This is a genomic window from Chryseobacterium culicis (genome assembly GCF_002979755.1).
Taxonomy (GTDB): Bacteria; Bacteroidota; Bacteroidia; order Flavobacteriales; family Weeksellaceae; genus Chryseobacterium; species Chryseobacterium culicis_A.
In genome coordinates this window covers 230,687-346,029 of the sequence record NZ_PCPP01000002.1, presented here as the reverse complement: position 1 = coordinate 346,029, position 115,343 = coordinate 230,687, and the positions used below count along the sequence as shown (strand labels likewise).

At 35.5% G+C, this 115,343-nt stretch carries 99 protein-coding genes and 2 pseudogenes (2 of these 101 running past the window's edge); 52 read left to right on the top strand and 49 right to left on the bottom strand.

Annotated elements, in window-relative coordinates; translation table 11 throughout:
* The 8 genes from CQ022_RS14685 to CQ022_RS14650 form a co-directional block, all read left to right on the top strand.
* Positions 1–1,281, top strand: the 3' portion of a protein-coding gene (locus tag CQ022_RS14685; RefSeq protein WP_105683093.1) for a quinol:cytochrome C oxidoreductase. 51 nt of this gene lie to the left of the window's left edge; 1,281 of the gene's 1,332 nt are visible here — the last part of the coding sequence; its start codon lies beyond the left edge, outside the window; its stop codon occupies positions 1,279–1,281.
* Positions 1,282–1,421: 140 nt separating this feature from the next.
* A complete protein-coding gene (locus tag CQ022_RS14680; protein WP_105683408.1) occupies positions 1,422–2,438 on the top strand; it encodes a hypothetical protein in 1,017 nt (338 codons plus the stop codon).
* Between the two features lie 117 nt (positions 2,439–2,555).
* On the top strand, positions 2,556–3,755 hold the full coding sequence (locus CQ022_RS14675; RefSeq protein ID WP_105683092.1) for a hypothetical protein: 1,200 nt from the start codon (positions 2,556–2,558) through the stop codon (positions 3,753–3,755).
* 3 nt (positions 3,756–3,758) lie between these two features.
* The gene (locus CQ022_RS14670; RefSeq protein ID WP_105683091.1) at positions 3,759–4,295 is read left to right on the top strand and encodes an adenine phosphoribosyltransferase; all 537 of its coding nucleotides are present in this window, start codon (positions 3,759–3,761) and stop codon (positions 4,293–4,295) included.
* A gap of 229 nt (positions 4,296–4,524) precedes the next feature.
* Positions 4,525–5,232, top strand: a complete 708-nt coding sequence (locus CQ022_RS14665) for a hypothetical protein (protein WP_105683090.1) — start codon at positions 4,525–4,527, stop codon at positions 5,230–5,232.
* A gap of 3 nt (positions 5,233–5,235) precedes the next feature.
* Positions 5,236–5,754, top strand: a complete 519-nt coding sequence (gene ribH / locus CQ022_RS14660) for a 6,7-dimethyl-8-ribityllumazine synthase (protein WP_105683089.1) — start codon at positions 5,236–5,238, stop codon at positions 5,752–5,754.
* A 169-nt stretch (positions 5,755–5,923) separates the two neighbouring features.
* On the top strand, positions 5,924–8,002 hold the full coding sequence (locus CQ022_RS14655) for an alkaline phosphatase family protein (RefSeq protein WP_105683088.1): 2,079 nt from the start codon (positions 5,924–5,926) through the stop codon (positions 8,000–8,002).
* Between the two features lie 66 nt (positions 8,003–8,068).
* A complete protein-coding gene (locus tag CQ022_RS14650) occupies positions 8,069–8,932 on the top strand; it encodes a neutral zinc metallopeptidase (RefSeq protein WP_105683087.1) in 864 nt (287 codons plus the stop codon).
* Positions 8,933–8,990: 58 nt separating this feature from the next.
* Here CQ022_RS14650 and CQ022_RS14645 read toward each other — a convergent pair whose 3' ends face one another.
* Both CQ022_RS14645 and CQ022_RS14640 read right to left on the bottom strand, forming a co-directional pair.
* Complete coding sequence (locus CQ022_RS14645) at positions 8,991–9,842, bottom strand: GLPGLI family protein (RefSeq protein WP_105683086.1); 852 nt, start codon at positions 9,840–9,842, stop codon at positions 8,991–8,993.
* A 12-nt stretch (positions 9,843–9,854) separates the two neighbouring features.
* Positions 9,855–10,805 (bottom strand): GLPGLI family protein, encoded by a 951-nt coding sequence (locus CQ022_RS14640; RefSeq protein WP_105683085.1) that lies wholly within the window; start codon positions 10,803–10,805, stop codon positions 9,855–9,857.
* Between the two features lie 213 nt (positions 10,806–11,018).
* Here CQ022_RS14640 and CQ022_RS14635 point away from each other — a divergent pair, with 213 nt between their 5' ends.
* From CQ022_RS14635 to sufD, 4 genes are all read left to right on the top strand, one after another.
* On the top strand, positions 11,019–11,348 hold the full coding sequence (locus CQ022_RS14635) for a HesB/IscA family protein (RefSeq protein WP_027372006.1): 330 nt from the start codon (positions 11,019–11,021) through the stop codon (positions 11,346–11,348).
* An 83-nt stretch (positions 11,349–11,431) separates the two neighbouring features.
* Positions 11,432–12,880, top strand: coding sequence for a Fe-S cluster assembly protein SufB (gene sufB, locus CQ022_RS14630; protein ID WP_105683084.1), 1,449 nt, complete (start codon positions 11,432–11,434; stop codon positions 12,878–12,880).
* A gap of 236 nt (positions 12,881–13,116) precedes the next feature.
* A complete protein-coding gene (gene sufC / locus CQ022_RS14625) occupies positions 13,117–13,860 on the top strand; it encodes a Fe-S cluster assembly ATPase SufC (protein WP_105683083.1) in 744 nt (247 codons plus the stop codon).
* Positions 13,861–14,025: 165 nt separating this feature from the next.
* Entirely contained in the window at positions 14,026–15,333 is a 1,308-nt protein-coding gene (sufD, locus tag CQ022_RS14620; RefSeq protein ID WP_105683407.1) for a Fe-S cluster assembly protein SufD, read from the top strand.
* Positions 15,334–15,409: 76 nt separating this feature from the next.
* On the opposite strand, the gene CQ022_RS14615 is transcribed toward sufD, so the two are convergent.
* Together CQ022_RS14615 and CQ022_RS14610 are read right to left on the bottom strand one after the other, a co-directional pair.
* The gene (locus CQ022_RS14615; RefSeq protein ID WP_105683082.1) at positions 15,410–16,333 is read right to left on the bottom strand and encodes a DUF3078 domain-containing protein; all 924 of its coding nucleotides are present in this window, start codon (positions 16,331–16,333) and stop codon (positions 15,410–15,412) included.
* Positions 16,334–16,560: 227 nt separating this feature from the next.
* Positions 16,561–17,487, bottom strand: a complete 927-nt coding sequence (locus CQ022_RS14610) for a DUF3078 domain-containing protein (protein ID WP_105683081.1) — start codon at positions 17,485–17,487, stop codon at positions 16,561–16,563.
* Between the two features lie 249 nt (positions 17,488–17,736).
* On the opposite strand from CQ022_RS14610, the gene CQ022_RS14605 reads away from it, so the two are divergent.
* The 4 genes from CQ022_RS14605 to CQ022_RS14590 all read left to right on the top strand — a co-directional run bounded on the left by CQ022_RS14605 (position 17,737) and on the right by CQ022_RS14590 (position 21,694).
* Positions 17,737–18,504, top strand: a complete 768-nt coding sequence (locus CQ022_RS14605; protein ID WP_105683080.1) for a rhomboid family intramembrane serine protease — start codon at positions 17,737–17,739, stop codon at positions 18,502–18,504.
* Positions 18,505–18,537: 33 nt separating this feature from the next.
* On the top strand, positions 18,538–19,647 hold the full coding sequence (dprA, locus tag CQ022_RS14600) for a DNA-processing protein DprA (RefSeq protein WP_105683079.1): 1,110 nt from the start codon (positions 18,538–18,540) through the stop codon (positions 19,645–19,647).
* Positions 19,648–19,837: 190 nt separating this feature from the next.
* The gene (gdhA, locus tag CQ022_RS14595) at positions 19,838–21,196 is read left to right on the top strand and encodes an NADP-specific glutamate dehydrogenase (protein WP_079243812.1); all 1,359 of its coding nucleotides are present in this window, start codon (positions 19,838–19,840) and stop codon (positions 21,194–21,196) included.
* Positions 21,197–21,325: 129 nt separating this feature from the next.
* Complete coding sequence (locus CQ022_RS14590) at positions 21,326–21,694, top strand: iron chaperone (protein WP_105683078.1); 369 nt, start codon at positions 21,326–21,328, stop codon at positions 21,692–21,694.
* Positions 21,695–21,738: 44 nt separating this feature from the next.
* On the opposite strand, the gene CQ022_RS14585 is transcribed toward CQ022_RS14590, so the two are convergent.
* The 4 genes from CQ022_RS14585 to CQ022_RS14570 form a co-directional block, all read right to left on the bottom strand.
* Positions 21,739–22,038: a hypothetical protein gene (locus tag CQ022_RS14585; RefSeq protein ID WP_105683077.1), complete on the bottom strand. Its 300-nt coding sequence runs from the start codon at positions 22,036–22,038 to the stop codon at positions 21,739–21,741.
* A 279-nt stretch (positions 22,039–22,317) separates the two neighbouring features.
* Positions 22,318–22,806, bottom strand: a complete 489-nt coding sequence (locus CQ022_RS14580; protein ID WP_105683076.1) for a YkgJ family cysteine cluster protein — start codon at positions 22,804–22,806, stop codon at positions 22,318–22,320.
* Positions 22,807–23,778, bottom strand: coding sequence for an ion channel (locus tag CQ022_RS14575; RefSeq protein WP_105683075.1), 972 nt, complete (start codon positions 23,776–23,778; stop codon positions 22,807–22,809).
* A 244-nt stretch (positions 23,779–24,022) separates the two neighbouring features.
* Positions 24,023–25,015, bottom strand: a complete 993-nt coding sequence (locus CQ022_RS14570) for a hypothetical protein (protein WP_105683074.1) — start codon at positions 25,013–25,015, stop codon at positions 24,023–24,025.
* Between the two features lie 210 nt (positions 25,016–25,225).
* On the opposite strand from CQ022_RS14570, the gene CQ022_RS14565 reads away from it, so the two are divergent.
* On the top strand, positions 25,226–25,606 hold the full coding sequence (locus CQ022_RS14565) for a group III truncated hemoglobin (RefSeq protein WP_105683073.1): 381 nt from the start codon (positions 25,226–25,228) through the stop codon (positions 25,604–25,606).
* An 85-nt stretch (positions 25,607–25,691) separates the two neighbouring features.
* Here the strand turns inward: CQ022_RS14565 and CQ022_RS14560 are convergent, their stop codons facing one another.
* From CQ022_RS14560 to hflX, 9 genes are all read right to left on the bottom strand, one after another.
* Positions 25,692–26,762 (bottom strand): calcium:proton antiporter, encoded by a 1,071-nt coding sequence (locus tag CQ022_RS14560; protein WP_105683072.1) that lies wholly within the window; start codon positions 26,760–26,762, stop codon positions 25,692–25,694.
* A gap of 66 nt (positions 26,763–26,828) precedes the next feature.
* Positions 26,829–27,167, bottom strand: a complete 339-nt coding sequence (locus CQ022_RS14555; RefSeq protein WP_105683071.1) for a DUF6122 family protein — start codon at positions 27,165–27,167, stop codon at positions 26,829–26,831.
* A gap of 27 nt (positions 27,168–27,194) precedes the next feature.
* Entirely contained in the window at positions 27,195–28,433 is a 1,239-nt protein-coding gene (locus CQ022_RS14550; RefSeq protein ID WP_105683070.1) for a hypothetical protein, read from the bottom strand.
* Positions 28,434–30,380 (bottom strand): hypothetical protein, encoded by a 1,947-nt coding sequence (locus CQ022_RS14545; RefSeq protein ID WP_228421721.1) that lies wholly within the window; start codon positions 30,378–30,380, stop codon positions 28,434–28,436.
* Positions 30,381–30,475: 95 nt separating this feature from the next.
* Positions 30,476–31,144 (bottom strand): hypothetical protein, encoded by a 669-nt coding sequence (locus tag CQ022_RS14540; RefSeq protein WP_105683068.1) that lies wholly within the window; start codon positions 31,142–31,144, stop codon positions 30,476–30,478.
* Positions 31,145–31,264: 120 nt separating this feature from the next.
* Positions 31,265–31,981: a DNA alkylation repair protein gene (locus CQ022_RS14535; protein ID WP_105683067.1), complete on the bottom strand. Its 717-nt coding sequence runs from the start codon at positions 31,979–31,981 to the stop codon at positions 31,265–31,267.
* An 8-nt stretch (positions 31,982–31,989) separates the two neighbouring features.
* Positions 31,990–33,276 (bottom strand): cation:proton antiporter, encoded by a 1,287-nt coding sequence (locus CQ022_RS14530; RefSeq protein ID WP_105683066.1) that lies wholly within the window; start codon positions 33,274–33,276, stop codon positions 31,990–31,992.
* Positions 33,277–33,296: 20 nt separating this feature from the next.
* Positions 33,297–33,932 carry a DUF4919 domain-containing protein gene (locus tag CQ022_RS14525; protein ID WP_105683065.1) on the bottom strand — a complete coding sequence of 212 codons (636 nt, stop codon included), beginning with the start codon at positions 33,930–33,932 and terminating at the stop codon, positions 33,297–33,299.
* Positions 33,932–35,155 (bottom strand): GTPase HflX, encoded by a 1,224-nt coding sequence (gene hflX / locus CQ022_RS14520; RefSeq protein WP_105683064.1) that lies wholly within the window; start codon positions 35,153–35,155, stop codon positions 33,932–33,934. Before hflX ends, CQ022_RS14525 begins: the two co-directional genes overlap by 1 nt.
* A gap of 193 nt (positions 35,156–35,348) precedes the next feature.
* Here hflX and CQ022_RS14515 point away from each other — a divergent pair, with 193 nt between their 5' ends.
* The 4 genes from CQ022_RS14515 to CQ022_RS14500 all read left to right on the top strand — a co-directional run bounded on the left by CQ022_RS14515 (position 35,349) and on the right by CQ022_RS14500 (position 39,646).
* On the top strand, positions 35,349–36,056 hold the full coding sequence (locus CQ022_RS14515; RefSeq protein WP_228421719.1) for a LytR/AlgR family response regulator transcription factor: 708 nt from the start codon (positions 35,349–35,351) through the stop codon (positions 36,054–36,056).
* Between the two features lie 161 nt (positions 36,057–36,217).
* On the top strand, positions 36,218–36,691 hold the full coding sequence (locus CQ022_RS14510) for a T9SS type A sorting domain-containing protein (RefSeq protein ID WP_105683063.1): 474 nt from the start codon (positions 36,218–36,220) through the stop codon (positions 36,689–36,691).
* Positions 36,692–36,697: 6 nt separating this feature from the next.
* Positions 36,698–39,220 carry a beta strand repeat-containing protein gene (locus tag CQ022_RS14505; RefSeq protein ID WP_105683062.1) on the top strand — a complete coding sequence of 841 codons (2,523 nt, stop codon included), beginning with the start codon at positions 36,698–36,700 and terminating at the stop codon, positions 39,218–39,220.
* Positions 39,221–39,226: 6 nt separating this feature from the next.
* Positions 39,227–39,646, top strand: coding sequence for a hypothetical protein (locus CQ022_RS14500; protein WP_105683061.1), 420 nt, complete (start codon positions 39,227–39,229; stop codon positions 39,644–39,646).
* Between the two features lie 106 nt (positions 39,647–39,752).
* Here the strand turns inward: CQ022_RS14500 and CQ022_RS14495 are convergent, their stop codons facing one another.
* Positions 39,753–40,187, bottom strand: coding sequence for an META domain-containing protein (locus tag CQ022_RS14495; RefSeq protein ID WP_228421717.1), 435 nt, complete (start codon positions 40,185–40,187; stop codon positions 39,753–39,755).
* An 86-nt stretch (positions 40,188–40,273) separates the two neighbouring features.
* On the opposite strand from CQ022_RS14495, the gene CQ022_RS14490 reads away from it, so the two are divergent.
* The 3 genes from CQ022_RS14490 to CQ022_RS14480 all read left to right on the top strand — a co-directional run bounded on the left by CQ022_RS14490 (position 40,274) and on the right by CQ022_RS14480 (position 44,371).
* On the top strand, positions 40,274–42,481 hold the full coding sequence (locus tag CQ022_RS14490; RefSeq protein WP_105683060.1) for a S46 family peptidase: 2,208 nt from the start codon (positions 40,274–40,276) through the stop codon (positions 42,479–42,481).
* A 77-nt stretch (positions 42,482–42,558) separates the two neighbouring features.
* Positions 42,559–43,035 (top strand): YdeI/OmpD-associated family protein, encoded by a 477-nt coding sequence (locus CQ022_RS14485; RefSeq protein ID WP_105683059.1) that lies wholly within the window; start codon positions 42,559–42,561, stop codon positions 43,033–43,035.
* A 109-nt stretch (positions 43,036–43,144) separates the two neighbouring features.
* Positions 43,145–44,371 carry a spondin domain-containing protein gene (locus tag CQ022_RS14480; protein ID WP_105683058.1) on the top strand — a complete coding sequence of 409 codons (1,227 nt, stop codon included), beginning with the start codon at positions 43,145–43,147 and terminating at the stop codon, positions 44,369–44,371.
* Positions 44,372–44,438: 67 nt separating this feature from the next.
* Here CQ022_RS14480 and CQ022_RS14475 read toward each other — a convergent pair whose 3' ends face one another.
* From CQ022_RS14475 to CQ022_RS14465, 3 genes and pseudogenes are all read right to left on the bottom strand, one after another.
* On the bottom strand, positions 44,439–44,729 hold the full coding sequence (locus tag CQ022_RS14475; RefSeq protein WP_105683057.1) for a hypothetical protein: 291 nt from the start codon (positions 44,727–44,729) through the stop codon (positions 44,439–44,441).
* A 160-nt stretch (positions 44,730–44,889) separates the two neighbouring features.
* Positions 44,890–47,997 carry a non-ribosomal peptide synthetase gene (locus CQ022_RS14470; protein ID WP_105683056.1) on the bottom strand — a complete coding sequence of 1,036 codons (3,108 nt, stop codon included), beginning with the start codon at positions 47,995–47,997 and terminating at the stop codon, positions 44,890–44,892.
* A gap of 450 nt (positions 47,998–48,447) precedes the next feature.
* Positions 48,448–49,122 (bottom strand): annotated as a pseudogene (locus CQ022_RS14465) (ATP-binding protein); the annotation flags it as partial.
* 114 nt (positions 49,123–49,236) lie between these two features.
* Here CQ022_RS14465 and CQ022_RS14460 point away from each other — a divergent pair.
* The 6 genes from CQ022_RS14460 to CQ022_RS14430 all read left to right on the top strand — a co-directional run bounded on the left by CQ022_RS14460 (position 49,237) and on the right by CQ022_RS14430 (position 56,253).
* Positions 49,237–49,941 (top strand): TnsA endonuclease N-terminal domain-containing protein, encoded by a 705-nt coding sequence (locus tag CQ022_RS14460; protein WP_105683055.1) that lies wholly within the window; start codon positions 49,237–49,239, stop codon positions 49,939–49,941.
* Positions 49,938–51,854, top strand: coding sequence for a helix-turn-helix domain-containing protein (locus CQ022_RS14455; protein WP_105683054.1), 1,917 nt, complete (start codon positions 49,938–49,940; stop codon positions 51,852–51,854). The genes CQ022_RS14460 and CQ022_RS14455 overlap by 4 nt, the downstream gene beginning before the upstream one ends.
* Positions 51,835–52,731 (top strand): TniB family NTP-binding protein, encoded by an 897-nt coding sequence (locus CQ022_RS14450; protein ID WP_165791667.1) that lies wholly within the window; start codon positions 51,835–51,837, stop codon positions 52,729–52,731. The genes CQ022_RS14455 and CQ022_RS14450 overlap by 20 nt, the downstream gene beginning before the upstream one ends.
* Positions 52,731–53,150, top strand: a complete 420-nt coding sequence (locus tag CQ022_RS14445) for a TniQ family protein (protein WP_105683052.1) — start codon at positions 52,731–52,733, stop codon at positions 53,148–53,150. The genes CQ022_RS14450 and CQ022_RS14445 overlap by 1 nt, the downstream gene beginning before the upstream one ends.
* Before the next feature lie 941 nt (positions 53,151–54,091).
* Positions 54,092–54,562 carry a hypothetical protein gene (locus CQ022_RS14435; RefSeq protein WP_123864443.1) on the top strand — a complete coding sequence of 157 codons (471 nt, stop codon included), beginning with the start codon at positions 54,092–54,094 and terminating at the stop codon, positions 54,560–54,562.
* Between the two features lie 23 nt (positions 54,563–54,585).
* Positions 54,586–56,253 (top strand): hypothetical protein, encoded by a 1,668-nt coding sequence (locus CQ022_RS14430; protein ID WP_105683049.1) that lies wholly within the window; start codon positions 54,586–54,588, stop codon positions 56,251–56,253.
* Between the two features lie 390 nt (positions 56,254–56,643).
* Here CQ022_RS14430 and CQ022_RS14425 read toward each other — a convergent pair whose 3' ends face one another.
* On the bottom strand, positions 56,644–57,006 hold the full coding sequence (locus tag CQ022_RS14425; protein ID WP_105683048.1) for a hypothetical protein: 363 nt from the start codon (positions 57,004–57,006) through the stop codon (positions 56,644–56,646).
* A 43-nt stretch (positions 57,007–57,049) separates the two neighbouring features.
* Complete coding sequence (locus tag CQ022_RS14420) at positions 57,050–57,289, bottom strand: helix-turn-helix domain-containing protein (RefSeq protein ID WP_105683047.1); 240 nt, start codon at positions 57,287–57,289, stop codon at positions 57,050–57,052.
* Positions 57,290–57,469: 180 nt separating this feature from the next.
* On the opposite strand from CQ022_RS14420, the gene CQ022_RS23195 reads away from it, so the two are divergent.
* The 11 genes from CQ022_RS23195 to CQ022_RS14365 all read left to right on the top strand — a co-directional run bounded on the left by CQ022_RS23195 (position 57,470) and on the right by CQ022_RS14365 (position 68,864).
* Positions 57,470–57,829, top strand: a complete 360-nt coding sequence (locus CQ022_RS23195) for a superinfection immunity protein (RefSeq protein WP_105683403.1) — start codon at positions 57,470–57,472, stop codon at positions 57,827–57,829.
* Between the two features lie 342 nt (positions 57,830–58,171).
* Complete coding sequence (locus CQ022_RS14410) at positions 58,172–60,382, top strand: type VI secretion system Vgr family protein (protein WP_123864442.1); 2,211 nt, start codon at positions 58,172–58,174, stop codon at positions 60,380–60,382.
* A gap of 10 nt (positions 60,383–60,392) precedes the next feature.
* The gene (locus CQ022_RS14405; protein ID WP_105683046.1) at positions 60,393–61,406 is read left to right on the top strand and encodes a polysaccharide deacetylase family protein; all 1,014 of its coding nucleotides are present in this window, start codon (positions 60,393–60,395) and stop codon (positions 61,404–61,406) included.
* 2 nt (positions 61,407–61,408) lie between these two features.
* Entirely contained in the window at positions 61,409–61,669 is a 261-nt protein-coding gene (locus tag CQ022_RS14400) for a hypothetical protein (protein WP_105683045.1), read from the top strand.
* Positions 61,670–61,673: 4 nt separating this feature from the next.
* Complete coding sequence (locus tag CQ022_RS14395; RefSeq protein ID WP_105683044.1) at positions 61,674–62,003, top strand: DUF4280 domain-containing protein; 330 nt, start codon at positions 61,674–61,676, stop codon at positions 62,001–62,003.
* A 182-nt stretch (positions 62,004–62,185) separates the two neighbouring features.
* Positions 62,186–63,301: a cysteine desulfurase family protein gene (locus CQ022_RS14390; RefSeq protein ID WP_105683043.1), complete on the top strand. Its 1,116-nt coding sequence runs from the start codon at positions 62,186–62,188 to the stop codon at positions 63,299–63,301.
* Positions 63,302–63,310: 9 nt separating this feature from the next.
* Positions 63,311–65,524, top strand: coding sequence for a DEAD/DEAH box helicase family protein (locus CQ022_RS14385; RefSeq protein ID WP_105683042.1), 2,214 nt, complete (start codon positions 63,311–63,313; stop codon positions 65,522–65,524).
* Positions 65,525–65,528: 4 nt separating this feature from the next.
* Positions 65,529–65,771, top strand: a complete 243-nt coding sequence (locus CQ022_RS14380; protein ID WP_105683041.1) for a hypothetical protein — start codon at positions 65,529–65,531, stop codon at positions 65,769–65,771.
* Positions 65,761–67,911, top strand: coding sequence for an AAA family ATPase (locus CQ022_RS14375; RefSeq protein WP_105683040.1), 2,151 nt, complete (start codon positions 65,761–65,763; stop codon positions 67,909–67,911). Before CQ022_RS14380 ends, CQ022_RS14375 begins: the two co-directional genes overlap by 11 nt.
* Positions 67,912–67,913: 2 nt before the next feature.
* Entirely contained in the window at positions 67,914–68,435 is a 522-nt protein-coding gene (locus CQ022_RS14370; protein ID WP_105683039.1) for a hypothetical protein, read from the top strand.
* Positions 68,436–68,468: 33 nt separating this feature from the next.
* On the top strand, positions 68,469–68,864 hold the full coding sequence (locus CQ022_RS14365; protein WP_105683038.1) for a hypothetical protein: 396 nt from the start codon (positions 68,469–68,471) through the stop codon (positions 68,862–68,864).
* Between the two features lie 137 nt (positions 68,865–69,001).
* On the opposite strand, the gene CQ022_RS14360 is transcribed toward CQ022_RS14365, so the two are convergent.
* The 6 genes from CQ022_RS14360 to CQ022_RS14335 are packed head-to-tail and all read right to left on the bottom strand — an operon-like array spanning position 69,002 to position 78,256.
* Positions 69,002–69,751 carry a hypothetical protein gene (locus CQ022_RS14360; protein ID WP_105683037.1) on the bottom strand — a complete coding sequence of 250 codons (750 nt, stop codon included), beginning with the start codon at positions 69,749–69,751 and terminating at the stop codon, positions 69,002–69,004.
* A complete protein-coding gene (locus tag CQ022_RS14355) occupies positions 69,748–70,866 on the bottom strand; it encodes a hypothetical protein (protein WP_105683036.1) in 1,119 nt (372 codons plus the stop codon). Before CQ022_RS14355 ends, CQ022_RS14360 begins: the two co-directional genes overlap by 4 nt.
* Positions 70,856–73,021, bottom strand: coding sequence for a sensor histidine kinase (locus CQ022_RS14350; protein ID WP_105683035.1), 2,166 nt, complete (start codon positions 73,019–73,021; stop codon positions 70,856–70,858). The genes CQ022_RS14355 and CQ022_RS14350 overlap by 11 nt, the downstream gene beginning before the upstream one ends.
* A 6-nt stretch (positions 73,022–73,027) precedes the next feature.
* Positions 73,028–74,152: a phosphoadenosine phosphosulfate reductase family protein gene (locus tag CQ022_RS14345; protein WP_105683034.1), complete on the bottom strand. Its 1,125-nt coding sequence runs from the start codon at positions 74,150–74,152 to the stop codon at positions 73,028–73,030.
* Complete coding sequence (locus CQ022_RS14340; protein WP_105683033.1) at positions 74,149–77,379, bottom strand: hypothetical protein; 3,231 nt, start codon at positions 77,377–77,379, stop codon at positions 74,149–74,151. The genes CQ022_RS14345 and CQ022_RS14340 overlap by 4 nt, the downstream gene beginning before the upstream one ends.
* On the bottom strand, positions 77,369–78,256 hold the full coding sequence (locus CQ022_RS14335) for a DUF4007 family protein (protein ID WP_105683032.1): 888 nt from the start codon (positions 78,254–78,256) through the stop codon (positions 77,369–77,371). Before CQ022_RS14335 ends, CQ022_RS14340 begins: the two co-directional genes overlap by 11 nt.
* Before the next feature lie 687 nt (positions 78,257–78,943).
* Here CQ022_RS14335 and CQ022_RS14330 point away from each other — a divergent pair.
* Positions 78,944–80,233, top strand: coding sequence for a hypothetical protein (locus tag CQ022_RS14330; protein WP_105683031.1), 1,290 nt, complete (start codon positions 78,944–78,946; stop codon positions 80,231–80,233).
* An 813-nt stretch (positions 80,234–81,046) separates the two neighbouring features.
* On the opposite strand, the gene CQ022_RS14325 is transcribed toward CQ022_RS14330, so the two are convergent.
* On the bottom strand, positions 81,047–81,235 hold the full coding sequence (locus CQ022_RS14325) for a hypothetical protein (protein ID WP_105683030.1): 189 nt from the start codon (positions 81,233–81,235) through the stop codon (positions 81,047–81,049).
* Between the two features lie 104 nt (positions 81,236–81,339).
* A pseudogene (locus tag CQ022_RS14320) lies at positions 81,340–82,203 on the bottom strand (YifB family Mg chelatase-like AAA ATPase); the annotation flags it as partial.
* Between the two features lie 282 nt (positions 82,204–82,485).
* Here CQ022_RS14320 and CQ022_RS14315 point away from each other — a divergent pair.
* Together CQ022_RS14315 and CQ022_RS14310 are read left to right on the top strand one after the other, a co-directional pair.
* Positions 82,486–83,694 carry a PepSY-associated TM helix domain-containing protein gene (locus tag CQ022_RS14315; RefSeq protein ID WP_105683028.1) on the top strand — a complete coding sequence of 403 codons (1,209 nt, stop codon included), beginning with the start codon at positions 82,486–82,488 and terminating at the stop codon, positions 83,692–83,694.
* A 10-nt stretch (positions 83,695–83,704) separates the two neighbouring features.
* Complete coding sequence (locus tag CQ022_RS14310) at positions 83,705–85,828, top strand: outer membrane beta-barrel family protein (RefSeq protein WP_105683027.1); 2,124 nt, start codon at positions 83,705–83,707, stop codon at positions 85,826–85,828.
* Positions 85,829–85,982: 154 nt separating this feature from the next.
* Here CQ022_RS14310 and CQ022_RS14305 read toward each other — a convergent pair whose 3' ends face one another.
* From CQ022_RS14305 to CQ022_RS14230, 16 genes are all read right to left on the bottom strand, one after another.
* Positions 85,983–87,185: a hypothetical protein gene (locus CQ022_RS14305; protein WP_105683026.1), complete on the bottom strand. Its 1,203-nt coding sequence runs from the start codon at positions 87,183–87,185 to the stop codon at positions 85,983–85,985.
* A 7-nt stretch (positions 87,186–87,192) separates the two neighbouring features.
* On the bottom strand, positions 87,193–89,553 hold the full coding sequence (locus tag CQ022_RS14300) for a TonB-dependent receptor (protein ID WP_105683025.1): 2,361 nt from the start codon (positions 89,551–89,553) through the stop codon (positions 87,193–87,195).
* A gap of 318 nt (positions 89,554–89,871) precedes the next feature.
* Positions 89,872–92,166, bottom strand: coding sequence for a multicopper oxidase domain-containing protein (locus CQ022_RS14295; RefSeq protein ID WP_105683024.1), 2,295 nt, complete (start codon positions 92,164–92,166; stop codon positions 89,872–89,874).
* A 10-nt stretch (positions 92,167–92,176) separates the two neighbouring features.
* Positions 92,177–92,638, bottom strand: coding sequence for a heme-binding domain-containing protein (locus CQ022_RS14290; protein WP_105683023.1), 462 nt, complete (start codon positions 92,636–92,638; stop codon positions 92,177–92,179).
* Between the two features lie 2 nt (positions 92,639–92,640).
* On the bottom strand, positions 92,641–93,282 hold the full coding sequence (locus tag CQ022_RS14285; protein WP_105683022.1) for a DUF3347 domain-containing protein: 642 nt from the start codon (positions 93,280–93,282) through the stop codon (positions 92,641–92,643).
* A 29-nt stretch (positions 93,283–93,311) separates the two neighbouring features.
* Positions 93,312–94,196 carry a DUF3347 domain-containing protein gene (locus tag CQ022_RS14280; protein ID WP_105683021.1) on the bottom strand — a complete coding sequence of 295 codons (885 nt, stop codon included), beginning with the start codon at positions 94,194–94,196 and terminating at the stop codon, positions 93,312–93,314.
* A gap of 100 nt (positions 94,197–94,296) precedes the next feature.
* Positions 94,297–94,686 carry a hypothetical protein gene (locus CQ022_RS14275; RefSeq protein ID WP_105683020.1) on the bottom strand — a complete coding sequence of 130 codons (390 nt, stop codon included), beginning with the start codon at positions 94,684–94,686 and terminating at the stop codon, positions 94,297–94,299.
* A 464-nt stretch (positions 94,687–95,150) separates the two neighbouring features.
* Positions 95,151–96,113 (bottom strand): T9SS type A sorting domain-containing protein, encoded by a 963-nt coding sequence (locus CQ022_RS14270; protein WP_105683019.1) that lies wholly within the window; start codon positions 96,111–96,113, stop codon positions 95,151–95,153.
* Positions 96,114–96,157: 44 nt separating this feature from the next.
* The gene (locus CQ022_RS14265) at positions 96,158–97,546 is read right to left on the bottom strand and encodes a porin family protein (RefSeq protein WP_105683018.1); all 1,389 of its coding nucleotides are present in this window, start codon (positions 97,544–97,546) and stop codon (positions 96,158–96,160) included.
* A complete protein-coding gene (locus CQ022_RS14260) occupies positions 97,539–98,105 on the bottom strand; it encodes an RNA polymerase sigma factor (RefSeq protein WP_105683017.1) in 567 nt (188 codons plus the stop codon). The genes CQ022_RS14265 and CQ022_RS14260 overlap by 8 nt, the downstream gene beginning before the upstream one ends.
* A 106-nt stretch (positions 98,106–98,211) precedes the next feature.
* Positions 98,212–98,790, bottom strand: a complete 579-nt coding sequence (locus CQ022_RS14255) for a DUF4840 domain-containing protein (RefSeq protein WP_105683402.1) — start codon at positions 98,788–98,790, stop codon at positions 98,212–98,214.
* A 256-nt stretch (positions 98,791–99,046) separates the two neighbouring features.
* A complete protein-coding gene (locus CQ022_RS14250; protein ID WP_105683016.1) occupies positions 99,047–100,462 on the bottom strand; it encodes an efflux transporter outer membrane subunit in 1,416 nt (471 codons plus the stop codon).
* On the bottom strand, positions 100,449–103,607 hold the full coding sequence (locus CQ022_RS14245) for an efflux RND transporter permease subunit (protein WP_105683015.1): 3,159 nt from the start codon (positions 103,605–103,607) through the stop codon (positions 100,449–100,451). Before CQ022_RS14245 ends, CQ022_RS14250 begins: the two co-directional genes overlap by 14 nt.
* Positions 103,608–103,636: 29 nt before the next feature.
* A complete protein-coding gene (locus CQ022_RS14240; protein WP_105683014.1) occupies positions 103,637–104,758 on the bottom strand; it encodes an efflux RND transporter periplasmic adaptor subunit in 1,122 nt (373 codons plus the stop codon).
* A gap of 280 nt (positions 104,759–105,038) precedes the next feature.
* On the bottom strand, positions 105,039–105,803 hold the full coding sequence (locus CQ022_RS14235; RefSeq protein WP_105683013.1) for a LytR/AlgR family response regulator transcription factor: 765 nt from the start codon (positions 105,801–105,803) through the stop codon (positions 105,039–105,041).
* Positions 105,800–106,918, bottom strand: a complete 1,119-nt coding sequence (locus tag CQ022_RS14230; protein ID WP_105683012.1) for a sensor histidine kinase — start codon at positions 106,916–106,918, stop codon at positions 105,800–105,802. Before CQ022_RS14230 ends, CQ022_RS14235 begins: the two co-directional genes overlap by 4 nt.
* A gap of 229 nt (positions 106,919–107,147) precedes the next feature.
* Here CQ022_RS14230 and CQ022_RS14225 point away from each other — a divergent pair, with 229 nt between their 5' ends.
* On the top strand, positions 107,148–107,972 hold the full coding sequence (locus CQ022_RS14225) for a universal stress protein (RefSeq protein WP_105683011.1): 825 nt from the start codon (positions 107,148–107,150) through the stop codon (positions 107,970–107,972).
* A 159-nt stretch (positions 107,973–108,131) separates the two neighbouring features.
* Positions 108,132–108,611: a hypothetical protein gene (locus CQ022_RS14220; protein WP_105683010.1), complete on the top strand. Its 480-nt coding sequence runs from the start codon at positions 108,132–108,134 to the stop codon at positions 108,609–108,611.
* 44 nt (positions 108,612–108,655) lie between these two features.
* Here the strand turns inward: CQ022_RS14220 and CQ022_RS14215 are convergent, their stop codons facing one another.
* Positions 108,656–109,525 (bottom strand): RimK family alpha-L-glutamate ligase, encoded by an 870-nt coding sequence (locus CQ022_RS14215; RefSeq protein ID WP_105683009.1) that lies wholly within the window; start codon positions 109,523–109,525, stop codon positions 108,656–108,658.
* A 245-nt stretch (positions 109,526–109,770) separates the two neighbouring features.
* Between CQ022_RS14215 and CQ022_RS14210 the strand changes: the two genes are divergently transcribed.
* From CQ022_RS14210 to CQ022_RS14185, 6 genes are all read left to right on the top strand, one after another.
* Entirely contained in the window at positions 109,771–110,325 is a 555-nt protein-coding gene (locus CQ022_RS14210) for a hypothetical protein (protein WP_105683008.1), read from the top strand.
* Positions 110,326–110,335: 10 nt separating this feature from the next.
* Positions 110,336–110,980 carry a hypothetical protein gene (locus CQ022_RS14205; protein WP_105683007.1) on the top strand — a complete coding sequence of 215 codons (645 nt, stop codon included), beginning with the start codon at positions 110,336–110,338 and terminating at the stop codon, positions 110,978–110,980.
* 13 nt (positions 110,981–110,993) lie between these two features.
* Positions 110,994–111,764: a sensor histidine kinase gene (locus CQ022_RS14200; protein WP_105683006.1), complete on the top strand. Its 771-nt coding sequence runs from the start codon at positions 110,994–110,996 to the stop codon at positions 111,762–111,764.
* Complete coding sequence (locus tag CQ022_RS14195; protein WP_079243768.1) at positions 111,761–112,405, top strand: response regulator transcription factor; 645 nt, start codon at positions 111,761–111,763, stop codon at positions 112,403–112,405. Before CQ022_RS14200 ends, CQ022_RS14195 begins: the two co-directional genes overlap by 4 nt.
* Before the next feature lie 269 nt (positions 112,406–112,674).
* Positions 112,675–113,520, top strand: coding sequence for a caspase domain-containing protein (locus CQ022_RS14190; protein WP_105683401.1), 846 nt, complete (start codon positions 112,675–112,677; stop codon positions 113,518–113,520).
* A gap of 72 nt (positions 113,521–113,592) precedes the next feature.
* Positions 113,593–114,603, top strand: a complete 1,011-nt coding sequence (locus tag CQ022_RS14185) for a trypsin-like serine peptidase (protein ID WP_105683005.1) — start codon at positions 113,593–113,595, stop codon at positions 114,601–114,603.
* Positions 114,604–114,716: 113 nt separating this feature from the next.
* On the opposite strand, the gene CQ022_RS14180 is transcribed toward CQ022_RS14185, so the two are convergent.
* Positions 114,717–115,343, bottom strand: partial view of a 3-coathanger stack domain-containing protein gene (locus CQ022_RS14180; RefSeq protein ID WP_105683004.1) — the 3' portion only. Its footprint extends 858 nt past the window's final position; 627 of the gene's 1,485 nt are visible here — the last part of the coding sequence; its start codon lies beyond the right edge, outside the window — the gene reads right to left on this strand; the stop codon is at positions 114,717–114,719.

The window sequence follows — 115,343 nt, the reverse complement described above, 5'->3', positions numbered from 1 at the left end:
GTAGGTTTAGTTCTTTTCGGTATTGGTTTCTTTTTGAACAAAGGAATTTCTACTGAGAAAATAGAACAAATGATGGAAGCTGTTCATGCTTCTGGTCATAATGCTCCTACACACTCAAGTGAAATGGTGGGACCACAGGATCACGCAGCTCATTTAGAGCATGCTGAGCTTCAGGTTCACAACCAGCCATTAGCATCGCTGCACTTTGTAGCTGTCTTTTTCTTTGGAGTAAGTTGCGCTGTACTGTTCTTCTACTGTATTCAGCACGCAGCTCACGCAGGATGGCCTATTATCATCACAAGAGTAATGGAGGCTATTGCTTCTTATATTCCTTACGGTGGTGCAATCCTGATTATCCTGATGATCTTAAACATCACTCATAATGGTCATTTGTTCCATTGGATGGACCCTGAATTGACAAATCCAGAGTCTGCTCATTTTGACGTGATCCTATTTGAAAAGAAAAGATTCTTAAATATTCCTTTCTATGCAATCAGAACGTTCATCTATGTATTAGGTGCTTCTTTCTTCGCTTGGAAACTGAAAGCTCAGTCTAAAAAAGTAGACGAGACAAAATCAAAAGTAGAATATCAATTCCTTTACAGATGGGCAGTAGGATATATCGCATTCTTCGGATTTGCTTCTGCAGCTTGGGCTTGGGACTGGTTGATGTCTATTGACCCTCACTGGTACTCTACAATGTATATCTGGTATTCTATGGTTAGCTGCCTATCAAGTGGTATTGCTGTCATCATCTTATTAAGTGTTTATCTTAAGAAAAATGGTTTCTTACCACAGTTCAATGACAACCACTTACACGATTTAGGAGTTTTCCTTTTCGCTACAAGTATGCTTTGGACATATACATGGTTCGCTCAGTTCATGCTTTACTGGTATGCAAACGTTCCGGAAGAGGTTAACTACTTCTTCGGTAGATTCCAGCACTATGGTACTACGTTTTTACCAATGCTGATTGTTAACTTCTTATTACCACTATTGGTATTAGTAAGCAGCAGCATCAAGAGAAACTACAAAGTAGTTACCACAATGGCAGTAGTAGTGATCTTAGGACACCTTTTAGATTACTTCAACATGGTAATGCCGGGAACGGTAGGACCATACTGGAACACTCCTGAAGTATTCTTGTTAATCCTAGGAGCAGTTCTATTCGTAGCAGGATTATTTATGTTTACTGTTCTTTCAGCTTTATCTAAACTGAAGTTGATTCCTACAGGAAACCCATTCTTACACGAATCTGAAATTTATGAGTATCCTTTCTAAGGACTTGTAACAAAATAAAAATATAAAAGACTGATTGGTAAAACGATCAGTCTTTTTTTATGCATATCCAGCAACAGGCAACCATTCTGTTCGTTATGCGTCTCTATAATGAGATCAACAACCAAAAACAAAATCTTATTATGAAAACAAAACTTTTCATTTACTCCTTCTTTCTGTTTCTCTATAGTTTTATTCAGGCTCAGACAATCACGTTCGTTTCTGAAAAAAGTAATCATCCTCTTCCCAGAGTTTCTGTGTTTGGAAAAGACGGAGCTATTCTCGCATATTCGGATATTGAAGGCAAGATCGACAAACAATCTCTGTCGCCTTCCCAGGAAAAGTTTCAGATTGTCTATAATAATTTTCCGGTGGCCACTTTATCATATTCCGACTTTGATCAATCTGTGATAAAAATCAATGATCAGGTAAAGGAAATTGAAACGGTAGTGATTAAAAATAATAAACCCGCCAAATACATTTTCATCAAAGGAAATTTTAATGCTTATGTAACGGTAAATAATAAACTTAACAGTTATGCCGACGGTATTGTAACCTACATTTTTGATAATAAAACAAAAAAACTGAAAAGCACGAATGTAGAACAGTACAGAGTTTTCAGACTGACAGAATCTAAAAATGAGAAAAAGGAAACTTCATCATGGGATTATGGAAATTCTTTAGAGATTCCAAAACTTAAAAATGTAGGAAATCCGGAAGAATATAAAACAAAAAAAAATACAATTAGAGAATTGAAAGGTGATCGCAAAGATCAGATTGAAGTAACCGGGGCTGCTCTTCAGGAAAAAGAATTTTCATTCTTCGGATACCGGTTTTACGATATAAAATCAATTTTAAACATGTCCTTTGAAAAGGGATCAGAAAAGACTTTAAAAGATTTCCTGGAATACAATGAACTGGTTTTTGTAAAACTTAAACATAAAAGTGAACCCAGTTACAATCAGATTGCGCTTTACACCAATTTCTATCCCACAGAACTGAGTTTCAATAATGATAACAAGATTGAAAAAGTAAAATTCAATAAAGAAAACAGCAGCTACCAGACCTCCTATTGGCAGGACTCTTCATTCCCGAATATGCAAACCATATTCAGTAATTTTTTCAAAGGAGATTTAAAAGAACAGCCGAATAAAAGATAGGAACATCAGCTTCACTCAATCCACGGAAAAGAAATAAATCAGCCGGAAAACATAAAGTAAAAAATAAAATCCAGTATTAATAAAGGTTTTATTAAATTTGCAACAAACCAAATAAAAATGAAAAAGTTTTCTTTTCTACTTGTTTTCAGTCTGTTGCTTTTTACAGCATGTAAGAAAGATCATGTAGATGCTACGAATACTAAAACACTGCAGTCAAGTATCAATGATATGACTTCCAGTTTACCTACCATTAAGCAGATTAAGTTTAATGAGGCTCTTTATATCCTTAAAACATTTGGAGTAGAGGCAGATGGTGATATCAATGAATTAAAAGCTCTTGGGAAACTGATTAACGGGAAAAAAGTTCCTGAAATCATGTCTCTGGCTGACGAAGTTGCACAGAAAAACGGAATAGAATGGGCAAGTACTGCTCCACCATCCCTTGGAGAAATGAATATCTTCGGAGATGATAAAGCCAAAGAAAGCGATCCTAATGATGTAAAAGCAGGATCATTAAGCCTTGTAACAAGACCTACAGGAGATGACGGAACCGGAGCGCCTACGGCAATTCAGATTGTTCCAAGACTTGTAGATGCAGCCGGAAACCCTGTATCTTTCACAGGAGCTGGTCTGGAAGCCACTCTTGAAGTGTTCAGTAACGGGGTAAGACTGGCTACTGCTAAAAACCTGATGCAGGATAATAACTTTAAAGGGTTCAATTTAAAGTTCTCCTCTATTCCGGCAGCAAAAGTAATAGACAATAAAATTGATATCACGGTTTCTGTAAAAACAACGGCTAAGACTTTCAAAATGTCTAAAATCGGTCTTGATGTCAATGCAGCAGCATTAAAAGTTCCTACAGTTCCAAAAACTGATTCGACCGCTGTTCCTGAACAACCAAGTGCTGTAATTGATCCAAACAATCCAACAGCTACTCCTGGTGCAACAACTGATCCTGCAACAGCCACTCCTGCAGCTCCAGCAGCACCAAAGCAACCGACAGCAGACCCTAAAAATACTGTAAGCAAATTTTTGAACAGTGTAAGTTCTCAGAATTTAAAAGCAGCATACGAAACAGCAAGCAATCCAAGCTGGGGAAGTTATGAATCCTTTTCAAACCCTACTTCAGGTTTTGGATCGGTGAAAAACGTAAGCGTAAAGAATATTACTACCAGCGGTGCTAATGCAAACAGTGCCAGCGTAAACGCTACTTATGACGTAACGGATAAAAGCGGTAAGACGACTTCTTTAAAAGTAACTTTCGGGCTTAAAAATGTAAATGGAGACTGGAAAATTTCCAGCTATAAAATCAATTAATAAATGGCTTCAGCAGAACTGATCAAGAAACTAGAAGAAACAATTGAAAATATCCCCGATTTTCCTATTCCGGGAATACAGTTTAAGGATATTTCGCCCATCTTTTTAGACCCAAAACTTTATGAAGATGTTATTGCAGATCTTGCAGCCTTCAGTAAAGGAAAAATAGATGCAGTATGCGGAATTGAAAGCCGCGGTTACCTCTTCGGAATCGCTATCGCTGTGGCATTGGAAGTTCCATTCATCTTAATCAGAAAAGCCGGAAAACTTCCTCCTCCCATCATCTCAGAAAAATATGATCTGGAATATGGAAGTGCTATTATCGAAACCCGTGAAGGACAGATAAAACCAGGACAAAGAGTTTTAATTCATGATGATCTTTTAGCAACAGGAGGCACTACAGAAGCAGCAGCTAAATTAGTAGAAAAGCAAGGAGCAATTGTTTCACAATTTAGTTTCCTTATCGGCTTAGAAGGCTTAAACGGTGATGAAAAACTGAAAAAATTCGGTGCTGAAATCTACCATATTTTAGGGTATTAAGATATAATATATATGCTTCGACAGGCTCAGCATGACAACACTAATAATTTACTGTGAGATAAGAACAGGTAGTATTAGAAGGGTCATGCTAAGCTCAGTCGAAGCATCTTTTTTTAATAAATTCATCACTCACGATTAACAATTCACAAAATTTCATCAATAATACTCACAAAGTATTTTGTAAATCTCTCAGAAACAATTAAATTTGCATTTCAATTTTTAAAAACTTATGGCAAAATTGGGAAAGAGTGCTCAGAACGAGCAAGAAGGTAAAGAAACAGTTGAGTTCTTTAAAGACCTTGACAGAGAAGCTTTAAACACTGAAAAATTCGTTGAAAAATATTCAAAACCTCTTGGTTTGGTATTTGGAGTATTGATTTTAGGAGTTTTAGGATTCTTTGCTTATAAGCAATTCGTAGTTGCTCCAAAGAACACTGAAGCTGTAAAAAGTTTCCTTGCTGCTCAAAAAAACCTTGCAGAAGGCAAAGATAAAGATGCTTTAGGTGGAAAATCTGCAGCTAACCCTGGTTTTATAGGTACAGCTAATGAATATTCTTCTACTGAGATCGGTAAACTTTCTTCTTATAATGCCGGTTTATTAAAATTCAAAGAAGGAAAGTTCCAGGAAGCTTATGATCTTTTAGATAAATTCTCTTCCAAAAACAAAACTTTGATGGCAATGAAGTACGGAGCTATGGCAGATGCTAAATCAGGTCTTAACAAAAATGATGAGGCTTTAGGTTTGCTAGACCAGGCTGCAACAGCATCTGATGATCCTTATACAACCTATTATTTCACAAGAAAAGCAGGGATTGTTGCTTTAGGATTAAAGAAAAATACAGAAGCTAAAAAATACTTCTCAGCAATTGACGAGAAATATCAGGACTACGACAACGGAATGTCTGATTCTTATATTGAAATGACTAAATATTATTAAAAAATGGCAACAGTTAATCTTTCCGATTACAAGCCACTTCATATAACTAATGCCGAAGATTTTTCTATCGGCATTGTTTTTTCTGAGTGGAATGATTTTGTAACCTACAATCTTCGTGATGCAGCTTTGGAAATTCTTGAAAAAGAAGGGGTAAAACCTGAAAACATCAAACTTTTCCCTGTTCCCGGAGCTTTTGAATTAAGCTATGCAAGTATGCAGCTTTGCAAAGAGAGAAAATATGACGCAATAATCTCTATAGGATGTGTGATCCGTGGGGAAACACCTCATTTTGATTATGTATGTTCTGCAGTAGCACAGGGAATCAAAGATTGTAATATCATGACGGATACTCCTACAATTTTCTGTGTATTAACAGATGATACAAAGGAACAGTCTATTGCAAGAAGCGGCGGTGACCTTGGAAACAAAGGTGTAGAAGCAGCTGTAACAGCTCTTAGAATGATTGATTTCAAAAAGAATTTATCTGATAAGAAAGGGAATATTGGTTTCGGTCACTCTTAACCACTTATTCACTTTGACTATATAATGGGGACTATTTTTTGATAGTCCTTTTTTATTAGGGTAAAAATAATTCATAAATCTTATTAATAAAAAGGATGTTTTTCTTTTTTTCCATCAAAAGTTCTCCACAAAAACTATCTTTGTGAAAACCAATAAAAACAGTCAATACATGTTTTTAAAAAAAATAAAACCTTTCCTCTATTTAGGAATTTTCTATCTTATTATTTCTTTGATAATAAGAACAGTATTCTTTTTTCATCCTATTACTACCGCTAGTTTCGGATTTTTCGAAGTCGTAAAAGTTTTGTTAATCGGTCTTGTGAATGACGTTTTTGTTTTCATACTGGCCAGCTCTATCCTCGCTCTTTACTTCCTCTTTCTTTCCAATTCAAAATATAAAAAACCTTACGGTAATATTATTTTGGGAGCATTGGTTCTATTCTTCCTTTATATATGGCTTGTTCCCAATAATATATTCAAGCAATATGGAGGTTCTATCATGGAAATCGCTCTTGTGTTTGTAGGAATAAAGACTCTTTTCTTCGGATTGATGCTGTTCCTTCCTACACAAAGAACCAAGATCCGTAACACATTATATTTCATCACATTACTATTATATGTTCTTCTGATTATTTTCAACGGAGTAAGTGAATACTTCTTTTATAATGAATTTGGAGTTCGTTATAATTTTATTGCAGTAGATTATCTTATTTACACCAATGAGGTGATTGGAAATATCATGGAAAGCTACCCTGTTGTTCCATTGTTTTCCGGAATCATGATCGTTACCCTTACCATCACATGGTTTATTTATAAGAAAACAAAAGATGAGCTGCTGGAACTTCCGGATTTTAAACAAAAAATGGTTCTTCTGGGCAGTTTCATGGTACTTTGTGCTTTGAGTGCACTGGCAATCCCTTCGTTGATGCAAATCAAATCTGATAATGTTTTTGCCGATGAAATTGAAGCCAACGGAATTCCTAAGTTTTATTGGGCCTTTACCCATAATGAACTGGATTATTTCCAGTTTTATTCACAGATTAATCAGCAACAGGCCGAAAAGAATTTCTTGAGCCAGTATCCACAACATACATTATCAAGAGCTGTTGTTGCAGAGCAGCCGGAAGCAAAGAAAAATGTAGTGCTGATCTCTATAGAAAGTCTTTCTGCGGACTTCATGGAACACTATGGTAATACACAAAAAATTACTCCTTTCCTGGACAGCCTTGCAGATAAATCCCTGATGTTTACCAATCTTTATGCTACAGGAAACAGAACTGTAAGAGGATTGGAAGCCCTGACTCTTTGTATTCCTCCCACTGCAGGAGAAAGTATCATCAAAAGAGATGACAATAAAAAGAAATTCACAACCGGAAGCGTCTTCAAATCCAAAGGATATGATGTAAAGTTTTTATATGGTGGATACAGCTATTTTGATAATATGCAGGACTTCTTCGGTGGAAACGGCTATGGTATTGTAGACAGAAACAACTTTAAGCCTGAAGAAATTACTTTTGCCAATGTTTGGGGCGTTGCTGATGAAGATATGGCAAGAAAAGCTATTCAGGTGATGAATGCTGAAGCCAAGTCGGGAAAACCTTTTTTCAATCATTGGATGACGGTTTCCAATCACAGACCATTTACTTATCCTGACGGAAGAATTGATATCCCGGGAACAGCAAAATCCCGCGAAGGAGGTGTAAAATATACTGATTATTCTCTTAAGCTATTCTTTGATATGGCGAAAAAGCAAGACTGGTATAAAAACACTGTTTTTGTCATTATTGCAGACCACTGTGCATCCAGTGCAGGGAAAACAGAACTTCCTATGGATAAATACAGAATTCCTGCAATGATTTTCTCAGAAGGATTTATTCAGCCTCAGAAATTCGATGCATTGATGTCCCAGATAGATGTGATGCCTACTCTTTTTGGATTATTAAATTTCAGCTATCAGTCTAAATTTTTAGGACAGGATGTCTTCAGACAGGAATTCCAGCCTAAAGCTTATGTGGCAACATATCAAGACCTTGGGTTTATCAAAGGGGATCGTTTGACCATTATTTCTCCGGTAAAAAAGGTAAAACAATATTCTTTGGAACTGGAAAAAAGTGATCTGAAACCCGCATTTAAACTGTATTACGACGAAAAATTATTAAAAAATCCAGAGCAGAAACTGGTAGATGATGCTGTATCAGCCTATCAGTCTACTTCTTACTGGCTAAAAACAAAACAACTGAACAGATAAATATCTAGATATTTTTCGCTTATAATTTGGCGTAAAATATTTAAATTAACCCATAAATTTATTAGTATGAAATGGACAGACGACAGAGGCGGAAACGTTGATGACCGCCGTGGTTCAGGAGGCGGTGGTGGCGGAATGATTGTAGGAGGAGGACTCGGAACATTAATTATAGCAGCCATCGTGTTCTTTTTGGGAGGCGACCCGTCCGGTATTTTAAATTCCGGCAGTATGCAATCTTCAGGAAATTCCGGAGAACAAAGAGAGCTTACAGCCAGTGAAAAACAAATCGGAGAAATGGTGGATATGATGGCCAAATGGAATATTCTTACCTGGGATCAGATTTTTAAGGAAAACGGAATGACTTATAGTGCTCCTCAGGTGGTTCTTTTTGAGAATACAACTTCTTCAGCATGTGGTACTGCTCAATCTGCCATGGGACCTTTCTACTGCCCTGCTGATCAGAAAGTCTATATGGATATGAGCTTTTTTGGTGAACTTCAGCAAAAGTTTGGGGCTAAAGTAACAGAATTTACAGTAGCCTATGTGCTTGCTCACGAAGTGGGACACCATGTGCAGACTCTTTTAGGAACGACCCAAAAAGTAGATCAATTAAGAAGAAGCGGAAGATATTCTGAAGAGCAAATGAACAGAGTGTCTGTTGCTACAGAGCTACAGGCTGATTTTTATGCCGGAGTCTGGGCTAAAAGAACCAATGACAGCAAACATATTTTGGAGCCCGGAGACATTGAATCCGCGATAGATGCTGCAGAAGCTGTTGGAGATGATAACATCCAGAAAAGAGCACAGGGATATGTGAATCAGGAAAGCTTCACTCACGGATCTTCTGCTCAGCGTAAAGAATGGTTTATGAAAGGTTACAACACCGGAGATATCAGACAGGGTGATACTTTCAACCAGCTATTAAAATAATTTCATCAAAAAGATGATATAAAAAAATGCGGTCTCACGATAAGACCGCATTTTTTATTTATTGCAATTCGATAGGGTTAGAATTTTTCTTCGCTTCTTCCTTCACCCTTTCTTCCATTCTCTTTCTCATATCAGCAGGATTCTGGTTTCCACCGCCTCCAGGACCTCTTCCACCACCTATTCTCATTGGAGCAGTAATACCTCCACCACTTTGATTCATGAATGACATGGGGTCGGTTTTAAACTTTTGCTGCTGTTTTAAATAATCTCCTCTTTTCACTTTTAATGTATTACCAAACTGGTTCAAAGTAGGAAACTCAGCAATTTTATAATTCTTCATTAAATCAAAAGAGTAATCGCCTTTATCATCTTCAACTTTTACAATCAGTCCAGGAAGTCCTCCGAATTTATAAGGTCCATCCTGATAAGGAAGATCTGTTGTAAACCATGCTGTCCATTTTCTCCCTCCAAAATCCGTTTCAGCCTTCTGAACCTTGTATTCGCCTATTTTTCTTGTTTCCGATTCAATTTTCCAGTTCAGTGGCCTGTCTTCTTCATAAGAATAGAGATCACGTCCTATTCTGTCTTTAAAATACGTCTTTTGGTTCGTCTTATCCTTTTCTACAGAGTAGTTGATATTCGTTCTCAAACCTTCCATCTGATCTCTGTTGATACTTCCTCTTCCGCCTCCACCTTGAAATGCTTTTTGCATGATGGAATCTCTTTTAATCCTGTTTTCAGAATAAAACACTGATTTTTCCGGAGAAATATCCAGATACGCGTTTTCCGTCTTGATATCTGTTTTATTTTCGGCATCAGGCTTCATAGTCACCTGATACACAAACCTGTTTGTCTGTGCAGAAACATTCTGTATGAAGAGCGCTAATGCGATGATACCTAATTTTTTCATTTATATTTTTATTTATTTTAATTCAATGGGGTTCTGGACTGTAGTTGTAGAAGAAATTCCTGCAGATGGACTTTGTGATATCGGACCTCCTTGATTATCGCCTCCCATTCCGCCTCTGTGCATTCCGCCACCGCCATGGCCTCCTCTCATTCCTCCTCCATTCATACCACCGCCGCCCATTCCGCCGCCATGTCTTCCCCCTCCGAAATTCATATTTCCATCTCCACTATTCCCTGCCATATCTTTTCTGTTTTTACCCAACTCCAGTTCCAGAGCAGCTTTATCACCATGGAAGTTGACTCTCGTACTTTGTTTAGCATCGGAGCTTACCTGTTCTTCGAAAGCATTCTTAACGGTAATCTTTTTAACAAGGTCAAATTTATAATCTCCTTTATCATCTTCCAGTTTTACAATCAGTCCGGGTAATCCGGAGAATTTATAAGGCCCGTCAGAGAAAGGAATCTCTTTGGTAAACCATGCCGTCCAGACTCTTCCTCCAAACTCAGCAACTGCTTTTTGAGCAGAATATCCATTCTGTTTTTCAACAATATTTGTTACGTCCCACTTTACAGGTCTGTCTTCCTGATAATAAATTTGTCTTCCGGCTGCCTTTTCATAATAATACACTTTTTGGTCGGGAATAGTCTTAGTAATAAAATATTCAAAAAAAGTAGGTTCAAAATTTTTCTTTCCTTCTATTTTTGAAAAATCTTTTTCCTCTTTTTTATGATTTTCTTTCATTTCTGATCTGACAGCAGTAAAAAGAGAATCTCTTTTCAATTTATTTTCGCTGATAAATAAAGAATGATCTCCTTTAATATCCAGAAAAGTTCTTTCACTTTTCATACTCACCAGATTGATGGAATCCGGATTTACAAGCGTTTCATAAACAAATCTTGTAGTCTGACCATAAGATACTATCGTGAAAAACAATACAAAAAAAGCGGCTACTTTTTGTTTCATTACCTATTTTCTTTATAGATCGAAAATACGATTCAAGGTTAAAATCCCGAATGAAATCTTCACATGATGAGAAGAAATTTATCTATTTTTAACATAAATAGTTGCCTTGAAGATCGCTATTAATATCAGAATCATTAAAATAGATATCTTCGATTTGAGATTGCGGAAATTAGTTCGTATTTTTGCATCATTAAATCATTCTAAATAAATACAATGATAAAAGTATCAGACTATGCAAAGGAGAAAGCCATCCAGTTAATGACGGAAGATGGTTTTAACCCTGCTGAAGATTATATAAGAGTAGGGGTGAAAAGCGGCGGATGCTCTGGTTTAGAGTATGTTTTAAAGTTTGATAACCAAAAAACAGACACAGATCAGATTTTTGAAGATAATAACATCAAAATTATTATAGATAAAAAATCCATCCTTTATTTAGCGGGAACAACTCTTGAGTATTCAGGAGGATTGAACGGAAAAGGGTTTGTTTTTAACAACCCGAATGCATCCAGAACATGTGGGTGCGGGGAATCATTTAGTCTTTAGAGAAAAGACATTAGATCCTAGATTTCAGACCTCAGAGCCACTCTGAATTCTGAAATCTAACATCTGAAATCTAAAAAATTATAATGAGTAAATATACAGAAGACGATTTAAGAGTCGATCTAGAAAATAAAAAATATGAATTCGGTTGGGAAACGAAAATTGATTATGAAGATTTCCCGATCGGTTTAAATGAGGACATCGTTCGTGCCATCTCTGCTAAAAAAGAAGAGCCGGAATGGATGACTGAATGGCGTTTGGAATCTTTCAAAATCTGGCAGAAAATGGTAGAGCCTAACTGGGCTAATATCAAGTATGAAAAACCAGATTTTCAAGCAATCCGTTACTATGCTGCTCCTAAAGTAAAGCCTGAACTGGCAAGTCTTGACGAGGTAGATCCTGAATTATTAGCAACTTTTGCCAAATTAGGAATCAATATCGAAGAGCAAAAAAGACTTTCTGGAGTTGCCGTAGATATCGTAATGGACTCAGTTTCTGTGAAAACCACTTTCCAGGATACATTGGCAGAAAAAGGAATTATTTTCTGTTCCATCTCTGAGGCTATTAAAAACCATCCTGATCTAGTAAGAAAATATCTTGGAAAAGTAGTTCCAAGAGGAGATAACTTTTATGCAGCTCTGAATTCCGCAGTATTCTCTGACGGAAGTTTCTGTTATATTCCAAAAGGCGTAAAATGCCCAATGGAGCTTTCCACTTATTTCCGTATCAACCAGGCAGGAACAGGACAGTTTGAAAGAACACTTCTTGTAGCGGATGAAGGAAGTTATGTTTCTTATCTTGAAGGTTGTACAGCACCCTCTAGAGATGAAAACCAGCTTCACGCAGCGGTTGTAGAGCTTATCGCTTTAGACAATGCTGAGATTAAATATTCAACGGTACAGAACTGGTATCCTGGTAATGAAGAAGGAAAAGGAGGTGTATTCAACTTTGTAACGAAAAGAGGACTTTGCGAAAGAAATGCAAAAATCTCATGGACTCAGGTAGAAACAGGTTCTGCAGTAACATGGAAATATCCGTCTTGTATCCTTAAAGGAGACAACTCTATCGGAGAATTCTACTCTATTGCGGTAACCAATAACCACCAGTATGCAGATACAGGAACAAAAATGATCCACATTGGAAAGAATACCAAATCAACGATTATTTCTAAAGGTATTTCTGCCGGAAAATCTCAAAACTCATACAGAGGACAGGTGAAAGTAATGCCTTCTGCTAAAGGAGCAAGAAACTTCTCTCAGTGTGACTCTTTATTGATGGGTAATGAATGTGGGGCTCATACTTTCCCTTATATCGAAATCAAGGATCCAACGGCTCAGTTAGAGCATGAAGCAACGACTTCAAAAATTGGGGAAGACCAGATTTTCTATTGTAACCAGAGAGGTATTGATACTGAAAGAGCCATTGCTTTGATCGTCAATGGTTTCAGTAAAGAAGTTTTAAATAAACTTCCGATGGAATTTGCTATTGAAGCTCAGAAATTACTGGAAATTTCATTAGAAGGTTCTGTGGGATAATCCTTCAAAAAGAATCTATCAGATAAAATCCACTGATTAATGGCAAGGTTTTCAGTGTTTTTATCAGATTAAAACCGTTATTCGGGAATATAAGTTGTAATCTTCAGTGAAGATTATTACAAAACATAAAATATAGAAAGCTTCTATCCGTCTATTGAGGAAATATTCAATATAAAGAAAATGTGTATTCACAGAAGAGAAGCTCACACAATTATAAAAAGAAAAAGTTAGCAAGAATGTTACAAATTAAAGACCTTCACGCCAAAATTGAAGATGGCGCAGAAATATTAAAAGGTATTAATCTTGAGATAAAGCCAGGCGAAGTTCACGCTATTATGGGCCCGAACGGAGCTGGTAAGTCTACCCTTTCTTCTGTAATCGCAGGAAAAGAAGATTACGAAGTAACTGGTGGAGAGATCCTTTTCCAGGGAGAAGACATCAGCGAAGACGCTCCTGAAGATAGAGCTCACAAAGGAATCTTCCTTTCTTTCCAGTATCCAGTGGAAATTCCGGGAGTTTCTGTAACGAACTTTATCAAAGCTGCTTTAAATGAAACAAGAAAAGCAAACGGACTGGAAGAAATGCCGGCAAAAGAAATGCTTGCATTAATCCGCGAGAAGTCTGAAAAACTAGGGATCAAAAAAGATTTCCTTTCAAGATCATTAAACGAGGGATTCTCAGGAGGTGAAAAGAAAAGAAATGAGATCTTCCAGATGATGATGCTTAATCCTAAATTGGCTATTCTGGATGAAACAGATTCAGGATTGGATATTGATGCTTTGAGAATCGTGGCAGATGGAGTAAACCACTTTAAAAATGAAGGAAATGCAGTTCTTTTGATTACGCACTATCAGAGATTGCTTAACTATATTCAGCCTGACTTCGTTCACGTTTTAGCAGATGGAAAAATCATCAAAACCGGTGATAAATCTTTAGCATTAGAACTTGAAGAAAAGGGTTACGACTGGCTTCTTAACTAAGAAGAAAATGTATTATTTCAGAGATTAAAATTTTCACAATCATTCTTGAAACGTAGTAAAATAAAGAATCTCTATTATTAAAAATTGGATTCCCTGTTCCTCGGAATAGCAATATTTTAGTTCAAAAAAAAAGAAAAAATGGTGCAAACCACAGATATACCAGTAATGGCATTAAAAGAACAGATTATAGAGAACCATAATGAATTTTTGGAGAGTCTTCGTCACAGATTTCTGGATGATGAAAGAAAAGAGGCTCTTCAGAAATTTGCAAATCTTGGTTTTCCGACAAAAAAAGACGAAGAATATAAATATACCAATCTAAAGGAAATCACGGAAAAAAGCTACAACTTCTTCCCGAAAGAGAGCCACAATATCACTAAAGAGCAGTTTGATGAACTGCACCTTGGAGAGGAAAATTTTGATTGGATTGTTTTTGTAAACGGTAAGCTTCACAAGGAACTTTCAAAAGTTTCTATTGAAAATGTAGAATTTCTTTCATTCAATTATGCATTGAATGATGAGAAGCACAAAGAGGTTTTTGAAAAATATTTCAATACCATTGCTTCTAAGGAACAAGCGTTTACCAACTTAAACCTTGCTTACTGCAAATATGGTTTCTTCCTTAAGGTTCCTAAGAATGTAGTGATTGAAAAACCAATCCATGTTTTTTATATTTCTCAGAATCAGGAGGAGAACACATTCTACAATACAAGAAACCTTTTGATTGTAGAAGAAGGAGCAAAAGTAGAAGTGATTGAAAGCCACCATAATTTTGACAGCACGTATGTATTGACTAACTCTGTAACGGAGATCTTTACCTATCCTAATGCAAAAGCAGACTGGCACAAACTTCAAAATGATAATAATACAACCTATTTTATCGACAATACTTTCGCAAGACAGGAGAAAGACAGCTTAACCACTGTAAATACATTCTCTTTCGGAGGTAAGCTGGTAAGAAACAACCTTGATTTTATTCATAATGGATCTAATATCAATTCATTCATGAACGGAATCACAATTATCGGAAAAGATCAGTTAGTAGACCACCATACAGCGGTTCACCATAACTTCCCGAACTGTGAAAGCTACCAGAATTATAAAGGAATCTTTGATGGCAATGCCCACGGAGTTTTCAATGGAAAAGTTTTTGTTGACAAAATAGCTCAGAAAACAAACGCTTATCAGCAAAACAACAACGTATTGCTAAGTGAAGGTGCAAGTATCGATACTAAACCTCAGTTAGAGATCTTTGCTGATGATGTAAAATGTTCTCACGGATGTACAGTAGGTCAGTTGAATGAAGATGCTTTATTCTACCTGAGAGCGAGAGGAATTTCTAAAAAAGAAGCACAGGCATTACTTTTATATGCTTTTGCTAATGATGCAATGCAAAACATTGATATAGAACCTCTAAAAGAAAAAATTTCAAAGTTATTGGCTGAGAAATTAGGAGTTGATATAGAATTCTAAGACTTATATATATTGATAAACAAAAGCACTTCATTTTGAAGTGCTTTTTTATTGTACTGCAGATTATATGTCTGTCTTATTTTTTCAGCCAGCTTTGGTTATCCTTATTTTCCGAACGTTTCTTACCATTATCAAAATTGTAAGCCAAACCTACGCCTAATGTCTGTTTCAACTGTGTTTTCCATATCTGATTATGGTCATACAATAGATCAAGAGTAACATTCGTAGAAATATATTTATTGATTTTCATGCTTAAAACACCGCTATATCCCAAAACTAGTCTGTCCGGATGGTCAAGATAGTTGGAAAATACAGACGCTGTATTTAACAGGCTGATGTTCTCCATAATTTTCAGCTTATACATAGCTGTTCCTAAGAAACCGAATTGGAAAAGAGAAGAATCACCGTCATTTTTAAGACCATACGTTCCTGCTTTCTGAAGATCCTTATCTAATACAAAAGTCCATCTTGCATTTGCCGGACGTAAAGTCACCGTAAAATTATCATTGGGACGGTAAGTAACCCCTGCTCCTACACTCAGATATCCGGGAGCCATAAAATTGGAAATCTTCTTAGCATCGGGATTGTTTCCGTCTTCATATCCCGGAGCAAACTGAGTTTGTAAACCTGCACCTGCAGACAAATACCAATGCTTGGCAAATTCTCTACCATAGTTTGTAGAAAGGTTAATAACATCCTGCGTTTTTCTTACTCCTGTTCCCTGCGTATTGTTTTGCCCATAACCCAGAATAACAATGTTTTCCCAAAGATTTTTTCCTTTTTCATAAGTCAGGTTATAATTCACTCCGGCAAGCCATCCTACGTTGTTGGCTCCACCACCTACCCAGTTGGAAAAGGCAGCCTGATTAAGCATTAATGTATTTTGTCCCTGAATAGACCAGGCTTTAACAGTATCTGCTGCCGGAGCCTCCGTTTTAGTCTCCTGAGCCAATGCTACAGCCCCAAAAGTGATAGAACTGATCAATAAAAGTTTTTTCATAATGACGATTTACTACAAATGTATAAATAATAATCTACGCCTTAATAAAATTCACTTTAAAATGAATTTAACATCATTAAAAACAACGCAGTAATACTATGAAAATCATCACATTAAACAACACTCCAGCAACCCGCAAACTTAAATCAACTTAAAATTACAGTATTTTAAAAACAAAAAAACACCTCATTTCGGAAGTGCTTTTTATTGAAATATGATATTATTTTTTATTTTTTAATCCACCACTGACTGTCTTTGCGGTCGGAACGTTTTACCCCATTCTCCAAAGTGTAGGCGAACCCGATTCCAAGAGTTTGCTTCAGCTGTGTTTTTTCTATCTGATTATGATCGTAAAGTAAATCTACTGTCACATTGGATGAAATATATTTGTTTACTTTCAGGTTCAGTAAAGCTCCATATGCCAGAACCAATCTGTCCGGACGGTCAAGGTAATTCGAGAAGACTGATGCTGTATTGGTTAAGTAAATATCTTCCATTATTTTTAGCTTGTACATGGCTGTCCCCAGAAAACCGAACTGCAATAAAGAAGTATCTCCGTCACTTTTAAGACCATAACTTCCTGCTACCTGAAGATCTTTATCTGAGACAAAAGTCCATCTGGCGTTGGTAGGACGTAGAGTTACCGTAAGGTTATCATTAGGTCTGTAGGTGATACCCATCCCGACGTTCAGGTAACCTGGTGCCATAAAATTTGAGATTTTCTTTGCCTCAGGGTTATTCCCATCTTCATATCCTGCCGCAAACTGTGACTGCAAACCTGCTCCTAAAGAGAAATACCAGCTTTTCGAAAATTTTCGCCCGTAATTGGTAGAAATATTGATCACATCCTGTGTCTTTCTTATTCCTAATCCTTTCGTATCATTCTGCCCATAGCCCAGTATAATAATGTTTTCCCAAAGGTCTTTGTCTTTTTCATAGGTCACATTGTAATTGATTCCGGCAAGCCATCCTACGTTGTTGGCTCCACCTCCTACCCAGTTTGAAAAGGCTGCCTGGTTGATCATTAAGGTATTTTTCCCTAATACTGACCAGTATTTCACGGTGTCTACTACTACGGAATCTTTTTTCAATTCTTCTTGTGCACTTGCATATATTCCTATAAAACAGGAAAGAATCAATAAAAACTTCTTCATTACTCTAAATAATTTTCCCTACAAAAGTATTAATATAATTTTTTTTCAGGGTAAATTCAGCTGTAAAGAATCGAATTTCCTCAAAGCTGAATCAATCACAATAAGATATTTCTATAAAATCAATGCCAAAATAATAAGTTTGAAAATAAAATTTGATACCTTTTGTCTTAAAATCAGGTGAGTAAGAATTGATTCATCGCCAAATTTTCCGAAATTTATCATTGGCTTTTGATTTGACGTAAAATCCACATGTTCAAAAATGTAATTTCCAAAAGAGCGATTATATACCCGTTGCTGATGCTATCTGCGATGTGGTTCGGGTACTTTTTACAAACGCAGGGCTTTTTCCAAAGCTGTTTTGGAGCCATTATCCCATTGCTGCCTGAAGGTTTGCTTGGGGTGGTAACCTCTCCTCTTTTACATGGAAATATAGATCATATCATAGGAAATTCTATCCCTATTGCAGCACTTATGTTTTTACTTTATCAGTTTTATCCTTTGGTTGCCAACAAGGTTTTTATTATCGGATGGCTGGCAACGGGACTTTTGGTATGGTTGCTTCCTCCTATTGACATTCTTACTGGTGATTATATGTATACCTGTACCATTGGAGCCAGTGGTGTGGTGTATGTGCTTGCCTTCTTCCTTTTCTTTAGCGGTGTCTTCAAGTGGAATACAAAACTTCTCACAATTTCAATGCTTGTTGTTCTGTATTATGGCAGTTTGGTGTGGGGAATGCTTCCCGAAGAACTGTTCTATAATATGCAGGAACCGAGTAAAATCTCATGGCAGGCCCATCTTTCCGGAGCTGTAGTAGGCAGTATCATTGCTTTTGCCTTCAAAAATGTTGGAGAAAAGAAGAAAAAATTTATATGGGAATTCCCCAATTATTACAATGAAAAAGATGATAAATTGTGGCAGGAATACAAAGAAAATCACCCGGAAGATTTTATGGAACTTCCCTATAAGAAAAAAGATGATATCTGGGATCATTTGGAGGAATTAAGGAAAAGATAACACTTATTTCATTACATTTGAAAAAAAACACACATGATTTCCGAAGAACATCTCTATGCAATCGCCCTCCGCGAATGCAGCCATATTGGCGACATTCATTTTCATAAACTGGTCCGAACTTTTGGCAGTGCTCAGGAAGCCTGGAAAAGAGCCAGAAATGAGTATAAAAAACTGGAAGGAATAGGACAAAGAACAGTTTCAGACATTGGAAATAAATCTCATTTGAAATTCGCAGAAGAAGAATTAAATTTTTGCGAAAAAAATAATATCCGGATCAGGCTAAAACATCTTAAAGAAACACCTTTCCTCCTTAATGAATGTAATGATGCACCCGCTATTCTTTACCAAAAAGGAAGTATGGACGATACCCAGCCAAAAGTAAGCATTGTAGGAACCCGAAATATGACATCTTATGGAAAGCAATTCATTCAGGATTTCTTCGAAGCCACACAATCTTCAGGATATACATCCGTAAGCGGTCTGGCTCTGGGTATCGACAAAGAAGTTCATGAGCAGTCTATTCGTCACCAAAAACCTACTGTAGCTGTTCTTGCTCATGGTTTCCAGCATTTATATCCCGCAAAAAACAGAAAGCTTTCTGAGAAAATTTTGCAGGAAGGAGGCGCATTAATAACAGAGTTCAGCTCCGGCAGAAAACCTGACCGGGAAAACTTCATCCAGAGAAACCGAATTGTGGCAGGACTATCTCCGGCAACGATTGTAGTAGAAACCGGTTTTGGAGGAGGCTCGGTAAGTACAGCAGCATTTGCCAATGATTACAACCGTGATGTTTTTGCACTGCCCGGAAAGATTACAGACCCTTGCAGCCAAGGCTGTAACCAGCTGATTTTCCATAATAAAGCAACTGCAATTTCAACGATCAAAGATCTTATTAATATACTTGGATTTAATGATCCAAAAGAAAAAATGGAAGAGTTATTTCCTCATCACGAGATTACCATACAATTAACTGACAATCAGGATTTAATATATCAGTCGATTAAAGACTATCCACAGATTTCTTTAGATGATCTTTCTCAGAAGATTGATCTCTCTACTCACAAAATCTTACCAATAATTTTGGAATTGGAACTTTTAGGGAAAGTAAAATCATTTTCCGGGAGGCAATTTATCGCAATTTAAGATTTAACGATTTCTTAATACTGCATTATTTCACACATAACATTTCATTTTTAATAAATTTTAAACATAAATTATCAATTTAATAATATTACGAAACATTATTATTTAATTTTTAACAATGTTAAAATATAGTGTTGTGAATCTTGAAAAAAAAATTAAATTTGTTGACAATAATATTCAACCTTAATATATGGAACAATATAATATTGACCAGAAAATCCAAGAGTTTATTGCAAAAATTGAAGCAAAAAATCCTAACGAACCGGAATTTTTACAGGCTGTAAAAGAAGTTGCCGTAACCGTAATTCCATTCATTGCTACTAAAAAAGAATATACCGGAATGAAGCTGCTTGAAAGAATGGCTGAAGCTGAAAGAATTATTATTTTCAGAGTTCCATGGGTTGATGATAAAGGAGAGATTCAGGTTAACAGAGGTTTCAGAATTCAAATGAACTCTGCTATTGGACCATACAAAGGAGGAATCCGTTTCCATCCTACAGTAAACTTATCCGTTCTTAAATTCTTAGCTTTCGAACAGGTATTTAAAAACTCTTTGACAACTCTTCCAATGGGAGGTGGTAAAGGAGGTTCAGATTTCGATCCACAAGGAAAATCTGATATGGAAGTAATGCGTTTCTGCCAGGCTTTCATGACAGAATTATGCAAGCACATCGGTCCTGAAACAGACGTACCTGCGGGAGATATCGGTGTTGGAGCGAGAGAAATCGGATATTTATTCGGACAGTACAAGAAAATCAGAAACGAGTTTACAGGAGTTCTTACAGGAAAAGGTCTTGCTTACGGAGGTTCATTAATCCGTCCTGAAGCTACAGGATACGGTGTAGTATACTTCGCAGAGCAAATGCTTAAAACTATCGGACAGAATTTCCAGGATAAAATAGTAACAGTATCAGGTTTCGGAAACGTAGCTTGGGGAGTTATCAAAAAAGCGACTGAGCTAGGGGCTAAAGTAGTAACCATCTCTGGTCCTGACGGATATATCTATGATAAAGACGGTATCAGCGGAGAAAAGATCGATTATTTATTAGAACTTAGATCTTCAGGAAACAACAGAGCGGAAGACTATGCTAAAAAATATCCATCTGCTGAGTTCCATGCAGGAAAACGTCCTTGGGATGTGAAGTGTGATGTTGCCTTCCCTTCTGCAACTCAAAACGAATTAGATTTAGATGACGCAAGAAAATTAGTTGAAAACGGATGTGTTTGTGTAACTGAAGCGGCTAACATGCCTTCTACACTAGACGCCATCAACTATTTCTTAGACAATAAAGTGTTATTCTCTCCTGGTAAGGCTTCCAACGCTGGAGGTGTTGCTACATCAGGATTAGAAATGACTCAGAACTCTATCCGTCTTAACTGGACTTCTGAAGAAGTTGATGCAAGATTAAAAGAAATCATGATTGGTATTCACAAAGCTTGTAGAGACTATGGAAAAGACGAAGACGGTTATGTAAACTACGTAAAAGGTGCCAATATTGCAGGCTTCGTAAAAGTAGCAGAAGCAATGTTAGCTCAAGGAGTTGTGTAACAAAAAAAACAAAGGTTGGGAAAAGTCCCGACCTTTTTTGATATAGCCTGTTCCCGGGATAATGGGAAAAAAGTAAAAAGTGAAAGGAGAAAGCGCGGCTATATGCCGCGCTTTTTTTATTTTTATGTAATGATAAACACCTTTAAGAGTATTGATGAATACATTCTTCTGTTCCCAATAGAAGTACAGGAAAAACTGCTTGAGCTCAGAAAAGCAATTCATTTACAAGTTCCGGATCTGGAAGAATACATAGGATATCAAATGCCGGCTTTCAGGTATAAAGGAAAACCTTTAGTTTATTTTGCAGGGTACAAAAAGCATATTGGGTTCTATCCCGGAGCTGAAGGGATTTCTAATTTTGAAAAAGATTTTGAGGAAAGAAAATATAAATTTTCCAAAGGGGCAGTTCAACTTCCTATGGATGAAAATCTTCCGCTGGATCTTGTCCGTAAAATAGTCCTATTCAAAGTGGCAGAAATTGAACAAAAAAAATCCTGAAATACAAGATTTCAGGATTCCGACTAGTGTTTGCTAAAGTGCTTTTACTTTTTCTTTTTCTTGTCTTTCTTTTCCTCTTTAGGAGTATCGGCTGGCTTAGTAGCATCCGTAGGGGTTGTACTTACTGATGGATCAGTTGCCGGAGCAGTCTCCATAGTAGTTGCAGGCGATTTTTCCTGTTGAGTCTTTGGATCCGAAGGACTTGTAGTCTGTGTATTCGGTTGGGTTTGAGTTGTCGCTGGATTATTAGTAGAAGTATCGGCTGGCTTTTGTGGTGTTGATTGTGCTGATACTGCGATTACTCCGACTAATGTAAACGCTGCCGTTAAAAATAACTTTTTCATAATGTAATATTTAAATGATTGTTTAACTTAAACGAGGCATCATTTATAAAATTATGTGTATATATCTTATTTAACGTACTTTATAATTATTTAAGAGGAATTTGCAAAAATGACATTAGTGAATTCGGCTGGAAGATTGAAGCTGGAGGCTGGAAGTTTTAAGGTGGAAATAACAATTCAATAGGTTGTTTTAGTTGAGTTTAAAATTAAAGAAATAATAGTTTTATTATTTGCGACGAGAGCTTCCCGTTCCCATCTTCCTGCTTCCCTCCTTTAAATCTACTTCGTTATATTCTTCATCATTTTTTCTACGAATTCAAATGCAGCCGGGCAGATTACTGTATTTTTCAGCATCAAATTATTAATCTGATAGATCTTCTTACGGTCTGTATGAGGGTATTCCCGACAGGCTTTCGGTCTTACCTCATAGATAGAACAGGTATTATCACTATTCAGGAAAAAACAGGGAAGATTTTGCAATACTTTATCATTGTCTTCGTCTACTCTTAAAAACTTGGCTTCAAAATCTGCGGACTTCATTCGGAGATGTTTGGAAATTCTCTCAATATCCTTTTCGATATAAAGAGGACCGGTTGTTTTGCAGCAATTGGCACATTGTAAGCAGTCTATTTCCTCAAAAACTTCATCATGCGTTTCCTGTACTATATAATCAAGATTTTTGGGCGGTTTTTTCTTTAATCCGTCCAGAAATTTCTTGTGTTCTTTCTGCTTTTGTATAGCCTGTTTTTTATAAAAATCTAAATTCATTTATTCTTTATTTGCCACTAAGTCCGGAAGTTTTTCTTTTTTATATTCATTGATTTTATCCAGATCCAAAACTGTTGAGAGATTTTCTTTGTTAGGATAATACATCGGGACAAATTTCGCTCCATATATAATTTCTCCTGTCGTATATGAAGACCTCTGAACCACGGTATTTGAAAATACTTCATCAAATGCACGAACCTGTACAATAAGTTCAATATCTGTGTTTTCAAAATCCTCTTCGGAAAAACCATAAAACGGAGAGTTTTCATCAATTTTATGAACTACAGTCCAGTTGAGCGCTAATGTATTAATCTTACTCATCTGTGTATTAAGCCTGTAAAAGTTACTTTTGGCAATTCCGTTTTCTATCACCTCAATGGCCGCAGATACAATAACATCTGCATCCGTCAATGCATTGTTTTTGTAAGGAGCAAGCCTGAACATTAATGCTGAAGATTCCTGAAAAGGTGCAATTACTGCAATATCAGAAAATCTAAGATATGCCCGCGGTCTTGAAAATCTTCCGTAAAAAAGACCCGTTGCAATGGCAAAGGTAAGCAATCCCAGAAAAGCTTCAAAAGTAGCCACAAGACTTGCCAAAAAACCTACCGGTGCTATTCGCCCATATCCAACGGTGGTAAAAGTCTGAGAACTGAAGAAAAACACATCGATAAACTCATTTAACGGATCACTCTTGTCGATTCCCGTAAGATGCTCTACTCCAATCAGGTAATAGATCATGGCAAATACGAGATTAATGAGAATATAAGCGATAACCAAATAAGAAATAAAGCGAAATGAAGACAAATTCAGCATGGTATGATACCAGCTTAATCTGTTGAAAACATTTACCCCTGTTCTCTTAACATTCGGGAGACCGTCTTTATTGATGAACCTTCCGGATGCATTAGTTCCGAAACCACTGTTTTCCGCATTTTTCTGACGGATCTTTTTTCTGAATCCTCCTGTCATTTTTTAATCATTTTAACGATCTTATATTATGATTTTATTCTACAGTAAGCCAGTTACTGCTCAGCTCTCCCCTTCAACATATAGATATTTAAAAAGCAAAGTTAAGAATAGAATCTATTAAGATACCTATGCTTTTCAGGAATCATTAGAGATTACTTTCCCATGGGTCTTTATGGAACTTCTACTCAAAAAAACAGCAGAAATTCTGAATTTCTGCTGTTTACAATATGCTTTAAAGGTATTTTTATATCTTTTGCGCAGGTGATTCCATAACAGTAACACTTACATTGCTTACAGATTTTACAACCCCCGACTCTCCATGTACATTGGAAAGAAAATCAGGGAAGTTTTCAATAGGAAAAGCCCAATAATAATGTCCATCTACCGGAGAAGGAAAGTTGGCCTGTAATCTTCCGGTCAATTTCATTGGTACAAAGTATTCAACAGAAGACCCTTTTAATTTCGTCAGAATAGAAATACTTTTTTTAGAATGAGCCGGCACGATGGTCTTATAGCTGCTGGTCTCGGTAATTTCTTCGGAGGTTTCTGTGCCTTCCGTTGTATCTCCTCCTACAACAACTTTTGTGCTGGCAGAAGCTTTTGCCACTAACGGAATATCAACAGATACGGATGCTGCCACTTCAAATGAGCCTGAGACAGTGCGCTTCCAGGAAGTAGAATATCCCTTTTTATAGGAATAGGTTACTGTAATTTCACTTTCTCTATCTCCATTATTGATAGCCTCCGTGGTGTAGGAATTATCCGGTAAATCTACTCCGTTTGTTTTTATGTTTACCTCAGGTGTTCCTAAAACAATGGAAACATTAGGATTAGGAGCCGTATTCCGAACATCTCCGTCTACAGAAAGATCAGGATTAAATATAATTCCATCCGGAACCTGGCCAGAGTAGGCAAAAACATTTTTCAATCTCGTTCTTTCTCCGGAAAAACTAACATCATATCCCATATCTTTCAGGTGATTAGGTTTAAAAGGAATTTCACGCTCTTCATGGGTAGAAGTATAGTTTACCCCCAGATTGTTATTCCCTGGCAATTTAAACTCATCTACAACTGTCCAGCCTTTCTGAAGCATCTCTGCCTGTGTCAAATGTGCACTCTTTGTATCAGCATAATTTATTTTTTCCGGATCATCATTCATAGAACTCACTTCATCCCTTGAACATGATACTGAAAATGCTAATAAAAGAATCAAAACAGAATTGATTTTTTTATTCATTTTAATAATTTTTTAGTGTTTAATAATTAAATTTACAAAAATCATATTCTTTCAAGGCGTTTTTTTGTGAATTAATCAAATTTTAATGTTTCCTAATTTTTCATTTTCCGGTTATATGTTTTGGTGGAATGAGTTGTAAAATACTGTTTATATGAAATTTATCAATTTACCGATGGGAATCCTTTACACAAATTACCCTAAATTTGGGCTATGAAAAAGCTTGAATCACGAGAAGATATTGAACATCTTGTCAACTCATTTTATGCCAAAGTAGTTAAAGATGAGACTATAGGCTTCTTTTTTAATGATATTGCTAAAGTAGACTGGGATCAGCACCTTCCTAAAATGTATTCTTTCTGGGAATCTATCCTTTTTGGACAGATGACGTATAAAGGAAACCCGATGGGTGTACACTTCCCAATTAATGAGATACAGGCTATGGAACAGAAACACTTTGACCAATGGCTGTTGCTTTGGCGTACCACTATTGAAGAAAACTTCGTAGGAGAAAATGCAGATATGGCCATCTACAAATCCGAAAACATTGCAAAGCTAATGGCATTCAAGATGGAATTGGCAAGAAGACTTTAGTGAGGTCGGGATCCGGGGTTCGTGATGCGATATATCGGGTATAAATTTCCGGGATTTATTTTATCTAAGATTTTATTTTGCCTTCTTAAGGAACGATTACCGTAAAGATATACGCTGCCAGATTTACCAATAAAACGGTTCCGTACAAAACATTTGTCTTACCACGGCTCAAAGAAAGCATTACGATAAATACCGATAAAGAAAGCAGGATAATGTCTTTTTTATCCAGGCCTAGTACCAGTGGAATATCATACATAATACATACTGCTGAAACCGCAGGAATGGTAAGACCAATACTTGCCAATGCAGATCCTAATGCCAGATTTAAACTGGACTGTATTTGGTTGGCTCTTGCGGCACGAATTGCTGCTACCCCTTCAGGAAGAAGAACCACAGCGGCAATAATTACCCCTACCAGAGATTTTGGAGCTCCTAGGCTTTGTACCATTCCTTCTATCGTATCAGAAAGTCCTTTTGCCATCAGTACAACAATGACAAGGCAAACAACCAAAAATCCAAAGCTTACAAGAGTCTTTGTTAATGAAGGAATATAATGTTCTTCCGGATGCTCGTCAGGAACGATAAAATAACTTCTGTGCCTTACCGTCTGTACCATCAGAAAGACACCGTAGATAACAAGACATGCTATTGATATAAAAATAAGCTGTGCTTCGTTATAGAATGGCCCATTCACACTGGAAGTAAAATTAGGCAGAACCAGAGTAAGTACCAGAATAGAAACAATACTTACCAGATAAGTCGTTGCAGAGGTTCTTGCAAAAAACTGCTCATGATATTTAACGCCACCTACTAAAATACATATTCCCAGAATTCCGTTAAGAATAAGCATTACAGCAGCAAAAACGGTATCTCTGGCCAGCGTGATCGCCTGATCTCCGCCGGCTACCATCAGCGAGATGATAAGCGCAACTTCAATAATGGTGATACAAAGAGCCAGGATAATTGTTCCGAAAGGCTCCCCTACTTTATGAGCAACTACTTCAGCATGGTGTACTGCCGATAGAACACTTCCGATTAATAAAATACCGGCAAGAATATCATAAAGAACACCACTTCCCATCAAACCGAAAAAGTAGTATCCTACTGCCAGAATAGGAAAAATATAGGTGTATTGTAAAAATTCTTTAGGTCTCATAAAGTGACTACAAAATACAAAAAATCTATAGAAATTTCAATATCAAAAGAAAATATTAATAATATTTTAATGAGGCCAAAAGTTAAAGTCCTGATAATCTGTAAACATATGAAACAGAAGCCCAATTGCTATAATCCTTATATTTCCTTTAAAGAACAGCAGCAAAAAATACACCGCAATGGCATAATATGAATGTAAAAAGTGAAATCCGATACTTCCTCTTGAAGGATCAAAAATGGGATGAGCAAAAAGGTGGTCCAGATCTACCAGCATCGTAGCCAGAAGAATGAAATATGCCTTGTTCCAATTTTTACGATAAAAAATCAATGCAATAAAGACCGGAAAAACAAGATGCAGAAAATAATGAGTACATGTTTTGAGCAATGCGATATCTGATGGAGCCATTAATAGATCATTTTAGGTTTCTATTTTTTACCACCGTAAAATTAGGGGTAATTCTCCACTTTTTGCTTTTATTTTCACCCAATAATCCTTTGATTTATTCCCATAGAATACATAATCGATATCCGAGATAATTCTTTTTTCGCTCGCACTCAGCATTTTTAAAGAAGAATACAGCAGCTTGTTGTTTCTGATGAAGATATAATTTTCTTTCAGCTGAGGTGACAATGAAATGGGTTTTCGGGTTGATTGTATGACAACGCCGTTATTATTTTGGCTGGCTTGATTGGGTTGAAAAGGAATTTCTGTGAATTGATTTTCACTATTGATCCATTTTTTAGCCTGAAAGAATTCCCAGGTTTTTACGGGATCATTGCTTTTGAGATCTATGGTATAGTTGGGTTGGGTAATGTTTTGAAAGGTTTTCTTTTCAACTTCATTAAAATTATCGTCATATTCATAACTGATAATCGTATCATTAACCTGTTCAAGATCAGCTGTAGCTATAATATTAGTGACCTGCGAGGAGTCAGCAATACTTTTGTTGAAACCTTTGCTGAAATGTCTGATATTTTCTTTGTCTAATTCAAGCTCCAGAAAGTGATTACCGGTTTGAAGCTTAGAGATCATTGAATTAAAAATTTCAGAATTTGAGGTGTTTTTGATTTCAATCTCATCATCCTTTAGCTCAATAGAAAAGTTTTGAATTCTCTTTCCTGAAATAAAAGAAATACTCCCTGCAGTGTTATGAATAAACTGATCTGCATCCAGAACAGTATTTGAAGACACCTGAAGAAGCTGTTTCTGAATCGTTTCAAAAGCCGAATCTGAAGTTCCTGCAATACAATGATTGCCATTGATCATAAGAAAAATCTGACCCTTCTGAAAACGATTATTTCCTTGATCTGCAAACTTTAGCGCCTTTAGAAAATGAATGAATTTTTGAGAATCTTTCAATTCTACAATACTATACCACTCGGAAAACTTAGTGTTTTTGACATGGAAAATCTGTAGGAAATCCGGAATTTGGATGCCTGAATCTTTCAGAGAACCAGATCCTTTACCCTTGGTCTTGCTCCCAGACCATTGTGAAGGATGGGTTACCCAGCTGAAGAGGTACTGCCCCGTTACTTTCTTTATATCTATTAAAACTACTGCATCTGCATTCTCGGGAATATATTTGAGGGTCTTATTTTTATGAAAGACTACAAAATAGACTGCCACAGCAAACAGTAAAAGTAACGGGACAACAATCTTCTTTTTGTTCATTTATAAAATTTGTGGTTTCTCTTCTGTTTCTTTTGTTTTAAAAACCTGATCGAATACATCAAAGAAATACATTAAGCTGTTTTCCGAAGAATCTTTAATATTATAATTCATTTCAGTCTGGATACTTTCTCCTTTTACCTCTGTCTTATAGTACATTTCACCTACATTTTTTCTGATGGCATCCAGGGCTTTTCTTTCTTTTGGAGTTTTGAATTCTTTATCCAAACCGATTAAGAATTTTTTAATATCCAGTCTTCCTGATAACGGATATTTGGCTGAATCTTTTGCCCATTTTCTGGAAATATCAGACTGACCTACAGATACATTATTGTCTGCAGAGCTCATCAGATATACCACTCCGTCTTTTACGGTAAAGAACAGCTGATCGATATATCCTCCGCTTTTCTCTTCTTTAAAAGTATAAAGATTTCCTTTTTTAGAGAATCTTTTAGACAGCTTCTTATTAGTTGTCAGCATATCAAAAATACGGTTCCAGTAGCCTTCATTTTCTGTTGCAAAAGCGAAAGTGAAGTTAGGAACAGCAATTTCTTTGGTTTTCTTTACTTCTTTTTCGTTGAAATCAGCATCATATTCGTAATCAGTATACTCTACTGTTTTGGATTTCAATTCATTCAAAACAAATATTCCGTTTCCGGGTGCAATTTTGGTAATAGCTTCTTCATCCAGAACAATTTTCATGGTTTCCATGATGAGTTCCATTTCCTTTTTGTACTCATTTTCTCCGGAATCTTGAAGAAGACTGTACATCATGTCGAAACATTTTGCCCCATTTACATTCATTGCATAGTAACCCACACTTTTCTCATTGATCAGTTCCAGCAGTTTTTTGTTTTTCTTTCCTTTATAAATGGCGGAGATATTCTTTTGAATTTCAGGGTTTTTGTGCTGATAATTATTAACCAGTCTTACTTTATCTTTATCAAAGTACAGATTGTACGAATAATTGGAGTTGTACATGTTTTTGAAGAACTGTCCATAGCTGTATAACTTGGTCATCTTCCCATAGATTCCGTCATTTACGATTCTTCCATAGTCTGTATACACAAACACATCAGAATTGCCATCTCTGAACGCGAGCATTTCTTTAGGAACTTCAATTTCCAAGTTTGAACTGAAGTATTGATCAAAACGATCTTCAGCATTCTTTTTTACAATTTTGAAGTTTTCTCTGCGGATAGAATCCTGTTCTTTCTTGTAGGCATTATCTTCCTCTTCATAAGATTCATTAGGCATCTCTTCTTCATTTTCAGGGCTCTCAGCATTCTCTTTTTCCTCAGGATATTTGTGATGTTTCTGCAGATATTTGATATCTTTCTGAATTCTCGCTATCTCAAGATTGTTATCCTTAATACTTTCTTTAAGATATTTAATATCATCTTTAAGATTTTTGATTTCTTCCTTATAATTAAAAGGTTTTTCAGGCTCATCAGTATAAGCACTATCACCAGCATCTATAGCATCTACGGCAACACTGTCCACAACAGCAACGGCTGTACTGTCTGCAACAGCTTCTTCTGCCCAAAGGTCTTTATAAGGTTTGGTATAGCTTATCATGCTAAGAATCGCACGGCTTCCGTTCCAGGCAACAAAAATATCATCATTGATATCTACGTAAGAATAATTTTTTCTGTTGGAAACCTCCTGTCCTTTTTTCTTCACAGAATTAATGAATTCCTGGAACTTTTCCTTATTATCGATGATAAAATGCGTATTGTATGCTTTAATAGAGTCATTAAAACTTGCGTAGTGGTATTGAACAGCATCGTATTTGATTCCTGTTTTGGAGTAATCTGTCCATGAAAGGTTTTCTTTACTCTTTTTACTCAGCTCATGCAGCAAAGGATTCAGTTTATTCCAGTTGATTTTATTATTAAGCTGTTTTCCGTTGACTTCCATATAAAATACAGCGTCGGACGGTATTTTCATACTGTTTTGGGCAAAAACCAGGGTAAAGCCAAAGAGTACGAAAAAAATTTTTTGCGTTTTTAATAAGATAGATTTCATGACTATAGTTTAGAAATTTATTGAAAAAGTATTGTGTTTTGTATTTGTTTTTTCTGAAGGATCAGATCCAGAATATCAGCTTCCAGTTTAAGAGCCTTTTTATTAGGAGAAAGTACGTAAGTGTTATTGGTTTGTGATTTTACAGTACTTTCGAACTGCATAATGGAAGTATATCGGGCATCATTAAAGACTTCCTTGTCCGCCTTACTCATCTTGTCATAATCCGCCTTGAAAGTATTTACTTTATTTCTGGTTAACGTCTTCTTTTCAAGATTCTGGCTGTAGACTTGTGTGGGAACCATTTTGCCTAATATATTCTGAGCCTTCAGCTTTTCCAGACCGGCATTTATATTTTCAATTTTTTTGAAATTACAGCTCAGTTTGATGATATAATTGTCAAAATCCATGGATGTTTTCACATTACTGATTCCGGGAGTTGCTTTAAAAATTTTTGCAGCTTCATTGATTTTGTTTTCAATTTCACCCTTTTTTGGAACTTTTTTCCCGTTAATGGTTTCCATTTTGGAGATGGATGCCAGCCTTGTCTTGCTTTTGCTGGCGTTAAGGATTATGGTATATTCTCCCGTTCCGTCAGCTTTTACATTCACTTTATCAAGAATATCGAAACAGCTTGTCAGGAATAACAAAGGAAGAAAAAGAAGAAATAATTTGAGAAAATTTTTCATGATTGGTTTTAAAACCACGAAATTACTCAATTTTGACCTTAAAACCTTATTCTGTTTGATTTTTTGAACACAAATAGCTGTTTTCCGGTACTTTTTTTGGGGAAAATACGGTATTATTTTTTAAACATGTCCTTTCAGATAATCCTGGCGAAGATCTTCGTCCAGTTTTTCAATGGCGTATCGTAAGCAGGTTCTTGGCATTTCTTTGTAATACTGATTCAAATAGCTGATCAGCTCTCCTTCATTCTTATTTCCCATTTCCCTTAATAACCAGCCATTTGCTTTATGCATCAGATCATGAGAATGTTTCAGATTTCTGGTGACAAATTCTTTGGTAAGATCAAATGAGCCTTTTTTAATGTAATGCATTGTTCCTACCACAGCAATTCTCTTATGCCACATTTCGTCAGATTCCGAAAGCTCCCTCAGAAGGTTTTCTTTCTGATTTTCAAAAGTATATCTTCCAAGAATTTTATAACAGGAAGAATCTACCAGGTCCCAGTTATTCACATACGGAAGGTGGTTCAGATAAAAAGTAACCACTTCTTCTTTTACCGCTTTATCTTTTGTTTTTTCAAACTTTAAAATCAGTATAAAAAGAGCGGTTAGCCTATGTTCATGGTATTTTGAGGAAAGTAATACACTGAGCTCTTTTAAATTGATTTTTGAATAATATTCTTTGGCAACAGAACGCTGATCCGGAACTTTTACGCCCAGAAACAAATCTCCTTCACCATATTCTCCTTTTCCTGTTTTGAAAAATCTTGGAAAGAATTCTGCTTTTTCAGGAATAGATAAAACAGCGAGAGCTTCCTGTATTTCTTTAACGATACTCATATTACAATTTAAGCTTTCTCTTCTACAGCAATACTTTCCTGCTCTTCCTCTTCTTTGGCAATCTTATTAGGGTTGGCCACTTTGGCAATGGTAAGCCCCTGAACAATGATTGAGAATACCACAACGCAGTAGGTAATACTTAATATAATCTCGCTGTATTCACTTTTAGGAATAGACATCGCTAAGGCAATGGAAACCCCACCCCGGATTCCTCCCCAAACCAGAACTTTCACGGTCTGCGGACTGAAACTTTTTCTCAGAGAAGTAAATTTTGTAGGTCCCCAGATGGAAATAAACCTTGCAAACAGCACAACCACAATAGCAGCCAGACCTGGAATCATGAAATGTCTAAGATCTTTAATCATCAAAAGTTCAAATCCAATGAACAGGAATAATACAGCATTCAGAATTTCATCAATCAATTCCCAGAACTTGATCAGATAATCCTGCGTAACAGATTTCATTTTGAAACTTCTGTTGAAATTCCCCATAAACAACCCTGCTGCCACCATTGTCAACGGCCCTGAAATATGCATTTGACGGGCAATAAGATATCCTCCCATAACAACAGAAAGTGTCACTAATACGGAAATAATATAATCATCCACTTCACGCATCAGTCTTGAAGTAACCCAACCCAGCAGAACTCCCAGCAATAGACCACCTCCTGCTTCTTTAAGCAAAAGCAATCCGATGGTTTCAACACTCAGATCTACTTCTTTTCCGACGGCCAGCTGTAAGATCACTGTAAAGACCACCACCGCCATACCGTCATTGAAAAGAGACTCTCCGGCTACTTTTGTTTCCAGTGATTTGGATACCTTAGCTTGTTTCAGTACACTCAGAACGGCTACCGGATCGGTAGGTGAAATCAGAGCACCAAAAACAAGACAGTAGATAAAGGGAAGCTTAACGCCTACATAAGGAAGCAGATAGAACATTCCAAATCCTACAACAAAAGTAGAAATTACAACACCTACTGTGGAAAATATAACAACAGGCCTGAACTGTTCTTTCAGATCATTAATATTAATATGAATTCCCCCCGCAAAGAGTAGAAAATTAAGCATAGCACCCATCAAAACCTCCGTAAAGTCGATACCATTCATCAGGTTGTGAAGATGTCCGAAAGTTCTCGGAAGAACGGTTTCTCCAAACAATACCAGAAAAATAGAAACCACAATGGCGATCACCATAATTCCGATGGTACTTGGAAGTTTTAAAAACCTATAGTTAAGATAGGCAAATATTGAGGCTAATACGATTAATGCTGAAAATGAATAATATAATTCCACTAAGTGTTTTTATTTTAAGATTAATTGGTTAGTTCCAAATAGAGTATTTTGATATAAATCTGCTTCCCGTCTTTTTCCCAGATATCAAACATGCCTTCTTTAGCAGGTTTTGAGCTCCTTTTATAATCCTGACCTATATTCAGAATATTGAGCAAAATGTATTCATCTCCTACAGAATTCACGATATAAGCTGTTTTCTCAGATTTTCCGTCTCCCGAACTTCTTATGCCTTCAGTAAGAGCACGGAATTGGTTCAGATGGTGTATAAAGTTATTTCCATCCTTTACAGAGTCGTAAGCCCTAAGAAGAATCAGTAGAATATCCAGGTTGGTAGGATCTTTACCATATAAAGCTTTTCCCTGTTTGATACACTCTGCAAAATTGTTTTCTTTAAAGGACTCTGCAAGACTTTTAAAACTTTCTTCTGAGGTACTTACTTTATCGTTCCTGAAATTTCTTCCGTAGTACAGATACTGAGATTCTATACTGTCCAGAGACTTTGGATATCCTTTATATTTGAAAATAAGCTTTTCATAATTGTATGGAGAATCTGAAGTTCTGAGACTTTTCTCAATAGCTTTTAAATCAATTTTTGATTTCTGGCTGAACCCAAAAACCGAAAACATGATGAATAAAAGGAAAAAGTGATATTTCATTAATTGTTGCTTTCTTCTTCGTCGTTATCGAAATATTCGAAAAGGAAATCATTGTATGGAAATCTGGAGATGTGAATCTTCATAACCTCATCATAGATCATTTTCTTCATTTCCGGGAAGTTTTCCTTCGTGAGTGCAGAAATGAAAACTGTCGGATACTTAGATTTTGCCATCCATGTCTTTTTCCATTCTTCCAGAGAGACGTTTTTACGGGTAGAAGGTGTAAGATCATCCTCATCCTTTTTCTCATAACTAAAGCCATCAATCTTATTGAAAACCATAATCATAGGTTTCTGATGAGCATTAATTTCCATCAGAATATGATTTACAGATTCGATGTGATCTTCAAAGCTTTCATGAGAAATATCCACCACATGGATCAAAAGATCAGCTTCACGAACCTCATCCAAAGTAGATTTAAATGATTCTACCAGCTGAGTCGGCAATTTTCTGATAAATCCTACGGTATCTGTAAGCAAGAACGGTAAATTTCCAATCACCACTTTTCTTACAGTAGTATCAAGGGTTGCAAATAATTTATTTTCGGCAAAAACTTCAGATTTCGAAATGGAATTCATTAAAGTAGATTTCCCCACGTTGGTATATCCTACCAAAGCTGCACGAACCACTTTTCCACGGTTGTTACGCTGAGTTGCCATCTGTTTGTCAATGGTCTTCAGTTTCTCTTTCAGCAAAGTAATTCTGTCACGGATAATACGACGGTCAGTTTCAATTTCCGTTTCACCGGGACCTCTCATCCCAATTCCCCCTTTCTGACGCTCAAGGTGAGTCCACATTCTTGTCAGTCGTGGTAAAAGATATTGATATTGCGCCAGTTCCACCTGCGTTCTTGCATACGAAGTTTGTGCTCTTTGGGCAAAAATATCAAGGATAAGATTGGTACGATCCAAAATCTTAACTTCCATCTCTCTTTCCAGGTTTTTAAGCTGTGAAGGAGAGAGCTCATCATCGAAAATTACAGTTCCGATCTCATTTTCTTTTACATATTCTTTTATCTCAATAGCTTTTCCGCTTCCGATAAAGGTTTTGGAATCAGGCTGAGTTAATTTTTGGGTAAAACGCTTTTGTACGGTTGCTCCGGCTGTGAAAGCTAAAAACTCCAGTTCATCTAAATACTCCGTCAGTTTTTCTTCGTCCTGATTTTGAGTAATAACACCCACCAAGACTGCTTTCTCATAGTTATGTTCTTTCTTTTCTAACATTAAGTTCTGTCTATGTTTATGATTTTTACAAGTTAATATTTTTCAGAAAAAAAACAAAATCAATTTTTATTTAATAACATATTTTAATATAAATTTAAGTTTACTGATGAATGATATATAAAAAATCAATAACTTTATGTAATAAAATTCTGATTTTTAAACATTTAAATTAAAAACTAATCTCCGGAATATCATGATTACGCATATCAGATGTATGATTATTGATGATGATGAACTGGACAGGCTGGTTCTTCAGCATTATATCAGGCAATATCAAAACATTGAAATTGTTGCCACTTTTGATTCTGCAGAAAAGGCAGTTCCTTATCTTGACCTTCCTATTGATCTTCTGATTACTGAAACCAATTTAAAGGGCATCAGCGGTATTGAATTTCGGAAGATGGCTCATAAAATACCCGCATGTATTTTCGTAAGTTCACATCCTGAACTCGCTGCGGGGGTTTTTGAAATCAACACATTAGATTTTATTACCAAACCCCTTACCGCAGAACGTTTTCATCATTCTATGGAAAGACTCTTCGATTTTTTTGAAATCAAGGAGAAATGTGAATGCTATGATGCCATGATAGGAGAAAACTGCATCAAGATAAAAGAAGGAGGTCATATTTTTCAGATTAAGATGAAAGATATTCTGTATCTGGAAGCCCTGAAAGACTATACCAGAATTATCACTCTTGAAAAAAACCACTGTATTTTAAACTCTCTGGGAAATCTTCTGCAAAAAAATTTTTTTGATTCTTTTGTCAGAATACACAGAAGCTATGCGGTTCCGCGCCATCTTATCCGAGGAAAAAGCTGTCATGAAATAGAACTCGCTCATCACATCAAGCTTCCTATCGGCCGAACCTACAGGGATAACCTTTCTTTTTTCAATCCTTAAAAATAGCCAGACAATTTTTTTGCAATAATTCATAAAATGCCATTGGTCGATTATTTCTGCCGTTGGTCTATTTTCCTGTCATTTGATTGAGATAGGTGGTAATTTAGTCTTCCCAAATTCCCCCAGAAAAACACATCTATTAATCACCAAAACTGTTATCCATGGAAAGAATATCTATTTATTGTATTATTCTGTCTGTCTTTTCCGTTCCCATACTGCACGCTCAATCCGCAGTTTTGGCAACCGGACTGGATGCATCAGCAGCTAATGGTTTTGTTTCTTACAGCATAGGTCAGACCACCTATCTGGAAAAAGGAACAGGACAAGTTCTGGAAGGCGTTCAACAGCCTTACGAAATCATCACCCTTACCACTATTGAAAATTCCTCTGAACAAAACGGCATTTTGCTCTATCCTAATCCTTTCAAAGATTATTTGTATTTAGATTTTACCTCAAATAATTTTAAAGGATCAGAATATCAGCTATTCGATGCCCAGGGCAAACTGGTAAAAAAAGACAAGATTTCACAATCAAAATCTGAGCTTAATTTCTCCTCACTTCCTTCCGCTATGTACATCATCAGGATTACCCAAAATGGAGAAAATATTAAAACTTTTAAAATCATAAAAAAATAAAATGCCATGAAAAAAATATTATCACTGTTTTGGATCCTGACAGGTTTCTTTATGGGACTTTCTCAGGCTCCGGAAAAAATGAGCTATCAGGCTGTCATGAGAAATGGTTCCGGACAACTCCTAGTCAATCAAGGAATTGCCGTGAGAGTAAGCATATTACAGGGATCTCCTGCCGGGGCTGCAGTCTATTCTGAAAGACTTACCGGAAACACCAATGCCAACGGACTTATCAGCCTTGAAATAGGAACAGGAACTGTACTCACCGGAACATTTGCCACCATCGACTGGCCTGCAGGAAGCTATTACTTAAAAACAGAAACTGACCCCGCAGGAGGAACCAGCTACACCATAGTAGGAACCAGCCAGCTGCTAAGTGTTCCTTATGCGATGTATGCCAAATCTGCAGGTGGTGGAGGCGGAAGTTTTGTAATTCCCTATACTAATACCGTTAATAATGCTTCTACTTTATTTTCATTAACCAATGATGGTGATGGAACATCTTTAGAAGGGAATAACAACACAACAACCTCCAATATTGCAGCAGTAAGAGGAGTTGTTACCAATGTAGCCCCCGGAGGATTTTCTTCAGCGGTTCGTGGTATTAATAACGGAACCGGCGGACTTGGAGTAGGTGTATACGGAAGCCAGGCCGGAAGCGGCTGGGGTGTTTATGGTACAACACCTAATGGCTTAGGAGTCTACGGAAATGCCACTGGAAATGGTTTTGGAGTATACGCAAACAGCAATACAGGAACAGGTCTTAACGCTACCAGTAATAACGGAATCCCTGCGAGTATTTCAATCCTGAACAACACGAATAATAATGTTGCTCTTAATGCATCCAGTGTAGGGAATGGTACGGTTGTAAATGTTACGACTACTGGAAACGGAGCCGGGGTAAGAAGTTCTACCGGAGCTGGATTTGGGGTACATGGTTCCACTTCTTCCCAATCTTCAGCAGGTATTGTGGGTGACAACACCGGAGCTGGTGAAGCAGTAGTAGGTAGAACAACAAGTGATATTGCCGGAGCAGTAGTAGGCCGTAATGACGGAGGTGGATATGGGGTGAGAGGTTTTGTAGCTACCAATACCTCCGGAACCGGTATCGGTGTTTACGGGCAGGTAGGCTTAAATAACAGTACTGGTCGTGCCGGAAGATTTGAAAATTTTAACCAAACAAATACTACAGGGAATACTTTTGAGGTAGAAACGAATGGAAATGGAAATATTCCGGACAACACCCAGGGAAATGCAGCCTCTTTTCTCGTTGACAATACCAATAGCGTTGGTGCTGCAGTAAGAGGAGAAGTAAATACTATTTTCGGAAACTTTGGTGCCGCCGCAATTTTTGGAATTTCTTCCGGAACGGGAGGACGTGCAGGTTTATTTTATGCCTCAAATCCTTCAGGAAACGGAGCTTCATTGATTGCCCTGACTGATGGTAACGGAAATGCTATTACCGCGAATGCAGGAAAAGACGGAAATGGTGTTGAAACCAATATTGACGGAGCTGGAAATGCTCTCTATGCATGGGTTCCTTCTTTTTCTACCGGACGAGCCGGAAGATTTGAAATCTTCAATGAGAATAATACCAGTGATGTTATCACAGTAAACACAATTGGAAATGGTATTGCAGGGAATTTTAAAGTAGACCGAACCACAGGAACTTCAGCCGCAGTGAGAGGAGAAGTAAATTCACAGTTTGCCAACTTCGGTACTGCAGGGATTTATGGAATTTCTTCCGGTACAGGAGGATATGCAGGTTTATTTCATGCCAGTAATCCTGCCGGAAACGGCCCTGCACTGATTGCTATTGCAGATGGAAATGGAAATGGTATAACCGCTAATGCATCCAACGCAGGAGATGGTGTAGAAACTACTGCAGATGGAACCGGAAACGCGATTTTTGCATGGGTTCCTAATTTCGGTAATGGACGGGCAGCAAGATTTGTTAATTTTAATACAGCCAACACCAATCCTCCCCTTACCGTAGAAACTCACAGCAATGGTTCTATCGCTTTATTTAAATCCGGAAATCCGGGTACAGTGAATGTGGCCAGAATCAATTCTGCCGGACGTGGATTTTTTAACGGAGGAACTCAAAACAGCGGTGCTGACGTTGCTGAAGCATTTGATGTCAATGGACATATTTCTGAATATGAGCCTGGTGATATTCTTGTCATCTCAACGAAAGCAGACAGAACTGTTGAAAAATCTTCAACTCCTTATTCCTCTCTTGTTGCAGGTGTATATGCCACTAAACCGGGTGTACTGCTTACAGAAGAGCATATTGACACTGATATTTCCGATAAAGCTCCAATGGGAGTCATTGGGGTAATCCCCACCAAAGTATGCCTTGAGAATGGAAAAATAAAAAGAGGTGACCTATTGGTAACTTCATCCAAACCGGGTGTTGCAATGAAAGCCAATATCAAAATGGTAAAAATTGGACAGGTAATCGGAAAAGCGCTTCAGGATTATGACCAAAAAGAGATTGGAAAAATTCAAGTATTAGTCAACATAAAATAAACCGTCATGAAAATAGCATATATTATCCCGTTATTATTTTTAAGCACTATTATTTATGCTCAGGAAAATAAAAAAGCGGCTCCGGTAGAGGAAGACCAAGCATTGGTTGTAAAACAGGCAAAAGAACAACAGGCAAAACTCATGCAGGAAGCCAAAGAAAGAGACGAAAATAAAACGGTAAACTCCGGTATGGTCTCTGATCATGGTCTTGAAGTAAAAAAACAGGATTCCAAAACCAAAGCAGCTGCAGACAATTCTGGAAAACTTCTCCCCAATACAGCAAGTCTTGAAGACATTAAAAAAACAATCCCCAACAGACAGGCATATCACAATACTATAAATTCTAGGAACACAAAAATGACAGTTACCGGGCTGCCTAACACAGCAACCCTGGAAGAAATAAAAAAAACGATTCCAAAAAACTAATGACTCTCAAAAGCTAATAACCGCAAAAAAGCTGATAACCAAACTAGATTTTTCAAACAAAGAAGTCCGCTGCAATGCGGACTTTTTATATGATAATAGGCCATTATTAATCCCAGTCAGCAGCTACAAATTTCATTAAATTCCCCTGATCATCGGATAACATAAGAAAATGTCCCTCGATAGAATAATTAGTCATGGTTTCAATTTTCTTCTGAAAAGAGGTTTCAAGATTCATATCCTGACAGGCTTTCATCGTACTGATTCCCTTTGAAATCTTTACTTTTCCTTCTTTTTTAAATTCTGATACAAAAGACATCCGGTTACATCCCATGTAAGCACTCGCCTGAATTTTACCTTTCACGATATTGGCTGTCAGATTCATTTCTGCTTTATGAGCTATCAGCTGGTCTTTTGAAAAACCATCCAGTGAAACCAGCATCCACTGCCTTTGAAGGGAAGGATTTTTAGCAGGTACTGTGGAACAATTCAAAACAACTCCTAAAAGTAAAACGGCAAAAAGTGATAATAGTATTTTTTTCATGCGGATTATCATCCCATTTTCATACCATTCCGGGACAGAATCTCGTAAAAATTAGTAAATTAGCGACACAAAAATTATTTTATAAAATGAAAAGACTATTTCTACTATTCACTTTCTTACTGGGCTTTGCTCAGATGAGGGCGGATGAGGGGATGTGGCTGCTAATGCTCATCAAAAGACTTAACGGTGTTGATATGCAAAAAGAGGGTCTACACCTTACGCCTGAAGAAATTTATTCAGTAAACAATTCAAGTTTAAAGGATGCTATCGTAAGTTTCGGTGGATTCTGTACAGGTGAAATTGTTTCTGATAAAGGACTTATATTTACCAACCACCACTGTGGTTATGGTGCTGTTGCTGCTGCTTCTACACCAGAAAAAGATTATTTGAAGAACGGATTCTGGGCAATGAAACAGAAAGACGAATTCAATGCAAAGGATCTTTATGTAAGATTTTTAGTGAGAATGGATGATGCTACGCAAAGAATCAATTCTAAGCTAAACAACAATATGACCGGAGCAGAGAGAAAAGCTGTTATTGATGCTGAAACTAAAGCAATCCAGACAGAAAACTCTGAAAACGGGAAATATACTGTAGTGGTAAGAGATTTCTTCAACGGAAACGAATTCTACTATTTCGTATATCAGGATTATAAAGATATCAGATTAGTAGGTGCTCCCCCTTCATCATTAGGAAAATTCGGAGGAGATACAGATAACTGGGAGTGGCCAAGACACACTGCAGACTTTACTGTTTTCAGAGTATATGCTGATGCTGCAGGAAACCCGGCTGAATATTCTCCAAGCAATACTCCTTTGAAGCCTAAGCACTTCCTTCCGGTTTCTCTTAAAGGAATTAAGCCTGGTGATTTCTCAATGATCCTAGGATACCCTGGAAGAACAAATCGTTACCTGACTTCTTACGGAATTCAGCAAATGGTAACTAAAGATTACCCGGCTTGGGTTGAAGCTTCTAAACTTGCTATGGATGTAATGAAAAAGTACATGGACAAGGATAAAGCAACTCAGCTTAACTATGCTTCTCAATATGCGTCAGTAGCTAACTACTGGAAAAACAGACAAGGAACTATCGATGCGGTAGAGAAAAACGGAACTATTGCTGACAAGCAAAAAACTGAAGACATCTTCAGAAAATGGTCTATGACGTCTGGAAATGAGGCTTATGATGGTATTCTAGAAGATATTGGAATGTATTACAAGCAGGTTTCTGAGAGAAATGTTGAAAGAAACTATGCTTCACAATTCTCAAGAAATGCAAAATATATCTCTCTTGCCTTACAGGTAGGTTCTGTTCTTAAGGCTTACGCTGCCCAGGATATGCAGGGAAGATTAGCGATGAAAGCTAAAACTGAAGCTGCCATCAAAGCTGCTTATGAAAACTTCAACCCTTCTCTAGAAGGAGAAATGCTTTCTTCTATGGTAAACCTATACCAGATGAGAGTTACGAATAAAGAAATTGCTTCTGCTACTATTCTAGGATTAGATGCTAAAACAATTTCTAACCTTGCTTATTCTTCAATCTTCGCTAACAAAACTTCTGCAACGAACTTCTTATTGAACCCGGATGCATTGAAGCTTGATGCTGATCCACTTTGGAAAGCTGCTAACGGAATTGTTGCTGATCAAAAAATGAGCAACGAAAGATATGTTAATGTAGACGATAATTTTGCAAAAAAGAACCGTATGTTCTTAGCTGGTTTAATGAAGGCTATGCCTGAGAAAAAATTCTATCCGGATGCTAACTCTACCATGAGATTAACTTACGGTACAGTAGATAAATTACCTATCAGAAATGACAGAAACTATTTTGGTATTACTGATAACTACTATACAGATATGACAGGTCTTGTTGGAAAATACAAGAAAGGTGATGAAGAATTCGATCTTCCTCAAAGAGTGATTGATCTTTACAACCTTAAAGATTTCGGACAGTATGCTGATGCTGCAGGATATATGCCAGTAAACTTCCTTTCTAACAACGATATTACAGGAGGTAACTCTGGTTCTCCGGTAATTGATGGAGACGGAAACCTTATCGGTATCGCTTTCGATGGTAACAGTGAAGCATTAAGTGGTGATATTGTATTCGAACAGGAATGGCAGAAAACAATTAACGTAGACGTTCGTTTTGTTCTTTGGACAATCGATAAGTTTGCAGGTGCTAGAAGATTAGTTGATGAATTAAAGCTTGTAAGAGGTGAAAATACTCCAGCTGATACAAAAACTAAAAACTCAGGTACTACTACAACACCTAAGAAAATCAAGAAAAAATAATATTTTTTGATATATTTTTTGAAACCGTGAATTTACTTTCACGGTTTTTTTATTTTTGACTCTTGAAACACGTCATCATGATCCCTAAAAAAATTGAATTTACAGCCATTATTCAGCAAAACGGAGAAATGAATGCTGCATTTGTAGAATTTCCATTTTCTACGGAGGAATTGTTTAATAAAAAAGGACAGGTAAAAATTAAAGCCTTATTTGATAATAGAATCGAATACCGCGGAAGCCTGGCTAAAATGAAATCGGATTGTCATATTTTAGGACTTACCCAAGAAGTCAGAAAACAGCTTGATAAAACTTTCGGTGATGAGGTTTCTGTTTCTCTTATTGAGGACAAAGAAGAAAGAATGGTTGAAATTGCCGATGACATTGCCTCTGTTTTTAATGAAAATCCGGATGCAAAAGGACTGTTTGACAAAATGAGCTACACTCACAAAAAGGAATACATCCGCTGGATTGAAGAAGCCAAGAAACCGGAAACAAGAGAAAACAGAAAAATAAAAATGATTCAGATGATTCTGGATGGAAAAAAGGGAATATAATCGTCTTTTTGAAAAAAAAAATGAATTAAGAAAATATTTTTTGTCAGGATCTCAAAAAGTAGCCGACTATAGTTACAGATATCAATGATAACTATAAAAATTTACTTTTATGAACAAATTTATTTTCAGAACATCTGTTTTAGCGGCAGCAACTCTAGCTGCATTTACCCTTTCTTCATGCAAGGATTCAAATGACGACATGATGATGGACATGGCTTTTCAAAGAACGATTACCTTTGAAAATGTAGTAACCCCTAAAGATTTTGTAGAAAGCGGAAGTTTTCAGGGAACAGGAACTCCTCCTATTATTTTGCCTGGACAATCTGTTTCCGTTACATTCAGTGCAGGAAAAACACAGGCCTTGATGTTTGCAACGATGTATGGAGCTTCAAAAGACTGGTTTTTTGCCTCCCAACAGCCAGGAATCAAACTGTTTGACACCAATGGAAATGCAATTACCGGAGATGTTTCTTCAAGCGTACGACTATGGGATAACGGAACGAAAGATGATGCTACAGGACAGGTTGAAAGTAAGCCCATCATGCAGGTTCCTAATGTAAATGCTTCCCAGCTTATGAAACTCAATCTGGCTTATAATGATGTAACTTCGGAATTTACCCTCACCATTACCAATACTTCTGGCGGAACTGCCAACGAAACTCCTTTTTCTCCCGGAGTATGGGCAGTATCCAACTACAATGGTTCTCAGCTGCTGAACAGTGCACCATTCTTTACACCTAATGCGTTATCAAATCCTGAAATTACCGATATTGCTCAAATGGGAAATATCAGTAAAATGATGACTAAACTGAATGCCAATACCGGAATTATGACAGGGCTTTCTCCTGCTTTGGTGGTTGTTTACCGTGGTGATAAAAATCCAATGTATGAATTGGGTAAAACAGATAGCGGAATGGGACTGAAAGATATTGCCCAGTTTGGAAATGTTGCCAAACTTCAAAACAGTTTGAAATCTTTATCCAATGTGAAAGGGGTATATGTTGCCGGAAATGCTCCTGTAGCACCGGGAAGTAAGGTAACCACAAACTTTAATGCTGAACCGGGTGATAAAATTGCTTATGTAACGATGTTTGGTTTCTCCAACGACTGGTTCTATGCTAATGAACAAAGCATTGATGCCAATACTAAGGGCGACATTAGTTCAAAAACCTCATTATATGATTCCGGAACAGGTATTGATCAATATCCCGGAGCTGGAAATCATCAGGCATTATTTGGCGGAACTCCACAAAGTGAAAATAAGATCATTTCCAAAGTCGGAACCCAGTATCCTGTTCCTGCTGTTCAGAATGTGATTAAAGTAACAATCAATTAATCTGCAGATAAATAAAAGATCAGACCTTATTGTCTGATCTTTTTTCTTTATAGAAACCTATGCCTGATTATAGCTTTAGCTGGCCTTCCAAATACTGTTCTCCTCCTCCATTGGTAACCGTTATAAAACCTTCATACTGGCTTACCTTCACCCCCAGATCATTGTTTATTTCCTTAAAATATCCAGCTTTTTCTTTGTTATAGATTGTATCTCCCTGCCAAAGAAATTTTGCAGACTGTCCTGTTTTATTGTGAAATGTAAGAGCTTTCAATGAGTTTGTAAATCCCCCGGATCTAAGATCTACCACTGCACTTTCATTGGCTGCAAAATCTTTAGACAATACAATAATATTATTCATTTATTTTTCTTTGGTTTTCGGTTAATTAAAAGCTGAGTAATACTTTCTCATTGCCCTGATACAAATGTCATTCCCCATTACGACAAAACTTGACGTATTTGTTTGCTAAAAATTAAAAGCCCAGACACATTCTGCCTGGGCTTTTTCAATTATTAAAATACTATTCAACCGGAATTCCCAGATACTGTAAATAGGAATCCAGTATTTTTTTATCAAACACCGGTTCCTGAATGCCTGACCCTTCCAGATACTGAATAACATTGGAGCAATCCCATACATAAGTGTTCTGGTAAAGTTCTACAGTAGATAAGCCTTCATGCATATTATCTCTGAAAAGACTTGTTAATGGATACAAACGATTTTTACTGTCATCTTCCCACTGTTTTCGCCATTCTTTATAAGGAAGATCTTTGAGTGGGAAAGGATAATATTTCTTCATCAGTCCAAAGAAATCCTCCAGAGTGAGATTAGTTTCTGGACGGGCAATCAGATTGAATTTTTTGCCTATCGCCTCTTTATTTTTTGTGATATGAGCAATGGCTCTTGTCATGTAATCTACAGTAATAAGACCTTCTCTAAGCTCAGTCAATGCAGGATAAGACTTGAATTCTATGCAGTTTTTCACCAATCCGGACCACCATTGATAAGAAGCACTTGCTCCTGTTTCACTGTGACACATTGCGTATCCCAGACGATAAGTAATCAATGGCAGCCCTTCTTTTGCCGCTAAATCAGCAACAGCTTCCATGACCCATTTACTTCTTACATAGCCAATATCTTTGCTTACAGACATCAGGTTTTGTTCAATATCATCGGATTCAAGCATTACTTTTTTTCCGGTAAATACATGCCCCCAGCTGTACACAGAAATGGTGGATAACAAGGCAAGACATTTTGTTCTCTCAGCCCCTGCCAATTTTATGATTTCTCTTAATCCTTCAACATTCGGAGCTTTCATATAGGAATAAGGTTCAATGAAGTTTACAGAACTTCCGGAGTGATAAATCACATCGGTTTGCTTTGCCAGTTTTGTGAATATTGCTTCCGATAATCCTAAAGACGGCAAAGCCAGATCGCCAATTACAGGAATAATTCTCGATTTCTGTTCTATTTTTTGAGGAATGTGGTACTGTTTAAAACATCTGTCAATCTTTTCCATTGCAGAAAATTCGTCCTGAGCTCTTACGAGGCAATAAATATCTGCATGGGTAGTATCCAGAAGTTCCTGCAACAGATGAATTCCCACAAATCCTGTAACACCCGTTAAAAATATGGCCGTTGGATTTTCCACCTGCTTAGGATCAAATCCGCCTGCAAAAACAGTTCCTGGAGTCAGATAAACATCTTTCTGTAATTCAACATAAGGTTCTACATCTTCCACAGGAATTGCTTCCCGTGTTTCCCGGGATCTGGCAATAAGAACTTCTGATAACTGCTGCAATACCGGATACTGATAAATATCCCGTAAATAGATCTTTATGTCAAGCTTTCTTTGTAACGCTACAGCAACAGTCGCTACCAACAGTGAGTTTCCTCCAATATCAAAAAAATTATCTGTAATATTAATAACGGGGCGTTCCAATGCAGAAGACCAGACCTCTGCAATAATTCTTTCAGTTTCATTGGTAGGAGGTTCGAATGAAATTAATTCTTTGGCTTCTTTATCAGCCAGATCTTTTAATGCCTGAGTATCTGTTTTACCATTTGCTGTTAATGGGATTGAATCTACAAAAATAATCTGTGCAGGAATCATATAGCCCGGAAGTTCTTCTTTCAATGCATTTCGGATTAAAGAAATATCCTTTATCGCATCAGATTTTAATACAATAAAAGCAATGAGGTATTTGGTACTTCCTTCCGTCTCTTTAGTAATGACCACTGCTTCTTTATTATTTTCCTGCTGGATTAATGAACGTTCTATTTCTCCAAGTTCAATCCTGAATCCACGAATTTTCACCTGATTATCAATTCTTCCCAAGAATTCTATATCACCGTCCGGTTTCCATTTGGCTAAGTCTCCGGTACGATAAAGCTTTTCTTTTTCATTAAAGGGATTGGTAATGAATTTAGTATTTATCAGTTCTTCATTATTAAGATATCCATTGGCTAAAACGCTTCCTCCAATGCATAATTCTCCTACAGCTCCCACCGGAAGCAATTCCATATTGTCACTTAAAATATAAGCTTTTGCATTGGCGATAGGTCTTCCTATAGAGGAAACATATTTTCCGTTGGTGTCTTTCACTTTTTTGAATGTAGCAAATACAGTACATTCGGTGGGACCATAATAGTCTACCAGTTCGTAGCTTAATTCAGAAGTAAGTATGGGTTTTAGTTTTTCACCTCCTGTAAAGAGATATTTCAATTTCAAATCGCTATAATTCCTGGAGTAATTAACTACAGAAGGCGCTAAAACAGAGGGCACAAAACCGTGTGTAATCTGATTTCTTCTGTAATACTCCACCAATGCATGAGCGTCTGTTCTGTCTTCGTTATCTGCAATAAAAACAGATCCTCCGGAAGTAAGTGCCGACCAGGTTTCCCATACGGAGATATCAAAAGCCAATCCTGCAACAAGAGTCAGTTTTGAATGGTGATCCACATGAAAATGATGGTTATGCCATGTTACCAGATGTTGTATAGCCTGATGGCTCACCATTACCCCTTTGGGTTTTCCGGTGGAGCCTGAAGTATAAATTGTGTATGCTAAACTGTTCTGATGAATAGCAATTCCAGGATATTCTGAAGATAAATCATTAAGATTCCCGATATTACTCAGATCAAATACTTTTGCCTTTTCTTTTTCTGATAAAAGGTTTCCGAGAATTTGATTGGTAATGATAATATCAGCAGCGGTATCTGAAAGAATATACTCTACTCTCTTCGCGGGGTAAGCAGGGTCTATTGGAACATATGCCGCTCCCGTCTTAATAATCCCAAGAACTGCAACGAGCCATTCTAAAGAACGATCGAGCCAGACAGGAACATATTTTCCTTCTTTGATACCCTGCCCTAATAGAAAGCTGGCAACCTGATTACTTCTCTGATCCAACTCTCTATACGTAATTTCCTGATCCCGATAAACTGCTGCCGTTTTATCGGGATGGAGCAATGCCTGTTTTCGGAAAAGAGATTCCAATGTTTCTTCGTGATGATAATCCCAGCCGGTTTTATTGAATCCGTTTAACAATTTTTCTCTGTCTTCAGATGACAGCAATACAGCCGAACCTATTGATAAGGTTTCTAATGAGGGAATTGTGTTTGACATAATAATAATTTGATTTGGTTTAAAAATTTGTAATTAATGGATTTGACTTTATTTAAAGTTGATTTCAGACTTTATAAAACAAGGAAACAACAGGACATAAGGCATAACCACAGCATATTTACTGAATGTGTTTCATAAGAGTTTAAAAAACGGAATGACATAAAGTCTTAAGCGGTTCACTCATTGAGAAGAACCGCAAACGTTATTTATTGGAATCAAAAAGAAGAAAGAATATATTCTGGATATTCTTCAGAAATCAAGGTGAATACTTTACCCTGAATTTAAAAATTTGATTTTCATAATGTAATATTATTGATAATTTGGTAATCAAACTTAACATAATATTTTAACCTATGCGTTACATAATTACTATGTTTATCTTAAAGAATAGAATTAAACTTATGAAAATACCATTTGTATTTATTTCAAAATCAATTCAATAATAAAAAATCAGCCATTCCAGAATTCACGATCCAGACTTCTGTATTGTATGGCTTCAGAAATATGATGGGACAGAATATTTTCAGATTCTTCAAGGTCAGCAATTGTTCTGGCTACTTTCAGAATTCTGTCATATGCTCTTGCTGAAAGATTGAGTTTCTCCATTGCTAATTTGATAAGACCGAAAGACGTTTCATCCACTTCACAAAATGCCTCAATTTCCTTTGGCCCTATCTGGGCGTTACTGCTGATCGCGAGATGCTGATAACGTTTATTCTGGATATCTCTTGCTTTCAGCACACGTTCCCGGATGTCACTACTCTTTTCCCCTTTTCTTTTTTCAGCAAGTTGTTCAAATTCTACCTTCTGAACTTCAATATGGATATCGATCCTATCCAGAAGCGGCCCCGAAAGTTTATTCATATACCGCTGCATTTCATAAACAGATGACGTATTATTAGGATCATCAGGGAAAAAACCGCTTGGACTGGGATTCATAGAGGCCACCAACATAAAACTTGCCGGATAGTTTACCGTAAACCGGGCTCTTGAAATAGTTACTTCACGATCTTCCAGAGGCTGTCTCATTACTTCCAGAACGGTTCTTTTAAATTCAGGCATTTCATCCAGAAATAATACACCGTTGTGAGCAAGGGAAATCTCTCCTGGCTGCGGATAACTTCCGCTGTATATTTGCAGAGTAAATGCAAAATAAAATGGAAAAACAGCTGTTATTTGCACTTACTTTGGATATTTTTTCGCAAAGTAAGTGCAACCAAATTTAAATCCTTATCTTAGATGGTACAGATCATACAAAATAAGGTGAGAAAAATTGGCTTAAAACATAGCTCACTATCTGGAAGCTTTTTCAGCGCTAAAACCAATAAAGAAGTCCAGTTTGAATCCTCTCTGGAAAGAGATTTTATATTCCTACTTGAGATGGACTGGATTATTGAGTCTTATCACGAGCAGCCAATTACTATTTATTACTCAGATTCTGAAGGAAAACAACGTTCTTACACTCCTGACTTTTTATTTTATTGGCACTACCGGTTTGCCTCAAAAGGATCAAAACCTTTACTTGTCGAAATAAAATACAAAGAAGATCTAGAAAAGAACTCTGTGATTTATCAACCCAAATTCAAAGCCGCTAAGGAATTTTGTGAAAATAATGGTTATGAATTTAAAGTTCTTACTGAAGAGGATATCAGAACTGAATATCTTGAAAACTGTAAATTCTTATATCGATATAAGAAAAATACTTTTGATCATAAACATCCGGACATACAGCTCATTTTGAAAACCATGTGTGATTTACAATCCACAACACCAAGAGAGCTTATTCAGGTATGCGCAAGAGATAAATATAAACAGATGGAGCTTATATACTATATGTGGTACATGGTTTCAATAAATATCATCAGGTGTATTTGGGAAGAACCACTAACGATGGACTCTGCAATATGGCTTGATGAATTATATGAAAATTCTTATCCAAAATGAAACAAGAAATTTTTTATTTGAATGTAGGTCAGCAAGTAACTTATAATGATATTCCATGTACCATTATAAGAAACATTGATATTCAGCGTGTAAGTGTTGAGGAAATAGAAAGCGGTATAATACATACGGTCAATATTGGTGATATCTTACCCGCTGATTCGAGGCAGGAATCTAACAATAGAAATCTGCTTGACTTCACAGATAAAGAATGGAAAAAAGCGCAAGAAAGATTTCAAATTATTCGCCCAGTTCTTGAAAATCGGGGTGATTTAAAAACTGTTGAAAAAGCGGCAAAAGAAGCTAAGGTTGATAAAGTAACAATTTATAGATGGATCAATCGCTATGAGCAAACAGGAAGTATTGGATCTATACTTGGTAAAAAGAAAAATGGAGGTCGTGGTAAATCAAGACTATCCCCCGAACAGGATGAAATAATACAAAAATGTATCAATGAAATATACTTAACATCCTTTAGGAAATCTATCAATTATCTTATTAGAGCCATTTCATTTGAATGCAATAAACTGGGATTACAGACACCACACTCTACGACAATACGAAGACGAATCAATGAAATTTCAGAAGAGGAAAAGGTAAAGCAACGTTATGGCAAGAAGGTTTCTGATAATAAATTCAGACCAATTCGTGGAAATTTTCCACATGCCCACTATCCATTATCAGTTGTACAGATTGACCATACCCCTGTAGACATTATACTTGTTGACGAAGTATTTCGTCAGCCTTTTAACAAACCTTATTTAACTGTTGCTATAGATGTTTACAGTCGAATGATATTGGGAATCAACATTTCATTTGATCCACCTGGAGCAATGGGAACCGGTCTTTGTATTTCTAATGCCATTTTGGCCAAAGAAACATATCTTCAGAAATTAGGGGTTGATGGATCGTGGGGATGCTGGGGCGTAATGGAAACTATTCATGTTGATAATGCAAAAGAGTTTAGAGGAATTATGCTAAAAAAAGCATGTGAAAATTATGGAATTAATCTTGAATTCCGCCCTGTTGCAACTCCCCATTATGGAGGACATATCGAAAGATTCCTAGGTTCATTTTCAAAAGCCGTACATGATCTTCCAGGCACAACATTTTCAAACATTAAGGAACGTTCAACTTATAAATCTGAAAAACACGCCTCATTCACATTGGCTGAGTTTGAGAAATGGATGGTAACTTATATAGTCAATGTGTATCATAAAACTGTACATTCTGGCATTGGAATGACTCCTGAAGAAAAATATATTGAAGGAATATTTGGTAATAATGAAACGAAAGGTATGGGTCTCCCCCCACGTTTTCATGATGAAAGAAAGATTAGACTTGACTTTATGCCTTATTTAGAAAGAACAATACAAGCTACAGGGGTTGTGATCGATCATATACATTATTATGATGAAGTTTTAAGAAAATACATTAACGTTCCTAATAAAAGTAAGAACTTAAGGAAATATTCATTTAGAAGAAATCCAAAGGACATCAGTGTCATTTATTTCTTTGATCCTGATCTTAATGAATATTTTGAGATACCATATAGAGATACCCGTTACCCTCCTATGTCAGTGTGGGAATATAGAGCTGCAGTAAAAAAATGGAAAGAGGATAACACCGGAATTATTAATGAGGCACATATATTTGAAAGCTATAAAAAGCTGGAAGAAATTGAATTAAAAGCAATTAAGGCAACAAAAAAACTCTCCAAAAATTCCAGAAGGATGATAACAAAAGAATTTATGGGCAAAGAAATCTTCCTGGAAGATATTACAAAAGTTAATAATGAATTGGAATTATCCGGAACCAGTAAAAGCCAAACTTTGGAAACCCAGAAAATCAGTTTTGAAAATGACTTAAACCTAAAACCATTTGAAAATTTAGATGATGAAGCATTTGACAACTAAAACTAAGGAACTTGTTTTAAATGGAAGTCTTGAAGAAAAATTATTTCATTTAAGAAAACAGAAATGGATTCCCTATCCTAATGCAGATAAAATATTAGCAAAACTGGAAGACCTTAAAAACTACCCAACCGTAGACAGAATGCCTAATTTATTGATCGTTGGAGAAACAAATAATGGAAAAACAGCATTGATTAATAGGTTTTATAAGAAAAACAACCCATATATCCGGGAAGGAGAATACGATGTTGTCATTGCCCCAGTACTTGTTGTACAAGCACCTGCAGAACCTGATGAAAAGAGCTTTTATAATAAGATTCTGCAAATTCTCAATGCACCAATAATAAAAAGCGAAAGTCCGGATATAAAACAAAGAAGAATTATTTCCTTGTTTAAGAAACTGGAGGTAAAACTTATTATTATTGACGAAATACATCATGTCCTTGCAGGAAGCCCTCTTAAACAACGAATATTTTTGAATGTTCTAAAGTATTTAAGCAATGAATTAAAAATTCCAATTATCTGCGTGGGCATTCGTGATGCATTTAATGTCATTCAGTCGGACGCCCAACTCGCCAATAGGTTTGAAACAGTTATAATGGAAAGATGGAAAATGGATAAGGCATATTTACAGTTCTTGGTAAATTATGAGGCGCTTCTCCCTCTTGAAAACCCTTCATATCTTGCTGAGAATTCAATGGCATCAAAAATTTTAGCAATGTCAGATGGTTTGATCGGAGAAATAAACACTATCTTAATAAAATCCGCTGAACTTGCTCTTAAAAGTGGATTACATAAGATTGATCACAAGATATTGGATAATATCGAATACGTTTCACCTGAAGACAGAAAGAAAATTCTAAGAAGAGCTAATTTGTAATGCCATACATCCATACATTAAATAAAAATATATGGGCACATTATATCCCACCGTATCAGGATGAACTTTTCACAAGTTGGTTTCTTAGACTTTCACAAGAGCATTCAGTAAAAAGCCATTCTTTTGGAAAATATTATTTTAAAGATCAACAATTCTGGAACCGAGATGTAGATAATATGCCTACAGATTACTTAAAAAAAGTAATATTTGATAATTCACCTTTGGAGTATACTGCCATTAACAATCTATTTTTAAGTAATTATCAAAGTATGTTATTTGAAAATCACAATCCAAACGGTTTTACCTCTGGAATACTTCCATTAGGCATTGCCCATAGAAAGCGTAAGAATAATGGACTTTTATATTGTCCAATATGCTTAAAAAAAAAGCTTATTATAAAAAACAATGGAGGTTATTAATTTCTTATGTATGCTGTGATTGTGAAGTTCTTTTACGAGATTGCTGCACCAAATGTTATAATCCTATAACTTTTCACCGATTAGAACAGGGTAATAAAAAAATAATCAAGATTCAATCACTAAATTTATGTTCGTTTTGTGATTATGATTTAACTCAAGATTTTGATAAGGCAAACAAAAATCAAATTGCAAATCAGATAAAAATATACCAAATATTAGAACAAGGATATTCTGAGAATATGCATTACAGTTTCTCTTACTTCTACCTCCTTCAAAATATCATGACTCTTTTATCACGAAAACATCAAGTTTGGGGAAGGCTACGAGAGGCATGTGAATTTGAATTTGGTACTCTGCCAGAAATAAATAAAAATTTTACAACCTGGTCTATTGAAGATCGTATTCCTATTTTCGAAATAGCATGTAAAATCATTAAAGATCATTCTTTTCTAAGATACCTGATTATCACTTATAACCTTAGACTAAGTGAATTTAAAAAGGATCATATACTTCCATATTCATTTGAAGCAATATTCAAAAATATTTAATTATAACAAACCCGATTTTATATAGACGAATATCTTGATATTATATAGCTGAATATACATTCAAAATATCCCAATCTAAAAAACATAATATTCGCAATAAATATTATGAATATTACGAATATCACATAAAAATTACACAAACAAACTGTACATACTAAGTATTTACACAGTTAAACGTGAAATTTGCAATTTGAAAGAAAATATTTATATTTGTGTTTATGACTTAAAAAAAGAATCTATTAAAAAAGAGAAATAAAAAATCCGTTAACAGTAATTGGAACCTACCTAATAACGGACTTATGTGTTATAAAAATAATGGTAAAGGAAATTCTTTTATCCGACCCCTTATTTTCTATAGCAAATATAAAAATTTATTAATTAATAATGAAATATATGATGCTGAAATTACAAGAAATTTTACAAAAAAAATGCAGCTTGTTTAAGTTGAAAAATCCATTCGGATGCACATTAAAAAAACAAACAAACAAAAACAGCTTACACTCTAATTATCAAACCACTACAAAACCTAATCCCGTACTAACATTTACTGAAATTTCAACAGAAAAACAGATATTAGATTTACTGAAATTTAAGAATAAATTTCTATCTGAAAATGAGATTGTATGTTACCTATCAAACACTATATATGAAGAAAAATTCTGTCAAAAAAAGATAAATTTCTGTCTGGAAAAACTTGAAAAAGAAAAAAGGATTTATGAATATCGAATCCCGAAAACGAATAAATCACTTTGGGGTCAGGCGTATTGGCTAGACCATAATATGATTCCTCAAAAAGCATATATTAATCATCCAAAATACAGAGATGTCATTCAGGAATATAAACGCCAATGTAGTTTAGCTTAACCACACAAAATATATTAATAGTTATGGATTTCGACTTCAGCCTTCCTCCCATTACCAAGGGGTTTTATAAAATTACCAACTTTCCTTATTGGTTTAAAAATACCAATGATGAAATATACACAAAAATAGAATTTGCCCATATTATATATGAGCGTGAGAATAACTTTATGGTTGAAAAAATACAATCCTACCATGATGATGAACTTAATATTGAGACATTAATTGATTTAAAAATTGGGGATAAATTCGATATCAAACTCGATGGCAATAAAAAAAGGATAAAAAGGATAAAAATCAAAAAAAAATATCAACAGAGAGTTTGGGTGGATAGTTATGAAAATATGCGTTTCCAAAAAGTAGAAGATGATCAGAACCCTATTTTTTCAGCAGGCTCCTTAGGTACAAGATATTACCAGATAGAAAAGGAATATAAAGATGGATCTCCTATAACAATTATTATTCCATCTGTTGTTATTGCCCAAGCATTTTATCTGGTAAATTCTCTGATCATTCAAAATTTATTTAGGGCAGATCTTAATGAGTTAAAAGAAATTGTTAATTGGGAAACAAAAAAAGAAAATGATCTTGTTATTGGGGAAATATCACTAAAAAAACATGGAACTGAGAATATAAAATCAATGGCTAAATCATTGGCATTCTTTTTATTTTCAAAGGACAACTACCTGTGGAACAACCTGCTAAAAATGCAAAGTAACCTATATCATAAAGTATTAAATAACTCTGCAAATAACAATTATAATTTTTTAATTCCTATACGTGAAAAATTGCATCTAACTATAACCGGGAACTATATCAATACCCCTGAAAAGACCTTTTTTTTGGCGAATGAAATTATTAAGGTAAAACCAGAAAAGAACTTTGATGATCTTTATGACACTGATTATATCAGGTTTATCGATTCTTACAACATATCTTCTGCCGAGTCTGGCTATCCAGCTGGTTCTTCAGGGAAAAGATCAAAAGGTACCAATAAAAATAAGAAATCAACCATTACAAAAGATGGTGTTAACCCTCAATTAGCCGAAAATTTTATTGAATCTGGAATTGATATTTTAAGTGAGATCGTCAAGCTTTCCATTGAGTCTAAAGTTAGTAAATCCAATTCTGGAGGGAAACCAATTTTCCCACCTTCGACTCCTTATGGATCTTTTGATTCCAAACAACCAGATCCACGTTCAAAGTCTGGAGGAATTAGCGGTGGAAAAAAACCATCTAATACGCAGAATAAAAGTGAAATTTTCCACATCATTTATTCTATAGTGGGAAAATTAAAGGGTCATTTTACTATTAGTGAGCATATCACTAATAATAAAGAAATTGTAGTCTTTAAAGTTTTATTTAATGGAAAATATGCTTTTTTGATAGACGATGATTTTCATCAACGTCTACAGTTAGTGTATCAAGCTGGATTAAAAGATGTTTCGGCAACAGACATTGATAATCTAATAAATTTGATTAAAGATAATGATTACAACTGGAAGAAAGTAAAAATGAATAAAGAGTCTAATGGGTTTATAATTTCTAAACCTACAAATTACAATCGAGGAGGAACACGCATTGTTAAAACAATAGTAAATAAGGATGGAAATAAGGAAGAAGAAAAGATATCTGATTTGTGTTACTTTAATATTTTAAGCAAACTGAAAAGCCTGTTTGAGAATCTTCACTAGAGACTCTCTAATATTTTTACTATACAGAAATCCCTACAATATTTCTTATTCTTTCTCTATTATACCTAACAACAAAATGGACAGGTATTAATCCGTTTGCATTAATTTTCTCTTTTCTTAATTTTAAATTTGCTATTTTGAAATTGAAAATTTGAATTTACCAGGCAAATTCAAATCTGTGAAAATATAGAACTGTATGATTCAGATCTATAATCATACTTAAAAATTGTTATTTAAAGAAAATGTACTTATTTTTGCAACGAAAGAATAGGATAAATAAAATCTGAACAGCTTAACAGCAGGATTTCTACAATCTGAACAATTTTTTCATTTTAAGCATACTCTTCAATAATATTTGTTAAGAATAAATAAAGCAAATTAACATTCATGTTACCTTTTGCAATTATAACGTTCAAGGCTAAAATCTACTTTTGCAAATTCAGATAAAAAGAAGCAAGGAACCTTAAATACTACCTTATCTTCAATAATATTCATGAAATTCATCACGCTAAGCAGAACTTTTTTGGAACCATCTTTACTATCTTTAAATGGTATCCACTGCATATTTAATGAAGCTAAGCAAGCAAAAGCATCTTTTACTAATTGCTGATCTGGATAAAAAATAAGTTCATCAAGGTTTATTGTAATAGGTATAAGAATCGTTTGACAACTATTCACGTAATCGACATCTTGCGTTTTTCTACTAATAAGAGTTAAAATATCCTGCATGATTAGATTGGTAGCTGTACTCATAATAAATAGTAACTTAATGCTAATTTATAAATTATGTCACCTACTATTCAAACCCATCTGCAAAAAATTCATTCATAGTCATACCAAAAGCATTAATAACTTTTGCTAAGGTACTAAATCGTAAATCTTCACCTTTTTCATATCTGCCATATTGAGCCCTGGATATATTATGCTCATAGGCAAAATATTCATAGCTTGAATACCCTTTAGCTATCCTAATCTCTTTTATCCTCTTACCAAGCTTCTTTAAGACTTCATCCTTTAAAAATTCTTTTTCCTCCATGTAATCTCTATTAGAGAATACAAAGCTTGGAAATAAGCCTTGTTTATGTTACCACTAAAAAGATGTATCTAATTAGTGGCTTTTTGTTTAAATGTTTTATATTTGAACGTATTTTTTAAAGAATTACAGTATTCTCTTAAACAAAAAAGAAATGAATAATAATAAAAATAAATTATAAATATGCTAACAATACTTGCTACTACAAGTCATAACAACGGAGGATTTCCGTTATTCAAAATAATTGTTTTTATTTATTTTATACCCACTATAGTCGCTTTATTTAGATCACCTATAATAAGATTTAAATTTTTCAGTGTATTGCTAATCAATCTCTTTTTTGGATGGACAGTATATGGATGGTGGCTAGCATTTGCAAAGGCTTTTTCAAGTAGAAATACAATTTATATAAAAAATAATTCTGGGAATATGATATCTTCAGACAAATATGACCATTTAGATAAATTAAATAATTTGCGTGCTTCAGGTGCTATTAATGAAGAGGAGTTTGAAGCTGAAAAACAAAAAATATTAAATCATTAATAAAAGTAAATTATCTGAAAGTAATGAAGGTTATTCTAACAGTTAAAGAAGAGAATTTAGAATTTATTTTAAAACAATTTCTTAGACTTGAAATTAAAGCAATAAAAATTAAAAAAAAGAATAAACAACGGATCCTGAAGTCAACCTTTCCAAATACATACAATGAACCCGATGAATAAGCCTCAAGCTATATTATCTTAATATTGTTTGGGATGCCACAAAACTCTAGCATTCTCATCAATCGTAGCTTTACTACACTTTTTAAAGTTTTTTCAAATTTGTATATGTGGTATTATCTATTTATCTATATTTGGTGATATAAACACAAATACCACAGTATTAATGAGAAAGAATATTTCCAATTCTGAAAAGATTTCAGAGAACCATATATCAGGAATTAACCGTGTGGTTAAGCTTGATATTGTGGTGGAAGGGAAATCTATCAGTCATTTTAAACACTTTCGTTTACAACAAAGTGTCAGAGCACACCATAATTTTGAACTGACTTTAGCTCATGATTCATTAGGTGAAGTACAGAACTACAATCTTGAAGAAGCCCAACAATTTTTAGGAAAACGAATTACAGTAACTTTCAAATATAAAGATACTGAAAACGAAAGTCCTGAAAGAACGTTTGTAGGTGTTATTACGAAGATTGCTTTTAGCCAGGAACAAATGAGCCTAGGTAATATTGTGCTTAAAGGATACAGTCCAACAATTTTGATGGATTCAGCCCCACATACTCAGAGTTTCGGAGGAAATCAATCTGTAAACACGGCTATCATTGCAGATAGAATTATTAAGGAAGCACTGGGAACAAGTAAGTTTGATTTCAGAATAGAAACCCAGAATAAAGGCTACATTAACTATAGCTCTCAATATTGTGAAACTCATTACAACTATCTTGCAAGACTTGCAGAAGCTTATGGAGAACAGTTTTATTACGATGGGTATATTCTACATTTTGGGAAGCTTCCTCCATCTGAAAAGCCAATACAGCTTGTTTACGGAAGCAATGTTACAGATGTACAGGTAGAATTAAAAGCAGTACACACTAAACCTGAATACTTTGGCTATAATAGTAGTAACCATGCAAAAATGCTAGGCTCTAATAATAACATTAAACATTTAGGAAATTTATCAGCCAAAGCCTATGAATTGAATGATAATATTTTCAAAACAAGGTCTCTTACTCCTACCCCCATTAATGCTAATATGTTTCTGGATGTAGATGATTCTCAAAAGAGTGCAAGAGGGAGTAAGGCTGTAGAAGTTTTTACTGTTTCTGGAAACACAACCGTTCCTTTTCTGTTTGTAGGTTGTGTAGCAGATATAGACATGAGAAATCAAGATAGTAACCAAACTTCCCACTTCACTACATTAATGATGACAGAGATAAGCCATGAAGTGGATGCAAGAGGCTATTATACTGGAAGTTTTGAAGCTATAGCTGAGGGAACAGGTTTTATGCCTAAACCAGCTTTTATAATGCCTAAAGCAGAGCCACAAGTGGCAACGGTTATCTCCAATATTGACCCCTTAAATCAAGGTAGAATACAAGTGCAGTTTGACTGGCAGTTGAACGATACTACTCATTTTATCCGAATGATGAGCCCTGATGCTGGTGGCACAGATGCAGTAAGCCAGAATAGAGGCTTTGTGGCTGTTCCAGAAATAGGAGACCAAGTAATGGTTAACTTTGAATATCATAATCCAGATTTCCCTTTTGCAATGGGTGGAATGTTTCATGGTGGTGTTGGTTTAGGAGGGGGAATGGATAACCGAGTAAAATCATTACAGACCAGAAGTGGGCACAGATTAGTGTTTACAGAGGATGAAAGTATCTTATTGACTGATAAAAGTGGTAACGAATTGAGATTTGATACAAAGGGAAGCAATATCAACATTACTGCTCCTGAAACCATAACCATAAAATCAAAGAACCTGAAGTTTGATATTGAGGAGAATATTGAAACCAAAGCAGGAAAGAATATGGATACCAATGTTGGTGAAAATATTAAGATTATTGCCAAGCAAGAGATAAGCCAGGATAGTGGTAAGAAAACCATTATCAATGCTGGAACTAATACTGAAATTTCAGCAAGAGCCCACCTAGACCTGTATGGCAAAGAAAAATTCATAGGTTATACAGATGGACAGACAGAGTTCGGAGCAAAAGACAGAATGCATGTGTATGGGGCTAACTCATTATTGACTGCTAAAGATAAGATTGAGTATAAAGCCCCTCAAATGAACAAGCTTCCTCAAAATGGGGAGTTTGATTATACTAAAGAGAAACAAATTGTAAGTGCTCAATGGATGGATGCAGATATGAATAAAGAAATTACAATGGCATCTTATGATGAAGAAATAAGTTTATTGGTTTATACCAGAAACTATGAAGAAGGAGAATCAATTACACTAACTGTATATGAAGTTGATGATAAAGACATAAATAACGGGGAAAAAGAAATAACTCTTACGGGTAACGTTAAAAAAGATGGCTTTGCAGAGCTAAAGAGAAGTGTAAAAGTAGAAAAACAACAAGCTTAATTCTAAAGTAATGGGAGATACTAAAATATTGGCTATACGTGAATTGAAAGACACTAAACCTGTTAAGATTGTCCAGAGAGAAATCTATTTAACCTTTGATGATGGAATACAGGCAGGAACAGAAGAGGTTTTACAATTACTAAAGGAAAAAGGAATCAAAGGAACATTTTTCTTAACAGGGATACATTTATATTATTTTATTGAGAAGAGTAAGGATAGAAAAAAAGCTTTAGATATATTAAAAGATATATATGAGAATCATGTTATAGGTAATCATAGCTATTCACATGTAAATGATTTTTATAAAAATGCCTATAAGGAAGGGATTAAATATAAAGGAGATGGAAGTAAGCCAGAAGATAAAAGAAGTGTGTTTACTGATTTTACAAAATGTAAAGAGCAAATTTTGTATTACTTAGATGAAATTTATGGAAAAGGAGTTATAAAGAATAGGAATGTTCCTTTATCTAAAAACCAGACAATCCCTCTGGCTAGATTTCCAGGAAGAAATACTTGGCACACTAAAGAATTTGTAGATATTGATTCCGATAATAGTAAGGATACAAAAGATGAGGCTAAAGAATTATTTGAAAAAAGAGGTTATCAAGTGTATGGCTGGGACTGTGAATGGAATATAAAGAGTTGGGATTTTAAAAATGCTTCTGTTGCAAAGGTTCAGGAAAAAGTTAATAATAAAACTATGGATTTTGGAAACGATGATCATATTCATCCCTACTATGATATGTACTCGAAACAATATATTGGATTTGATAGGGTTTCAGAATCTTGGGAGACTGTTCGTGATGAACTATTAGATATGTCCTATTATGGGGGATTATGGGATGCTGTTGGAAAGAAAAATGGGAAAGTTATTTTGTTAATGCACGAAAGAGCATTCAGAAATGGAAAATTAGTTAATGGAGTTGTAGATTTGAAAAACAAAGATGAAGTAAACAAATTGGGGCAACTCATTGATTATTTTCAAAAACGAAAAGCAGATTTTAAAACATTAGATAAATACTAACTATGAAAAAGATATTTTTAAGAATGTTATTACTTCTTTGTACTGTTTTATTTTTTGTAGGATTGTACTTTTATCCGTTTGAAACTAATAAACAGTGTGGAGAGCTCTCATTATGCTGGGTTAAATTTGGTGTATATGAGTATGATTATGACTCAGAGGTAGGTAAGGCTTATTTTGGTAAAGATATCCAGTTTTATAGAAAGGTTGGAGGTTTCTGGGAGTATGTGGGATTGAAAGAAATAGATTGTCATAAACAACAATAAAATAATGTCTCAATATATAACAGATACCACTAAGTTAAAATGTGATAAAGGAGCTTCACCAGCTCCACTCACAGTAACAAGTCAATCTTTCATGAGTATTGATGGAAAGCTACAGGCCACAGAAGAAGACAGACAGCCTAATATTAACATTAAACCTTTTGGAATGTGTAGTGTTTTAAGATCTTCCTGTACTCCTTTACCAATTAAATGGGATAATACCTCTGATTTTGAAATTGATGGCAAAAAGGAACTATTAGACTGCTCTACCTGTTACTGTTCTGTTGGAGGAAAAATATCAATTGTAAAGTGTACTCAAAACTTTGTTGAAGAATGATATGATTTTGCAAGGTGGAGAATATAACATCTTGTATAGTTGGAATATGCAAAACGGTCTAGTATAAACATGATTACTGGCTATAGTTTTTAAATCATGAAAAAAAGTTGTATTCTTATAAGGCAGAGGATCAGGTTTGTAAATTGTTTATAACATTTGTAATATTGTAATAAAAAGATAAAATGGCATTTAATTACTTTGATACTGCAAGCACAACAAAAGTTGATTCACGAGTTTTTGAATCAATGCTTCCTTATTTTACAGAGTTATACGGAAATGCATCCAGTAATCATGATTTTGGTCAAACATCACAGTTGGTCATTGAAAAATCCAGAAAGAAGGTTGCCGACTTGATCAATTCGAATGCCGAGGATATTACTTTCACTTCAGGATCAACTGAGTCTATTAATATTGCACTCAAAGGATATGTGGAAGCAAATTACGAAAAGGGAAACCATATTATTACAGTAAAAACGGAACATAAAGCAGTTTTATCAACTTGTGAAAACCTCGAAACTAAAGGTGTAGAAGTTACTTATCTAAATGTTAATGCTGAAGGGTTACTATCCATTTCCGAACTTAAAGATGCTATTCGTGCCGATACCATTTTAATTTGTATAATGTACGTTAACAACGAAACCGGGGTTATCCAGCCTATTAAAGAAATCGGAGATTTAGCTAGGGAAAATAATATTGCTTTTTTTTGTGACGCAACACAAGCTATTGGGAAAATACCTGTTGATGTGCAAAAAGATAATATCGATATGCTTTGCTTTAGCGGTCATAAGCTAAATGCTCCCAAAGGAGTTGGTATTTTATTTAAGAGAAGAGAAATCAGCGTGACTCCACTATTTCATGGCGGAAGTCAAGAAAAAGGATTAAGACCCGGGACCTATAATACCCCACTTATAGTAGGTTTAGGTAAAGCATGTGAGATTGCAATTAAAGAGCAAAATCAGAATTTTCAGATTAATAAAAACTTACATGATTATTTTATCAATATGCTAATGGATATTAAAGGTGCAAAACTGATTGGAAGCAAGAATAATTGTGTATTTAACATTATGAATATTTTTATACCGGGGCTAGATTCCGATACATTTATCCCTCAGGCAGTTAATTATGCATTAAGCAATGGTTCAGCCTGTACTTCTCAAATTATTGAAAGTTCTCATGTTTTAAAAGCAATGGGATTTACAGATGCAGAATGTAAGCAAACGCTTAGAATATCAATCGATCATAATACTAAAGAATTTCAGATCAAAGATTTTATCGATTATTTGAAAAACCATATATAATAATACATTATGATGAAAGACGCAATTTGGGCGAAAGACAGAGACTATAAAACAGGAAGCGATGATGAGCCTTTGCAGTTTTATTTAGACTCATTATGCAATAGCAAAAGTTTTGATCTTTTGTTAGGCTATTTCAGTTCATCTGCTTTAAATGTTCTTTCGTTAGGATTTGCAAATTTCATTCACTCCGGTGGAAAAATGAGGATTATTATCAATAATGTTCTGTCTTCACAAGATAAAGAAGCTATAGAAAAAGGTCAAGAAAAAAAAGATATTATATTACATGACTTTAATAATCTTTATAATTTAAAAATGGCATTAGATGATTACGGGACTCATTTTTTTGAATGTTTTGCCTGGTTAATTGCTAATGACAGGATTGAATTTAAAATTATCAAACCCAAAGACAAGAAAGGAATTGCCCACTATAAATCCGGAATATTCAGTGACGGAAAAGATACCGTAGGGTTCAAATCCTCGTGTAACTTTACCGCCTATGGTCTTTTGGAAAATTTGGAAGAGCTTGAATGTTTTTTGTCTTGGGATGATGAAAGATCAAGAAAGTTCATCAATAAACAAGATAGATACTTTAATGAAATATTTAATGGTACGGCAGATTTTATAGAATATTTAGATATCACCAATATTAAAGAATCCCTTCTTGATATCTTTGGAAATAAAAGTCTCTCGGCATTACTTATTCAGGAAAAAGAATTACTTGAAAAAAAGAGCATTGCTTTACAAAACAGTAAACTTCAAAAATCTGTTAATTCTGCAATACAACAAACTGCCAAGTATTACAAGTTAGAACAATCACCAAAATTTCCTTATTCCGAAGGTCCGAGGTCGTATCAACTTGAGGCACATGAAAAATGGCTGGCAAATGATAAGAAAGGTTTATTTAATATGGCAACCGGAACAGGTAAAACATTGACTTCTCTTAATTGCCTTCTTAATGAATATAAAGTTGGAAAACATTATAAAGCCATTATCCTCGTCCCAACAAAAGCCTTGTTAGAGCAATGGAAAAATGAATGTAAAAAATTCAATTTCAACAATATAATAACAGTAAGCAACAAAGAAAAATGGCCACAAAATATTTCTTTTTTAAACAGTGCCAGTAATTTTATTGATATTTCATTTGTGATAATTGTCACTTATGCCGCTTTTTATAAAAAAAATTTCCAAGCTCATTTTCAGGAACTTCCAAAAGACACCTTATTTATTGCTGATGAAGCTCATAATTTGGGATCTCCAAACATTTCAAGACTATTACCAAAAATACATTTACATAAAAGGATTGGTCTTTCAGCAACTCCTGATAGACAATTTGATGATACCGGGAATAAAAAAATCGAGATTTTTTTTAATGATACGCCGCCGTATATCTATAGTTTCACTATGGACAAAGCCCTCAAAATGGGATGGCTATGCAAATATAAATATTACCCTCACATTATAAAACTCACGGATACTGAACTATCTGAATATATTAAAAAATCCAAACAACTAATTAAATACTTTGATACAAAAACCAAGAAATACAAGGATTGTAAAGAAGTTGAAATGTTATTATTAGAGCGAAAAAGAATTATTCACAAAGCTTTTAATAAAATCGAAATGTTCAGGAAGATAATTGAAGAGGAGTTTAATAAGAAAGGAACTTTAAAATATAGTCTAGTTTACGTTCCGGAAGGCATTGAACCAAATTATGAAAAAGATGACGATCAAAATGAGACTATTGAAGATATAAAACTTATTAATGAATACACCAAAGTTATAAGCAGGACACATTCTTCAATCATGGTAAAACAGTTTACTTCAAATACAATTAACAGGGATCATGTCATCAAAGATTTTCAAAACGGAGATATTGACGTTTTAACTTCTATTAAATGTTTAGATGAAGGAGTTGACGTTCCCAGAACCGAATTAGCAATATTTTGTTCTAGTACAGGAAATCCTCGGCAATTTATACAAAGACGCGGAAGAGTTTTAAGGATACATCCCGAGAAAACATATGCTATAATACATGACCTTATCGTTGTACCTGAGGCAGGAGGTGAACTGACTTTTGATATGGAGAAAAACATGATTCAAAAAGAACTTGAAAGAGTTGTCGATTTTTCTAACCTCTCAAGTAATAAAATTGACACCTATAATGAGCTTCGGGAGGTTCTTACCTATTACAGTATTAGTTTATCAGATATTAAAAACAAATAACCATATGGCACGAAAAGACGAAATATTTATGAGTTTTCTTAAACACGAAATTATTCAGGAACAATATGACATTCCTCCCGCAGATCTCCCGAAAACAATACAAGAAGGATTGGATTCAAAGCATGCAATTATTAAGACCTTGGCAGTTGTTGTTGAAAATACTGAAGGCCCCAACAACATCTTAACAGATAAAGCATTATATGCCCAAATTACACAATTCTTAAATTTAGAGACCAATGATTATTAAAGAAGTTCTTATAGAAAACTACCAGTGTTATTATGGGGTCAAGAAATTTAACCTAATGAACGGTCTCAATATTATATTGGGAGAAAACGGTGAAGGGAAAACAAAATTTTTTGAAGCCCTACAATGGCTTTTAAACAGTACCAAAAGTGAAAGACCTGAAGGTCTTGATTTTTTAATTTCCAAAAAAGCAATGGCTTACTTGGAATCGGGTAGCTCATTTAAAGTTAGAGTTGAAATTACAGTTGAACAATTTGAACAACATAAAATATTAACAAAGGAATTTGTCGTTGATAAATCTGATACCAATGATTTTGAGATCAGCAATTTTGTTCTTAAAGGCATTCAGGAAGAAATTAATGGCGAGCGTTATCCTGTAGATGGTTACAGTTTGCTGGAAGAAATATTTCCCCGAGAAATTCAGAAGTACACTATGTTTAAAGGGGAAGATGAACTCAATATTTTTGATAGTGAGGAATCTTTGACGGTTTTGGTAAAGTTATTTTCAGATACAAAACATTATTATAAGTACGAAAAAAAAGGCGCATTTTTAAAGGATGCAGCAGAAAAAGCTGTTGATAATGCATCAAAAAAGAATTCTCAAAATCAGTCTCAATACAGTAGATTAGAGCGGGAAATTGGCACTCTACTAGGCAAAAAAAGAAATTGCCTTACTTTTTTGGAACAGACTACTAATAACATTGATAAAACTAAAAAAAACATCAAAAATGCTGAAAAGTATGTTGATAATGCCAAGACATTAGATATCATCAATAAAAGAATTCAAATTATACAAGAGTCCTTGTCAAAAACAGAATCTCAAATTGATGAAAACTATACAACCAATTTATTGGATGAGAAATGGATTCTTATGCATTTTGAAAATATTCATCATGAATTTACCCAAAAGATTACTGAATTTAGCAAGCAAAGACGCAAGCTTCAGTCACAATATGATAAAGACCAAGGTATAAAAGAAGGAGAAAAAAGAGCGAATATTGCTTTATTGAAAGATCTTATACCGCTTCCGATAGGCACGCCTTCGAAAGCAATTATGGAAGAAATGATAAAAGACAAATTTTGCAAAGTTTGCAATCGTGAAGCAGAAGAAGGTTCTGAAGCGTTGGAATTTATGACAAATAGATTACAGCAATATCTGGAGGCTCAAACAGAAATTCAAGAGGCTGAGCCTAAAAAGCTTTATAATTTCAACTATACGGGTAAGTTAGTATACCTGAGCAGTAATCATGAAGATAGTCTGGCAGACATCAGAAATATCCCTTCAGAGATTGAGTCATTATTTGAATTCAATCATAAAAGAAAAGAAGAAGCGAAAGAGCTTAAAGAGAAACTTGAAAAGGAAATTAAGGAAAGATCTAAAATTATTGGTAATTCAACAATCGGCTCTGAGGATCTAGATGTAGTATTAAAAGATTACAATTCCTGGCAGAAAGATTTAGAAGACTTAAAACAGGAATCAAAAGACTATACCTTAGAACTAGAGGATATTAATGGTAAACTGAAAATACTAGAAGATAATAAGGATGAAATTGACCTCACTAATGCAAGTAAATTTCTTCTAAACACAAGAAATATATTAAGACATGTAGAAACAATTCTCATTGATACTAAAAATAGAAAGTTTGATGAATTTGTAGGCCGACTAGAGAACAAATCCAACGACATATTCTCAACAATTAATGTCGATGCATTCACAGGAGTAATCGTTTTTACAATTAATAGCAACAGGGAAAAAGTTAAAGTTCAACTACAGGAAGAAGATGGAAGTATATTTTATTCTCCTAATCAATCATTACTGACATCTATGCATATAGCTGTTTTATTGGCCATCTCGGATCTTGCTCATGAAATTCGAGAAGAAGGTTATCCTTTGCTTTTTGATGCTCCTACATCATCCTTCGGATCCAGCAAAATGACTCAATTTTTAAATTTGATCTATCAAAGAGAAAATCAGACCATTATTCTTCTTAAGGATTATATTGGAAGAGACAGTAATGAGGCATTACAAATAGAAGAGGATTTTGCACATGTAAAACGGAAAAAAGCTTTCTGGCTTAGATTGGAGAGGCCATTTGACGAAAAGAATTTAAAAACTATTAACACTGAAATTGTAGAAATTTAATTATGGACAATTTATTTGAAAAATGGAAAACAAAAATTCCTCAATATGATGAAATCTTTAAAGCTACAGTCTTTGAACCCTTATCAAAAAAGTTCGGTGCTGAAGGTGAAAAAAAGATCAGTTTAGGAAAAACCTTTAGTAATAATTATGAACTATATATATATGCCTTTTTTCTGGGCCTATACAGCGATGAATATATATCTATCAATAAAAATACCAAGAAAGAGAATTTTAGCTATCCTATCATGAGTTGGGGAAGTAAAACCAATATTTCCACAAGAAAAGACTTCACAAAAATTCAGGAATATATATTTATAGCACTCATGGCAAAAACAGATATTGATTTAATTGCACTGGATAAAGGAGAAGTTTCTGAAGACCAAGTCATCAAAGATTTAATAACTACTATGGAATCCTATACTAATGGGGGATTAACCCTTATCAAAGAAAAACTGGAAGACAATCCAGGATACCTTATAAATCCGACGTCTTATCTGGATATGATTGTAAGATTAAAACAGTAAAATTATAATTGATTTTAATTTAAAAACTTAACCATGGATCCTGAAGAATTTGTTAAAGGACTTAAGCGGGATAAAGCAAGGGGTAATCTTGCTCCGCATCAGATTATCTTACTCATCTCCTTTCTGAATATTTATGCCAAGCTAGAATCTAAATACTTTGATATTACTGAACTTGAAAGTGAATTTCAGCAGGTATGGAAAGACTATAAAAGCCAATTTGCTTCGACTAATAATAATATTGGATTACCTCTAAAGGCTTTTATAAATAGAGATTATATACGATTAACATTAAAAAATGACATAAGCAACTTTAGAAATACTCAAGAGCTTAAACGAGAAATATCTACAATTGAAATTGATACCATATTAATTCAATTACTGCAACAAAATGATATAAAAAGTTATCTGATATCCAAAATAGCACATTAACCAGTTCGGCAATGGTTTGATTGGACATTATTACAATAAAAGCTTCTCCAAAGAGAAGCTTTTATGTTTAAATGACTCTATATGATAATTAATTTACACGCCGTGGTGAAAGATCTTTTTCAATCTGAAATATCGTTTTATAATCCAATTACTTTATTATGACTGAGATTGGAAACAGACAATGTATCATTCCATTTTGATGCAAAAGCAAACGCATAAGATGCCCAATATCTATTCGCAGCTCTATTAAAAATATCTTTATAGGCTGGTAAATTGGTAATGGACTGGTGGGTTGTTTTTTTATAAAAATTACGAATGATAAAATCACATGCTAATATCAAATCCATAGGTGGGTGGATGATACGAGGATTGGGCATCAATAGTAAATTACCAAAAAAGTTGGGTTCTTCAAGAGCATGAGATGTCATTGAATCACCTCCAAAATTCAAATGATAAAGAGGATGACAATAAGTAGAATCTTCTGGAGCATCCCTATCTAAATGCCAGCTGCAGACAACATATTTGGAATCCTCTTCACCTTTTTCATATAAGCCATTAACCTTAATTGTAACTCCTAATCTTGTTAACGGATCTACAGCATAATCATCATCTAAAGAATGTTCTGCTAGCACAATATTTAAATGGACTTCAAATTCTTTTTTATCAATAGGTAGGTTTTCAATGCCACTGGGTATGGAATGGCGATCGAGATCAATGTTTTTAAAGATTAGTGGAGATGATTTATTCAAGCTGTAAGTTATGATACTATCTTTAGAACTGCAGCTAAAGTTAGTATTCAAAATATTCGCTTTAGGAACATTTTTACCCCATTTCCCTAGTAATTGGCTCAATGTCCTCACATCCTTTTTAATTTGATTTTCTCTCATCTGGGTCTAATCTTAGTATGTTCCGCTTTTAATTTTTTAACCCTTTCTTTTTCTAAGATATGTATATTTTTAGGATCCTCCTCCAACGCTGTTTCAATAGAATAATATTCATCTTCTTCCCAGGGAGAACTATTAACATCTGAAGTAGCCAGAATAGCATCATTCATGGCCAATGGTGTATGCGTTTTCTTACATACCACCCAAAAATCACTGCTAGATGCTTTCTCCAGAATGGGTGCAGGTTTCAAATGAAGTCCAAACTGTTCATTGAGCATCTCAATCCTTTGGGGAGCATTCAGGTTTCCTAAAGAGTTTTCAAAAGTATTTGTCCAAAATTCATCTACTTTGTGCATCCACCATTTAGGCCAGGCATTGGAAAAAACACCTCTAAATTGGGTTTCACTAATAATACCCATTAGCTTATGCCACTCTTGGACGCTGTTTTCATCAATATTTAATATATCTGCACCCAAACGTGCAGCCAATAGGTATTCATCGATAAGAATACCGTTGCTTTTTACAATTTTAGTAAGCATAAACCTCGCAATCTCATGGGTAGGCTGACCAATTTGATTTTCCATGTAGTCGAGAACCCTATAGTCAAGCTCTTCTAAATTTTCGATTCCAAATATTTCCTTTATTGATTTATGGGTCGAGATACTTTTATAACCTTCGGCAAGATCTTTCAATTGTAAAATAATCTTTTCCTGATCTGTATCAAACTCGTCTTTTTCGAAAACTAAGTCAAATAGATCATGTCCGCTTGTTTCTTTGGAAAAAATATCCTGAAATCTATAATCCGCTGAACATATCACAATCGGAAAATCTTTTTTGATTTTATCATTATCAATAATATGTCTTCTCAATTGCTGAGCTAATGCTTCGACATTAAAATTAGCGTCTGCCCCTTCCTCACTTTTCTGATTTAGTGTCCAGTCAAGAAGCAGTCCATCAAAGTTCTGCTGATTTTCAATGATAAAACTTATTTGCTTATCCCACTCCTTATGCTGAAATGCAGTCACGATCAATTCTTCCGGATGTATACTTAATCCCTTTGCTGTTTCTGTGATTGTAGATTTAGGATCGTCATCAATATAATAATATCTAATAGCCATATTTTTCTAATGTATCTAATGATGCCTCAGGGATTTCTATTCTAAGGCAGGTTATAAATTCTTCTTCCGGATCAATTACTTTTATACTGCCCCTATAGGATAAAATAATATCTTTTACTATTTTCAGTCCTAATCCGGTTCCAGTGACAGCATCATTTCTGTTAACATTCATGGGGCCTGATGAAGATGTTGTAAAAAAGGCATCAAATATCCTATCTTGATTTTTTTGAGGAATACCATCCCCATTATCCATAAATTCAAGATAGACTTTACCATCTTCTCTGCCGCAAATAACTTTAATCATTCCCTGAGCCCTATTTGCTCTTTTTATTGCTTTCTTTGAATTGGTATATAAATTATACAGTATAGAAGACCATTCTGAGGGATGCATCGGTTCAGTATAAAGATCATAACCGTAAAATTCATCAAAAAACTTGATAGAAATATTCTTGAGTTCGAAAGATATAATATTTTTAAATTCAGTGACTAATTTCCTAATGTCTAAAGGTTGTTTTTCTCTGTTAACATTACGGGTTATTGTATTATCAATATAAGATGTATACGTTTTAAAACGATTAAAGTTATCTTTCAGATTCAATAAAGATTCTTTTGCTTGTTCATTTAAGTTTTCCTGACTTGAAAGAAAGTTTATACTTCCGTTAAAAGATGGAATAAATTGTCTGATTTCGTGAGTAAATTCTGCAATATTAAGCCCAATTCCCGCAAGTACTCTAAGCATTTCCCTCTCTTCAAGCTGATGGATGACATCATCAATAAGTTTATCATCTTCAGGGCTTTTTCCTTTAAGGCCAAGAAGCCTTTGCTGACTATTTCTTGTATCGCTATTATAATTTATACTTTCAGAATCTGTTGAATTTCTTGTTTTCTTCTCTCTGTATCTTGCCGAATTTATTCGTAAAGCGGCTTGGCGTAAAGCGTTATTTATAAAATTGGTTAACTGTGTAAAAGCTTCATTTTCAATCAATCCTTCCCTACTTGAGGTTTCTTCAAAGACATTTCCATCTCTGTCAACGATTTCAACAAACCCAAAGAAGCTATTGTTATTGAAAGGAACATATGCATTGTCTTGTGTTCTTAGATTAGCTTTTTCAATATTAGCCCAGTCATTACCTTTTTCTCCATAGGGCAAAACTCTGAATCCATTGCGATACAATTTTATTCCCCCATTTTCCTCAGATAAATCTTTAATCCTTTGAAATTCCATTTTAGGAATATATCCGTCATACCATTCATAGTTATATATAAAATAGTAAGCCTTAAAGTGGACTGTATTTTCAAGCTTATTATATTGACCTTCTAGAATAATTTCATCATCAATATCAAAACGTCTGCTGACCACACGGCAAACTCCTACATTATTGCTAACAGAACCTTCAATCACCCCTAATGCATTGTCAAACACCATAGTCTCAACACTCGCAATTTCAACAGATTCAAAGCCGTTTGTTTTAAAACAGCTAACATTAAAATAGCCATCAGAGTTTTCTAGAGCGATATTAAGATTAGACCCTAATGTTGAAAGGTAATCAGGTTGAAGTAGATCTGAAACATATCTAAAAACTCTTTTAATTTGTGATTCTGTCCAAGTATCCTTTAGGTCATTTATTGTTAAAATTGTTCCGGAAACAAAATCTACATCAATCTCTGATATCGGATTGTAAATACTTGTTAAATCAGTATCTATCTTGTACTGTGTCCAATCTACTTCAAGCTTTAACCCTTTTTTAGAATTTTTATCTTTAGTGATGATAGTCAGTTTATTTCCGAGCCTTTGTGTGGCGAATCGTCCAATTCCTTTTCGCCCAGCTCTTTGTCTTTCGAAAATAGGAGAAACCGGATTATGGAGTTTATCCGACGATGATAACCTCATAAACCCATTGATTAATTGAGATAAATTCATACCTATCCCGTCATCCTTAATAACTAAAGATCCGCTTAAGGAATCAGAATCAATGAAGTTTAAAACGACATTATTAGCATCAGCATCATAAGCATTTTTGATTAATTCAGAAACCGCAGTTTCCGATCTCCCTACCAATTCATCTCCGAGTCTGTTAATTAATCCCGCATCAACACTAAAATTTACACCGGTATCAAAATCTTCGATATCAAACTCATCTTGATTTATACTCATAATTATTTAGATAAAGCAACTTGCACAACCCTCTCCCTCTGCTTGAAGGATTTCATCCTGCCAGTTGTTTGCTGTTTTTATTTTATTTCTGTTCATCCTAAGATAGTGTTCTTTTTTAATAGAATTTACCCTTTCAGGTTTTTTGAGCTCTATAAGAGGTTCTATAGTCCACGTAAAGCCTTCTTTTTCATATTTTATGGCCTCTTCATACAAGTCAGGATGTTGTTCTAAAAGCCAAACCCATTCTATTTTTTGCTGAAAAAAACAAAAAAAACATCCTGATCTGCTTCTTGAATAAGTTCCATGCTTAAGCTCTCCGTCAATTTCAACAGTATATTCAATGGGCAGATAGTATGTAGGAATTCCCACTCCTGAATTTTCAAGGATATAAAAAATATCATCAATTCCAAGAACTTCGTCATTGTCAACAAGAGAAAAACTTTCCAGTTTTCCGACAGGATAATCAGTTGTTTTCAGAAATTCAAATACTACTTTATTAAAAAGTTTCACATCAGTTTCCAGCAGTGCATTGAGCTTTTGTCTCTGTGTAAAACGGGGAGATATAGGAAGATTAACGTACTGCAAAATCAACTCAATATCATGATTTTCACCCGCTAATAATCTATAATGAGCTGCAACAAAATCAATATTTGAATTAGAAAGGAACTTCTTTATAACATCTTCACTCCAAATATTTTTTCTGAAAGGAAAAATAGATTGTATATTTTCTTTTTTTGAAATATACCCCTCTCTATTTTCATCACCTCTTATTCCCACATAGGAGATCGTTGGAGTATCTCCAATTTCTTCTTCAAATGGTTGAAGCTTCATTTTTGTTGTACACCATCGTGCAGTAGCTGAAGGCAGATAACCACCTCCTACTGCCATAAAATGATCGAAGGGATTTTTTTCAGGAGAATTTAATTCGTCTATGGATTTATAAAGACGGATATCCTTGCCCAACACAGAATTTAGTTTATTAATAAGATCATAGGTTTCTTTTAATTCTTTTCCTGTATCACAAGTATAATATTCAACATCAATATCTGGGTGTTTTCTGCTCATGTAAATAGCCAAGGCAGCACTGTCTTTTCCTCCGGAAATTCCTAAAACTTGTTTTATTTCACTCATACTACTAAATCTTGTTGAAATTCACCGGATAGCAACTCCATAAGCATTTGCTTACGCCTGTGAATATCCAATGTGGTTAAACGCTCCATTACCTGTGTTTTAATCGCTTCAAATTCTGGGTTAGGATCTCTGGAAATTATAATCTTATCATCCAAAATAGCACCAGAAACACCAATCATTTGAATGGAAACCATGCTTCTATTATCATTTGGAGCAAATTCATGAAGCTCAGAGGCTTTTATCAACCCCAGGATAAACTCCTGTAGATTATTCATCAGTAAAACTTCTTCTTCATCAATCATTTTATCAATTGATTTTCCCAATACGGCGTCCGCTACTGACTTTAACCACGAAGCTCTATCATCCAAAGAAGAAATAAGCCTTTTGTATACAACAGACTGTTCCGACCCAAGTAAATGTATATTGACATTAATTAATCGTTCTCCAATCTCTGCTTTATATACTACAAAATCATCAGAGCTACAGGCAAAAGAACTTATAATGTGGCCTTCAATTCTATTCAGAAGATTATCATAGGCACTTCGAAGTTCCCTGATTGCATCCTGTATGTGAAAAGTATATGATTTTAAAATTTCATCATTCTCAATAATTGACATTGTATAAAATCCTAATGCGTTTGGAAACTGTGAAAATAAAGCATCTTCAGGGTCCTTTGAGTTCTTTATTGCCTCTCTGAAATTAACTGCTTTTGGTGAAACACTCTTTGTATATAATGCATATTCATTTAACCCCCTGTAAAAACGCAAGAAGTTCCCATAGATTGAAAGAAACGTACTTTTAGCTCCAGCTTCATCGTTTCCAATTTGTACAAGTTCTTTGTAGCTTTCTAAAAGATTGACGTTTAATCCTGATATTTCGTAACTTTTAACTGCATAATTAGAAGGTAATTTATGAACTAAATCCAATACATCTTCAGTTAAGTAAGGTACAAATCCATTGGTTTCATGAAATAAGGCAAAATCTTCTTTATTTATAATTAAAAACATGGGAATCCAAAAATCGATAAAGCCTTTTTTTAATTTATAAGGAGCTTTGCTTAAAATTTCATACAGTTCTGCTAAATTTCTTTTTGCCGAATGTGTAGATCTCAAAAAATTAGTACATTCTTCCCATAAGGCTCTAAATGTTTCATCCGAGGGAGCCCCATACGAGAAATGTTTGAGTTGCTTATTTCTTGAGTGGATACCTGTATCTTTCAGCAATGAAATATAAATTGATTTCTCTGGTGGAAATTTATCCTCCGGAAATCCTAAGTTTTCTAACGTCTCATTGCTCAATAAATAGCGGAGAAGCGCTTTCCTTGCAGTAAGTATCTGAGGACTGAGAAATTCCTTGTTGATTAATTCATTCTTAAGGTTGGGTGCACTTTCAAATTCCTCATTACAAATTATTGAAAGCATTTTATTGAGAGACTTTTTCGACTCAATTGCTCTAGGTAAACCATTATAATACCAAACGTTCTGATCATTGGAAACAAACAGATTATCTAAAACAAATTTTTCTAATTGTTTAGAATGAAAATCTCTTTCCTTTTTGAGAAGCTTAACGGCATTTATGTCTTCCGAATGTTTATCAATTAAAAATTCAAGTTTATTAATGGTAAAAATTTCATTGTGTATCTCTTTTGAATTTTTATAAATAACAAAAAGATTACTCCCTGCATTCACTGATGCAGTGCGCACATCCTTTTCTTTTAAAGAGCCATCCAGAATAAGATTAATATATCCGTCCAATGGACCCTCTGCATTGCTTATTTTATTAATATCAGAAAGAATCTTAAATTCAAAAAATCGAGGCGTCCCTCTTTCAAATGAATTTTCCTTTACAAGGATTACCGGGAAATCAATATAATCAGAAATAGTATTGCTGACAGAAAAACCCTGGTTAATTTCCTTAGATGCTGCTGCGAGCTCTTGCTCGATATCTATATCTGTGCCATCTAAAAAATTGATCTTATTACTGTGTCTGTAAAAACGGATAATTCCCGCTTTATCCAGCTTCACAATAGCTTTTTCAACATCCGAAATGGTAAAGTCAGTAGTGTATTTAATATATCCTGAAATAAATTCACGATCAAATAGGCTTCCTGCTTTAGTAAAAATATTCACAAGACAGATCGTCTTAATAATGGTCGCCATTAACGAATAGTCGACTTCATCAATTAATTCAGCTCTTTCCAATGCAGCAAAACAGGTTTGCCATTGAGAACGGTGACTATTATTAAAACTATATATTTCACTTCCCAACGTATTGACCAAATAATCAAACACATTTGAAATGGCATAAAACTTACCTTTAAATGAGTTAATAGAAAATTTTGAGCCATCATTAAGGAATGTAAACAAAGATCTCTCATTTTGTCCGTAACGCTGTAAAGAATATACGAGAATACTCGCAGATAAACAATCTAACGGATAAAGGGATTTTGCTAACTCAGAGATATCAAATTTAATAAAACTGATAAGGTTATTCTTTTTTATTAACTTATTTAAAAGATTAAAGTCATTTTGTCTGCTTTTGGGCAATTCAAAATCATCCAGTTTTTTTGATGCAAAGTAGAGCAATTGTTCTACCGGTTCATTAAAGGGCAGCTCAATAAATCTTCCTTTAATTTTTTCCCACTCCTGTCTTTCTGTTGCTTCCAGAGAATTAGAATAGGAAATAAAACTTTGATGTAATGAAATTATAAAAAATACATTTTTTTTATCATCATTACACCATTCAGAAATCTGCTGTAACAAATACAAATCATTGTTGTCTTTACTTTTGCTTGCGAACTCCAGAAACTTTCCAAACTCATCAATGATTAAGACTAATCCGTTATTTTTTTTTGCAGCAGAAGTTCTTCTTTTTTCAAGTTCTTGCAGGACCTCTACCGAACCTCCCTCTTTTAAGCCAAGAACTTTAAGGAGCACATGCGTTAAAGAAACATTATCTCCAATTGACTTAATAAAATCATACGATTTTATCTCTGACCCGTTATTGGTATTAAAAAATATTTTCTTATTGAGTAAGTTCTTTTCTAAAGCCCATAAAAAAGTCGACTTTCCTGTTCCATAATTCCCAATAAGGGTAAAGGATCTATTACTCTTACCCAAGCTTCCAATAATCCTTTCATAAATTTCAATCGCATTGGGCGTAACTACATAGTTAAGCTCTTTTTGTTCGTCCCTTAGAATATTTGTAGATATATTATTATACGCCATAGTATGATTGCAATAAGTTATTTTGATAGTCTCTTGAAATATTTTTAACTTGTATTTGTCTTATCCCTGCATCATTTTTATAAACAAACTCCTGGTAATCAACACACAGACTGTCAATTAAATTCTCCAATCCCTCAATGGAAAGACAGAAATAAGCCCCTATAGTATTTCTTATCTCGTCGTAAGAAATAATGCTCCTATCTCCCATATAATCTAAAAGGCAATATGCAAATATGGATAATGGAATATACTTTTCACTGTCTTTATTGATTCTGTAAACAGTATCTCCGAAAGCATTTTTATATGATAATTGAGAAATTAGATTAAGCTCTAAAAAAGGAGAATTAAAATCATCTTCAATGGTTTTTAATGACTTGACAGGCGTTGCATATGACCTTACAAAAACTTTAAAATCGGAACTTAACGTATTGTTACTTACTTCTCTTATTTTAGCATCTCTAAGCTTCTTTGCAATAAACTGTATGACCTGAGTTTCAGAAAACTCTAAATTTATTTTATCATTAAAAAACTCTGAAAACACAAGCTTATAAATACTTGCGTAATTTGTGTGGCAGATTTTATACTGCAACAGCCATAATGTTCCTTCATCTTCTAAATAAGGATCAAACTCATTTTCTGGCAAAAATATTTTTTTGGAAATTTCTAAGATCTCATATTTCTCATTGATCAATCCAAAAGCTTTCAGCCAATGTTGTATTGACTGTACCATATTTTTACCTACTCCTAATTTTGATATAGCTACTTCAGGCAACGAAAACACTCCAACACCCTCATTTTCAATAACTTTAATACCCTTTGACAACCACTGTTGTCTACAATGAAATGTGTCGTGTCCTGAAAATTTTAAAATATTCATGATAACAATTTAATACTGCAAGTTAATAATTTTTTAAATGGATGCATTCATCCATTTAGGATTAGAAGTAATTAATTGCAAAAAACAACAATAACCGATTGAATTACAAGAGGTTGAACTAAATTTTAGAAAAAAAAAAAAAAAATAACTATAATTTATACAAAGCTAAAATTCTAATGCGACAGAACTTGACGCATTAGAATTTCTTCGCAAAATTTTTGTATAAAGGAACTTGAATAAATTATTCTCTTATGACACTTGCTATCTGAAATAAGCTTAGTTAAAAATCGTAAGATTATTTTTTTCTATTACGGGAATCCTTTTTTTACTATTCAAAATAACTTGTATTTTTCTGTAAACAATTTAAATGGAAGAACATCTGGAATTTTTTAGCTATAAAAATACATTTAAAAAAAATTGTCTCAGCTACCATCTATTTGACATCAGCCAAAAGGCAAAATATACGTTGACAATAATTTTCCTTTTTTTCATTCTATCATTAAATTTAAACCTAAAAAGGGGGAACGTATCAATAACCGAGATGTAAAGAAAATACTTCTGCTACTTAATTTATATTAAGACGAATATGAATTTTATCATATCATTAAAAATTCTGAAATGGTCGATAGTAAATGAGCACAACTAAATTATATCTTAGATAAAAACTTAACCTAAAATTATATTCACATGAAATTAAGAATAGAAAATTGGATCGACAAAAATCATTTTTCTGAAGACACTATTATGCTCTTTGATGATGCAACTGTCTGCTATAAGGCAGGAGCAAATAGGGCAGCTCTATTATTTTCGTACCTCGCTTTTATGACCGTTTTAAAGGAAAGAATAATCAGTGGAACCAGACCTAGCCTATTTCCGGAAAGCAAATGGAATGGTATAATCTCCAAACTCCTTAATGAAGACACTTGGGAAAAAGCAGTATTTGATGCCGTAAAGACACGAGAGGGAAGAAACCAAAATAAAATAAGGGACAGAGATCCTATTTTTGATATTAGTGAAAGTCTTAGAGATGATATAGAATATTGGAAAAATAGGAGAAATGATTGTGCACATTACAAAGACAATATTATAGATCATTCTCACGTCGAATCTTTCTGGACTTTTATAGAGAGTAATTTGTCTAAAATAACACTTGAAGGAGGAATGACTACACTCATTAATAAAATTAAAAACCATTTTAATCCGACACTCACTCCTGCAGGGACAGATATTACCCCTTTAGTCCAAGAAATCGAATCTTCCGTAGATAAAACGAAATACAAAGATTTCTGGGAAATATTTCTTGATACAGGAGACTTCTTTTTTGATTTATCTTCGCATCGACTAGAATTTATTAACAGAAGCTTGGAAATCAATAAAGATATTGTTAATAAAAGTGCGATCCAACATATTAAGAAACACAAACATTATTTAAAGCAGTTTTTATCTCAATACCCCGATAAAATATTGAGATTCAACCTTACCGAAGGTGAAGTTAGAAATCTATGGACTACGGATTTAGCAGATTACAACACCCATATATTAACTGTATATTCTTCGCTTTTAAGAAATAATCTGATTCCTCAAAATGACATCGATGAAGCTAATAAAAGAGTAATAAAACCAGCGAGAAGATATTCCGTCAATGATAACGATCACTTAGTATTGCTTACGAATAATTTCTTAAGCACATTTAAGAGTGAGATCCTAAACAACAGTAACTTTATTGGATTTAAATCATACTTATGGGTTAATGATAGAGCGGATCTGATTTCTGAAATTATTAAAAAGTATCCTGCAGACCTAGATATTCTTAATAAGCTAGCACAGCACTATAATCAATCATATAATTCTGATTTTCTTATTGAAAGATTTGAGTGGATGCTTGACACTGATAAACATAAGCTTTTGGAATATCAGACCATCATAGCCAATAATAATATTGTAATTCCAAATATATTGCAAAAATATTTCAATTAATATATCATTTTGGCAAACAGAATTTTATAACACTTAAAAGCCATTTTAATCAAACGAAATGGCTTTTATATAACGAGACTACATATAAATTTTAAAGGACACTACGGAATTAATTATATAGCGTCTCAATTTTTTTCACAATTGTTTCCAGTCTATCAGCCAAGAGACCATCACTGCCAGGTCCATTTCTATGATGATCGAGCTCTTTCATCGCTATTATTAATCCATGGTAAATGTCTGTTAATTCTGCTTCAGTTAGCTTTATTATTTTTAATTTCATCCTTAAATTTAGCAAATGTAACGAGGAAGTTATTACGGGTATCCGTAAACATATAATATAAATTTGCAAAAATCAGGTTAGTATCTTAATTACAAATATTTTTCATTTGAACAATATGGGTAAATAATATTTATATGAATCCTAAGTAGATGTGAATTTAAGATTCATATTAACTTTATCTAAGTTTAAGTCTCTCACTCCGCTGAAAGGCCTCTTTTTTAGTTATAGTGTCTTTGTAAACATGATTATCATTGACTTTGCGAATTATCGTTTACTTTACAAAATCACAGAAGTAAACCTTTATATTGACTATTGACATATTTTGTATCATTCAATAAAATCTTCCAATTATTAAAATATAAAGAAGTAATAAAAGGTAAATCAACGCTCTGAGAAATTAATAAATGACAATTATTTTCAATCACTAACTGTCAGATAAAATCGTGGCTATTACAATTAAGGATAATTTTCCAACAATGTTAATATATAATCCTTTAAAGAGATTTACAATTCCCTTACGTTGGTAAAACAACCTACTTTTCTTCACTTTTAATTCGATCTTCTTCTAATACTTCTGCCATAATTTGTGCTTGGAGTTTACAATCAATAAGTTCAACTTTCAAACTATCAATTGTTTTATTTTTAGCTACGATAATTAACTTAGTTTCGTTTTTTGAAGAACAACTAAATGTTAATACAAAACAAAATAAAAAAAACTTCATATTATGTTATTTCAAATTAAAAAAAATTGAAGTGTCATTTTCGCATTTACTTTGCAATTTTTTGCATTTACTTTGCAATTTCGCATTTACTTTACAAAATCACATCCGCCACCTACCAGGGCAACATCAGAAATGGTATGATGCGGAGATCTGAAGGGACGAACAGTCATCAATGACGCTTCAGTTCCTATTTTCCCGGCTACAGAATGAATTTTCGTTGTTTCCAGCGCTTCTTTCAATGTCAAAGGAGGTAAAATACTGGGAACTCTTTTGGCCAGCATCGTTTTTCCGCTTCCGGGCGGACCGATCAAAATGATATTATGACCGCCTGCTGCCGCAACTTCCATCGCTCTTTTGGCGGTTTCCTGACCTTTAACCTCGGAGAAATCAAAAGGAAAATTGTTGATCTTCTCATGAAACTCTTTTCTGGTATCCAAAGTCATTTTTTCAAGTGGCTTTCCTTCATTAAAGAAATCAATAACTTCTCTGATATTTTCTACCCCATATACTTCAAGATCACTGACAATAGCAGCTTCTCTGGCATTTTGTTTAGGAAGAATAATTCCTTGAAAGCCTTCTTCTCTTGCCTGAATAGCAATAGGTAAAACGCCTTTGATAGGCTGCAGGCTTCCGTCGAGAGAAAGCTCGCCCATAATAATATAATTCTCAATTTCCTTAGCCAAAATCTGATCTGAAGCAGCTAAAATCCCAATCGCTATACTCAGGTCATATGCTGAACCTTCTTTTCTGAGATCGGCAGGAGCCATATTAATAGTAATTTTCTTTCCGGGAATTTTAAATCCTACATTTTTCAGTGCTGCAGAGATTCTGTAGCTGCTTTCTTTAATCGCATTATCGGGGAGACCTACAAGATGGTATCCTACTCCTCCGGTATCAACATTTACTTCAATAGTAATGGTCTGTGCGGCCACTCCATGAATGGCACTTCCATAAATTTTGATCAGCATGGTGTGTTTTTGCAGTAAAAGTAAACAATATAGTATTTTGAGAATCTGCAAGTTACATTAATGATTTTCTATGTAAATAAGTATCTCTAAAAAGATATCAATAAAAGAGCATTATGATAGGTTCTTCAAAGCTATTAAGATTTTCATGTGGTTCAGATAGGATACCTCCTAATAAAAATCAGGTTTTAAAGGAGAAATAAAGCCTTATTATTTGTTTAGAATTAATATAAATAAAGGTATATTTGCGACTCATTTATTTTTAATAAGACTAAATAGACATAAATGCAGCAGACCGGTAACAAAAAATCAAAAGGAACCTTCAAAAAATATATTCTGAAAGCTCATTTATGGCTCGGATTGTTTTCAGGTATTATTGTATTGGTAGTTTCGCTGTCAGGTGCTTTTTTTGTTTTCAATGAAGACATTACCGCTGCATTACGCAAGGAAACCACCTTTCATGGAGAAAAAGATATTCAGCATAAGAAGCCAATTCCTATACGCGAGTTAAAAGATATGGTGAATGCCCAGCTGAAAAATGAAATCGTAAAAACAGATGAAGTAACGATTCCTATAGATCCCGCCCGCTCTTATCAATTCGGATTGATTAAAGTTAATGAAGAAGGTTGGAATCACTTCAATACCTTCATTGTTTTTAAAAACGTTTATGTCAATCAATACACAGGAAAGGTACTCGCAATATATGATGTAAAAAATAATCCTTTCTTTATCTGCATGACTCTGCACCGCTCATTGCTGTTAAGCAATAAAATTGGTGGTACTATCGTGGGAATATCTACCATCATCTTTGTCATAATGTTGATTACCGGAATTATCCTATGGTGGCCGAAGAATAAAAAAATGCGTCAACAGCGTCTATGGTTCCGTTGGGAGAAGGTAAAAGGCTGGCGACGTAAAAACTACGACGTACACAATATCCTTGGGTTTTATGCCTCTTTTCTAGCGATTGTTGTAGCCATTACTGGTATTATGTATTCGTTTCGGATTACCCAGGTGTGGGTATATGCTTTACTCAATGGCTTTTCCACTGCTACCCCAGATTACAGTCAATATAAAACAACCGCTCCGGAATCTTTGGAGACTGCAACAACCATAGACCGTATCATAGAACAGGTAAAAACTCATTATCCACAAGCTTATTCTTTTGGAATTGATCTGGAAGACCATGCTGAAGCAGATCACAAACACGATAATTTAAGCATATGGATCAAGGATAAAGAATTCACATATGCTGAGTCTTCCATGATGATTTTCGATGAGCACTCCGGGAAGCTTTTATTTAACCATCCCCACGAAGACAAACCTATGGCTGAAAGAGCTACAGATGCTACGTATGATCTTCATGTAGGAGCTTTTTTTGGAATGCCCGGAAAAATTCTGGCCTTTATCATGAGTTTATTCTGTGCCTCATTGCCCATAACCGGATTTATGATCTGGTGGGGCAGAAAAAATAAAAAAAAACCAACAACCTAAATCTATTATCATGAAGAAACACTATATATGGCTCCCTTTAATGGCGAGTCTGAATGCTTACGGGCAGACTGAAAGCCTGAACGATTCTATACAAACGGATAAAATCTCAGAGATCAGTGGCATTGTAGTAAAAGGAAGTAAAGCCGTTTTTCAGCAAAAAGCTGATAAAATGATTTTTAATGTAGAGAATAGTGTGTTATCTGATGGTACTTCTGTCTTAGAATTGCTTGGCAAAACTCCTGGTGTGGTAGTTTCGCAAGAAGGTGAACTCTCATTACGGGGCAAAAAAGGGGTAAGTGTAATGATTAACGGTAAGCTGAGCTCACTCTCTGCAAAGGAACTTGCTAACCTGTTGCGTTCTACCAATTCCACACTGGTGAAAAATATTGAAATAATTGCCAATCCTTCCTCTAAATATGATGCTGCGGGAAATGCCGGCATCATTAATATTGTACTGAAAAAAAGCTCATCAGAAGGACTGAGTGGCAACTATTATCTGAACGGAGGAAGAGGCCGTAAAAACAGAGTAAATACAGGATTGAGCCTGAACTATACTCATCATAAACTCTCTCTCCATGGAGACTACAGCTATACTTTTCGTGGCGAAGAAGAAAGACGAAACTTTAGCCAGATTTTCTTCGATGAAAAGCAACCTCAACAAATAACCCGGAGAACAGATCAGAATTCAATGACCAATGAACCTTTAACTTCTAATAACTTTAAGTTTGGCGCTGATTATGCTTTTAGCGACAAAACAACTATTGGTGCTTTATTTGATGCTAAGATAGGACGATATGAAGATTTTTCGAAAGGGGAAAACAGAATATTCCAGCCGATAGATAACCTGTTTGCTCATGTCCTTTCAGATAATAAAAGCAAGGAAAACTGGTACGATTATACCTATAATTTAAAAGGTACGCATATCTTCAATGACAAGGATTATAAGGTAGATGTAGACCTGGAATACGAAACTTCACGTTTTTCTTCCCGTCAGAATCAGATTTCAGATGCATTGGTGAATCTGGGACCAGAGAAATTCAACAACAGAAGAGGCAACATTGCTTCCCGTCTGAAGGTTTTCAATGCGAAAGTAGACTTTACCCTGCCTTTTAGCGAAATGCATAATCTGGAAACAGGATTAAAGTCTACTGTAAAGTCTAATAACAATCCTTCTGAGTATTTTATCGAGCAGGATAATGAATGGATTAATGATGATAAAGCAAGTAATGAATATGCATACAAAGAGCAGATACATGCATTGTATGCCAACTACAAACTTAATCTTACGAAATGGACATTCCAGCTGGGACTGAGAACAGAAATAACCCATACAGATATCAACCAGAAAACTTCCCAGGAACAAAGAAAAAGAGATTATACAAACCTTTTCCCAAGTGCATCAGTCAAATACCAGATGAATGATCAACATGGATTTTATGCCTCATACAGTAAAAGAATCAACAGACCCAGTCACTTCGATTTGAATCCGTTCCGCTTTTATGATGATCCTTTCAACTATTGGCAAGGAAACCCCAATCTGAATCCGGAATTTACCCACGCAACAGAATTGGGATATACCTGGGGAAAATACATTATTGCATCAGCCTATTTTAGTGTTACAAATGATGTAATGACAGAAGTATACAACTATCAGCCAGACACAGGAATTCTCGTAAAAACTCAGGATAATCTAAACAAATCTTATGTATATGGTGCCAATATTACAGCCACTACGAAGCTTTTTAAATGGTGGTCACTTACTTCTATGCTGAATATATTCAACAGTGAATATAAGGGCAATTATCAGAATTACTCGGTCAACAGTTCACAACTGGCATTTACATTAAATGCACAAAATAGCTTTAGCATTGCAAAAGGATTGAAAGCAGAGGCTAACGGACAGTATTTTTCGAAATCTAATATTGGTTTGTTTATCCGTGATGCTTATTTTGACCTGACACTAGGGGTTTCTAAAACATTATTAAAGGATAAAGCAACCGTAAAACTTGCCGTAACGGATTTATTAAAGACCAACAATTACCGTGTAACAGGAAATAACTTCAGCTCTACCATCCGACAAAAATACAATCTGGATAGCCGGGTAGTAACGTTGTCATTCAATTATAAGCTTTAATATTTCCGGACATTTTAGTTCAGCCTTATCAAGTTTTTTTTTAAACAAAGGATCGACAATAGTTTAACAAAAAAACGGTTCTCAAAAATTTTGAGAACCGTTTTTGTTAATCAACTAAATATTCTATATTTTCTGCGAAATTTATATGCTATAATTAGTCATATAATTTATCAAAACGGGCAAATCCGGAAATACTATTGGGAAGTTTCATTCCTTTAGTTATTTTATCAGTTTGCTGATCATAAATCCAGACAAAATTCCCTCCTTTACTGGCATTTACAGCAATGTATAATTTGTTATTCTGAACAAACATCCCTTGTTCGTAAGGCTCATCTCCCGGCAATTCGTCCAGAACCCTTACCAGCTGCTTCGTTTCGATATCTATAATAGCATATCGACCATTGTAGCTGCCTCCTAATGCCGGATCACGATACAGAACTACCATTTTATTGTTACCAATATAATCGATAACTGTTTCCAGGGGCTTGTTCCCAACAAGATTGGTAAGATTGATCTGATATCCTGCATCAGGCGAAGTTGCCCCTTTGAGAGCCCTGAAAAGGAAAATATCACTTGTTCCAGCTCCTGCACGTGGAAAACATGTATAATAAAATGCTTCTTTATCTTTTGTAAAAGTTGTTTTAAAATAAGGAGAACCATTGGCTACCCCAGAACTTCGGTTATCCGTTATGGAATTTTTTACTTTGAAGGTGTTATAATCTATTACAGCAAAATTGTAAAATTCAGGAGTGAGCCATTTGCCATCGCGGAAGCTGTACTGCAAATAGATCTGTCCATCTATATACGTCATAGCACCCAGCGAATAGAAATTATAAGCATTTGGGAAAGGCTGAAATCCTTCAATCTCACCCTGACGGATAATACTAAGGTCTGTGGCATTGAAAACAGTATAGCGTATATGCTGACCCTCTCCTGTATCTCCTACAACAACCAAAGTATTATTATCTATCCAAACATAACTGGCAATATCACTGATATAGGTATAAGGCACTTCTTTTACCGTTGTCAGCCTATCCTGTGTATATTTAAATTTTTTGAAGATGCCCTGATCGGTTTTATAGTTGTAGATAAAGCCATTTTTTACAATATAGGAGTAAGTTCCTTTGGAGTTAATTTCATCTCCTTCTTTGGTAATATCCATTTCACCTTTTGTCAGGTCATTGGTAGCTGTCATGTAATGTACAGTATTGGGCCAGCTTCCAAGAGCGGAAAGTAAAAAATATTTATAGTCTTTTTCACCACTTTCAGATTCGCCGGAACCAGGTTCTCGTTCACAGCTAAAAATGGTTAAACATGCAAGTATTAAAAATATACTGTTTTTGAAATATTGTGTCATGATCTTTTTACTTAAGTAGGTATCTGAATTTTACATAGAAAGCACGTCCCTGCTTCTGAAGTTTGAAGTTGTCATATGCCAGTGCATCCCCAACGTTGCTTACATCGAACGCCAGATTATACCTTCCGTTCTTCATGGAATAGCTTATCCCTATGTTGTGAAGGGTTTGTCTTGGAATGATCGGAATGTTTCGTGGATTTCCATAGGATTTCCAGTTTTTGTAGAACCATTCTGTCATCTGCAGCCCGTAATAAAGCTCTACTCTGCTGTCTTTCTGAAACCAGTCGTCTTTACCCACGCTTACATTTACATTTCCAAATAACCAAGGCTGGTTGGGAACATCTTTTTTGTAAGTAGCCGAAACAACATCTTCACTGTTATTGGCAAATTTTGTATTGTCATAAGCTTTGTTGTAGCTCACATTCATTAACACGTTCAGGAGTCTTTTGTATTGGTAACTGATCTCTCCTTCCAGCCCGCGGGTAAAGATATTAGACAGGTTTTCATATTTGAAAGTACTGTTATATAAATTGGGAACGGTATAAATAAAATCCTTTGTATCACGAATATACCCTGCCCCTTCTATACGGAAAGCATGCTGACCCCAATGGTGGCCATAGTACAACCCTACGTTTACATTATTGCTGGTTTCAGGTTTCAGATTCATATTACTGGTTACAGCAACTCCGTCTCCGAAAATTTCCTGTGGTTCTACCAAACGATAAGAACGTTCAAAGGATCCTTTTATTCCCAATCCTTTTGTAATTTTCACTGTGGTAGCAAAGCCGTAGCCCCAACTGCTAAAATTATCTTTTGCCGGATTATCTGTTCTGGTCACCGGATCAAAAACCATTTTCTGAAGTCCTACCTGATAGTATTTAGCAAAGAAAATATTAGTCCAATGCTTATTGAAAAACTCCTGTTGATATGCCATAGATAAGATCTGTTTGGTCATCTTCGCCGGAGGTACATTCTTTTTTTCTTCTTCAAGTTGATTGAATGTGGTATTCTTAAGGTAATCAAGTACATAATTGAAGATAAGCTTGTGATGTTCAACTATTTTGTAAGTAGCCCCAACCTGTGAGTAAAGACGGTCTTCATGCTGCATGATAATAGTCCTTCCTCCTTTTTCACTTGTAGCAGAAGGTTCAAAAGTATTATCCCAGCTGTATTTACGCATAAGGGTATCTGTTGCTTTCTGAACGCTTTTTGAGAAACCTGCATACACATTCACATCCAGATGATCATTGAATAGTCCTGTTTTTTTATACTTCATAAAGTAATTATGAGCCTCACCGTTTTGCTTTACCCCGCCATATACTACTTCCTGATTGGAACCGGTCTGGATCTGTTTATCAAAAACTGATTGAGACATTCCTACAAAGAAAGAATCTGCCCAGCTTTTGTTTTCTAATCCTACCTCAGCCATCCCAAAAACAGATTGATATCTGTCATTAAAACGTTTCAGGTCTTTTAACTCATATTCGTTTTTAGCAGCATTCCAGATTTTCATATCCTTCATCAGATAGTCGTTATCTGAATGGTTATAAAAACTGTTGATACGTAGGATAATTCCGGTTTTATCATCTTTAAACTGCCCATTCAGATTGATACGCTGGGTATTAAAAGAACCTAGACTTATACTTGCATCCAGGTAATTTCTGCTGCTTGACGGCGTAATAATATTAACCGCTCCACCCATTGCATCCGTACTTAAATGGATAGGAACTACCCCTTTATAGATCTCAACACGGTCTGCCATATTTACAGGCAATGTACTCAGATCCACTCCTTTTCCAAGCATTTCCAAAGGAACGCCATCTATAAAGAATTTCACAGCTTTACCAGACATTCCGTTGATAGAGAAATTATAATCGGAACCTATACCTCCCTGTTGACGGACTTTAATCCCTGTGGTTCTGTTCAGAACCTGATTAAGATCTGCCGTGGTATTGGCCAATTTAGCAACATCTATAGCATTAACAGTAAAAGCACCGTCTTGCAGTGCTTTTACTTTACCTTTGCCGTGAACTACAACTTCTTGTACCGCCGCACGATCCTCAGCTAACTGAATATTTATGGGAGATACTCCACTGCCGAAGTTTATTTTCTTTTTGAGTTTTTTGTAGCCATCGAGGCTGAATACTAATGTAGCTTCTCCTTTCTTGTAACTCAACTTGAAATTTCCGTTTTGATCGGTTTTTGTATTTATTTTTGTGTTTTCAACAAAAATATTAACTCCATTTAATCCCTGCATTGTATGATCCTGTACAGCTCCCTGAACTGTAAAACCAGCATCCTGTGCTTTAATGAGGGAAATTGTAAGGGTAAAAATGAGAAAGATAAAAATACGCTGATACAATTTCATTATTTATAATTATTATAAATAGCAAAATTAAAGGTTCACCTGTAAACTCCCAAAGGAAAAAGGATTTTATTTTTAATTGTTCTAATTATAATTAATATTGATTTATTTATAAATTCCTTTTAAAATTGTAACAGGCTTACATTCAGATATAAATATAAAACCATAGTTGAACTCCATTTTGGTCTGTATGAAAAAAGTCATATAAAAAGCAAAACACAAGGCTAAAGAATATTCATCCTATGATAAAAAACAGAAGCAGCTATTCAATAGCTGCTTCTTGTATCAGAATAATGTGAGTATGCTCTTTTACATTATCATTTAGTACGCTAAAGAAATTCCGGCTCCCCATCCCATATCACTGTCATAGTGTGCACGAATGCTTACATTTTTATTAAGAATGTACTTTAGTTCAGTCATATATTCTTTGTCGGTATTAACCATAAATCCGCCTCTTAATCGTTTTGATATAGGAATATCTTCTCTCATCAACTGTAAACGAACAATACCGTCGTGATATACTTCTGCCTGAAAATTAACCAGCATCGGAAGGGTGTATATAAACCCTAAACTAACAGCTCTTCGGGTATCTTTTTCATTCTTTTGGCCAAAAATATTTTTCTCCTGTTCATCGATTCCCATTTTTCTATAACGAAAGTCAAATCCTACAAAAGGCATAAACCACTGCATTTTCCCGATGTATCTGCCCAGGTGGGTTTCTACTTCATATCCATGCATATCATTGTATCCTAAACGCCATTCTGTAGAGAGATTCCATCTTGCATTCTGAAGCATTGCATCTCCATCATTTCCATTGGTTGCAAAATCATTCTGAATCATGAAATGGGGCATATTGCTTTCTTTCTGAAGCATATTATAGGCTTCTTTTTTATCTGGTAAATAAGGATTTTTATAATCATCCACTGCAAAAACCCTATTCATTCCTGCCATCATATGATAAAGAATATGGCAATGGAAGAACCAGTCTCCTTCTTCATTAGCCTGAAATTCAATCGTATCGGTTTCCATTGGCATTACATCCAGTACATTTTTCAGGGGAGACTTTTCTCCTTTGCCATTAATCACTCTGAAATCAAAACCGTGTAAATGCATCGGATGCCTCATCATGGAATTATTATAGATGGTAATTCTTAATATTTCTCCTTTTTTCACAGGGATCTTATCGGTTTCTGATAAAATTTTATTATCCATGCTCCATACATAGCGGTTCATATTTCCGGTAAGGGTAAATTTTAATTCTTTAACCGGAGCATTTTTGGGAAGTTCGGTGTTATAAGGAGACTGCAGCATGGCATAATTCAGGGTTTTAATAGAACCTAAAGCATTGGCATTATACCTGTTGCTATCCATGTTCATATCCTTATCCATTCCTTTATCCACATTCATATTGTGCTGACTGTGATCCTGCTTACGGCGGCCATCTCCGGTGATCTCCGGATACATTACCACATTCATATCCATTTGATTGAGGCTCATTTTCATTCCCATATCATTCAGATCTCCGTTCATTTTCATCATATCATTCATCATTTTCATGCCTTCAAAATATTTAAGTTTTGGAAGTGGAGAAATGAGTTGTTTTATTCCATTCCCTACAAAGTAGCTCGCAGATTGGGTTCTGTCCTCTGTGGTGGCTAAAAATTCATACGCAATACCATCCTGAGGAATTGTGACTACAATATCATAGGTTTCAGAAACTGCAATAATCAGCCTGTCTACTTCTACTGGTTCCACATCATTCCCATCATTGGCTACAACAGTAATTTTACCTCCTGCATAGCGTAACCAAAAATAGGAGGAAGCCCCTCCATTTGATATTCTTAACCGTACTTTATCTCCTGCTTTTAGCTTTTTGCCGTCAACGGTTTTTAAATCTGTGCTGTTATTTCCATTGATTAACACTTTATCATAATACACATCACTTACATCCATTGCCAGCATACGTTTCCACTCATTGGTCAATTTTGTTTTGAAATGTCCTTCTTTAATGGCTTCCACATAAGACTGCGTGGCATTTTTCTTAATTGCCGCCCAATCGTTGGCATTATGCAGCATTCTGTTGATATTATCGGGATTCAGATTGGTCCATTCGCTTAAAATAATGGGAACTGTCGGCAGGTCATCAATCCCTTTTCTGAAGGTTTTATCATCGTCTCTTTTTTTCATGATGAAGCTTCCATACATTCCAATCTGTTCCTGAAGCCCGGAATGTGAATGATACCAATGTGTTCCATGCTGAATAATCGGAAACCGATAGGTATAGGTAGCCCCTGGATTTATAGGTTTTTGGGTCAGCCATGGCACACCGTCTTCTTTGTTGGGTAAAAATATACCATGCCAGTGTAGTGATGTACTCTCTTTCAACTGATTGTGTACCACTATTTCAGCGGTATCTCCTTCTGTAAAAGTAAGCGTAGGCATTGGTATTTGTCCGTTAACGGATATCGCTCTTTTTTCTTTACCGGCATAGTTTACCAGTGTATCTTTCACATACAACTCATACCGTACTACTTTTTGGGCAAAAATCCCCTGTCCGCAAAAGAGAATCAAAGCGGCCTGAAGTAATCTTATGGTGATATTCTGAGGTATATTCATTTTACTATTTTTATTCATAAACTTTGCTCTGCTCGTTTAACCATTCGGTTATTATTTTAATTTCGTCATCACTCATTTTAGCATTTCTGTGCATGAGAGTATACGATGACAATGGCATTTGTCTGTTTAGAATCTGTTCTTTTATTGAGTTCAACAATCTTTCCTGCTTTCTGTTTGAGTAAGTTTCCCATTCACTGAAGTTCAGGTCATCTTTTGCATTTTTAATATGGTCTTCTACAAGTGTTCTTGCGGGCTGTACGTAATCATACCAGACATAATTGGTATTGTTACTGTGACAGTCATAGCATGAATTCTGAAACAAAGTTTTTACTTCAGACGGCATTTTATATAATCTTGTAAAATCTTTTGCAGCAACCTCTCCTTTATCTACATTCAAGGCTGGCTGATAAAATTGTATTGCAATAAAAACGAACAGAACAAATACCAAAATCATTTTTAGTATTTGTTTCATTTTCAAAACTCTTTTTTCACAGAACCACAGCTTAACATCTGATTTCCATAATAGGGATTTTTGATGGCTTTGGTCTCACTGATCCATACAGCTCCTTTACCGTCATTAAACATTGGGCAATGATCCTGATACAGTTTTTGTGAACTTCCAAATAATGCAATAAGATCCGAAACATCTTTACTTAAAGAAGCCAGATGCTCGCGCTGATGATCAATCTTTCCTGCATTATCACCGATATGTTCAGCATTGTCTTTTGCATTGTCTGCTATTTCTTTATATTCTTTTTGCTTCTCTGCTGGAATATTGTTGATATCCACATTCTTTAAGGTGGTCAGTAATTGCTTTCCTGCATTGGCTGCTTCCTGATCATTATCAGCTACCAGAGCATTCTTAAGAACTAAATAATTTTTAACAATAGGTTCAATGCTAAAGGATTGAGACTGATCTGATCCTTTAGGCGTTTCTGTTTTCGGAACCTCAGTACTTACAGGTTCTACTGAAGCAGCCGAGTCATGTAATGGTTGGGTCTTTGTTTCAGATATGAATATACTGTCCTGTGTTTTTAGCTCACTGTTTTTATTTGGAGACTGTTTGCAGGAAACTACAGCTGTTGATATGATGATTGATAAAATTATATGTTTCATTGTATTGATATTTACTTATTGCTATTTTATTATTTATTGATAATCGTTTCCTGAACACTACCGCAGGTTAGCATTTTGGACCCGTAAAATGGATTTTTGATTGCCTCTTCTTTGCTAAGCCAATTCGCTCCTTTCCCATTATTAAACATTGGACAATGCTGATAATAAACCGTTTCGTCCTGTTTTGAAACTTTAGTAAGCGCATAGATATTTTCAGATAAAAGGGCAAAAGTCTCTCTCTGTTTTGAGATGTCTTTAGTTCCTGCAATTTTCTCTGCCTGTGCTGTAATTTCTTTTAAAACTTTCATCCAAACGGTATGTTCTTCATTGGAAAGTTTTCCCATTTCTACATTCTGGATCGCTTTTACCAAAGAGGCTGCATTTGCAGAAGAGGCTCCTGCATCTGTATTGACCAGCGCATCTTTCAGGGAGAAATAAGTATCGAAAACCTTACTAAACTGAGATACATTCTTATTTTCAGCGCTAGTGGACTGTGTCATTTTGCTATGATCATGATTTCCGTGTTCGTTATTCATATTCATGCCCTGATCTTTATCTGTACTGGCAGGTTTTAACTCTCTTGTATATTGGCAGCAACCTGCTAATGTATTGTAGACATCATCCGGAGCTAAGAATTTCTCGTTGTCATACCCTGCTAACGCAATACGTTTGAGTACTTCTTCTCCGTTAGTTTTTTGGGCATCATAGCTCAGCGTAGCCATTTTGGTATCTTTATTCCATTCTACAGATGAAATATTCTTTACATTCCCTGCTTTTTCTATATTGGCTTTACACATATCGCAGTTGCCATATATTTTTACACGCTCTGTCTTTGCATTTCTGATTTGGGCAAAACCCATGGTGTATGATAGTAATACAGTAATTACCATCAATATTTTTGATAATGATTTCATTTTTTTGATTTAAAAAATTAATAATTGGAATACAACAGATTGTCCGAAAACAAAAAGTTTGCTTTCGACAAGACCTATTTCTGGCTGTACGGCCAGCGTGTTATCCTATTTTGGGAGGTTGCCAGATGGAAGAAAAACCTGAAGAATAATAGGTTTGATTAAAAGTAAATTTAAGTTTCTTTTCTTCTCTGAAATGATTTTTGATTTTCAGATCGGCAATAACAGGAAGCCCCGTTAAAGAGATGACAGTTCCGCATCGGCAGGAATTGTGTTTGCATTTGCCATTGCAGTCATTGTGGTCTTTATCTTTTTTACAAAAGCCCGGTTTACAGCAGAATTTATCAGATAAACTGCTGGTTTGACACTTATAACCTAAGGTTTCATCCTTTTTTATATTTTTCTTGGTACAGGCAAAACTTAAGCTTGGTACTAAGAAAAGCACCAGACATAAGATAAGAATGTGGCCAATATGTTTGTTATAAGTTTTCAACAAAACAAAGTTACAATATTTATCATGTATATCTTTTTTTATCAATTTATTTTTGTAAAATTTTCTGCAATCTTATGTTAATTATAAGAATACAGGAACTTTTTTAACAAAAAAATCATATTATTATTTCTCAGGAAAGGCCTATAACAAAAGGAGACATAAAAAAATCGGTACAAAGAGATTTGTACCGACCCAACCATTATTAAAAACTAACGAAAATGATTATGTCATCTGAATTACTGAAAAAATTAAGGGTAAGTCAGGAAGGCGGATGCCAGAGAGAGTGAGCTCCTTTTGGGGGTAATTATGACCGTCATTAGATTAACAAGGATGAAATGTATCTATGAGCGTAAAGTATTAAAATAAATCACTTTAGTTCTTCTTCAATACAAGGAACATCCCTCCTCTGACATCCATTCTTCCTTCCCACAATCAATATTTTAGCATCTTCAGATTATGTAATCCTATTTCTTTATAAATCTATTTTTGTATTCGCAGCCATCTGCTCCTTTAGAAACAATAATATAATTTCCGGGTACCAGCTGGCTGACATCAATGGGCTGATTGTATTGGTGATCAGCTTTCTTCAGGACAAGCTTTCCGGACATATCTATGATGATAACTTCCTTGTAAACTTTATCTGATTCTTTCCCGATATAAAGGTGTTGTGCCGTAGGATTCGGGTAGATTTTCAGATTATTATCTTTAATTTTTGTTTCTCCTGTTCCCAAATTGCCACAGAATTCCCAATTCCCAAAATTCAGCTCTACAAAAGCAAACGGATCTAACATCTCACACTGATCAGGGCAATATTCCGTACAGGCATAAAATCCATACTTTCCTGAACTGGTTGCCACATAAGTATCTCCTACTACACCAGGAATGATACAAGGATCACCTACCACCGGAGGATTGCTGCTTGGTACACATCTGAACCAGGTATGCTTTCCGTATACTACAGGAAATATATTATCAAACTGAACAGAAGCTCCGTTGCAGACATTCACTGTTCCTGCATTTTCCTGATATGTTCCAGGTGTATAAGTACTCATCATAGCCGGAAGACCGTATACAAACCCGTCTGCAAATGCAGTGGGACTTTCTGCGGTACAATCGCCCTCGGAAACGACTACTTTAAAATAATTCAACTGTTCGCTTCCATTAATCGTTAACTGTTGTGATGTAGCTCCCGGAATGGCTACCCATGGGTTGTTATTAGGAGTCTGCCAGGTCCATTCCTGTTTATACCACTGATAGCTTGCGTACGTCTGTGTTGTGGAAAGGATTTCATCTTCTGTACTACAAAATAAGATCGTTCCCGGATATTTTTGCCCAAGCCTCGCACTGGTAATTGTTGGGGTACATTGTGCTTTTATATTCAAAATACTGAATAGTAAAAACACTAAAAAAATTAGTTTTGTTTTCATATATAAAGATTATTAAGTTTGGTGTTATTTTATAATCCTCAACATTAATCCAACAGCACTCTTATTCCAAATTTCATATTAAAATGGAGGGGTTTTTCTTTGTAAATGGTATTGGGCGCATTTTCTTCTTTAAAATGATATCCTATTCCCGGTTCTGCATAAATTCCTACTTTATCAATGAGCTTCAGCTGAAAACCTACCGCCGTGTTCAAAGAAAACTGTAAAGGTTTTGGTTCCAGACGTTCTTTTGAGGATTCCTTTATTTGATCATTGACAACGTACGTTGTGGTGATATTTCCTGCTATAGGTTTTTCCACGAGAGCTCCACCTGTTATATAGCCTGTAAATCTTCCTTTTTGAATGACATTATAATTGACCTGAACAGGAATTCCTAAATAATGAACCGTCTGATCTCCTTTAATATAGTTGTTGTCACTTCCGGAATGGAGCTCAGTAGACAGTTTGGTATAATTCAGTCCTGTTCCTATTCCCCATCTTTTTCCTAAATTATAGTAAACAGAAAGCCCGAATGTAACGGGTACTTTGTGTCTGATCCTCGCTTCTACCGGCTGGCTTTGATTGGCAAGCAATATGGCCATCAGAGGATCATCATGATATACAGAAGTTGTCCATACCTGCTCCACATTCATCACTTTTCCAGTAATTGAAGCATATCCGGGAAACTGCTGTTCTGCAGAATTGGAAGCAATATTACCCGTAAGCAGACCCAGCATCCATGATTTTTTATCTCTGGATTTTGTCGTACTGGGCTTTGTATTTTCGGCATATACTTCTTTTATTTTTTCCTGTTCAAAAAGAACCTCATCCGCATTCTTTTCTATAACCGTTTCTTTCACAGTATCGTCTACTGGAGATACTTTCTGAGCAATTTTACTTTCCTGCTGAAAAGCTTCTGAAGCCGTTGGCAGTTTAATAATATCCTGAATATTCCCTATTTCATTTTTCTTTCCGGGAGCAAGATAGCCTTGTGTCAATCCTTCCTTCGGATCTTCTGTCTTCAATATATTTTCTGCTAAAAAAGCATCTGTCTGTGATTGTACTTCACTTCCTGACAGCTGTTCAGTTTCTATAGGTTGTAAAGAATTTTTGTCATCTTTTTTTACCTCTGCAGGTTTATGAGACAAGAGTTTTTCTGTATCATTCTGAGGCAGTATTTTCATCAGTAAAAACAATAATGTAATAGCAGCAGCAATACCTCCGATACGATAGAATAAGGATTTCTGTCCTTTACCTATGGTTCTTTCTTTCTTGTCAGCTCCACCTTCATGAACTTCAGGAATAAATCCGGGGATGCTGTTATTTTCTTCTTCAGAAAACAATTCACCTTTGATGTCATCCCACAATCCTTCCGGCACTTCCTCTTCATGGTCGTCCATTCTGCTTCGCAGGTTATTTAACCATTCATTATTCATATTGTGCTTTTTTTGACATTTTAAATTCTTTTATTTTCTGAACAAGCAGTCCTTTTGCACGGTGAAACTGTGATGCAGAAGAATTTTCTGCAATTCCCAATACTCCGGCAATCTCTTTATGGCTTTTTTTCTCAAATACAAACAGGTTAAAAACAGTTCTGTATCCTTCAGGAAGAGATCTGATCATCATCATAATATCATCACGGGGAATCTCTTCAAAATCCGGTTCTTCTTCATTAGGCATATCCGGAAGATCATCTACTTCAATGGCTGATTTAAAATCTCCTTTCTGTTTAATGTGCTTCAAAGATTCATTGACTGTAATACGGGTCATCCAGGCTTTTAAAGAACCATTTCCCCTGTACTCAAAAGATTCTATCGAACGGAACATTTTGATAAAGCTGTTTTGAAGTACATCATGAACATCTTCTTTTTCTGCCAGATAACGGGAGCATACATAGGTCAGATTTCTGGAATAAGCTCCAAAAAGCTCTTTCCAGGCAGCTTCCTCCTTCTTCAGAAGGTGCTTTACCAAAATCTGTTCTTTACTTTCTTCCATATGCTGCTACTGCCTCCGTATCCACTGGGACGTTATAAAACTGTCAAGCAAAAATAGATTGCATCTTAGTAATAAAGCGCAATCCATTGATGATAATATCTATTAATTAATTTTTTATACAGAATGGAAAATTATAGTCAATCACTTCATAAGGAGTAACCAATGTACCATCTACTGTAATTTTTTCTGCTGTAAGAGCATACCTAAGTGTTTGATCCAGACCTACATAATATCCTTTTTGCTTAGAGATGAATTCTACAACCGTTTTTTTATTAACACCATCTACAGGAATCTGAAGTTCCATTGTTTTAGGAGCTAAAGTAAGTTCTATTACGTTATTCGCGGTATTAATCACTGCTGCATATTGAAGTTCATACTTTATTTTGCCCATTGTCTTTAAAGCGGCTTCTGCTTTTGCAGGATCTTTCACTACCGTCTTTACAATTTCGGTAATTGGAAATTCGGCAAATGAGATGGTATCTTTCTTTACTTTAAAATCTTTTACTCCTTCTCTTTTGCTATTTCCCTGCACAATTATAAGCTTCCCTTTATAGTTTCCTTTTAAGTCATCCATTTTTACAGGCGGAATTTCCGGACTGTCATTATTAAGACAAGAGGATAAGGTAAATCCTACAAAAACCATTAAAACTGTTATCAAAAATCGGGGTACTGTCAATTTTTTCATTGCATTACTTTTTTCGTTAAACATTAATTATTTTCGAGTACTCATCTATATAAATCTCACTTTTCAAAAATCTTGCATGTATTTTTGAAAAAAAGATAAAATTTCACATAACTTATTGATTTAATGCGTGTAAAATTTCAACACTCTTCTGCAAATTCCGTACCTGTTGTAAAAATTAAGTTGTATTCCTTCTTCATAAATAGCAAAAAAGGAAACTATTGGTATAGCTTCCTTTTTATTATGGATCAGTTCTGTGTTACTGTACTCCTCCTCCAAGCGATCTATAAAGATCAACCTCAGCATTTAATTTTTCAAGGGTAACGTTGATGGCTTCCAGATCATTCTGAAGTTTGTTATTCTGAGCGGTGATTACTTCCAGATAGGTTGCCATACCGCTTTTATACAATTTCAGAGCATCATTGATTCCTTTATCAAGAATGGCTGTTCTCTGTTCCAAAAGCTGTAGTCTTTCTGAAGAACCTTTAGATTTGGCCATGGCATCAGAAACTTCTCCCACAGCGGTCATGACAGATTGTTTAAAATTGATAGCTGCTTTTTCCTGCTCAATTAATGCTGTTTCATAGGCGGTTTTCAATTGTTTTTTCTGAAAAATCGGAGCTGTCAGATTTGCTGCAATTGCTTTCGTTATAGATCCCGGAATATCAAACCATGAGCTGAATTTATTGGAATTCACTCCTATTTGTGGGCTCAGACTGATGCTTGGATACATGGCTGCTTTTGCCAGTCCGGTTTTGGAATTCAGGCTGATTACGTTAAACTCTGCCATTTTCAGATCCGGTCTGCGGCTCAGCAGTTGGGCTGGTAATCCTTCTGACAATCTATTTTCAGGAATCATTGTTTTAAGATTTCCTTCTCTTTCTATTCTGGTGGGATATTCTCCACAAAGAATACTCAAAGCATTTTCCTGGATAGAAATATTCTGTTTTGCCAAAGGGATTAACAACTCAGCAGTTTTCTTTTGGGCTTCTGACTGCTGAACAGCCAATGAGTTAATCTGTCCGGCCGTAAACTGAAGATTCATCATTGTAAGCGTGTTGTTGCTGAGTTCAATATTCTGTTCAGCTATTTTCAGCTGTTCATCCAGACTGATAAGGTTATAATAAGCCTGTGCTACCTGAACTACGATCCTGCTTTTAATGGCATTTAAATTTTCCTTCTGTCCAAAATATTCTGCAGCAGCAGATTCTTTCTGCATTTTAGCTTTTCCCCAGATGTCTATTTCCCAGGAAAGCCTCAGTGCAGCGCTGAAATCATCCATATACTTTGTTCCGACAAATTGTTCGTTCAGGGAACCGTTCAGGGTATTGGTGGATGCCCAGCTTCTATTCGCTCCGGCAGTGAGATCCAGTGTTGGCATCAGCCCCAGCTTGGCTTGTCTATAAATCAGATCCAGCTGTTCAATATTTTTCAGGGCAACATGTACTTCGTTATTTCTTGAAAGGGCTTTATCTATTAACCCAATCAATTTAGGATCTTTGAAAAAAGTCTTCCATGGCAGCACTACAGTATCTCCTGTAACCTGTACATGTTCTTTATAAGTTTCAGGAAGCTGAAGATCTGTTCTTGTATATTTTTTCCCTACGGCACAAGACATCAGTAGTGATGCCATTGCGCCTGAAATAAGGAAATTCTTTATATTAAATATTCTCATTTGTCAATTGATTTTCTATTGTATTATACTTCTTTTTGGTAGAGAATTTCTCATCCAGATACTGAAAGAACATGTATAGTACAGGAATTACAAAAACTCCTAAAACCACTCCGCTCAACATTCCCATTGCCGCACTTGTACTGATTGACTTGTTTCCTGAGGCCATTCCTCCTGTGGAAATCATCAGTGGAATCATACCTACAATAAAGGCTAATGAGGTCATGATAATCGGACGTAATCTCGCCTTTGCTCCTTCCAATGCAGAATCCAGAATCGAAAGACCTGCTTTTCGCCGTTGTATGGCAAATTCTACAATAAGAATCGCATTTTTAGCCAGCAAACCAATAAGCATAATCAATCCTACCTGCACATAGATGTTATTATCCAGTCCGATCGCTTTTATTCCTAAGAATGCTCCTACAATACCCGTTGGGATGGAAAGCATTACCGCAAGAGGCAGAATATAACTTTCATATTGCGCCGCTAAAAGCAGATATACAAAAAGCAGACACAATCCAAAGATGGCAATGGTTTGGTTTCCTGCGGACTTTTCTTCAAGACTCAATCCTGTCCATTCATAACTGTAGTCAGAGGGTAATTTGCTTAAGGTCTGCTCCAGTTTTCCCATTAATTCTCCATTACTGACTCCTGGTTTTGGAGATACGTTGATATTTAATGAGTTGTAAAGATTATAACGCTGAACGGATTCCGGACCATAGACTTTTTTCAAAGTGATCAGCGTATTTACAGGAACCATATCTCCCTTTTCATTCTTTACGAAGATATCATTGAATGCCTGTTCATCCATTCTGAAAACTCCGTCAGCCTTAATATTCACTCTGTAGAACTTCCCGAATCTTGAGAAATTCTGAGACTGATCTCCGGAGAAATACGTCTGAACCGTTCCCAACAGATTTGAAATGCTTACCCCAAGCTGTTTGGCTTTATCTTCATTTACTTCAAGCTCCATTTGCGGATAGTCTGCCCTGAACATGGTATAGGCAAAAGCTACTTCCGGAACCTTCATCAGCTGACCAATCAGTTCATCTGCTTTGGCTTTAAGAACCTGAGGATCTCTTCCCATACGGTCCTGAAGGACAATTTCGGCATCATTAGTCATTCCGTATCCTTCTACCGGAGGCATTCTGAAGGTCATCACACTTCCTTCTTTAATAACTCCCAGTTTTTCGTTAGCCATATCTACAACAGCCTGAATATCCTGAATTTCACCTCTTTCTTTTTTAGGTTTTAACTTAACAAATCCCATTGCGTAAGCTGGTCCTGCACTGTTGCTAAGCAGGTTATATCCAGTAATGGAAGTATTTTCCTGCACCGCATCTACCCCTTTTAAAATGGTATTGATCTTATTAGACACTTCTGTCGTTTTGGTTAATGCTGTTCCCGGCGGCATGCTTAGGGTATACATAAAAAACCCATCATCTTCCATTGGAACAAAACTCTTCGGAGTGCTTGACATTAACCATCCTGCGACACCGATAATTGCGATAACCAATCCTCCTGCAATCCATTTTCTTCCTATTAAAAACCGAACCCCTTTTGCATAACGGTTGGTCATATTGTTAAATCCGGCATTGAATGCTACCGCAAACCTTTGTCCGAATCCTTTGGATTTTTCTCCTTCTCCTGAATGATTATTTTTCAAAAATACTGCACATAAAGCAGGAGTTAACGTCAATGCGTTGACCGCCGAAATAATAATCGCTATTGCTAATGTATAGGCAAACTGCTTATAGAATAATCCTGCAGAACCTGACATAAATCCGATTGGAATAAATACTGCAGACATCACCAATGTAATGGAAATAACAGCTCCTGTGATCTCACTCATTGCCTTGTGTGTAGCCTCTCTTCCTGAAAGATCTGTCCCTTCCATATTGCTGTGAACAGCTTCTACAACTACAATAGCATCATCGACGACAATACCGATCGCCAGTACAAGGGCAAAAAGAGTCAACACATTGATGGTAAATCCTAAAACCAGAAGGAAGAAGAATGTACCGATAATTGCTACCGGAACGGCTATTGCCGGAATGATGGTAGACCTGAAATCCTGTAAGAAGATAAATACAACAATAAATACCAGGATAAAAGCTTCTATCAGAGTAGATTTTACCTGTCCTGTAGCTTCATCCAGCCTTTCTTTGGTACTCATTACCTTTGTATATTTGATACCTGGAGGAAATGATTTTGACAACTGGTCAAGGGCTTTATTCACACCTATTTCAATCTGATTGGCATTAGATCCTGTAGTCTGCATGATCGCTACAGTAACGGCATTTTTACCGTTGGAAAGGTTATCTCCTGTATTTGAAATCGCTCCGAATTCTACACGGGCAACATCTTTTAGTCTGATGACCTGGCTTCCGGTATTTTTAACAATAATATTTTCATATTGTTCCGGCTTATTCTTTTTTCCTTTATATCGGATTACATATTCTAAGGCAGCATCTGACTCTTCACCAAGTTTACCTGGTGCAGATTCTAAACTGTGATCTGCAATTGCTCTGGAAACATCTGCGGGTTCAAGCCCATAAGATGACATTTTCTGAGGATTCAACCATATTCTCATGGAATAATCCTTAATCCCGAAGACCATAGCCTGCCCTACTCCCTTGACTCTTTTCACCTGTGGAATCAGGTTAATGTTTGCAAAGTTCTGCAGGAATGTTTCATCATACTGTTTATTATCTTCAGTATAAATATTGAAAATCAATACCATACTGTTCTGCTGCTTGGATGTAGTCAATCCCATTCTCACAACTTCTTGCGGAAGTATCGGAGTGGCCTGCTGTACTCTGTTTTGTACATTCACAGCAGCCTGATCAGCATTCACTCCCTGTTTGAATATAATGGAGATGGAAAATGTACCGTCATTACTTGCAGTAGACTTCATGTACTCCATATCTTCCACTCCATTGATCTGCTCTTCCAGCGGCGTTACCACAGAACGAATTACGGTTTCACTATTTCCTCCCGGATACGATCCTGAAACGGTGATGGTAGGCGGAGAAATATCCGGGAATCTGGTCACCGCCAGCTGGTTTAATCCGATGATTCCTAAAATCACAATGATCAGGGATATTACCGTCGCCAGTACCGGACGGTCTATTATCTTTTTTAACATTTTTGAATTTTCTAAGAATGGTTATACAACTATTTCAAAGGAACTGTTGTCGCAACAACCTGTGCTCCATCTGTGAGGGCATCAATTCTGTTGATGGCAATCCTGTCTCCGGCACTCACTCCTTCTTTGATAAAGTAATCCTGAGATGTACTTCCTGAAACGGTAATCTGAGTCATTTTCACTTTATCCTTACCATTCAGTTTATAGACAAAAAATCGGTCCTGAATATCTTTTACTGATGTTTTGGGAAGTTTAACCACTCCATTCAGGGCATTGTGAATCATTACTCTTGCTGTACCGCCTGCTCTCAATAATTTATCGGGATTTTGAAAAACGGCCTTCATCTGGATGCTTCCGGTATTCCTGTCGAAGTTTCCACTGGCATTTTCCAGTTGTCCTTTAAGAGCATACGTAGAACCGTCTGCCAGGATAAGCTCTACATTTTCTGCCGTATTTCCTGATGCTGCCGATCTGCTGTGAGCAATAAAATCAGCTTCATTCATTGAGAAATATACATTCACACTGTTGATACTTGAAAGGGTCGTCAACGGAGATGCATCAGACGGGCTGATAAGGTTTCCTACTCTGTTGGGAATTCTTCCAATATATCCGCTAACAGGAGCTTTGATATACGTGAAATTAGCATTGATCTTTGATGACCCTAATGATGACTGTGCCTGTGCTACCTGTGCTGATGCTGCCTTATAACTTGCCTGAGCTGTTTTCAACTGCATATCAGAAACTACTTTTCCTTCTACAAGGGGTTTCAGCTTTTCCACTTCAAGTCTTGCTGTTTCCTGGGCTGCAAGGGCAGATTTCAAGGCCGCTTCATTGGTGTTTACCTGTTCGTTGTATACCGATGGGTTTATTCTGAAAAGGGTCTGTCCTTTACTTACATATTGTCCTTCTTTGATATAAACAGCTTCCAGATATCCTGTTACCTGTGCTTTAATATCCACATTATCCTGCCCTTCAATACTCCCCGGATATCCTGTAGACACCTCAGCATCTCCGGACTTCACCTGGATAAAATCTGTAGGCAATGCCTGCTGCATTTGCTGGGCATTTTCCTGGCTGTTACCGGAACCACACGAGTAAAGTATCGCTGCAGCCGTAAGTGAAAGTACCAGATATCCTTTTCTGTAATTCATAACATTGGTTTTTAAATTTTACAGGAGCAAAATAACTTCATATAATAAGGATATTCATTCAGAAATTGGGTGAAGTGTCGTTAATTGCGGGTGAAGCGTATGATAGGAAAAATGAAAGGAAAACAGATGTTTTCGCTTATAAACAGGATAAAAAAGAGCTTTTCCAACAGAAATAAGAGTAAAATCAATAAAAGTAAATGAATGTATTTCACAATAAAGCACAAAAAAAACTGCCTTATGTAGAGACAGCCTTTTTTATTTTTTATAGGGGTTAATCATCCTAATAATCCATCCAGGATTTGAAAATGGAAGCTTTTTCCCGGCTTACAATCACTTCCATTTCAGGTTGTTTTCTCAGTTCCAGCTTCAATTTTCCATTAAAATGATTAAAAATCTGTTTTACAGAATTGATATGAATGATAAATTGTCTGTTAGCCCGGAAAAAGAATTTAGGATCTAACTGTTTTTCAAGTTCTTCCAGCGTCTGTGGAACGTTCTCTACAACTCCGGTATTCAACATGGCTTTGCTGATTCCCAATTCCGTATAAAAGTATAAAATATCTTCTGCCAGAACGGTTTTATAGCCGTCTCTATGGGCTATTAAAAACCGTTTTCTGTAATCTTTCGGCTGGATATAATTCAGCAGTCCTTCGATGGCTGTTCCCACTACCGGAACGGCTTCCATAAAGGTTTCATAGCGTTTTAAAGCAGCATCCAGTTCTTCTTCTTCAATAGGTTTCAGAAGGTAATCTACGCTGTTGTATTTAAATGCCTGCACTGCATATTCATCATAGGCTGTGGTGAATATGACCGCACTTTTAATTTCATGCTTGTTAAATATTTCAAAGCTGAGCCCATCCGCAAGGCGCACATCCATCATAATAACATCCGGAACGACATTATTTTCCAGCCAGTGTACTGTTGAAGTAATCGAGTCTTCTACAGACAGGATTTCGATATGGGGTCTTAACTTCAACAACAGTCTTTTTAATCGATCAGCATTCGGTCTTTCGTCTTCAACGATTAAAACTTTATTAATCTTCATATCAATGGGAGTTTTACAATAAATTTATCTTCAGTTTTTTCAATCACAGGCTTAGGATATCCCAAAATCTCGTACCGTGCAATAATATTGGTGAGCCCTACTCCTGAGGAATCCGGCTTATTGATTAAAGGCAGAAACGTATTGGAAACCACCAACTCTCCTTCAGAATTTGTATACACCTGTATTTCCAGTGGATTTACCTTTGAGGTTTGGTTATGTTTAATGGCATTTTCCACCAACAGCTGTAAAGACAGAGGAAGCGTAAATCTTGATCTGTATTCTTCCTGAATATCTATTTTGAATATCACTCCTTCACCAATTCTTTTTTCAATCAGAAAGATGTAGGATTCTAAAAATTTCAGCTCCTCTTCTACTGCAATGATATCTTTTTTGGAATTAACCAACAGATATCTGTACACTCTTGCAAACTTCTCTGAATAATCATAACCCAGCTGCTGATCTTCCAGAATGAGCTCTGACAACACACTCAGGTTATTGAAAATAAAATGGGGATCTATCTGCAGCTTTAGAGCCTGAAGTTCTGCTGCCATAGCAGCCTGTTTATGTTTGGATGCTCTCAATTTATGCTGGGCAGCTTCTACTGCCGTTTTTTTCCAGTTTTCAAGTAAATAATCCACGGTATTAAACGCACTGATAATCAGCGATATTACAATATTGGTTGCAATCCACTGCCCAAGAAGGGTATATTCTTTACGGGAATCCATATCAGGTAATGTTACAGAAGTACAGTCTACAATTGCATTAATAATAATCACAATCATAACACTGCCCACGATCTGAATCAAACATTGAATGAGCAATCGCTTTACGGTTCTGTTACTCCAGGGAAGCAGCTTATTAAGTGTCCTGTCAATAAATATACTTACTTCTGAAATGATGATAGAAAAAAAGACAATCCATGAGGCATCTTCCAGAATCATCCTCAGCGGAGCATCCAAATATTCTTTCCAAACGGGATCAAAAGGATCAATAAGATAGGAAAAAACACAGAAAGTAACTACCGCTACTGCCCAGATTACGAGCCTTCTCTTCATGGTAGAAAGAATCTTCTTATTCCGTACTATATTTTTTCTGATGGTAGAAATCCTATTCATATCCGGGATTTTATGAATGTAAATATAGAAATAGATTTTAGACGAATATCTTCTATTTTAGACGAGACCGCCAAAACCGTCCCTGAAACGTAAAATACAAGAGTTAAAATGGATATGACGGTTCATCACCTGAAAAAGACATTTCATCATCATTTTATGCAATGTCACCCTATTTTTATCATCAGCGAACTGCTGACTATCATAGTTTTGCAGTATTAAATCCGGTACAATGAAAACAATAATTGTCTGCACAGATTTTTCTCACGAAGCTGAAAATGCCACGCATTACGCAGCATCTATGGCAAAAGAAAATAAATATAGGATTATCCTTTTTAATCTTCAAACGGTTTCTGTTCATGCCTTGAATGCACAGGCTTCGGCCGATTTTTTCTATACCCAAACGCTTAAAAATCAGAAAAAGCTGGAAGATAAAGCTGCTCAACTCAGCTCCCTGTATGCCATTGAAGCTGCCCATCATCTGGCTTCCGGCAATTTTATTGAAGAGCTCGAAAATTGTATAGAGCTTCACGAATGCGATTTTATAGTGATGGGAATGGCAGAAAAAACTCTTGAGCAAAGGATTTTAGGAAATAGTGTGACAAGGGCGATCCATAGAATTAAAAAGCCAATCCTCATTGTTCCTGCCCACATAGAATATACGGGAATCAGGAAAATTTTATTTGCCTATGATACTCACAAAAGCATGACTTGGTCTGCCATGAATGATATTTACCATTTTATTAATGAATTCAATGCTGAAATTGAGGTATTCAATGTAAGTGAAAGGCTGGAAGATTTCGCAGAGGTTATTCATGATATTGACCTGAATTCCGGCTATGATCTGGATGATATTAAATACAGTTTTAAGATGATTCAATCCATTGAGGTCATCAAGGCTATTGAGGAAGAAATAAGGCTGACGAGTCCGGATCTGCTGACCATGGTTCCCTACAAATACAATCTTGTGGAATCTCTTTTCCACCGGAGTAAAACAGCCATTATGGCTTATAAGAATAAAATACCATTACTATCAATTCCCCTAAACATAGATTAAGAATCAATAAAAATCTGTTCACATTTGAATTATCCTTTTTGCCTTTAAAGGCTAAATTTTACACTTAATCTTGTTTGACAGGACCAGAAAAATGATTTCCGGTCCTGTTTTTTATATTAATTTCATATTATTACATTTTCATTAAAAACAAAAACCATTATGTCCCATCTTTTTCCTCGTTACAGAAATCTAATTATTTTCTTCTTATTTATTGGATATATTCCATTCTCAGCGCAAAACACTAAAGAACAGAAAGATATCAGCAAGCAATGTATGCAAAAGATGAAACTGGTTTCAGATAAAGTCGTTTTGGCTAAGAACAATTTTGAAATGCCTATTCCATCGGAAATCATCATAGATCCACATCATTCCACCATCACTACAAATGTCCGGAAACCGAACAAGCAGGAAAATACTGTAACTCTCTTTATCATTAAGGAAATTAAATGCAATATGAATGAGGATATCACTTCAGGAAGTATAACCTATACCGTAAAAAGTAACAATCCCAATTCGGCATACCCACAAAACGGTTTTATCCTGAAAGCGACCAATGGAGAATTGTCTTTTTTCAGCAGTACAGATCCGGCAGATGATACACCCGTGATGCCTATTCTGAAATTTGAAATTCTCAAGTAGTTCTTTCAAAGAAAACACCTCAAAATGGAAGTTGACAGATTTTTTTAAGAAATCAGAGCTATTAATGCCTCATAATAGTTTTCCAGTAAATCAGGATTCCCATTCAAAAATAAATAGGGTTCTATGAGCTCCAATTCCATTAAATGAAATGAATTATTGATTAAAACGCCATCTACTCTCGCATAAAGTGTTACTTGTGGCAGGCTTTTCAAGTACGATCCAGCCTGTTCTATATGCAATGGATCCGGTGTAGGATAACTGATGCTTCCTCCGTGATAATGCTGCACTCTGAAATCACCCTGCTTGGGTGTTTTTAATGAACAGTGACTATACTTTCCATTAAAAAACAGGAATGACCATTCTCCGTTCTTAATCTCATCAACAAAGGGTTGTACCATATAATCCTGTTCTTTCAGAAGGGTTTCAATTTCTGCAGAACGTTCATTGAAATGGTCTCTGTTGACGGTGATGGTATTTTGAGCTCCGGCACTTACACAGGGTTTTACAACGAGTTTTTCCGTATTGAAATGATCAAAGAATCCTCTTTCCAATACAGATCCTTTTTCAAGATATTCTGCGGGAATTACGGGAAGTCCTTTTAGGGAAATATCTTTAAGATAATGTTTATCACTATTCCATTGGATGATTTCGACAGGATTCAGCACTTTTACCCCTGATTGTTTCAGATGATCCAGCCAGTTCAGAAATTCTTTCAAATGGTTGTGGTAATCCCAGGGAGATTTGATTACTGCCACATCAAAGATGCTCCAATCTACCTTTGAGTCATTCCAGATGGAGGGAACAATATCTAAGCCTTTATGTATTAAAAAATTAATCAGTTCTGTATCCTCATCATTGGCCACTCCCTGTGAGAATCTTTCTTCTTTTTTATAGCCTACTACTGTGATTTTCATGTTTTTGTTTTGAATATTATTTCTGACTCAATTTCGGAAGACCACATGAATAAACAGAGACACAGATTTTTCTATTTTGAAGGGCACAATTGATTTTTTTCTGAAAACAACAACAAATTCACGCTTCATATTCAACTGAATATCAAAAAGTCGTAAATTTATTAAAGGATAAAAACAGTGTTTTCCCTCTTTTTTATAGTTGTGCCGTTAGCTAATTTTGTTCCATAAAATTAAAAACCATAAAAATGAAAACTTCCTTTTTTACTAAGATTTTAAGTCCCTTGTGTGCAGCACTTATTCTGGCTTTATGTCTGCTAAGCTGCACCCGCTGCTCCGAACCACCTAAAGAACCTGTTAGCAACAGTTATAAGAAAAAACTGATCAGCTATCGTGAAGGCCGGGTTCTTTTTGATGAGTACACCAGAACCAATCATGAAATTCTCACCAAATACAGAAACGGTGAACCTGATTCCCGATGGTACTGGTTTTCACTGGAAGACATGGAAGGCTATATTAAATACGTAAAAGAAAATGCCAAAAAACAGAAATTAAAAAATCCGGGAATTAGAATTTATATGGGAAAATATCCTGTAAATCATCCTAAAAACAGAATGGCAAAACCTGAATACGCAGGCTACCAAACCATATTTCTGGTGCCTACTTCACAGAAAAGAAAAAGAGATAATGCAATGGCCAGAACGGAAGCTACTGAGGAAAATACAGATGTCCCTTCAATAGAATCTATGAACATGACCAATCTGGCGCCTCCTCCAAAAACGTTATCCGGAACCATGCCATAAAAACGAGATTATGAACTGGAATATTGAAACAGGGAAACAGATATCTATGGTTATATCCATTATAGTAATGATTCTAATGGTCACAAAATATAGAAAAACCGGAAAGGAGAATTTGTTTTTTATCATAGGATATCTGTTGTTTTCCCTGATTGATATTTTCTGTTATTTCTACTACGACCTGACAAAACTGCCTACGGACATATTTTACGTGATTGGTTTTTTAATGATTATCTTCTTTTTATACTTATTTTATTATTACCAGTTATTGTATGTTCCGCTGCTCAAAAAGATACAGGTTATCATCCTGGCTCTTTTTGTCCTCAATATTGCTGTCATGTTTTATACAGAAGATGATCTGCTTCATCACTTTTCTTTTAATATGCTCTATGTAGATATTCTTCTGTTGTTATTTTCAATTATTTTGTTCCTGTACCAAACCTTTAATTCTGATAAAATACTGGGAATCAAAAGCTACTTACCATTCTGGATTTCAGTAGCTTTACTGATCTTTTTCATTGGAAGCATCCCAATCCTTTTTTTCAGAACTACTGTTTCGGAAACTATTTATTTTTTCATTTTATTTATGTTGAATCTGATCAGTAACGGTATACTCATATTGGGTTTAATTTGGAACAAACAAGAAAGAATCAGATAAATCCTTTTCAGATATGGAAGAGAATAATTTAGTCATCATCTTTACGATTACTTTATTCATCGTTGTCTTGACAATGATCTTTATTTATGTGGTTTTTATCAAGAAAAAAACAACCTTGCTGATCGCACAAAAAGAAAAAGACCTTCACTTTGAAAAGGAGCTTGCTACTTCGCAGGTAGAAATGAAGGAACAGACCCTCAACTATATCGGTCAGGAATTGCATGATGATCTGGGTCAAAAGCTTTCCGTAGTTCGTTTGCGCCAAAACCAATTGATTACCAAGCTCCAAAATACCGAAAAAGAAGATCTGACTGAGCTCAACGAATTACTGGGTGAATGCATACAGGATATAAGAAACCTGTCTAAAACATTAATCACTGAACAGATCATTCATTTCGGACTGGCAGAGTCTATTGAAAGAGAAGTTCAGCGGATCAAAAAACTGAAATTATTAAAAATAGAATTTATCACTCAAAAACAGGATATTGATATTTCACCAAAACACGGCCTGATTCTTTTCAGAATTATCCAGGAAAGTATCAACAACATCCTTAAACATTCCAAAGCCAAAAATGTTTCCATACAGATGGAAGATGACTGTGAGAAACTACATATCAGCATCTCCGACAATGGAAGAGGCTTTGATACCAGCAGTATTCAGGACGGTTCAGGATTAAAAAATATGGAACTGAGAGCCAAACTGATTCATGCTGAACTGTCTATACATTCAGAACTTAATAAAGGAACACAAACATTGATAACCTATCACAAAAATTTATTATGAAAACTATTCCCATAGCGATCGTTGATGATCATACCTTAATTTCCAAAGCCTTGGAAAATATGATCACAGAAAACACTCAATATCGGGTCATTATGAATCATCCCAACGGAGAAGAATTTATTGCAGGTGTGGAACAGGCTTCAGAATTACCCGCCGTAGTCCTGATGGATGTCAATATGCCCTATAAAAATGGTATAGAAACCACAGAATGGCTTACCGAGCATTATCCCGATATCAAAGTCATTGCCCTGACCATGGATGATGATGAAAGAATTTTGATTAAAATGCTGAAGGCCGGAGCAAAAGGATATTTACTCAAAGATATGCAGCCCTCTATTCTCTTTCAGGCCATTGATACCGTATTTGAGAAAGGGAGTTTTTATACTGATTTTGTAGCCCAGAAGTTATTGAAAGTAAAAACTGAAGAAGCTAAAAATGCATCCTTACTTTCAGAACTGAAAGACCGGGAAAAGGAATTTATAAAATGGGCATGCAGCGAACTTACCTACAAGGAAATTGCTGATAAGATGTGCCTAAGCCCTAAAACCATTGATGGCTACAGAGATTCTGTTTTTGTAAAACTGGACATAAAAAACAGAGCCGGACTGGTGCTTTTTGCCTTAAAACATGATCTGTGCTGATTGAATATTCTTATTATTAATCTTATTTCAATACTATAAAACAAACATCTTTACATTCTATTTACGTATCCGGCAGCTTTTCAAGCTGCCGGATTTTTATTTCATAACATTCTCATATACAAGTAAAAAGGTGTTTTTCCTTTTCCAAAATACGGTTTTCTCCTCTGTTTTTGTCTTTCGGAATAGCGGAATTTTGTGATAGAAAAAACACAGAAAGGCAGAACCCGAAAAGCCGAAACAGAGTAGGGAATATTTTTAAAACTAATACAATGAAAAAAGCACTTATCGTAGGTATTAATGATTATGCACCCATTGGATACGGAGGTCCGGACCTTAATGGCTGTGTAAATGATGCGAGGGATATGGCAAATACATTGGTTATCTGTGGTTTTAGTCCGGCAAAGATTAAAATCCTGACCAACCAAAATGCCACAAGAGCGAATATATTGAACTATCTGAAATCCATGATCAGCACAAGTGTAAAAGGGGATTCTCTTGTTTTTTATTATTCCGGCCACGGAACAAGAGTCGCCAATATCGGAGCAGATCTGGAATTGGATGGTCTGGATGAAGCTATTTGTCCCCATGATTATGCCAATAACGGAGTCATTCGTGATGATGATTTTAAGACCGTTCTCAGCAAACTAAAAGCCGGAGTTAATATGGAAGTGATCTTCGACTGCTGTTATTCCGGAACAGGAACCAGAAAAATGGATCTGGGACTGGAAGCAGATTTTCTGAACGAAACAGCCCGTTACATTCCTCCTATGCTTGAGGATGAATTCTATCTTACCTATGCCAGTGAAATGGAATCTTCTAAGAATTCAAAAAAATCAACCGTTCTCGCGAAAGCACTTGTCCCTGTTGCAGGAATGAACCATACTTTATGGGCCGCAGCAAAAGACAATCAGGTTTCTATGGAAGGCAGTATCAGCGGACAAATACGAGGATATTTTACTTATCATTTCTGTAAGGCATTACGTGCTACCAATGGAAATATCGTCCGAAAAACACTTGATAAACAGGTGGCTATTGCATTGGCTGCTATGGGAGCCGCTCAAATTAACCAGACAGAAAGCATTACTGCAGAATTTTCTCAAAAAATATTCACTTAATCATAAACCTTTACGGCGGAATCCGAAAAGCCATCAAAAGAGTAGGAATACACTAGATTAAAAATAATAATCATGTCTAAAATTGAAAACAACAACCCAATGACAACTGAAGAGGTGTCAAGACTTAGAACTGTTAAAGCAAAATTAACTGAAAAACCGGCCGCAATTGAAAAATTATTCAGTCAGGCTCCTGCTATGGAAACCATTAACGGAAGAACTTTTCCGAAAGGAATGAAAACCATAGGAATGCCTATGGATGAAAAAACAGCAGAAAACCGATCGTTGGAAACTGATCATTTCTATCCTACCCATGCTGATTTTGAATACAACCCAAAACTGGAACCTAAAAAAGACAGAAAACCTAAATTCATTGAAAGAGATTCTTTCCTGACTCCTGAAAATGCAAGAACTATTTTCGGAGCAGATCAAAGAAAGGTATATAATTCTACCGCCTATCCGTGGAGATGTGTGGGAAGAGTAGAAAGCTCTTTAGGCTCAGGAAGCGGTGTCATGATAGGGCCAAGACACCTTCTTACCTGCTCCCATATTGTAGACTGGCAGCCTAATAACACAACAGGATGGCTGAAATTCACTCCAATGTATTACAACGGAAGCGCTCCTTACGGAACAGCCTGGGGTACATTAACGTATTACAAGTATAAGGTAGCAGGCCCTACTATAGACTCTACAGAAATACAATACGATTATGTAGTGATTGTATTAGACAGACCCATCGGAAACAGCACAGGCTGGTTAGGCTCAAAATCTTATTCCGATTCTTGGGATGGAGGTGCTTACTGGACTCACGCTGGATATCCGGGAGACCTTACAGGAACTCAAAGACCAACATACCAAACAGGAATCGCTCTGGATGGAGATTTCTGGAGTGCTGATGACAACGAAAGCATGAGCCATAAGGCAGATATATGGCCTGGACAAAGCGGAGGCCCTTTCTGGGGATATTGGGACGGCTCTCCGTATGCTGTGGCTACTCAAAGTGCCCACAACCCAAGCGATAATTTTGCAAGTGGCGGCTCAGATTTAGTAAATCTGGTCATCAGAGCAAGAAATGAACATCCTTAATTTATTTTTTAGTTTAAATAATCAGCCCGCTTTTGAAAGTTGGGCTGGTTTTTACTTAATAATACCAAAATCAAACTGATTGTTATCCTATCCGGGTAAATTCATATTCTAAATTAATGTTTTATCACTATTTTTTTCGAAACTTTCTTGTTTTCAAAGTTTATATTTAAAATATAAGTTGAAGCAGGAATGGATCGAACATCCACTCTATTTGTATTTCCCTTTTGTATCAGTTTTCCCGAAGCATCATACATTTCCCATGAAATTACTTTTTCTTTACCCATATTAATATCAAAGTACATTGACGCGGGGTTTGGATACACCTCGATTTGTGAATCCTGGCTCATTGATACTTCATTTATAGGATAGTTTTTAACTGCTGAAATTGATGTACTACGTTCTTCAACTTTCATATCTAAAGAATTTAGATTATTTTTTAGCAGAGATGGATCAGAGTCATTTAAACAATCTCCAATAAAGGCATGAAATAAACTCTCATTATCTGTTGCTTTCACATGAAATCCTGGCTGAAGAGATATTTCATTTTTTGCTTTATACTTTACCAGTAATCCATCATTAATATTTGACGATGCTAAAATTGAATTACTAGCCTGATAAATATTATTTTTTATTATCAGATCATTAATTATCAAATCAGGAGCACATTGGGTTCTAAAACTAATTGCTTTAACATCATTATTTTCATGATTATTTAAACAAGCATGGGCAACTGTAAAAGT

Coding starts and splice junctions, on each gene's coding strand:
- CQ022_RS14560 (WP_105683072.1), bottom strand. CDS start 26,762: ATGAGACCTAAAGAATTTTTACAATACACCTATATTTTTCCTATTCTG.
- CQ022_RS14485 (WP_105683059.1), top strand. CDS start 42,559: ATGATCCCTAAAAAAATTGAATTTACAGCCATTATTCAGCAAAACGGA.
- CQ022_RS14395 (WP_105683044.1), top strand. CDS start 61,674: ATGTCTCAATATATAACAGATACCACTAAGTTAAAATGTGATAAAGGA.
- CQ022_RS14550 (WP_105683070.1), bottom strand. CDS start 28,433: ATGAACAAAAAGAAGATTGTTGTCCCGTTACTTTTACTGTTTGCTGTG.
- CQ022_RS14265 (WP_105683018.1), bottom strand. CDS start 97,546: ATGAATAATGAATGGTTAAATAACCTGCGAAGCAGAATGGACGACCAT.
- CQ022_RS14675 (WP_105683092.1), top strand. CDS start 2,556: ATGAAAAAGTTTTCTTTTCTACTTGTTTTCAGTCTGTTGCTTTTTACA.
- CQ022_RS14195 (WP_079243768.1), top strand. CDS start 111,761: ATGAAAACTATTCCCATAGCGATCGTTGATGATCATACCTTAATTTCC.
- CQ022_RS14460 (WP_105683055.1), top strand. CDS start 49,237: ATGGTACAGATCATACAAAATAAGGTGAGAAAAATTGGCTTAAAACAT.
- CQ022_RS14260 (WP_105683017.1), bottom strand. CDS start 98,105: ATGGAAGAAAGTAAAGAACAGATTTTGGTAAAGCACCTTCTGAAGAAG.
- CQ022_RS14285 (WP_105683022.1), bottom strand. CDS start 93,282: ATGAAACATATAATTTTATCAATCATCATATCAACAGCTGTAGTTTCC.
- CQ022_RS14505 (WP_105683062.1), top strand. CDS start 36,698: ATGAAAAAAATATTATCACTGTTTTGGATCCTGACAGGTTTCTTTATG.
- CQ022_RS14545 (WP_228421721.1), bottom strand. CDS start 30,380: ATGAAAATACCGTCCGACGCTGTATTTTATATGGAAGTCAACGGAAAA.
- CQ022_RS14315 (WP_105683028.1), top strand. CDS start 82,486: ATGCAGCAGACCGGTAACAAAAAATCAAAAGGAACCTTCAAAAAATAT.
- CQ022_RS14455 (WP_105683054.1), top strand. CDS start 49,938: ATGAAACAAGAAATTTTTTATTTGAATGTAGGTCAGCAAGTAACTTAT.
- CQ022_RS14435 (WP_123864443.1), top strand. CDS start 54,092: ATGATGCTGAAATTACAAGAAATTTTACAAAAAAAATGCAGCTTGTTT.
- CQ022_RS14515 (WP_228421719.1), top strand. CDS start 35,349: ATGATTACGCATATCAGATGTATGATTATTGATGATGATGAACTGGAC.
- CQ022_RS23195 (WP_105683403.1), top strand. CDS start 57,470: ATGCTAACAATACTTGCTACTACAAGTCATAACAACGGAGGATTTCCG.
- CQ022_RS14655 (WP_105683088.1), top strand. CDS start 5,924: ATGTTTTTAAAAAAAATAAAACCTTTCCTCTATTTAGGAATTTTCTAT.
- CQ022_RS14380 (WP_105683041.1), top strand. CDS start 65,529: ATGGCACGAAAAGACGAAATATTTATGAGTTTTCTTAAACACGAAATT.
- CQ022_RS14640 (WP_105683085.1), bottom strand. CDS start 10,805: ATGAAACAAAAAGTAGCCGCTTTTTTTGTATTGTTTTTCACGATAGTA.
- CQ022_RS14190 (WP_105683401.1), top strand. CDS start 112,675: ATGAAAAAAGCACTTATCGTAGGTATTAATGATTATGCACCCATTGGA.
- CQ022_RS14325 (WP_105683030.1), bottom strand. CDS start 81,235: ATGAAGTTTTTTTTATTTTGTTTTGTATTAACATTTAGTTGTTCTTCA.
- CQ022_RS14290 (WP_105683023.1), bottom strand. CDS start 92,638: ATGAAACAAATACTAAAAATGATTTTGGTATTTGTTCTGTTCGTTTTT.
- CQ022_RS14665 (WP_105683090.1), top strand. CDS start 4,525: ATGGCAAAATTGGGAAAGAGTGCTCAGAACGAGCAAGAAGGTAAAGAA.
- CQ022_RS14240 (WP_105683014.1), bottom strand. CDS start 104,758: ATGAATTACAGAAAAGGATATCTGGTACTTTCACTTACGGCTGCAGCG.
- CQ022_RS14540 (WP_105683068.1), bottom strand. CDS start 31,144: ATGAAAAATTTTCTCAAATTATTTCTTCTTTTTCTTCCTTTGTTATTC.
- CQ022_RS14645 (WP_105683086.1), bottom strand. CDS start 9,842: ATGAAAAAATTAGGTATCATCGCATTAGCGCTCTTCATACAGAATGTT.
- gdhA (WP_079243812.1), top strand. CDS start 19,838: ATGGAACAATATAATATTGACCAGAAAATCCAAGAGTTTATTGCAAAA.
- CQ022_RS14335 (WP_105683032.1), bottom strand. CDS start 78,256: ATGAATATTTTAAAATTTTCAGGACACGACACATTTCATTGTAGACAA.
- CQ022_RS14420 (WP_105683047.1), bottom strand. CDS start 57,289: ATGGAGGAAAAAGAATTTTTAAAGGATGAAGTCTTAAAGAAGCTTGGT.
- CQ022_RS14535 (WP_105683067.1), bottom strand. CDS start 31,981: ATGAGTATCGTTAAAGAAATACAGGAAGCTCTCGCTGTTTTATCTATT.
- CQ022_RS14385 (WP_105683042.1), top strand. CDS start 63,311: ATGATGAAAGACGCAATTTGGGCGAAAGACAGAGACTATAAAACAGGA.
- ribH (WP_105683089.1), top strand. CDS start 5,236: ATGGCAACAGTTAATCTTTCCGATTACAAGCCACTTCATATAACTAAT.
- CQ022_RS14605 (WP_105683080.1), top strand. CDS start 17,737: ATGTTCAAAAATGTAATTTCCAAAAGAGCGATTATATACCCGTTGCTG.
- CQ022_RS14235 (WP_105683013.1), bottom strand. CDS start 105,803: ATGAAGATTAATAAAGTTTTAATCGTTGAAGACGAAAGACCGAATGCT.
- CQ022_RS14375 (WP_105683040.1), top strand. CDS start 65,761: ATGATTATTAAAGAAGTTCTTATAGAAAACTACCAGTGTTATTATGGG.
- CQ022_RS14365 (WP_105683038.1), top strand. CDS start 68,469: ATGGATCCTGAAGAATTTGTTAAAGGACTTAAGCGGGATAAAGCAAGG.
- CQ022_RS14555 (WP_105683071.1), bottom strand. CDS start 27,167: ATGGCTCCATCAGATATCGCATTGCTCAAAACATGTACTCATTATTTT.
- CQ022_RS14220 (WP_105683010.1), top strand. CDS start 108,132: ATGTCCCATCTTTTTCCTCGTTACAGAAATCTAATTATTTTCTTCTTA.
- CQ022_RS14670 (WP_105683091.1), top strand. CDS start 3,759: ATGGCTTCAGCAGAACTGATCAAGAAACTAGAAGAAACAATTGAAAAT.
- CQ022_RS14280 (WP_105683021.1), bottom strand. CDS start 94,196: ATGAAATCATTATCAAAAATATTGATGGTAATTACTGTATTACTATCA.
- CQ022_RS14310 (WP_105683027.1), top strand. CDS start 83,705: ATGAAGAAACACTATATATGGCTCCCTTTAATGGCGAGTCTGAATGCT.
- CQ022_RS14205 (WP_105683007.1), top strand. CDS start 110,336: ATGAACTGGAATATTGAAACAGGGAAACAGATATCTATGGTTATATCC.
- CQ022_RS14570 (WP_105683074.1), bottom strand. CDS start 25,015: ATGAATAAAAAAATCAATTCTGTTTTGATTCTTTTATTAGCATTTTCA.
- dprA (WP_105683079.1), top strand. CDS start 18,538: ATGATTTCCGAAGAACATCTCTATGCAATCGCCCTCCGCGAATGCAGC.
- CQ022_RS14610 (WP_105683081.1), bottom strand. CDS start 17,487: ATGAAGAAGTTTTTATTGATTCTTTCCTGTTTTATAGGAATATATGCA.
- CQ022_RS14300 (WP_105683025.1), bottom strand. CDS start 89,553: ATGAAATTGTATCAGCGTATTTTTATCTTTCTCATTTTTACCCTTACA.
- sufC (WP_105683083.1), top strand. CDS start 13,117: ATGTTACAAATTAAAGACCTTCACGCCAAAATTGAAGATGGCGCAGAA.
- CQ022_RS14430 (WP_105683049.1), top strand. CDS start 54,586: ATGGATTTCGACTTCAGCCTTCCTCCCATTACCAAGGGGTTTTATAAA.
- CQ022_RS14400 (WP_105683045.1), top strand. CDS start 61,409: ATGAAAAAGATATTTTTAAGAATGTTATTACTTCTTTGTACTGTTTTA.
- sufD (WP_105683407.1), top strand. CDS start 14,026: ATGGCATTAAAAGAACAGATTATAGAGAACCATAATGAATTTTTGGAG.
- CQ022_RS14450 (WP_165791667.1), top strand. CDS start 51,835: ATGAAGCATTTGACAACTAAAACTAAGGAACTTGTTTTAAATGGAAGT.
- CQ022_RS14295 (WP_105683024.1), bottom strand. CDS start 92,166: ATGAATATACCTCAGAATATCACCATAAGATTACTTCAGGCCGCTTTG.
- CQ022_RS14480 (WP_105683058.1), top strand. CDS start 43,145: ATGAACAAATTTATTTTCAGAACATCTGTTTTAGCGGCAGCAACTCTA.
- CQ022_RS14270 (WP_105683019.1), bottom strand. CDS start 96,113: ATGAAAACAAAACTAATTTTTTTAGTGTTTTTACTATTCAGTATTTTG.
- CQ022_RS14590 (WP_105683078.1), top strand. CDS start 21,326: ATGATAAACACCTTTAAGAGTATTGATGAATACATTCTTCTGTTCCCA.
- CQ022_RS14355 (WP_105683036.1), bottom strand. CDS start 70,866: ATGGCTATTAGATATTATTATATTGATGACGATCCTAAATCTACAATC.
- CQ022_RS14510 (WP_105683063.1), top strand. CDS start 36,218: ATGGAAAGAATATCTATTTATTGTATTATTCTGTCTGTCTTTTCCGTT.
- CQ022_RS14390 (WP_105683043.1), top strand. CDS start 62,186: ATGGCATTTAATTACTTTGATACTGCAAGCACAACAAAAGTTGATTCA.
- CQ022_RS14405 (WP_105683046.1), top strand. CDS start 60,393: ATGGGAGATACTAAAATATTGGCTATACGTGAATTGAAAGACACTAAA.
- CQ022_RS14350 (WP_105683035.1), bottom strand. CDS start 73,021: ATGAGTATAAATCAAGATGAGTTTGATATCGAAGATTTTGATACCGGT.
- CQ022_RS14230 (WP_105683012.1), bottom strand. CDS start 106,918: ATGAATAGGATTTCTACCATCAGAAAAAATATAGTACGGAATAAGAAG.
- CQ022_RS14525 (WP_105683065.1), bottom strand. CDS start 33,932: ATGAAATATCACTTTTTCCTTTTATTCATCATGTTTTCGGTTTTTGGG.
- CQ022_RS14410 (WP_123864442.1), top strand. CDS start 58,172: ATGAGAAAGAATATTTCCAATTCTGAAAAGATTTCAGAGAACCATATA.
- CQ022_RS14475 (WP_105683057.1), bottom strand. CDS start 44,729: ATGAATAATATTATTGTATTGTCTAAAGATTTTGCAGCCAATGAAAGT.
- CQ022_RS14185 (WP_105683005.1), top strand. CDS start 113,593: ATGTCTAAAATTGAAAACAACAACCCAATGACAACTGAAGAGGTGTCA.
- CQ022_RS14360 (WP_105683037.1), bottom strand. CDS start 69,751: ATGAGAGAAAATCAAATTAAAAAGGATGTGAGGACATTGAGCCAATTA.
- CQ022_RS14470 (WP_105683056.1), bottom strand. CDS start 47,997: ATGTCAAACACAATTCCCTCATTAGAAACCTTATCAATAGGTTCGGCT.
- CQ022_RS14345 (WP_105683034.1), bottom strand. CDS start 74,152: ATGAGTGAAATAAAACAAGTTTTAGGAATTTCCGGAGGAAAAGACAGT.
- CQ022_RS14425 (WP_105683048.1), bottom strand. CDS start 57,006: ATGAGTACAGCTACCAATCTAATCATGCAGGATATTTTAACTCTTATT.
- CQ022_RS14680 (WP_105683408.1), top strand. CDS start 1,422: ATGAAAACAAAACTTTTCATTTACTCCTTCTTTCTGTTTCTCTATAGT.
- CQ022_RS14250 (WP_105683016.1), bottom strand. CDS start 100,462: ATGAGAATATTTAATATAAAGAATTTCCTTATTTCAGGCGCAATGGCA.
- CQ022_RS14565 (WP_105683073.1), top strand. CDS start 25,226: ATGAAAAAGCTTGAATCACGAGAAGATATTGAACATCTTGTCAACTCA.
- CQ022_RS14495 (WP_228421717.1), bottom strand. CDS start 40,187: ATGAAAAAAATACTATTATCACTTTTTGCCGTTTTACTTTTAGGAGTT.
- CQ022_RS14210 (WP_105683008.1), top strand. CDS start 109,771: ATGAAAACTTCCTTTTTTACTAAGATTTTAAGTCCCTTGTGTGCAGCA.
- CQ022_RS14215 (WP_105683009.1), bottom strand. CDS start 109,525: ATGAAAATCACAGTAGTAGGCTATAAAAAAGAAGAAAGATTCTCACAG.
- hflX (WP_105683064.1), bottom strand. CDS start 35,155: ATGTTAGAAAAGAAAGAACATAACTATGAGAAAGCAGTCTTGGTGGGT.
- CQ022_RS14305 (WP_105683026.1), bottom strand. CDS start 87,185: ATGACACAATATTTCAAAAACAGTATATTTTTAATACTTGCATGTTTA.
- CQ022_RS14445 (WP_105683052.1), top strand. CDS start 52,731: ATGCCATACATCCATACATTAAATAAAAATATATGGGCACATTATATC.
- CQ022_RS14580 (WP_105683076.1), bottom strand. CDS start 22,806: ATGAATTTAGATTTTTATAAAAAACAGGCTATACAAAAGCAGAAAGAA.
- CQ022_RS14330 (WP_105683031.1), top strand. CDS start 78,944: ATGAAATTAAGAATAGAAAATTGGATCGACAAAAATCATTTTTCTGAA.
- CQ022_RS14650 (WP_105683087.1), top strand. CDS start 8,069: ATGAAATGGACAGACGACAGAGGCGGAAACGTTGATGACCGCCGTGGT.
- CQ022_RS14490 (WP_105683060.1), top strand. CDS start 40,274: ATGAAAAGACTATTTCTACTATTCACTTTCTTACTGGGCTTTGCTCAG.
- CQ022_RS14340 (WP_105683033.1), bottom strand. CDS start 77,379: ATGGCGTATAATAATATATCTACAAATATTCTAAGGGACGAACAAAAA.
- CQ022_RS14255 (WP_105683402.1), bottom strand. CDS start 98,790: ATGAAAAAATTGACAGTACCCCGATTTTTGATAACAGTTTTAATGGTT.
- CQ022_RS14370 (WP_105683039.1), top strand. CDS start 67,914: ATGGACAATTTATTTGAAAAATGGAAAACAAAAATTCCTCAATATGAT.
- CQ022_RS14225 (WP_105683011.1), top strand. CDS start 107,148: ATGAAAACAATAATTGTCTGCACAGATTTTTCTCACGAAGCTGAAAAT.
- CQ022_RS14615 (WP_105683082.1), bottom strand. CDS start 16,333: ATGAAAAAACTTTTATTGATCAGTTCTATCACTTTTGGGGCTGTAGCA.
- CQ022_RS14500 (WP_105683061.1), top strand. CDS start 39,227: ATGAAAATAGCATATATTATCCCGTTATTATTTTTAAGCACTATTATT.
- CQ022_RS14575 (WP_105683075.1), bottom strand. CDS start 23,778: ATGACAGGAGGATTCAGAAAAAAGATCCGTCAGAAAAATGCGGAAAAC.
- CQ022_RS14635 (WP_027372006.1), top strand. CDS start 11,019: ATGATAAAAGTATCAGACTATGCAAAGGAGAAAGCCATCCAGTTAATG.
- sufB (WP_105683084.1), top strand. CDS start 11,432: ATGAGTAAATATACAGAAGACGATTTAAGAGTCGATCTAGAAAATAAA.
- CQ022_RS14200 (WP_105683006.1), top strand. CDS start 110,994: ATGGAAGAGAATAATTTAGTCATCATCTTTACGATTACTTTATTCATC.
- CQ022_RS14585 (WP_105683077.1), bottom strand. CDS start 22,038: ATGAAAAAGTTATTTTTAACGGCAGCGTTTACATTAGTCGGAGTAATC.
- CQ022_RS14245 (WP_105683015.1), bottom strand. CDS start 103,607: ATGTTAAAAAAGATAATAGACCGTCCGGTACTGGCGACGGTAATATCC.